This window comes from Anaerococcus octavius, from assembly GCF_900445265.1.
Classification (GTDB): domain Bacteria; phylum Bacillota; class Clostridia; order Tissierellales; family Peptoniphilaceae; genus Anaerococcus; species Anaerococcus octavius.
Genome location: NZ_UFTA01000002.1, coordinates 1,268,772 through 1,384,114, shown reverse-complemented (window position 1 = coordinate 1,384,114; position 115,343 = coordinate 1,268,772). Strand labels below are relative to the sequence as shown.

Below are 115,343 nucleotides of genomic sequence, written 5' to 3'. Positions count from 1 at the left end.
ATCAGCCCCTACAGAGTTTGTTAAAAGCATTATGAATGTACAGATTCCTATAACTCCAGGAATTATAGAAATACCCATTTCGACTCCAACCTTTCCTCCATCAAGTAATGCTTCAATAAATCTTGAACCAACAGAACCATTTCTGATTAATCTAGAATCAGATGGAACATCCTTTAAGGACTGAACTTCTATCATTTCTTCAGTACCATAAGCTTTTTTTGTAAAATGTTGCATAAGTCTAACACTTACAATTGAACCTATTATAGCTCCAAGATTACCAATAATTGCTGCTTTTCCAGCTCCATTAATAGGTAGAGAACTAAGAGTTGTTGTAACTATAAGTCCCATACCAAATGAAGTTCCAAGATTTGTCAAAGATGGCAATTGATATTTTTTAAATAAAGATTTAAAATTATCTTCGTGAGCTAGAGTTAGTATAGATGGATTATCTGATAAGTAGCAATTAATAATACCAAGAGATGCTGCTCCAGGTAGGTTATAGATAGGCTTCATAATCTTTGATAATATTTTATCAATTAAAGTTATAAAACCAAATTCTGAGAAAATTGCTGACAAAGCACCTGTAATAACTGAAATCGCCATTATGTATAAGCAAGTATTGATTAGTAAATCGTATGCTTCGTTCATCATAGTGGATAACATATTAGAAACGCCCATCACTTTTCCAATTGGAATAAAGAATCCAAAGAAAATTATAACAAAGATCCAGTTCTCTGTGCCAATTGATTTCACATATTTTCTTTTCATATTATTCTCCTTATTTATTTATAAGTTGAATAAACTACTATATATTATAAATTATAAATCCATTTGATAAAAAAAGTCAAATTTTATTTGCATATTTTGTTTAAAATAGTATAATAAATTAACAAAAATTAGAGTGGGAAATGAAGTTCTTCCATAGAGAAATCTAGAACCGCTATTAGCTAATGACTTCTGCATATGCAGGATCATTGGCTTTTTTTATTTTTAAGGAGATTATATGTTAACTGATATAGCTGTTATATTTTTATTAGGAATAGTATTTGCAAAAGTTTTTGAAAAAATGGGACTTGCGCCCATTATTGGTATGCTTATGGCAGGCATTATAATCAGTCCCCATCAATTAAATATAGTTAGTGATACTATTATAAATTTATCTGCTGATTTAAGGCAAATTGCTCTTGTAGTTATTTTGACTCGTGCAGGACTTTCTTTAAATTTTGATAAATTAAAAAAAGTTGGACGACCTGCTATTTTGCTTAGCTTTGTGCCAGCTAGTATAGAAATGCTTGCTATAATATTTTTTTCTCAGAAATTTTTTAATATAGATACCATTGATGCAGGCATTATGGCGGCAGTTCTTTCTGCTGTTAGCCCAGCTATTGTAGTGCCTCGTATGATAAAATTAATTAATGAAGGCTATGGAGGAGATAAAAATATTCCAGAAATGATTTTGGCTGGAGCAAGTGTAGATGATGTTTTTGTAATAGTGTTTTTTTCATCGTTTTTAGCATTAAAAACTGGAGGCAAACTTTCTGCTATGAGTTTTTTAAATATTCCTATATCAATAATTACTGGTATTTTTTTGGGGATAATAATAGGGAAAATTTTTGTTTTTATATTTGAAAAAATAAATATAAATGAGATCTATAAAACTATGATTTTTGTAAGTCTTTCATTTTTAATGCTAAAATTACAAAGTTTAATAGAACCATATATTGCTATGTCTGCTTTGATAGCTATTATGGCAGCTGGAATTGTAATCAATAGAATAGATTCTAAGATGGCTAAGGAATTATTAGGAACTTATAATAGATTGTGGAAGATTTTTGAATTATTTTTATTTGTTTTAGTTGGTATTTCTGTGGACTTGGCTTATATAAAAGAAGCTGGATTGTTAGCTGTTTTATTAATAATTATAGGTCTGATATTTAGAATGATTGGGGTAAATATTTCGCTCATTGGCACAAATCTAGACAAAAATGAAAGAGTCTTTACTTCTTTTGCATATTTACCAAAGGCAACTGTTCAAGCGGCAATTGGACCTGTTGCCTTATCAATGGGACTTAATTCTGGAAATTTAATTTTATCAGTATCGGTAATTGCGATTTTACTTACAGCTCCTCTGGGTGCTATTTTAACCGATAAAACTTATAAAAAATTATTAAAAAAGAGTTAGTTGAAAACTAACTCTTAATTATTTTCACTTTCTACTCTCTTAACTTCTTCTTTTAATTTTTCATAATAATTTTTAGCCACTTCAAATTCAAACAGGCTAGAATCATCGAAGTATGCTTGCATTTCATCAATTAGTTCTGCAAGTTTTTTATCTTCACCATATTGGTTTTTTAAGAAAGAGGCTCTTTCAACTAAACTATTTATTTTATGAATAAGACCCATCATTTTTCCTTCACGGTCATTTTCTATTAAAAGCTCCCTTAAAGTCCATTTTACATTGTTTTCTGTTTCACCAGCCTTATGTTGAATAGCGAGTCCATTTTCTCTCATTTGATCTAAAAACTCGAACAATTGATCACGATCGAAATTTACAAACAATATGAATGGAAAATCTAAGTCTGGATCCATCTCTAATTGTGTATCTCTTTTTTTAAAACCATCATATCCTAGAAGATATCCTATATATTGATCGCTATCTTCTTTTTCTGCACGTATGATTTGAACTTTATTTTTTATTGCTAATAATTCAAACTTTTCTATATCATAATTTTCATTTACATTATATAATAAAACTTTTGCCATAATACCTCGCTTTTTTATAATAACTATACTTATAATTTAATTGATAAACAAACAAGAATTTTGGGTATAAGTATCAATAAATAAAAGTGTACTATGGAGGAGATATGGCAATAAAAACAACTAATCTATACGCTAGACAAGATTATAAATTAAAATTAAAAGAAATAGAAAGCTTATTAAGAGAAGCGAAAGATGTAGAAAGCTTATTACAAAGAGCGGAAAAGAAAATAGATAGCAAATACGAATATTCAACTCACCAAGCATTAAGAGGAAACTTTCTAGGTAACTTTTTGAGAGGAAATAAGGTAAGTGCAGTAAATAGTAATGTAGATCGTGCCCAACGAGCTATTCTAGATTTTCATGCAAATTTATTATTATTTGATGAAAAATTAGCAAATAAAGTTTCATTGCCTAGCAAGATGAGTGAGTTTTCTTCAGCAAATGGAAAGCCTTCTGATATTGCTATTAGAACAAATATGCGTTTAAAAGAATTTGATATAACAAAATCAAAACGTAATATTCAAAGTATAATTAGAAGATTAGAAAGCGAAAAGAAAAAAGTAACTTATGAAATTTTAAAAGAAAGAGAACTTGACCAATATATAGAAAATGATAATAAAGGTGATTTGAAAGATTCTAAGAAAGATAAGAAAAATAAATAAAAATTAGACCTCCATTCATTTATTTTGTTTTATGGAGGTCTAATTTTTATCTAAAGATTTTAACAAACATCTTTGTTTCTAAAAAGTAAATAAGTTCCTGTAATGGATATTATAAGGAATATTATAGCGATTATTATACTATGTAAGTACATTATTCCACTGCTATTTATAGAAAGTAAGACAATACGACCAGTTACTATATAATTCATTATCGAAAAACTATCCGAATTACTAATTGATGAGTGAATTATGGTATCAACAATTTCAAGAATACCTGAAGCATCAAGAATTCCTATTAAAAGACTAGCTGCAGAATTTTTAATCAGATACACTAAAAGCATTATTAGACTGCTATAAGATAAATACAGTAAGTATTCTACTAGTACATATTTTAAAAAATAGTTTAGATTAGTAAATACTATATATCCTTCTAGTAAATAAAATGTTAACATCATAAATAAAAAGTTGCTAATAAATAAAAATAGAGTAAATACAGCTATAACTATAAATTTTCCAAGTATAAGATCTATCTTTTTAGGGAAAGCTGCTATTATATTTTTAAGAAATTTAGATCTTATTTCTTCGCCTATAAATAAGACTACAAATATTGTTTGAAACATTAATAAAATTTTACTTTGAATATTTTTCATAAATAATTCAGTTATAGGTATACTTTTAAGCTCAACCCAGTTAGGCATGACGCTACCTGCGTATATACCCCAGTTGACTTGTTCGTAGGTGGTCTTTAAATTATTAAAAGCATCTTGATTTTGTAGGTAGTAGTGATAATCTGAGCTTGTCATAAATACTGATCCTACCATCATTAATATGCTTAAAATAATTATTATATAAGGGTATTTGTTTTTCTTTAGCCTATATATTTCTAAGTTAATTGCTCTTTTCATTTTGGATCACCTCCATGTAATAGTCTTCAAAGCTCATTTCTGTTAGATAAATTGAATAGACATCAATACTATTATTCACTAGTAAGGAATTTATTAGATGAGTTTTATTAAAGTAATCTATCAAAATTAATTTGTTGTTGCTAATAATCTCATTTTGATAGGCATTTTTTCTTAATATATAAGAAGCTTTTTTTACATCATTGCAAGTTATCTCTATTTTTGATTGACATCTATCATGCAAATCTTTTGAACTAAACTCTGCTATTAATTTTCCGTGAGAGATTATTCCAAAATCAGTTGCAAGTCTAGCAAGCTCATCTAAAATATGGCTAGAAATGATAATGGTAGTACCATATTTTTTATTTATATCTTGAAGGGTTTTTCTTATATCAATAATACCTTGAGGATCGAGTCCGTTGATTGGTTCATCTAAGATTAATAATTTTGGTGAATTGACCATAGCCATAGCTATTGCAAGTCTTTGCTTCATACCTAGAGAAAAACTTTTGACATTTTTATTATTCTGATCATATAAACCTACAGTTTGTAAAATGGATAAAATTTTATTTTCATCTTTAATCCCATAAGCTAAGGACTTTAACTTTAAATTTTCATAAGCATTTAAATTATCATATAAACAAGGAGCTTCAATTAAATTGCCTACTTCCATAAACTTCGATGAATGACGAGTGACATCCTTTCCTAATAATTTGATTTCTCCCTTTGTTTTATTAGATAAGCCTGATATCATCTTCATAAGAGAGGATTTACCAGCTCCATTTTCGCCTACTAAACCATAGATGGATCTTTTTCTTATTTTTAGACTTAAATTATCCACTGCAATAAATTTACCATATCTTTTTTCTAGATCATAAGTTTCTAAAACCATATCGTTCATTAATATACCACCTTACTTTTTTTGATATTATCATATCATTTTATAAATATAGTATAACATAGTTTTATATAATGTAAATATGTAATTAAATAATTTGATAAAATCAAATAATAAATGAATATAAAAATAACGCTGATTATTTTGATCAGCGTTTAAGTAAATTTTTCTAAATTGTTAGCTAAAAGTTTTTCTATAGCATAACCGACACCGGATTTTAGATTACTTTTGGTAATAAAATCAGCGTGTGGCTTTAATTCAGGTACTGCATTTGCCATAGCCACTGCAAAACCTGCCTGCTCTAGCATAGGAATATCATTTTTTTCGTTTCCTATACTCATAATTTCATCTGAGTTTATACCTAAATCTTTGGCTATAGCTTTTATTGCGTATCCTTTATTAGTATTTTTGTTCATAACTTCAATTAAAAATGGTGCTGTTTTTACGGCATAATAGTTATCTGTAAGCTCTTGTGGCATATTATTATAAAGCTTAGTCATTTCTGATTTTTTGCCCATAATTAATATTCTGCCAAAAGTTTTATCCTCATTAAAATCATCGTAATTTATAATTTGCAGGGGAAGTTTTGAAATTTTGGCGTCAATCTTTGTGTAAATATTTGTCTTAATATGCCTACTATAAAAGCTTTCATGGTCCATAGCAGATATTTGGACGTTATAAGATTTTAATAAATCGTCTATGATTTTTAAATCAATAGGTTTTTGGTAGGTTCCGGAAATAGGTTGGTGGGTGTAGTTATCAAAAATATATGATCCATTTTGGCAAACGGTAAAATTGCCCTCCTGATTTAAATTTAGTTTATTAACTAGTTCTTTCATACCTGAGTACGGTCTACCAGATGCCAAGGCTATGTGAACACCATGATCTCTAGCCTTATCTATAGCTTTAATATTTGCCTTTGTTAGTCTTTTTAGTGGAGTAACCAAGGTGCCATCCACATCAATGGTAATTAATTTTATCATAAAATTATTATATTATATTATTTGGTTTAGTAAATATTAAATGATTATTAGTTAAAAGTTAAACTACTATTCTATACAAAAAAAATAAGTTAAATGAATACCATTTCCCGAAATGATGTCAGAGTAAAGATGGCTAAATAATCGCCTGTTAAAAGTTATTTTTATTTTTTTAGAATAAATGTTTGACAACGATTTGCAAACGATTTATAATGTACATAGAGATACAAAAGAAATATAGTTATACAAAAATATAGTTATAAGAAATTAACGATTTGTATCCGTATTTGTAAAATTATAGGAGGATTATTATGATTATAGGTGTACCTACAGAGATTAAAAACAATGAAAGTCGTGTTTCAGCAACACCAGGTGCTGTATCTGAATTTGTAAAAAACAATCACGAAGTTTATGTACAAAAAGGTGCAGGAATAAATTCTGGTATTACTGATGATGAATACATTGAAGCTGGAGCAAAGATCCTAGACACAGCTGAAGAAGTTTGGGACAAAGCTGAAATGATCTATAAGGTAAAAGAACCAATTGAAAGTGAATATAAATACTTCAAAGAAGGTCAAATCATTTATACATACCTTCACTTATCAGCTGATCCAGAATTAACAAAAAATTTAGTAGACAAAAAAGTAACAGGTGTTGCATTTGAAACAGTTCAAAAAGGACGTTTACTTCCACTTCTAAGACCAATGAGTGAAGTAGCTGGTAGAATGGCTGTTCAAGAAGGTGCAAAATTCCTATTAAAAACAAATGGTGGTAAAGGTAAATTATTAAACGGTGTTCCTGGAGTGGCTCCAGCATACGTTGTAGTTATCGGTGCAGGTAATGTAGGATCTGCTGCTACACAAATAGCAGTTGGTATGGGTGCAAGAGTTAAAGTTCTTGATGTAAATATCGATGCACTTGCAAGACTTGAAGATGTTTATGGATCAAAAATTGAAACAGAATATTCTAACCCATTAAACATTGAAAAAGCAGTTAAAGATGCTGACTTAGTTGTTTCTACAGTACTAATCCCAGGACGTAAAGCTCCACAATTAGTAAAAGAATACATGGTTGAAGAAATGGAACCAGGTTCAGTTATAGTTGACGTTGCTATCGACCAAGGTGGATCAACAGACTTAACAAAAGGTCACCCAACAACACACGATGACCCAGTTTTCGTTGCTCACGATGTAATCCACTACTCAGTAGCTAACATGCCAGGAGCAGCAGCACTTACATCAACATATGCACTATCAAATGCAACAACAAAATACGGTGTACAAATCGCAAACTTAGGTGTTCTTGAAGCAGCTAAAAAATTCCCAGAACTAATCCCAGGAATTAACACACATGATGGTGCAGTAACACTTGAAGGTGTAGCTGAAGACCTTGGTTACGAATATAAAGATCTTGGATTAAACTAAGAATAAATTGAACTAGAAAATTAGCATTTTAAAAGACACGCTTAGTCGTGTCTTTTGTGCTAAATACATATAAACAAAAAATTAACGAAATTTTTATTGGAGGAATTATGCAAACGTTTATCAACGTTGTGGGTTCACTAAGTGATTTCTTATGGGGCATACCTATGATAATAGTAATGTTACTTGGTGGATCATTCTTAATTTATAGAACACGAGCGTGGGTTTTTAAAAATTTTGGCTATATTTGGTCTAATACATTTGGAAAAATATTTAAAAAATCTGAAGCAACTACAGCTGGTGAGAAATCGATTTCACCAGTCCAAGCCGTATCTACAGCCCTTGCTGGAACTATAGGAGCAGGAAATATAGTTGGTGTTGCTACAGCTATAAAACTAGGTGGACCTGGGGCTATATTTTGGCTATGGATTGCCGCTTTAGTAAATATGACTACAAAATTTGCAGAAATCACTCTTGCAGTTGCTACTCGTGAAAAAAATGAAAAAGACGAATTTTCTGGTGGACCTATGTACTACCTAGAAAACGGTCTAAATATGAGATGGCTAGCTATTATGTTCTCAGTTTTTGGAGCGATAGCGATTTTAGGAACAGGTTCTTTAGTACAATCAAATGCTATGGCAAACTCAATTAATACTATTACTGGTATTGACCTTAGAATAATTGGGGTTGTAATTATGATCCTTATGGTCATTATTATTATAGGTGGTATTAAAAGAATAGGTGCATTTGCAGAAAAAATTGTACCATTAATGAGTGTTTTGTATTTAGGTGCAACTATTGTTATACTAGTTATTTATAGAAGACAATTAGGATCTGCACTTGGATTTATAGTTACTGATGCATTTAAGCCTACTGCAGCAGTTGGTGGATTTGCAGGTGCTACAGTACTTATGACTATCCGTCATGGACTTGCTCGTGGTATTTTCTCAAATGAAGCAGGACTTGGTTCAGCACCTATGGCCCATGCAGCAGCTCATACTGATCACCCAGTACGTCAAGGTATGTGGGGAGCTATAGAGGTATTTGTTTCTTCAATCCTTATTTGTACTATGACAGCACTTGTAATTATTTGTTCAGGATTATGGTCAGATGCAAATGTGGATGCTAATAGATTAACAGCAGCATCTTTTGAAAAAGCATTGCCAGTTGGTGGTGAAATGATAGTAAGTTTAGGACTTATGTTTTTTGCTTTTACAACTCTAGTTTCTTGGTATTACTATGGTGATAAATGTATATCATATATCACAAAATCAAAAACAATACGTAGTATATATAAAGCAGTATATATTATATTTTCAGTTGTAGGGTCACTCGGTGGACTAAAATTTGTTTGGTCAATCTCAGATGTGGCTAATGCTTTGATGGTAATACCAAACTTTATTGGTTTGATATTACTTTCAAAGCAATTAGTATGGCTTATCAAAGACTTTAATAAAAACTATAAAGATACAGGAAAACTCGGTAACTATAATTGGACATTTGACAATCACTGGGGAGCTGTATTTAATAAACGTAAAGTAAAAGAAACACAAGTTTTTGAACCATACGATTATGACAACTAGGGTATAATTTCCCTATGGAGCTTAATAAAAAAAGATATAGGGATTTAGATACTTATTATAAACTAAAATACAATAAAAAAATTATTAAACTCCCACTCGATGGTGGCTTTACCTGCCCTAATCGAGATGGGAGTTTGTCATTTTGTGGTTGTATTTATTGCTCAGATGATGGAGCAGGGGAATGGACTCATAAATCAGCAGGTGATATAAAAAAACAAATAGCACTTCAAAAAGATCTTTTGAGTAAAAAAGGTAGAAAAGAAGGCTATATAGCTTATTTTCAGAATTTTACAAATACCTATGGTGACATAGAAAGCATGCGTGAAATGTTTTACACTGCAATAAATCAGCCAGATATAGTAGGACTATCGATTGCTACAAGAGCTGATTGCCTGCCTAATGATGTTTTAGATTTATTAAAAGAATTAAATCAAGAAACGGACCTTACAGTTGAATTAGGTATGCAAACTGTAAATGCCAATACTTTAGAATTTATAAATCGAGGCTATGACCATAAAGTTTTTGATCAAGGAGTTGACAAACTACATAAATTAGGAATAAAAACTATTGCTCATATTATAATAGGATTGCCAAATGAAAATGAAAAGGATTATCTAAATAATATTGATTATATAAATAAGAAAAACATTTGGGGAATTAAAATTCATAATTTATATATTGAAAATAATACTTATTTAAAATATTACTATGAAAAAAATAATATTGATTATAAAATGAGTAAAGACGACTATGCAAAGATAGTTGTAGGTATGCTTAGAAAGCTTAATCCAAATGTAGTTATAAATAGATTGACAGGAGATGGGATAAATCAAAATATTGCTTATCCAGAATGGTCAAAAAATAAGGGGGCAGTATTATCTACAATTGATAAGATTATGAAAGATAATAATTATCAGCAAGGTGATTTATACTAAAAAAATTAGAAGAACTCTTACTTATAAATAAAAATTAAAAGTAAGAGTTTTTTTATGATTATATATTTAGGTAAACCTAAAAAAGTACTTTACAATACAGGAATAATATATTATAATATCCTTAAAACAAATAAAGGAGATTAAAATGTTAAAAAAAATAATGATTACTATACTCACACTATTGAGTATTACAAGCTGTTCAAGCAATAATAACGATAATAAGCCACAAGAAGAAGCTAATACAAATAAAACTAGTGTTAGCGAAAGTACTGATCAAAAAAAGACAATTACTGTTACAACTACATTTTTAGCTGATATGGTAAATGAATTGATTGGAGATAAAGCAAATGTTGAATTAATTATACCTGCTGGTGGAGATCCACATATCTATGAAGCAAAACCAGAAGATTATACAAAAATTACAGATGCTGACTTAGTTTTATACCATGGTCTACATTTTGAAGGAAAAATGATGGATGCTTTAGAAAACTCAGGATATGCTGTAACATCAACTTTTAGTAAGGATAAAATTGGCGAAATGGATGAAGATGGGAAAACAATAGAGGATCCACACTTTTGGTTTGATATAGATTTATATAAAGAAGCCTTTAAAAACACTGCTGATAAATTAAAAGAACTTTATGCTGATGACGATGAAATGATAAAAGTAATCGATAAGAATTATGAGAGATATGCAAAAGAACTTGATGACTTAGATCAATATATAAAAGATAAATTAGATCAATTACCAGATGAGCAAAAATATTTAATTACACCACATGATGCCTTTAATTATTTTTCTAGAAGATATGATATAAAAGTAATGGCACCCCAAGGAGTAACAACTGAATCAGAAGTTTCAAATAAAGATCTAGAAGATACAGCACAATTTATAGCTGATCATAAGATAAAAGCAGTATTTGCCGAATCTACTACAAACCCAGAAAGAATGGAAAAATTAGCTGATATTGTAAAATCAAAAGGATTTGAAACAAAAGTTGTTGGTGGAGATGGTGAAGAATTATTTTCTGATTCATTAGCAGAAAAAGGAAAAGATGGAGATAACTATATAGACATGTATAAACACAATATAGATCTTATAGTTGATAATCTAAAGTAGGAAAATATGCAAGCTGCCATTGAAGTAAAAAATCTGAATGTATCTTATGGAAAGAACAAGGTTCTTGATGATATTTTTTTACAAATCCCACTAAATTCAAGAACTGCAATAATTGGTGCCAATGGTGCGGGTAAATCTACTTTTATAAAAGCTGTATTAGGACTTATCAAAAAAGATAAGGGAGAAGTAAAAATTTTAGGCAAAACTATAAAGAATGCAAAAAATGATATAGCTTATGTACCTCAAAAAGATTCGGTAAATTGGAATTTTCCAGCAACTGTATATGATGTAGTTATGATGGGGCGCTATCCATATATGAAAACTTTTGGAAAAGCTAATAAAAAAGATGATGATATAGTTGAAAATTCCCTGGTTGAAATGGGAATATCTGATTTAAAAGATAGGCAAATTAATAATTTATCAGGAGGACAAAAACAAAGAGTATTTTTAGCACGTGCACTTGCCCAAGATGTTTCGCTATATATACTTGATGAACCTCTAACAGGTGTAGATATAAAAACTGAAGATATTATAGCAGATGAATTCAAAAAATTACAAGACTTGGGTAAGACCATTCTTGCAGTTCACCATAATATCTATACTTTAGATAAGTATTTTGATAATTTAGTTGTTTTAAATAGAAACATAAAATATAGTGGTAGTCTTTATGTAGATAATTTAGAAAAAGAAATAAATAAAGGTTTTAGAGACTGATTATGATAAGTTTAATAAAATTATATTCATTCCAAATAGTTGTAATAGGTACAATTTTGCTAGCAATAACTTCAGCTCTTGTTGGAACACTGAATGTATATAAAAACCAAGCGCTAATTGGAGATGCTCTAGGTCATTCTACTTTGCCGGGAATTGTCTTAGCTTTTATGCTCACAAGTCAAAGAAATCCACTTATTTTGTTATTAGGAGCTATGGCAACAGCTTCCTTAAGCTATTATTTGATAGAATATTCAAATAAAAATTCTAATATTGAGCCAGATGCAAATATGGCGATATATTTATCAGGATTTTTTGGATTGGGATTAGTCTTAAAATCTTTTATCCAAGGAAATCCTAGTTATGCTAATGCTAGCAAGGCTGGTCTTGATAAATATATTTTTGGTCAAGCTGCTTATTTACAGAAAAATGATATTACTTTGATATTTATTGTTTTTATAATATGCCTTGGAATAATTACATTTTTTTATAGGGATATAAAATGCTATTTATTTGATAGCGAACTTGCTAATCTAATAGGCGTTAATACCAAACGATTAGATCATCTGATATTATTTATGACTATTTTGGTCATAGGCGTTGGGATTAAAGCAGTTGGAGTTATTTTAATTTCGTCTTTACTAATTATTCCTATAATAACAGCCAGCAAGCTAAGTAATAATTTCTTAGGTGTTCTTGGTATATCAGCTTTACTTTCAGCAATAGCATCAATAACTGGAAGTGCAATTTCAACCTTATACCAAGGATTTTCTACAGGACCAACTATAATTATTGTCCAAGGACTTCTAGCATTATTTGTAATATTGGCTCAAAAATTAAGCAAAGGAGGTCATAAAATATGACTTCATCACTTATAGTTTTGATATTAACAGCTATTTCTTGTTCACTACTAGGTGTTTTTCTTATTCTAAGAAAAATATCTATGCTAACAGATGCCATCAGTCATACGGTTTTACTTGGAATAGTTTTAACGTTCTTCTTAGTGCCAGATTTATCATCTCCATTATTGATAGTTGGAGCGGCGGCTATGGGACTTTTAACTGTACTTTTAGTAGAAACCATAGGAAAAAAAGGAATAAGCAAATATGATGATGCGATAGGAATGGTATTCCCAATCTTATTTTCTATAGCAATCATTTTGATAAGCAAATTTTTTAGAAATGTTCATCTGGATACAGACATGGTTTTATTAGGAGAAGTTTTATTTTCATCCCTAGTAAAAATAAACATTTTTGGATATCAGATACCAAAAGCGATTTTTAATGAAATAATTTTACTGTTTGTAATATTAGTATTTATACTCTCCCAATATAGAAAATTAAAAATTTCAACCTTTGATCCGGAATTTGCTTACTTAATAGGCATATCTACAACGGCAATTTTTTATAGCCTAATGACGCTTACTTCCTTATCTGCAGTAGTATCATTTAATAGTGTTGGTGCTATACTCGTAGTATCATTTTTTATAGGACCAAGCGCTGAAGCCTTGCTTTTTACAAATACTCTAAAACAAACACTTATTTTTGCAAGCCTAATAGCAAGTATAAATTCGATTATAGGATTTTTTCTTGCAATAAAATTAAATGTTTCCATAGCAGGATTTGTTGCAAGCGTAAATATGGTAGCCTATCTAGTTCTATTACTTATAAAGAAGTATACTAGACTTAAGAAAGTAGAAGTAGATAAGGACATAAATATAAATGGCAACGACAAATCCACAAAAAGACGAATATCTAATTACAATATTTAAATTGATGGGTGAAGGAGAAAAGGTGACCAATAAATCAATAAGTACCCACCTTGGTCTGGCACCCTCATCTGTAACTGAAATGTTAAAAAAATTGAAAAAAGATGGACTTGTAACAAACAAAAAAGATAATACTCTCACTGAAGAAGGCATCAAGTATACAAAAAAACTACTCTCAAAGCATCGACTATGGGAATACTTTTTGGAAAAAGAATTGAAATTTTCACGGAAAGAAGTTCATCCAATAGCTAGTAGTTTGCAATCGGTAACAAATGAAGATCTTCTAAATAAATTAAATGCCTATTTAGGGTATCCTGATTATTGCCCTCACGGATCAATAATTTTTATAAATAATGAAGAAACTTCAAAAGATTTCATAAAAATGAGTCAAGCAACACCTGGAAGAGCATATATAATTAGAAGAATTAGAGATGATAATGAATTATTAACCTATTGTGAAAATATGAAAATAAGTATAGGCGATAAAATAAAATTTTTAGACTTTGATAGCTTTGACGATACAGCTATTATAAACTATGGAAAAGAAGAAAAAAGAATTTCACCAAAAGCCTGTAAGGATATTTATTTAAAAGAAATAGAATAACCATAAATTTAGGCAGCAGAAAGTATAAGTGCTGCCTATTTTAAAGTATAATTTTATTAAATAAATATAATTACAAAAATATAAGGAGGTATTTATGGAAAGAAAATTAGATGAAAAATACTATGTAAATAGTTTTGATGAAGAAAGTGGTATATACAACAAAAAAGATCATATACTTTTATTAGTTATAGATGAGCAACCAAGACTAATGAATGCCTTAGAAAATGGGGAAAATACAGTTTTAAATACTATCACATTAATAGAAGCTTCCCAAAAATACCAAATACCCGTACTTGCAACAGAACAATATCCAAAAGGTTTAGGAAATACAGATGAGAGAATTTTAGCAAAATTAGATAAAAATAATATTTACGAAAAAACAATCTTTGATGCAGCCACAGCAGAAGTTCTAGACTTTATAGAAAAAAATAATATCAAAAAAGTAGTAATTGCTGGTGCAGAAGCCCATATATGTGTTTATCAAACAACGAGAAGTCTCTTAAATCTAGGAATAAACGTATTTTTACCAAAAGATGCTTTAGCAAGCTTTAAAGAAAGTCAAAAAGAAGAAGCCTTAAAAACTTTAAGAGAAATGGGAGCAGTAAGAACAGAAACAGAAACCCTATTATTTGACCTAGCAAGAGATTCCAAAGATCCAAACTTTAAATTTATTTCTGGATTGATTAAGGATATGAGAGATAGATAAGAAGGTGGTGTTGCAGAATAGGTAAATCTATTCTGCTCATTACCTTTTTTCGTGTATATTGGTATCAAGCCATTAAATTCTGTATCTTTCTTTAATATGAAAATGAATTTATCCACATTTTTCATAAAAATAGGCTCAATTAATACAGCTAAGATTTTTAATATTTTTTTTCTTAAGCAGCTTTGTATTTTATGAGTTCTAAATTCTTGTTTTCTATTTTGGATGCCAGTTTATTTAGGTTTAGTGCCATTGATAAGAGGCATATTTCACTTATTATATTTGATTTTCCTCTATGGTGGAATCTGTTGTATTTTAGTCCTGATTTTATTTTGGAAAATGCTCCTTCGGCTTGGATTGATCTATTTATTCTTTCTTCTATTCCTTGGTCTGAGCTTATATTTTCTAAGGATTCTTTCCTATATTTTTGAAAGATTTCTGCTATGTAGATTCCTTTGGTCTTCTGACCATCTTTGTTCCAGTTAAAGCATCTGTATACTTTGCTGGTTGTTGTGTATCCGCTTTTTCTTTTTCTGTATCTATCAGTGCACCTTATGAATTCTTTGCCTTCTTTTGATATGTATTTGTCTGATGTTTTATCATATCTTAGACTATTTCTGAATTCTTCTTTTTTATACTTTCTAGTTTTTAATTGTTCGTAGTTGGATGGTTTTATGTATGATAAGAGCTTGTTTTCTGCAAGAAAAACATAATTTTCTTCGCTTTCATATCCTGAATCTGCTACTATCTTGTTTAGTTTGTCGGGGTGGTTTTTGAGTAATTTATTTAGAAATGGTTTTAAGGTGTACATATCGGATGGATGGTGGGATACATTTTCTCCTATGATGAAGCCTGAGGAACTTGCTAGTTGGATGTTGTAGGCTGGTTTTAATTGACCATTTTTCATATGATCTTCTTTCATTCTCATGAAGGTTGCATCATGGTCTGTTTTTGAGTAGGAGTTTCTGTGCTCTCCCATTATTTCTATATGTTTTTGATAGCTTTCTAGTTTGTTCTTCCAATCTTTGAGCTTTTCATAGTCTCGTTGGAGTTGGTGTTTTCTTTTTCCTTGTCCATGTACAAAGTTTATTTTATTTTCTGTACATTCTGTACTTATCTGATTGAATGCTATTCTTACTACTGCTAATACCTGTGATGGTGTTAGTTCTCTATTTAAATTAAAGTGCTTTATTATTTTTACTCTTAGTTTCTTTTGCCATTTTTCAATGCTTCCTCGCCACACGAAACTATATCTATTGGCGTAGGCTTCTATTTTTGTTCCATCTATGTAGATGCTTGATAAGTCTATTTGATTTTCTTCTATTAGTATTTGAATCATTTGGTTTAACAAGTTTGGTGCTAGTTCTACGATTTTTTGTCTAAATCTGTTTATTGTACTATGATCTGGTGGATTTTCTCCATCTAAAAGGTATTTTATCCTCAAATCATATTTGCATGATTTTTCTATATTTCTTGATGAGAATATTCCTTCTGAGTAGCAAAATATTATTATTTGTAGCATTGTTACTGGGTTTACTGTAGGTTTTCTTCCTAATGATGAGTAGACTTTTTTTATTTCAGATAAATCCATCCTTTCGATTATATTTTTTACAAGCCTTAACTTAACATCATCTTTGACATATATTTCAGTGTCAAAATTCATTTTTAATTGAATAGTATCATTAACTAGCGTAAAATTAGTTAATGATGATGTATTTTTAACGGTTTTCATAAATACATTGTATCAGAAAAAGACGAGGATTTCAGTTTCCTCGTCTTTTTTCTATATTAGGACTTTTGCAACAGCCCCATTTTTCAAAAGTCATTTTAACTTCTCCACCAGACTTAGTATTTTCTTTGTAATTACTAATTTCAAGCCTACCATTATTGTTTTTTACAAGCTCATCTACAATTATAAGTCCATGTCCGTGGTTCATTTTATCATCTTTGGTAGTTAGGTTTTTTTGGGGACCCTTGTCTAGGATTTCTTTTGTAAATCCTTCTCCATTATCTTTTACGCTTATGGTATAGAAATCATTCTGATCCTCAAATGATAAGTATACGTTGCTATCCTTAGGGTTATGTTCACAGGCGTTTACAATTATATTTTGCAAGGCCCTTGCTATATCTTCCTTATTTAATTTTATGTCCGTCGCATCATTATTTGTAATTACAAGCTCTATTTTTTCGGTGTTCGTTATGGTTCTCGCAAGCTCAATCCAATAGTCAATTACATTTTCGTTTACCACTTGTGACTTATAGGTCATATTTTTTGAAAAAGTATTAAGTTTTTTAATGTATATTTCTAAGCGGTCTATACCAGTTTCTAAACCATTTATATATTCAATTTGGCTAGAGTTGCTTTCTTCTTTTAATAATTCTGTATTACCTTTTATGAGGGTAATGGGTGTGCGGATGTCGTGGGTTATTGATTCTATTAAGTTTTTTTGATTTTTTTCTGTTTGCCATTGATCATGTAAGGATTTTTTTAAATCTCTAGCCATTATATCAAGAGAGTCTAGGACTCCTTGGATTTCTATATATTTAGAGTTTTTTCTATCATAGTCCAAATTCATATTCCTAATATTTTCATTACTTGTAGCTATTAAATTGATTTCAGACTTGATTATCCTTTGTGTTTTTCTAATAAGAAAAATAAAGCCCATAAGCCATATTATAAAGAAAAAGAAAAGATATAAAAGTTCTACATTTTTAAATTTGTTATAAAGTTTTTCTGAGGCAAGGATGGGGGAGACTTGGTAGGCTAATATCAAGTTTTTATCCTTATAAGTTAACTTTTTAAAGTATTTGGCATATATAATAGAATTCGTATATGATATCCCAGTATTTTCCGCATTTTTCACATGATTTTGATATTTTTGATCGATAGTATTCTCTACCTCTTGACCATCCTTATAATATTTATAGTCATAGTAATAAGGAATATCTGCAGGGTTAAAATCATCCTTTTTTAAAAGTTCTTCTACCTTAAATATATTTACTTCAGCATGGTTAGCTGGATAAATAAAGTTGCTATTTACTAGGATATTAAAAAGAATTGCAAAAAATATAAGTACAAATGCTGAATAAATTATCTCTAATATTGCATATTTACTTATTAATGAGCCTAAAGATTTTCTATTTCCCATTTGTATCCTACTCCCCAGATTGTTTTTATAGGGTTAACTTTGTATTTTCCAAATTTATTTCTAATTAGCTTTATACGTTCGGTTATGGAAGTTTGACTATCACCTTCAGCATCATAACCGTATACCAATGTATAAATATTTTCCTTGGTAAAAACTTGGCCCTTATTTTTTAATAGTAGCTTACATATGTCATACTCGCTTTTTGTTAGCTTTATTTCGCTTTCCTTAAAGTAAAAATTTGCTGCTAACAAATCACAAGATATAGGATAATCTAACAAACGCTGGTGCTTTTCTCTTTTTTCACGTCTAAGATGTGCCGCTACCCTTGCGCGAAGTTCATTTATTGAAAATGGTTTTGTTATATAATCATCTGCGCCAAGGGCAAAGCCTTCTAGCTTATCATTTTCAAAATCTTTGGCTGTTAGAAGGATAATAGGGACATCAATCATATCCCTATATTTTTCTAAAAACTGAAAACCATCCATTTTTGGCATCATTATATCGAGGATAATTAGGTTAAACTCTGTAAAAATATTGGGATTAATGGATGAAACATCATTACAAACTTCTACTTCATATTCTTTTTTTAAGGTATTTTTTATCAAATTTGTAAGATCTTTATCATCATCGATAAGTAAGATTTTCATTTAATCCTCCGTTTTTGAGTATACATCCCATTTATTAAACCAGTTTGCTACAACAATTAGAAAAATAATACTAATAACTATCCCAAGGCCAATAAATTTTAGGCAAACTTTTAAATATACTACCCCATGGACTAGTAAATATATTAATTTTATAGGCCAAACAAAGGGCAAAAATTTCCAAATCAAAGCTCCAAGTCCAGTTGTACCCAGCAAAATTGCTGCAAGCGTTAGAAAAATTCCTAGTATAATTGTTCCACTTTGGCCATACTTTAAATTTAAATATTGGTAGATTGGAATAAGGGGAATGCTTGTAAAAAATACTAGGACCATTAAAATCAAAAATTCACCTGCGTTTATAGCTTTGTTTTTAAAAATCATCCAAATTCCTAGAAAAATAATACTTGCTATTAAAATAATTAAAGCATACAAAAGACCAATTAGCAAAAATTTTGCCACAAGGGTCTTTTTGCGGCTTATGCCAAATTTTATGTCATTGGTATAAAAACTCGCATTTTTATCTGCTTCGTAAAGCATGGGTACAAAAAAGCTTAAGGAAAAAGTTGCTAAAATAGCAAAAGTTTCAAAAAAAGCATATATTTCTACACCATCGAAGCTATTTGGCCCTAGTATATAAATAGAAAATGCTAGGGCATATAATATTGGGGCAAGAAATAAAAACCACCTTATGGGCTGCCTTTTTGTTCTTAACCAGTTAGATTTAATTATATTAAGCATTTTCCTTATCCTTTCTATTTATAGATAAAACCATAAACAAAATGTAAACACCAAGACTCAGTATGATTCCTAAAGTTATTACACTTTTATCCCATAGGGGTGAATTTATGTCTAAAAATGTTCCGTTTGGGTGCACTCCTACAATTGGTGCTAGCATCCTTAAACTATAAGACCAAGGATAAAATTTCCACAAATCTTCTGCAGCTGGGATTGGGGCTATGATTGATAAAATAAAATTTAATATTAGCACTATAAAGTTTTTCTTAGTTAAGCTCATTATAAAAAATGAAAATCCTACTAGTGGCAAGGACCCAATGAATAAAACTACTCCTGCCTTTAAAAGCATAACAAAACTTGTATTTTCTTTTAATATAAAATTAGCAATTAGATAAATTATAAGTATTGATACCATAACTATTACAAAAACTTCTATAAGTACTAAAAAAGATTTGATAAGTTTTATCTTTTTTCTATCTAAACCCATACTTTTTTGTAAATTTAACTGACTTTGCTTTTCTTTTGCTAATATATTTGTAACAAGTAGGCTAATTACTATTGGTAATATTAATAGAGGAAACCAGTTAAAAGCTGTTGCTAGTAAATAGCTGTGTCCCTCAGAATTAGGGGTCATTAACATATTCATTAGTAGATTAAATACTATAAAAATTATGGGTGTTAGTAAAAGTATTTTTGCATTTGCAGATCTTTTTTCTTTTAAAATTTCAGCTTTTAAAATATTTACCATATTAAAAACCTTCTTTCTTGATAATATCCATAAATAAATTTTCCAAGTGATCGCTGCCCTTATTATTTTCCCCTTCATAGGCTAATTTTCCGTTTACGAGGATACCAACTTTATCGGCAACTTGGTCAATTTCGCTTAAGATGTGACTAGAGATAAGAACTGTAATTCCATCATTTGTAAAAGATTTTATAAGTTCTCTAAGCTCTGCTATGCCCACTGGATCAAGACCATTGGTTGGCTCATCTAGGATTAAAAGTTTGGGATTATTAATAAGGGCCATAGCTATTCCTAATCTTTGCTTCATACCTAGAGAAAATTCGCGAGCTAATTTGTTGCCCGTATTAGTAAGACCTACTGTTTTTAAGACCTCATTAATTTTATTTTCATCAATGTTTAATAAAGTTGTCAATACTTGTAAATTTTCATAGGCGGTTAGGTTTGGATAAATAGCTGGATTTTCAATAATTGCTCCTATTTCAAATAAGTCTTTTTGATTAATAGGATGCTCCTTGTAGAAAATCTCACCAGAACTTGGTTTTATTATTTGAGTAATGAGTTTTAACAAAGTTGATTTGCCAGCGCCATTTGGGCCTAAAAGTCCATAAACTTTCCCTTCTTCAATATTAATTGATACCTTATCTAATACTTTAAAATCTTTATATGTTTTACTTAAATCTTTACTTTCTATTATATTTTTCATATTTCCCTCCATTTTATATTCTTGATTATAAATGTAAAAAATAACTAAATTATAACTTTAATTATTCCTACTTTTTTGCTTGTATTTAGTTCGGGAAAAGGGGTAAAATATAATTGTTACTTATATAAAAAAAATATTTATTTCATAAATAAATTTCAGATATAGATTTAAGGAGAATGACGTTTTATGAATTTACATATGGGACTTGATGTTGGGTCTACTACTGTAAAAATTGTCATTACAGATGAAAATTTTAATACCCTCTATCAAGTATATAGAAGACATAAATCAGATGTTAAAGAAACTGTAAAAACAGTCCTCAATGAAGCTTTTGATGAGTTTAAGGACGATTATATAACTATAAATGTAACTGGTTCTGGTGGAATGTTCCTTGAAAAATATATGGGAATAAATTTTGTTCAAGAAGTAATTGCAGAAACTGCAGCGATTAGAAAATTTTTGCCGGAAACAGATGTTGTTATTGAACTAGGAGGTGAAGATTCTAAGATTACTTACCTATCTGGTTCGGTTGAACAAAGAATGAACTCAATTTGTGCAGGTGGTACTGGGGCTTTTATAGACCAAATGGCAGCACTTTTAGATACTGATGCATCTGGTTTAAATGAATTAAGTAAAAACTACAAAAAAATATATCCAATTGCATCTCGCTGTGGAGTATTTGCAAAAACTGATATTCAAGCATTGATGAACCAAGGTGCAAGTCGTGAAGATATTGCAATTTCGGTATTTCAATCGGTAGTTAACCAAACTATTTCAAATCTTGCTTGTGGTCGTCCAATTCGTGGTAATGTTACATTTTTGGGTGGACCACTTCACTTTTTACCAGCACTTCGCAATAGATTTGTTGAAACTTTAGGGGAAGATGGTAATACTTTCACAACACCAGAAGATGCGCAACTTTATGTTGCTAAGGGTGCAGCTATACTTTCTGCTGAAAAAGAAAATTTTGTTCTTTACAGCGATTTGATAAAAGAATTAGAAAAAGAAGCACCTGAAGATATGGAGATGACGAAAAAACTCGAACCTCTATTTACTAGCAAAGAAGAGTACGAAGACTTTGTCAAAGATCATAAAACAGATGGTGTAGTTTACGAAGATATAGCAAATTATAAGGGTCCGATATATGTAGGTATTGATGCTGGTTCCACTACTAGCAAAATGGTGTGGATTACAGAAGATGGACATATTCTTCATGAAGATTATAGGATGAATCTGGGACGCCCACTAGAAGTTGTTATAAATATGCTAAAAGAAGCCTATGCAAAGAAAAATCCTAAGGCTTATATAGCTTCCTCTGGTATCTGTGGATATGGAGAGGATTTTATAAAAAATGCCTTACATGTTGATAATGGTGAGGTTGAAACCATTGCCCACTACCGTGCAGCTAAATATTTTAATCCAGATGTAGATTTTATTCTGGATATTGGTGGTCAAGATATGAAGGCAATGCATATAAGAGATGGGATAATAGATTCTATTCAGCTAAATGAAGCTTGTTCTTCAGGATGTGGTTCATTTTTATCTACCTTTGCAGCAAGTGTAGGAATGTCAGCAGCAGAATTTCAAGAAAAAGCTCTACTTTCAAAAGAACCAGCAGATTTAGGTAGCCGTTGTACAGTTTTTATGAACTCAAAGGTAAAACAAGCTCAAAAAGAAGGTTCAGAAGTTGCTGATATAGCAGCAGGACTTTGCTACTCAGTAATTAAAAATGCTATTCAAAAAGTAATCAAAGTCCGTGATCCAAAGTCACTTGGTGATAATATCGTAGTTCAAGGTGGTACATTTTATGGAGATGCTATCTTAAGAGCTTTTGAAAATATAACTGGAAGGAAGACAACTCGACCAGAAATTGCAGGCCTTATGGGTGCTATGGGTATGGCTCTTATTTCTCGAGATAATTCTACTGGGCAATCAACTTTATCTGATATTTCAGAACTAGAAAACTTTACTTATAAACAAAAAAATGCAAGATGTGGTTTGTGCACCAACAACTGTGCTCTAATAATCAATGTTTTCCCAGATGGCACCCGTTATGTAACAGGTAACCGTTGTGAGCGAGGAGCTGGCGTCAAAAAAGAAGAAACCATGGCTGATTTAAATATGTATAAATTTAAAAATAAGCTACTTTTCGACAGGAAAACATTGGGAGATACAGCTCGTATGGGAAAAGTTGCCTTGCCACGTGTTTTAAATATGTATGAAGATTATCCATTCTGGCACAAATTCTTTACTTCTTTAGGATTTGATGTAGTTTTATCAGGTAAATCTGATAGAAAAATGTATGAAAAAGGAATATCTTCTATTTCTTCAGAAACTGCTTGTTATCCAGCAAAACTTGCCCATGGTCATATAGAGGACTTGGCAAGCCGTGATGATATAGATTTAATATTCTATCCTGCAATTTTTTATGAATACAAACAATTTGATAAAGCTCAAAACCACATGAACTGTCCAGTTGTAAGTGGCTATCCAGATGTAATTAATAACAACGTTGAAAGTTTACAAGGTAAAAAATATATGAATCCTTATTTATCCCTTGAAAACGAAAAGGTAATTACTGATAGACTTATAGAAGAGTTTGAAGGATATGAACACAATGGATACAAATTAAGCAAAAAAGAAATTAGAAATGCAGCATCACAAGCTTGGAGAATACAACAATCCTACCATGATCAAATAAGAATCCGTGGTAAGGAAATAATTGATTATGTAAATAGCAAAAGCTTAAATGCAATTGTCTTAGCTGGTCGTCCATATCATATAGATCCAGAAGTGAACCACGGTATACCAGAACTAATAGAAGGAATGAAAATACCAGTTATCTCTGAAGATGCAGTTGCTTATAATATAGAAGATGTGGATACAAAAGTAAGAGTTCTCGACCAATGGTCATATCATGCTAGACTTTATCGTGCAGCAGAATACGTGGCAAACAATCCAAACCTACAACTAATTCAGCTAAACTCTTTTGGTTGTGGGTTAGATGCTGTAACAACTGACCAAGTACAAGATTTACTAGAAGCTAATGGAAAAATCTATACACTTTTAAAAATAGATGAAGTTTCAAATCTTGGTGCTATAAAAATTAGAATTAGATCCCTACTTCAAGCCTTAAATCAAAAGAAAATGGAAGGTATCGTCTTTAAAAAAGACTTGGACCGCCTAGATTATTCTACACCAGAATTTACTAAAAAAATGGTAGAGGAAGGATATACAATTTTAGCGCCACAAATGGCTAGAGAACATTTTAGAATACTAGGACCTGTTTTCCATCATTATGGTATGAATGTAGAATTTTTAGATACTGTAAATGATAAAGTCCTAGATCAAGGGTTAAAATATGTAAATAACGACTCATGTTATCCATCAATAACTGTTGTAGGTCAATTTATGGAAGCTGTCAATTCTGGAAGATATGATACAGATAAACTTGCTATTGTGATGACCCAAACAGGTGGTGCATGTCGTGCAAGTAACTATGTGGGCTATATTAGAAAAGGATTAAGAGATGCTGGATATCCAGATATTCCAGTAATAGCCTTATCTGCTCAAGGAATAGAGACAAATGCAGGTTTTGACCTTAAGAAGCCATCAACTATACCTTTTCTAAAAAGAGGATTTAGAGCAATTATATTTGGTGATCTAATTAATAGAGTTGCCAATGCAACAAGACCTTATGAAGTAGAGAAGGGTGCTACAGATAGCTTAAAAGAAGCTTGGATAGAAAGACTACAAGCACAAGCTCCTACTATGAGTGATAGGGAATATAAAAAATGTGTAAAAGAAATAGTAAAAGATTTTGATAATATACCAGTAAAAGATATAAAAATACCAAAAGCAGGTATAGTAGGAGAAATCCTTGTCAAATTCTTGCCAGAAGCAAACAATAACTTGCAAAAAGTTCTAGAGGCAGAAGGTGCAGAAGTTATCTTGCCAGATCTCACAGATTTCTTTATGTATTGTATGAAAAATTCTGAATTAAAAGCTGACTTATATGGCAAGAGCAAAATGAATGCTACAATTGGGAAAATTGGTATAAATATTGTAGAACAATACAGAAAGCCAGTTAGAAAAGCATTAAGAGAATCAAAAAGATTTAATGAACCAGAATACATCGATCAAATTGTAGAATACGCCGATACTGTAACAAGCCTTGGTAATCAAGCTGGTGAGGGATGGTTACTTGCTGGTGAAATGGTAGAGCTGATTCACGCTGGTGCACCAAATATTGTCTGTATCCAACCATTCGGTTGCTTACCAAACCATATTACAGGTAAGGGTGTTATGAAAAAAATAAGAGAAGAATATCCTGAAGCTAACATTGTAGCTATAGATTACGATCCAGGTGCTAGTGAGGTAAATCAAATAAACCGTGTTAAGCTAATGATGAGTCAGGCTCGTGATACCCTAAAACAAAAAGAATTACAAAAAATAGAAAATTAGGAGAAAAAATGTTAAACGAAAAATTTTATGAAGTTATAAACCACGAAGGTAGTGTATCCATCACTTCTTGGACAGAAAAGGGTGCACACGTAACCTGTACATGGAATACTTACCTACAAGTTATAGAAGATAATAAAATACTAATACCAGCAGCGGGTATGACTTCTACGGAAAGTGATTTGAAAGAAAATAATGAAGTTATTCTAACAATGGCTGCAAGAGAAGTAGAAGGATTTAACGGATATCAAGGAACAGGTTTTAGGATAAGTGGAACTGCTGAGTTTTTAGATGAAGGCGAGTACTTTGATAAAGTACATGAAAAATATCCTTTTGCTAATAGAGCGTTAGTAGTAGATGTAAAAGATGCTAAGCAATTATTGTAGATAAAATAAATATATAAACTTTAGGGTGTTAGGAAAATTTCTAACACCTTTTTTTATGTAAACTAAGAAATAGGTTTTATAAAAATATTTATTAATTTAATTTTATTGCTATAATCTTACAATTAATATAATTAACTCATTAATTTTAAAATTTAAAACTTATCTCTTGATGGTATAATAGTTTTAATAAGAGAAGAGGTTTTATGAAAGCAAAAAGATTTTTTTTAGGATTACTTGTTGTTATTGTAGGATTTTTTGGGACAAAATTTATCTTAGATAGGTTAAATACAAACGAAAAAGAGCAAAACTACAAGGACATACCAAATTATGATGACAATGCCGTAAAGACAGCCGACGGAGAATATTTAATTCTATTAGTTGGAGTTGACAAAAATGGAGATGATGATAACAACACGGACTTTACCCGTACAGACACCATTATGCTTTTAAAAGCAAATACAAAAACAGGGAAAATGGATCTTTTGAGTATACCAAGAGATAGTAGGATAAAAATCCGTGACAAATTTGATAAGGTAAACCATGCCCACGCCTTTGGTGGTATAGAATTAACCATGCAAACCTTGAGAAGTTTTTTAGGCCTAGATATAGATTATTATGTGCAAATAAATTACCAAGCCTTAATAAATATTGTAGATGCCTTAGGCGGAGTAGACTATGACGTTCCAGAAGGAATTACTATTGACAAAGGCAAAGTTCAAATCAAACCAGGACCAAACCACCTAGATGGTAATGAAGTAATGTGGTATTTAAGAACTAGAAATATTTATAATAATGGAGATATTGGTAGGGTAAACACCCAACAAGGTTTTGTAAAAGCCATGGTAGATGAAATGGTCAAAAAATCTAAAAATATGAATATGATGACCTTTATTAGTAACTACCTAAAATATGTAAAAACAAATCTGCCAGTGACAGCCATTATGGATTTAGCAGGAAATATAAATAATTTTTCTTCAGATAAAATGGATACACACATAGTGCCAGGTATGGAACAAACTATAGATGGTACAAGTTATTATATTCCAGACTATGAAAAAACTTGGCAAATCGTAGATGAATACTATTCAAGCTTTAAATTAGAAAACTGGAAAAAAGAAGATTCTGGATATATGGAATACCAAAATTTCAATGAAATAAAAGACGAATCAAGCAATCGAGGTATAGAAGAAGAAAATAAAAAAGAAGAAGAAAAAATACAGGAAAATGTAAACTTGCCTCAAACAAGAACAATTGAACAAGAAGATACAAGCAAAGTACAAAATCAAAATGTAAATTATAATCAGAATGTAAACTACAATCAAAATCAAAGCCAGAATCAGAATCCAAATCCAAATGACCAGGTAGATATGAACCAAGGTCAAGATATGCTAGATGAGTCCTTAAAAGAAGTGCCAGACGAGGAGAATACTGATGAATAGTCAAAGACGTGAAAGAAAAGATGCCCATATAGAAAATTATTTAAGAAGCAAATCAAAAGAATCTACTCTTTTAGATAATGTTTATATAGAGCATAACGCAATTTCTGACGTTTCTCTTGATGAAATTGATACTAGCATAGAATTTATGGATAAAAAAATATCTATGCCACTAATGATCGATGCTATGACAGGCGGTGGATCTGTATCAATAAGCATAAATGAAGATTTATCTTCTATTTGTGAATCTTTAAATATACCTATGGCAGTAGGAAGTGAATCTATTGCCCTAAGCGAGGAAGACTCACGAGAATCTTTTGAACTTGTCAAATACAAGGAAAATTTATTTAGAATAGGGAATTTAGGTTTTGAACGTGAATACGAAGATTTTATATTTGCAAGGGACTTAATAGATGCTAATGCCATGCAAGTTCATTTAAACCTTGCTCAAGAGTTAGTTATGAAAGAAGGAGACAACTCTTATTATTCGTCCTTAGAATTAATTGAAAAATTAGTAAATGACTTTGATTATCCGATAATTGTAAAAGAAACAGGATCAGGAATTTCAAAGCCAGTTGCAAAAAAATTGATTGATGTTGGGGTTAAATATATAGATGTTGCCGGCAAAGGTGGCACAAATTTTATAGAAATTGAAGACTTAAGAGATTTTGAAGTAGACTATTCAGATCTTTATAATTGGGGAATACCAACTGCAAAATCAATTATAGATATAAGAAGCATTTCGGATGATACTTTTATAATAGCATCTGGTGGTGTAAGAACTGCTATGGATCTTGCAAAATCAATTATAATCGGTGCTGATATGGCAGCTATGACAGGAGAAGTTTTAAACTATCTATTACATGGTGGTTATGATGCCTGTGAAAGTTTTCTTAAAGAAATAAATTTAAAATTAAAAATAATTATGGCCCTCCTAGGAGTAAGAAATATAGATGAGCTAAAAAATGTAGACTATAAGCTAACAGGAGAGCTAAAAGAACTTATAGAAGGCTAGCTTTTGCTAGTCCTTTTTTTTATAAAATATTGCAATTTTAGAAGATTTATTAGATAATTGAGTTGGGAAAAAGAAAGGCGGGAATTATGCTTGCGAACGATATTATAATTGCCTTAAGCTTTGTGCTGGCAGTTATTTCTGTAATCTCGATTCTTTTTACAGATAAAAAGGTCTTTTTTGGGATACTATCACTATTATTATTTGGGTTTTTTTATTATCAAAATACCATTTACAATGTAGCTGATAATATGACCATAATAACCTTTGTAATGGGTATTACCTTGCTAGCTCTTGAGATTTTTATTCCAAGCTTTGGAGTAATAGGCATAGCTGGGGTAATCCTTACTATATATTCTGTAATGGATAGTTTTTCTGATAACCAAATGGGCATATTAGTATTAATAGTAAGTGCTCTAGCTATAGTACTTACTGTTACTATTTATGTAAAACTAGGTTTTGATAGGTCTTTATTTGATAGGATGATTTTAACAAATACAAACTCGTCAACTAGAGGCTACAATAGCAAGATTAGCCACAGTGACTTAATCGGCAAGTTAGGAATTAGCAAAACAATCCTAAGACCAACTGGAAAAATTGAGATTGATGGGAGAACATATGATGCAAAATCCGAAAGTGATTTTATACAAAAGGATAGGAAAGTTTCAGTGAATGACATAAAAGATGGTCATATAATTGTAAAGGAGATCAAATGAGTAATTTTATAGTACCAGCAATAGTAATAATAGTTTTAATAGTATTTTTCACCATGGTTCCAGTAGGTCTTTGGATAACAGCAAGATTTTCTGGCGTTAATATATCTATGGGATCCCTTGTAGCAATGAGATTTAGAAGACTAAATCCTAGTTTAATAGTAAATGCTCTTATAAAATCTCATCAAGCAGGTCTTGAAATTAGAACTGAAGATTTAGAAAGCCATTATCTTGCAGGAGGTAATATAAATCAGGTTGTAGATGCCTTAATAGCAGCAGAAAGAGCTAATATAGAATTAACATTTGAACAAGCAGCAGCAATAGATCTTGCTGGGCGTAATGTATTTGAAGCAGTCCAAGTTTCTGTAACACCCAAAGTGATCAACACACCAGTTATAGCAGCAGTTGCTAAAAACGGTATTGAAGTAAAAGTAATTGCAAAGGTTACAGTAAGGGCAAATATCGATCGCTTAGTAGGAGGTGCAGGCGAAGAAACAATTATTGCCCGCGTTGGTGAAGGTATTGTAACAACTGTAGGTTCTGCCGATTCCCATGCCCAAGTTTTAGAAAATCCAGACAACATTTCCCAAACTGTTTTACTTAAAGGTTTAGATTCTGGAACAGCTTATGAAATATTATCAATAGATATAGCTGATGTAGATGTTGGACGAAATGTTGGGGCAGAACTTCAACGTGACCAAGCAGAAGCAGATAAAAATATTGCCCAAGCTAAGGCAGAAGAACGTCGTGCTCAAGCTATAGCACTAGAACAAGAAAACAAAGCAAAAGTAGTAGAAGCAGAAGCAAGAATTCCAGAAGCAATCGCAGATGCCTTTGAAAGTGGAAATCTAGGTATAATGGACTATTACAATATGAAAAACATCAATGCAGATACAAAAATGCGCGAAAGCTTATCGGATGTAGATGCTGGTGATTTTGATGTTTAGAAATAAAAAGCAAAAAAATATTAATAAGTATAAGTCATTTGAACAATGGGCAAATGAAACTTTGCAGAATATTGAAAATATGGAAGAAGAACAGCAAGAAAAAAATTCGAAAACTACCTATGAATCAAACTCAGATAAGAAAGCTTTCGGAAAATTTTCTGATAATAAAGATGTTAAAGAAATACCTCAAAGATCTAATTCTAAAAATATAAGTCAAATAGATAGTAGATCTCATGAAGGAAAGGCAAGTTCTAGAGGAAGTATTGAAGGTAAACCTATAATGGGAGATGAAGGTGACCCAGTAAATTCAGATTTAAGAAGAAGACTTCAAGAAAAAAAGTCGAAAGAACTTAGAGAAAAAAGACAAAAAAAAGAATATAAAAATGATGTTAATTATAAGAGGAAAAATGCAAAAAAAGCTGAAAAACATGAACAAATTTCCTCTTATAAAAACACATTAAAAAACAAAGAAAGCTTTAGAAGAGCCATTATTATGTCAGAGATCCTAGCCCCTCCTTTGGCTAAAAGAAAAAAAATATAAAAAAGGTATAATAAATACACAAAAAACAATCGGAGGGATTGATATTAATAGAACTATACAAATTGAAAATCCAAATAATATAAGAATTTTATTTGGAAACTTTGATAAAAATAGAAAATATATAGAAGAACGTTTTAATACAAAAATAAAAGTAAAAGAAGACGGTCTTGAAGTGAGCGGCGAAGGAGTAAATACAGAGTTTGCCAAAGAGCTTATTATTGAACTTTTAAATGAAATTGATAAAAACGACAGCCTTGAATTTCAAAAAATAAAATACTACGCAGATATGCTAGAACGTGAAAATAAAGATGTGATAAAACAAGCTTTAGATGATGCCATAATCACCGCTGCCACTGGAAAACCAATCAAACCAAAAACCTTAGGTCAACAATCTTACATTGAAAAGATAAAAAATAATGATGTGGTTTTTGGTATTGGACCTGCAGGTACAGGTAAAACTTATCTAGCTGTTGCTATGGCAGTTAGAGCCTTTAAGCAAGGTGAGGTAAATAGGATTATCCTAACTCGTCCTGCGGTAGAAGCTGGGGAAAGCTTAGGATTTTTACCGGGCGATTTACAAGACAAAGTAGATCCATATTTGCGTCCTTTATACGACGGGCTTTTTGAAATATTAGGTTTTGAAACCTACCAAGGCCTAGTAGAAAAAGGAATGATAGAAGTAGCTCCTTTAGCTTATATGAGAGGTCGTACTTTAGATAATGCCTTTGTAATCCTAGATGAGGCACAAAATACAACAAGTGAACAAATGAAGATGTTCCTAACCCGTTTAGGTTATGGGTCAAAGGCTATTATTACTGGAGATAAAACTCAAGTAGATTTGCCACGTGGCAAAAATAGCGGTCTAAAAACTGCTGAGCGTATTTTAAAAAATGTTAATGGTATAGGATTTCAAAATTTCTCATCAATAGATGTAGTAAGGCATCCGCTTGTTCAAAGAATAATAGATGCATATGATAAAGAAGATGCTAGAAAAGAAGCTGATAGAAAAGCAAAAGAAAAAAATAAAGAAGACTAAGGAACATGTATGAATCTCATAATAGCAAATCAAACAGATCAAAAAATTGATATGGATGATAAATTAAAAAGCGTTGTAAAAACAGTCCTAGAAACAGAAGGACTGTCTTTTGACTACGAAGTTTCCGTTACTTTTGTAAATAAAGATGAGATTCACAAGCTTAATAAAGAATTTAGGAATGTAGATAGGCCAACTGATGTCCTATCTTTTCCTATGGATGAGGACTTTTTTATAGAAGGTGTGGATACTATGCTTGGAGATATTGTAATATGCATGGATGTAGCAAGAGAGCAAGCAAAAGATTTTGGACATTCCATAGATCGAGAAATAATGTACCTTACAGCTCATTCTATGCTTCATTTACTAGGATATGACCATATGGAAGATGATGAAAAATCTCAGATGAGAGCTCGCGAAAAAGAAGTTATGAAGATACTTGGAGTCTTTAAAAATGACTGAAAACAATGAGAAAGAAGTCCTCAAAGCAGAAATAAAAAAAGAAATTCTAGAAGAATGGAAAAAAGAGGAAGAACGTAAAGAAAAGGCCAGGAAAAAACTAAATGACCGAAACTTTGAAAAAGAAGAGCTTTCTTATGGACAAAAATTTTTAAAAGGCTTTGATTATGCCTATGAAGGTTTAGTATGGGCAATAAATCATGAGAAAAATATGAAGTTTCATATGCTAGCTCTAGCAATACTATTAGTAGCTTCCTTGTTTTTTAACTTATCTAGGGTAGAAATGATTACCTTAGTATTTGCAGTTTGCTTTGTTTTGGGATTTGAGTTATTAAATACATCCTTGGAACAAGCTGTAAACTTAGCTAGTGGGGGCAAGTATTCTCCATTTGCTAAAGCTAGTAAAGACTTGGCTGCAGCGGCTGTATTTATTTCAGCCTTGAATGCTCTTTTTGTGGCCTACTTGATATTTTTTGATAAATTTATCGATATTTATAATTCAGTAATTGTTAGAATAACCAGGCAACCATCGCATTTAACAGTTACTACCATTTCCTTAGTAATCGTAGTTACAATATTTTTAAAAGGTGTATTTTATGAAGGTCACGGTACAGCCTTTAAGGGTGGCTTTGTGAGTGGTCATACATCACTTTCTTTTTGTATAGCAACTATTGGCATTATGTTAAGTGATGAGCCTTTAGTAAAGTTACTATTTTTGTTACTGGCTTTAATAGTTGCAGAAAGTAGATATGAGGCTAATATCCATTCCATACCAGAAATAATTAGAGGAGCCATACTTGGAATGTCCATGGCAATGGCCATATTTGGGATATTTTCATGAATGAGATAGAATATTTAATTGATATAGCTTTAAAAAATAAAAATAACTCCTATTCTCCTTATTCAAATTTCAAGGTCTCCTGCGTAGTAAAAACAAAATCAGGAGCTATTTATAAGGGAGTAAATATTGAAAATGCAGCATATTCTCCAAGCCTTTGTGCTGAACGATCAGCATTGAGCTCTGCAATAAGTGAGGGAGAAAGAGAGTTTTTATACATAGTAATCACTGGCGATAGCCATGATACTTTCCCTTGTGGGGTATGCAGGCAATTTATAAGAGAATTTGCCGATGATAAAACCAAGATTATAATAGCAAACAGTATAGATGACTATCAAATATTTACTATAGAAGATTTATTACCTCACAGTTTTTCAAATAAGGATTTAGAAAATAGATGAAATCAGGATTTATATCAGTAGTTGGCAGGGCTAATGTTGGGAAATCAACTTTAATGGAAAAGATTTTAAAAGAAAAAATTTCTATTATTTCCAATAAACCCCAAACTACCAGAGATAAAATACAAATAATATATAATGATAACGACAGCCAGATAATATTTATCGACACACCAGGCATACAAACACCACAAAATAAGCTTCAAGAAAAACTTTTTGAATTTAGTGAAGAGTCATTAAAAGAATCTGATATTGTTACATTCGTGGTGGATAATTCTCTTGAAATAGGCAGACTAGATAATAAAATAATTGAAATGCTAAAAGTTATAAACGTTCCAAAAATTTTACTAATAAATAAAATAGATTTATTAAATCAATACGAGTACCAACAAATCAAGCAAAAATATGAAGATATGGATATGTTTGATGATATTATTGGGATTTCAGCTTTAGCAAATGATAATATCGATCAATATATAGAAAGAATTAAAGAAATGCTTGATGAAGGTCCAGCCTATTATGATAGAGATATGATAACCGATAAGTCAGAAAGATTTATAGTTTCTGAAATTATACGTGAAAAAGCTTTAAATAACCTAAGTGCAGAAGTCCCACATGGTATTGCGGTTCGCATAGACAATTTTAAACAAAGAGAAAATAAAAACTTGATAGATATAGATGCTACAATCATTGTTGAAAAAAATTCTCATAAAGAAATTGTAATTGGCAAGGCTGGCTCTATGGTCAAAAAAATTGGTATGGACTCACGAAAAGAAATAGAAAAATTTCTTGATAGCAAGGTCAATTTAAAGCTTTGGGTAAAAGTTGAAAAAGACTGGCGTAAAAAAGAAAAATTGGTGGATAGGTTTGGCTACAAATGATCTTTCAGATGTAACAGGCTTTGTACTAAGAGAGTTTCAATACAAAGAAACAAGTAAAATAATAGAAGTATTTACCAAAGATTTAGGTAGGATTTCAATTATTGCCAAGGGTGCTACTGGCAAAAAAAGTAAAAATTTATCAGTCACCCAAAGATTTGTAAAAGCATCCTATAGCCTTTACAGATCTGGTAAAGATTTTTATGGTATAAAAGAAGCTAGCCTTATAAAATCTTACTCAAAATCCAATAAAAGCTTTGATATTATTTTATATAAGTCTTCTATTGCTGATTTGCTTTTAAGAACACTCGATCAAATCCAAATAGAAACTGTATATAGATTAGTTGAAAATACTTTTGAAGCTTTTGAAAATGCAAGTAGTAATCAAATAAATATTTTTTTGGCATTTTTATTAAAATACATTTCATTTTCAGGTTTTAAACCTAATTTGAGTACTTGCGGAGTTTGCGGTAAAAAAGTAAGTGGTAATGAAGTTTTATTTTCACAAAGTCAGTCCTCTTTAATTTGTGAGCAGGATAAATATATCATAAAAGATAAAACTTATCTAAACAAAGAAGAATTTGCCTATTTAAAGGCACTCTTATATACAAAATCGGAAGATTTAGAATATTTGATTTTACCTAAAAATTATAGTAAAATTACAAGATTAATCATAGATTACACCCTAGATAAGTTAGAGATTAATAGATTTTCATCTATAGAATGGGTGTTAAAAAACACTAATGAAAGGAATTAGTATGTATTTTGAAGATTTAATACTAACTTTAGAAGATTACTGGAAAGAACAGGGATGTTCTGTAATGTTTTCTTATGATACAGAAAAGGGTGCTGGAACTATGAATCCTCACACTTTTTTGAGAGCTTTGGGGCCAGAACCATGGTCTGTTGTATATGTTGAGCCATCTCGCCGTCCAGCAGATGGTCGTTACGGAGAAAATCCAAATAGGCTATACCAACACCACCAGTTACAAGTTTTATTAAAACCAAGTCCTGATAATATCCAAGATTTATATTTAAAATGCTTGGAAAGAATTGGTATAAATCCCAAAGAGCACGATATTCGTTTTGTAGAAGATAACTGGGAATCACCAACTCTTGGAGCATGGGGGCTTGGTTGGGAAGTTTGGCTTGATGGTATGGAAATCACACAATTTACTTACTTCCAACAAGTAGGAGGAATAAACTGTGAAATTGAAAGTGGAGAAATAACCATAGGTCTTGAAAGAATTTGTATGTATCTTCAAGATGTAGACAATGTTTATGATATCAAATGGTCAGAAAATTTGACTTATGGAGATGTATTTAAACTTGCAGAATATGAAAACTCAAAATATTCTTTTGAAGATGCTGATAATGAAGTTTTAATGAGCTTATTTGATGTTTACGAAAAAGAAGCAAACAGACTTATTGACCTAGACTTAGTTTACCCAGCCTATGACAATGTTTTAAAAACTAGCCACGCATTTAATACTCTTGACGCCAAAGGTGCGATTTCTGTATCAGAACGTAGTCATTATATAAAAAGAGTACGTGATGTAAGTTCAAGAGTGGCTGAAAAACACTTAGCGAAAAGAGAAGAGCAAGGATACCCTCTTCTAAGAAAGGATAATGATGAGTAGATACTTATTAGAAATCGGTGTAGAAGAGATACCTTCAGATTATATTCAGGCAACCAAAAATCAATTAAAAGAAAAATTTCAAAAATTAGTTGATGAAAACAAGCTAACAGTAGATGAGATTAGAGTTGAATCGACACCTAGAAGATTTGCAGTATTTTTAGAAAATATAAATGCTAGTAACTCCGATTCACTTATCTCTGTAAAAGGACCAAGTGCTGCCATAGCTTATGATGAAAATGGCAATCCAAACAAGCCACTTCTTGGATTTTTAAAAGGTCAAGGGGCTGAAGTTTCTGATGTAGTTATAAAAGACTACAATGGCAGTGATTATGTATATATAGAAAAAAAAGAAGAATCAAAATCAGTTGCCCAAGTTTTAAAGGAAAATGTATATGATTTAGTAAAATCAATAAATTTTAAAAGATCTATGCGTTGGGGTGGTAAATCCATCCGTTGGGCAAGACCTATTAGATACTTTGTTTCTATCCTTGATGATAAGATATTAGAATTTGATGCAGAAGGCATTACAGTTTCAAATGTAACTCGTGGTCACAGAACTCTTGGTGAAGATAAAATTGTAATTGATTCAATAGACAATTATGAAAAATTACTAAGAGATAACTATGTAATCCTATCTTACAAAGACCGTCGTGATACCATTATCCGTGGCTTAAATAAAATTAATATGGAAAAAGGTGGGGAATATATGCACGATGAAGACTTACTTGATGAAGTAATAAATATCGTGGAATACCCTACTGTTCTTGCTGGAGATATTGATACAAAATATTTAGAATTACCAAAAGAAGTTATTATAACTCCTATGAAAGACCACCAAAGATATTTCCCGGTTTTAGATGAGAATGAAAACTTACTACCATATTTTCTATTAGTAAGAAATGGTGATGATAATCACGGAGAAAATGTAGTTTTAGGTAACAAAAAAGTTTTAGTAGCAAGACTAGAAGATGCAAAGTTCTTCTATGAAATTGATACAGCGAAAGATTTAGAAGAATATGTAGAAGAATTAAGAAATCTAACATTTTTCGAAGGTCTTGGATCTATGTATCAAAAAACTCAAAGATTAGTTGATTTAAGTGCAAAATACCAACAAGAATTAAACCTAGGCGAGGATATAAAAGAAGATCTTAAACGTGCAGCCTATCTTTCAAAAGCAGATTTAGTTACTAAAATGGTAATTGAATTTACAGAACTTCAAGGAACTATGGGTAAGATTTATGCCCTAAATTCTAAGGAAAATGAAAGAGTAGCCAATGCTATAGAAGAACAATATATGCCAACTTCAGCAGGTGGAGATCTTCCTAAAACTATTACAGGTATAGTTTTATCTATTGCTGATAAAATTGATTCTATAGTAGGACTCTATGCTATAGGAAAATATGTAACGGGTAGCCAAGATCCATTTGGCTTACGTAGGCAAGCCTTAGGACTTATTAATATAATATTAGAAAATAATATTGACGTAGACCTAAAAGATTTAATAAACGACTCATTAATAGTTTATACAGAAGAAAATGAACTGCCATTTGACTATGATCAAACTATGGCAAAAACTATAGAATTTATCAAAGATAGACTTAAAAATATGTTAATTGATGATGAATTTAGATATGATATTGTAAATTCTGTAATAAACAGTGAGCAAGCAAATATTCTTAGGATTTATCAAAGAGTTAAGGCTACAAGTGAATTCGTAGAAGAAAATGAAGATGCCTTAAGCTATTTTAATAGGATAAATAATCTAGCTAAAGAAAATAATTTGACTGAAATAGATAGCAACTTATTAGAAAACGAACTAGAAAATAAATTCTATGAGCAAATAACAAGTATAGAAAATAGAGCTTTCCAATCTAGCGAAGATTATAAACAAGAATTAAAAAATGTAGCAGATACTGCAATTGTGGGTAATGATTATTTAGACAATACTATGATAAATGTAGAAGATGAAGCGGTAAAAAATAATAGACTAGCAATGCTAAATAACTTATCACAAAGAATTAAAAAAGTATTTGATATAAATCAAATAGTAAAATAAGGAAAAAGTATGGATGAAGCATTAACTATAGTTATAATCAGCGACTCTACTGGGGAAACCGCTCAAACATATCTAAAGTCAGTTACAACCCAGTTTCCTAATCTAAAAACAAAGATAAAAAGAAGACCAGATGTTACAACAAAAGAAGAAATTGATGAGATTTTTGAAAGCGTACCTGAGTATTCTGTTATAGTGCCAACTATGGCTGATAAAGATTTGGCTGATGACATTTGCAATAAAGCAGAAAAAAGAAATATAGAAGTGCTAGCAATCCTAGAAGAAGGTATAAATACTTTTGAGAAAGTTACTGGCCAAAAAGCAGTTAGGCAAGTAGGTCTAACTCGTGCTCTTTCTAAAGATTATTTTAGAAGGATTGAGGCCATAGAATTCGCTATCCAATACGATGATGGTAAAGATCCAAAAGGATTTTTAAAATCAGATATTGTTTTACTAGGAGTAAGCAGAACCAGCAAAACTCCTACTACTATGATTCTTGCAACAAAAAATTACAAAGTAAGCAATTTGCCACTAGTGCCAGAATCTAGACTTCCAAAAGAAATTTTTGAAGTAGACCCAGATAGGATAATTGGATTAATAATTGATCCGGAAAAACTAGTAAATATTAGACAGGATCGCTCGAAAGAACTAGGACTAATAGGTGAATCTGTATATTTTAGAAAAAATCGTATCCAAACAGAATTAGAATATGCAAAAGAAGTCTATAAAGACCTAGATTGCAAGGTAATAGACGTAACAAACAATACCATAGAGCAAACAGCCACACAAATAGTAGAATACTATAAATCCAAATTTGATGAAGAAATATAAAAAGGGAGAGAAGATGAGTTTAAACAAAATTATTGTCCTAAATTTTGGAGGACAAACCGATCAACTTATCGTAAGAAGAGTGCGAGAACTAGGGGTGTATGCAGAGCTTCATCCATGCGATGTTGATATAGATAGCCTAGACTTAGAAGATTTAGCTGGAATTATCCTTACAGGTGGACCACAATCAGTAAATGATAAAAATTCTTTAAGAGCAGATAGCAAAATATTTGAACTAGGAGTGCCAATTCTAGGAATTTGCTATGGCTTACAATATATTAATAACTACTATGGCGGAGAAATAGAAACACCAAAAAATGGAGAATACGGTAAGACTCCATTACTAGTAGATAACAAAAGTGAAATATTTAAAAACCTACCACAAGAATCTACAATTTGGATGAATCATAGAGATAGAGTAAGCAAACTTGCAGATGGATTTAAGAAAACTGCTTGGACATTAAACTGTCCAGTAGCAGGTATGGAAAATAAAGAAAAAAATATCTACGCAGTACAATTTCACCCAGAAGTAGTCCACTCAGAATACGGTAAAGAAATGCTAGAAAGCTTTGTTATAGATATTTGCCATGCAAAAAAAACATGGAAGATGGATGACTTTGCAGATAAAATCATAGCAGAAATCAAAGAAAAGTACGCTGGGGAAAAAATGATATGTGCCTTATCAGGCGGAGTAGATTCATCTGTAGCAGCAACTATAGTATCAAAAGCTATAGGAGATAATCTTCAATGTATTTTTGTAGATCATGGTTTACTACGTAAAAACGAAGCAGATGAAGTTATGGAAACTTATAAAAATTTAGGACTTAAAGTCAAAAAAGTAGACGCAAGTGCCGAATTTTTAGAAAAACTAAAAGGTGTTGATGATCCAGAAACAAAAAGAAAAATTATTGGTAACCACTTTGTAGAAGTATTTGAAAGAGAAGCCAAAGAATTTGGAGAAGCAAAATACCTAGTTCAAGGAACAATATATCCAGATGTAATAGAATCAGGAAAAGATAAGTCAAGCGTGATAAAATCTCACCACAACGTAGGCGGTTTGCCAGAAGATATGCTCTTCGAAGGCCTAGTAGAGCCATTAAGAGATCTTTTCAAAGACGAAGTAAGAGCTCTAGGTGAATCCATAGGAGTACCACATGATATGGTATGGCGTCAACCATTCCCAGGGCCAGGTCTTGCCATAAGAGTTATAGGAGATATTACAGAAGAAAAACTAGAGACAGTGCGAGAAACAGACGCAATACTTAGAGAAGAAATAAAAAGTCATGGGTTAAATGAAGATATCTGGCAATACTTCACAGTATGGACCCCTATCAAAACTGTAGGTGTAAAAGGTGATGCCAGAGTATATGATAACGTCATTGCAATAAGAGCAGTAGAAACAACAGACGCAATGAGTGTAGAAGCAGCAGAATTACCATTCGAACTACTACAAACACTATCAAGTAGAATGATAAACGAAGTTGCTGGAGTTGGTAGAGTAGTGTATGATATTACATCAAAACCACCTGGAACTATTGAATGGGAATAATATACTAACTTAATTTGAATGGGGAACTCCAATTTTCAACGGTTTTAAAAGTATAAATTAATGAAATTAAGTTAAAATTAATATAGTTCCCTTCCAAAACCCTGCCAAATAATTAGGTTACAAAATAAAAATGAAAAAATCGAAGATTTTAACTATGGCGCCTTTTGTTATTTTACAAATATGAGTATAATCGCCTACTCATTTTGTCAAATATCAAAGGGCGCCCTATCTTTATATAGATAATCTGTAGGTCGTAGGCAAGTGTTAACCGAAAAAATATCTGTAATGAAACGTAATGGAATAATAAATAAAGCGTGTTATATTTTATCTCATAGTGCTTTATTTTGTATGAAATGAAGTGGAATGAAGGAGATTTTTGAATTAACTCTTGCCGTATAATCCACGTTATAATTAAAAGATTAGAGAGTAGTTTTTTATATTGTAGGATTATTTTAACCGAAGATTTTGTAATGAAATGAAATTTAGATATAATTGAACACCATTAGATCTATTAAAATATTCTAATAATAGCATAATGTAGTGTAGTGGAAAAATTTGAATTAAAATAATCCGTAGGGATAAATCAGATAAATGAAATTAATACCGCAGAAAAAATTTTTCAACTATTTTGAATATTTAATGAAAAAATCGGAAGATTTTATCCTTTTTAAAGATTTATTTAACATTAGGGCGGGAAATTATTTATACTCGAATGCTTATCAAGAAGGAATTACACCGTATATAACAGCTTCAAATAAAAATAATGGAATAAACAGCAGAATAGATTTAAAACCAGAATTTAGTAAGAATTCTATCACTACAGAAAAAATTAATTGCACAGTATTTTATCAAGCTGAAAATTATTGTGCTTCAAGTGACATTAATATTTTTAATCCTAAATTTAAATTTAATTATAAAATTGGTTTATTTATAGCAACAGTTATAAACTTTAATGAGAATTTCAGATGGAATTATGGCCGACAATGTAGGGTTGGTGATTCTAATAAAATAAAAATAAAGTTACCAATTAAAGGAAATGAGTTAGGCCCAGTTATTAATATTGATAAATTATATCATAGAGAAGGATATATTCCAGATTTTGAATTTATGGAAAATTATATAGATTCACTTCCGTACGGGGATCTATTGGCAGAAATATTATGATAAAAAAATAAACTCGTATTTTAATATGAGTTTATTTTTAGGGGTCTTCGGAATATATAGTGGAATTACTTTCTTAATAGTTTAAAAACAACTGGTGTTTAAATTGGATTTTCTGGTGGGATGTTAGGACAATCAATAGTATTATATAAAAGCATCAATCACATACGAGTGATACGTTGGAGAAAAATAAAATAGTCCAATTTACTTGACCGCGTACTATGGTACACGGTTTATAATATTCATGGGGGTGAAATAAGATGATTTACCGTATTAGTGAGTTTGCAGAAAAATGTGGCGTTAATAAAGAAACGATTAGATATTACGAGCGAAAAAATTTACTACAAGAACCTCACCGAACGGAAGCTGGTTATAGGATATATTCATATGATGACGTTAAGCGTGTTGGGTTTATTAAACGAATACAGGAACTTGGATTTTCTTTAAACGAGATTTATAAATTACTTGGTGTTGTAGATAAAGATGAAGTTCGTTGTCAAGATATGTTCGAATTTGTTTCTAAAAAACAAATGGAAATTCAAAAACAAATAGAGGATTTAAAACGAATTGAAACTATGTTAGACGACTTAAAACAACGATGTCCAGATGAAAAGCAATTACATTCGTGTCCAATAATAGAAACATTAACATGAGAGATTAACGAAAGGGGATTTATTATGAATAAATTTAAGGTAAACATTCAAGGAATGACCTGTGCGGGTTGTGAAAAACACGTTGAATCAGCACTTGAAAAGATAGGTGCTAAAAATATTGAGTCTAGTTTTCGTCGTGGTGAAGCAGTATTTGAACTACCCAATGATATTGAGGTTGAAAGTGCAATAAAGGCGATTGATGAAGCAAATTACAAAGCCAGAGAAATTGAAGAAGTATCATCACTAGAAATCGTGGCGTTAAGTAATGAAGACAATTATGACCTTCTTATTATTGGTTCTGGTGCTGCTGCCTTTTCATCGGCAATTAAAGCTATAGAATACGGTGCAAAAGTTGGAATGATTGAGCGTGGAACGGTTGGGGGAACCTGTGTGAATATTGGCTGTGTTCCGTCAAAAACTCTTCTTAGGGCAGGGGAAATCAATCATTTATCAAAAGACAATCCGTTTATAGGTTTACAAACATCCGCTGGAGAAGTGGATTTAGCTAGTTTAATCACGCAAAAGGATAAATTGGTGAGCGAACTTCGAAATCAAAAATATATGGATTTAATTGATGAATATAATTTTGATTTAATTAAAGGTGAAGCAAAATTCGTTGATGCTAGTACGGTTGAGGTCAATGGGGCAAAGTTATCTGCAAAACGCTTTTTAATTGCAACAGGTGCATCGCCTTCGTTGCCCCAAATTTCAGGACTTGAAAAAATGGACTATTTAACTAGTACAACACTTCTTGAGTTAAAGAAAATACCAAAACGATTAACTGTAATTGGCTCAGGATACATTGGAATGGAGCTTGGACAACTATTTCATCATTTAGGTTCAGAAATAACGCTTATGCAAAGAAGTGAGCGACTTTTAAAGGAGTATGATCCTGAGATTTCAGAGTCAGTTGAAAAAGCGTTAATTGAACAGGGTATAAACCTTGTCAAAGGGGCAACTTTTGAGCGTGTTGAACAAAGTGGAGAGATAAAAAAGGTTTACATAACAGTAAATGGCAGTAAAGAAGTCATTGAATCAGATCAGTTACTTGTTGCCACTGGAAGAAAACCAAATACGGATTCTTTAAATTTAAGTGCAGCAGGTGTTGAAACTGGAAAAAATAATGAAATCCTGATCAATGATTTTGGTCAAACAAGTAATGAAAAGATTTATGCAGCAGGAGATGTGACGTTAGGACCGCAATTTGTATATGTAGCAGCCTATGAAGGTGGAATTATTACTGATAATGCTATCGGTGGATTAAACAAAAAAATAGATTTATCGGTAGTTCCTGCTGTTACGTTTACGAATCCGACGGTTGCAACGGTTGGTTTAACAGAAGAACAAGCAAAAGAGAAAGGGTATGATGTGAAGACATCTGTATTACCTTTAGATGCTGTTCCAAGAGCAATTGTAAACCGTGAAACAACCGGTGTATTTAAACTAGTAGCAGATGCAGAAACACTAAAAGTATTAGGGGTTCATATTATATCTGAGAATGCAGGAGATGTCATCTATGCAGCATCATTAGCTGTTAAATTTGGCTTAACGATAGAAGATTTAACAGAAACCCTAGCACCATATTTAACAATGGCTGAAGGGCTAAAATTAGCTGCACTTACGTTCGATAAAGATGTTTCGAAATTATCTTGTTGTGCAGGCTAAGGGAACTTTTTTTACAACTCCCTATTCAAGTGAACCAGCTAATACTGTACTAAAGGTGTGCAGTAGTTTAGCAAAGTCTACAAAAGATTTCATACACTATTTTGCGATCACCCATTATATAAATGCTTTAAGGGATTTTCTAAGTACATTTGTGGTCACAAAAATAATTTAACACTGATGATTTCGACATCAAATCTATAATTGATACCTTAACACCGCAGAGTAATAAAGGATGAACAATATGTCAGACTTATTATCCCTACCAGACATTAAAACAATAGAACCACCACAAGAAAATGAAACCGATATGATGTTTAAAGTTGAAGCAGTCGGACCACCTGAACGTTGTCCTGAATGTGGTTTTGACAAGTTGTACAAACACAGTTCAAGAAATCAACTAATTATGGATTTGCCCATTCGTTTAAAGCGAGTGGGCTTACAATTGAACCGTAGACGATACAAGTGTCGTGAATGCGGATCTACCTTCTGGGAACGCCTAATATCTGTAGATGAAAAGCGTAGTATGACTAAAAGGCTTTTAAAGTCCATTCAAGAGCAATCCATGTCTAAGACCTTTGTAGAAGTCGCAGAAAGCGTTGGTGTTGACGAGAAAACTATTAGGAACGTTTTTAAGGACTATGTGGCACTCAAAGAACGTGAATACCAGTTTGAAACTCCTAAGTGGCTTGGGATAGACGAGATACATATTATCCGTAGACCTCGGCTTGTATTGACTAATATTGAACGCAGGACTATTTATGACATCAAGCCAAACCGTGACAAGGAAACAGTCATCCAACGTCTTTCAGAAATCAGTGACAAGACTTATATTGAGTACGTCACAATGGATATGTAGAAGCCTTACAAAGACGCAGTGAACACTATCCTTCCACACGCTAAAGTTGTCGTAGATAAGTTTCATGTAGTTAGAATGGCTAATCAAGCCTTAGATAACGTCAGAAAGTCTTTGAAAGCCCATATGAGCCAAAAAGAAAGACGTACCCTTATGCGTGAAAGGTTTATCCTTCTAAAGCGTAAACACGATCTAAATGAACGTGAATCATTCCTCTTAGATACTTGGTTAGGTAATCTTCCTGCTTTAAAAGAAGCCTATGAACTCAAAGAAGAGTTTTACTGGATATGGGATACTCCTGATCCAGATGAAGGTCGTCTTCGTTATAGTCAATGGAGACACCGTTGTATGTCCAGTAACTCTAAAGACGCATATAAAGACCTCGTGAGAGCCGTAGACAACTGGCATGTCGAAATCTTCAACTACTTTGATAAAAGGCTCACTAACGCTTATACGGAGTCAATTAACAGCATTATTAGGCAGGTAGAGCGAATGGGTAGAGGTTACTCGTTTGATGCCTTACGAGCCAAAATCCTTTTCAATGAGAAGCTCCATAAAAAGCGTAAGCCACGATTTAATTCAAGTGCTTTCAATAAAGCTATGTTATACGATACTTTCAATTGGTATGAAGTGAATGATCACGACATTACAGACAACTTTGGTGTCGATTTTTCCACACTTATTAAGAATTTGGAGAAGGGTGATTTATAAGCCCTTTTCAACCATGAAATCCGAATACCCATTTTTAGTTAGTAATTTTTACAAGTTTTTAAAAGAATTATTTATGCTACTGGTTCGATTATCAAAATATAGTTCATAGTTCTCGAATTCATCTAAATATGTTTGTAAGTTTATTTCTGGCATATTTTCACTCTGTTTTAATGATAAAATATATAAATGCTTCATTGTATTTTCTATATATATAGCATTTTGATATAAAAAGTTCTCATACCTATGTATAATATAAGTCTCCTCTTCGTCAAATATTTTCTCTGGAGAATCCACTTTAGTGTTTTCATGTAGATAATATGAGTTAAATCTTTTTAAGCCATTGATGATAATATCGTTGAAATATTGCCCATCAAATATATAATAATCAGACATATCAGTTTTATTCAATAGAAAATTATTAAAAAACTTATCTATCTTTCTATCTAAAAACTTAGTATCATCTACTGAATTGGTAAATTCTATAAATTCTTCTATAAACACTTCTTCTAAATCATAGTAAGAAATCATAATTGCCTCAATTAAAAATTCATCTTCAAAATCTGATAGAAACCTATCGATATAAAAGTTCATGAAGTCAAATTCTTTATTACCGTGTAAAAATTTACAATAATTAACGTAGTAGTTAGTTATTAGATGTAAGCAGTACTGAAATGAACTCATCAATAAATTTCTCTGATTATTGCTGATATCTGAATTTAAGTTTTTTTGAATGCAATCTTTAATCATATAATTAAATATATTTTTACCATAGTAAATTATTTCGTCTTCTTCTCCCCAAATAATCTCCTGATTATTTTTAAATTCTAATTTATCCACTAAAGTACATAATAAACCGTAAGGAATTAGATATTCATTATTACTTGAAGGATTATTGTTTTCAATTAAGCTTACTATGCTTCTTAGATTGGGATCTATATATTCTTGTGTAATCCTTTTTTTATCACTATCTAATTGTATATTGTTATCTTTTAAATATTTATTTATATTTTTCCTTCTGTATTTGACTCTATTACTCATGTTATTAAATAAAAATTTTAGTGTGCTTGGATACATTATACCTCCTAAATGTTATGATTTTTAAATTCAAACTAACTACTGAAATCATAACACAAATGTGCGATAATGTAAATATCATATGATAAATAAATTTTTGATATCAAAATAGGAGCTAAAATGAAAAGAAAATTTAATAACGAAAAATTAACATTGGATTACAATCTATTGATTAATAAAGCAAAATTGTATACAGAAGAAAAAATAAAATTGAATACATTTTCTAATATATGTAGTGAAATTTACTGTAACCTTGATTATCCTATGGAAATCAATGCTTCATATATACATGATTTTAAAAATGGATTAATTAATTCAATAAAGTTGAATGTTTTGCAGATAATTAGTAGTATTACATTTGCTTATTCTTATGGAGGCATTTCGTCTTGTATGACTGAGAGTAAGTTAAAGGAAATAATATCATTTACTATTAAGACTAATGAATCAATTATAAGTAATTTGGAGGAAATTTAAATGAAGAACTTATCAAAGCTAATGAATTTTAACATTGAAAAATTTTTATCTGGTAAAGATATACGTATAGTTGGTGACAGTGACTGGGTTGATTATATTGGTGGTAAGCCATCAGCACCAAAGGGAACTATTTATAAATGCGTTATAGTTCAGGATAAAACTTTATATGATGATGAAACTAGAGGGGGTAATGATGGTGAAAGTATAAATATTAAAATTCTAGGACCTAAGAAAGAATATAAGAAACTCCAGAAGATAAAATTAACTGATCCTGTAGGAAAGGTTTATGGAGATTATAGGAACCAACTTTCTGTAACAGCGGGTCAAATAGATTTTGAATAATCTATGTACACAAGGAGATATATTAGAGGACTAACGTCCTCTATCCTAATCTTAATGAATATTTTCATATTCTTTGTATTTAGAGAATTCTATAGGGGTGCGTATTATCAGTACAATTTCCATAAGTATTTACGAGTAATTAGATATAATTTATTTCTTGTTTTATCAATAATTATACTTTTTATTATCATTGTTAGATGGAGCTTAAGAAATAAATTAAATAATGGATTCAAGTACGCAATAACTCATTATTTACTTGAAAGAAAAATCAGAAGAGAACTTATAGATAGTAAATTTTATATTAAACGAGATAACTCCAGTATCATTTATCTTCCAGAAATAATAATTTCTTTTGATGATGTTAATAATCTTGATAAGGGCTATATAAAAATACAAAATTCTATTAAGTTTGATAAAAAGCTTGAGGATATAAGAATTAATGCTGCTATTCCTGGATACAAAGTTACTCAGCAATATATGTCTAATGAAGGTGATTATTATATTTTTACGATATTTTCACATAAGAATTTTGAACAAATAGAATTCTCAAATGAGGAAGATTATATACACTGGTCTAATGAAATTGAGGATGACTATAGTTATAGACTGTCTAATAACGATACTTTACCTATACATCATATGGGCATAGCAGCCCAAACTGGGGGAGGTAAAAGCTTCTTAGTTCAATCATTGATAATACAATTAAAAAATAAGAAAATAGATCATTCTATATATGTTATAGATCCAAAATCGGCGGACATATTATCATATGGTAAGAGGGAACTCGGTGAGGGTTTTTATTCTGATAAGGATGGAGCAATTGAGTTGATAGAAAAATTTTATAATGATATGAAACAAAGGCAATCTGATATGCAAGAATTTTTCGATAACCATAGGAATCTAGATTATAAAGATAATAATATGCCTGCAAAGATTCTTATAATTGATGAATATGGCGCTCTGAGAGCTTCATGGAGACTATTAGATAAGAAGCAAAGAGATAAGATAGAATCCATGCTTAATGAAATAGTTTTTATGGGACGTCAGATAGGTTTCTTTTTAGTACTTATACTTCAAAGATTTACTGCAGATACAGTCCCTAAAGAAATTACTGAGCAATTGGTAACAAGGATTGTATTAGGTGATTCGGATGATTTAACATATAGGACGTTGTTTTCACCATCTGTTAATTTTAATAAACTTAATTTGAAGCCTGGAATGGGATACTTTTCTTACCCTAACATTGCAAGTACTGATAATCCATCACTATTTGTATCGCCTTTCTGTAGGTTTTTGAAAGGTAAAGTCACTGAGGCGCGAAGCGCCGAAGTGACTTAGGAGCGTAGGTAATCTAATAGCTACGCTCCACAATTAAGTTAATAAAGTTATAATGTTTAAATTTAAACGATTGGAGTTAATTATATGTTAAATGTAGATGTAGACCAGTTTACCCTTATGTTGATACCTAAGTGTAAATTTGAATTTGATGAATGGAGAGAAGAGGTAGCTCCTAATATTATTAGTGATTTTATTAAAAGAACAAAGTTAAGAGAAGTTCTCGGAGAAATAAATGAGTCAGATCAATCATTACCAGTAGGTTATAATATAGGATTCAATGTTAATAATTCTTTGTTTTATTTTAACATTGCCTATAATGATCATATGCCAAAGATGTATGTGATAGTATATTTTAGTGGGTTTGCATGGACAACCTATGTTAAAAATTTTGAAACTTTATATGGTGAGACAATGAACATTAGAAGATTCTTCAAATTGCTAGATGTTGATTTTTATGATTATAGATTGTCAAGGATTGATAATTGTATTGATTTTATTAACGAAGGTATATCTATTAGCCAGTTAAAGAAATCAATCGAAAATGGAAGAACGGAGGTAAGATATGGAAGATACAAATAAACTTAATCTATACGATAAAATTGTAAGGGATAATAAGAATAAAAAATATCCTAAAAATCCATCTAAACTAAGTGATATATCGGTTCAGTTTGATGCAGAAACTATATACTTAGGATCTAGAAAGAGAAAATCTAACGCTCTATTTAGAATGTATGATAAAAAGAAAGAGCAATTAAGTTGAAGTATTACAGACATATAGCACAGGTTGTTGATGACTGGGTGAGGGTAGAAGTCGAATATTCTGGAGATTATGCACATCAGTTAACCGAGCAAATAAAAAACTGTCAAACAGATGAACAACTAAAAGAAATAATTCTATGCTCTATTCTATCTAGATATATGTTTTTTTATACAAAATCTAATAAGCCTCATAAAATTACAAAACTCATGATAAATGAATTGGAAAATATAAATTATATTTTAAAATTACCATCTCCACGAGATAATGATCTTGAAAAAAGTATCGATTATATAAAAAATAATAGTGGGTTATTTTCTTTATTATATAAAATAGAACAAATATATGGTAAAGAATGTGTTTTGGAGTTTTTAGACTATTTGATGAATGAATATAATAGTTTTTATTTTCCTAATAATGATGTTCTTATTTGGATTAAAAAGCATAAAGATAGCTATTTAAAACAGAGTTTACCATGGAGAAAGGAGGATTAAGATTGAATTTTGTAACCAAGAATGAATTGATTGAAATTGGTTTTAAAGAGCATCAAGCTGTAACCATAATACAACAAGCTAAGAAAAATCTTGTAAAAGAAGGATATCCATTCTATAATAATCGTAGACTAGGTACAGTACCTATGTCATCTGTTGAAAAAATTATTGGCGTTCCCCTTGTTATAAGTAATAAGGGAGAAGAAAATGAGCAAAACTAAATATCCTTGTGTTTATAAAGATAATAAAGGAGTCATATACTATCAAGTAGAATTGGGTGTAAACAATATTTCTGGTAAGCGAATTCAGAAAAAAGGTAGGAAAGATGATAATGGAAAGTCATTTAAAAGTGCTAGAGAATGCCATGAGTACGTAGTTAAATTGAAAAATAAATTTAATGAATCTCAAGGAGTATTTGCAAGCGGTATTCAATTAAATGATTTTATTGATAAATATTTCTTACCTTATTATAAGTCGAAAGTACAAGCTTCAACATTCAAAACTAAGAGTCATGTTATAGGAATAGTTAAAGATTATTTCAATTTAACAAAAATAGATGATATCACGGTACGAAATTGTGAAGTATTTAAAGCTGATTTAATTAATAATGAAAGATATAGCAAGACATATGCATCAATGATTTATTGTTCATTCAGACAAATACTTGATTATGCTGTAACATTAGAATTTATATATGAGAATATAAGCAAAAAAACATCCTCTATACCAAAAGAAAAGATAAATGTTCCTTACTGGACTCTAGAGGAGTTTCAAAAAGTTATATCTACATTCTGCGTAAATTCATTTTATGAACATATGGGATTTGTGATGTTATGGATATATTTTAACACCGGTATTCGAGTGGGTGAGGGTCAAGCATTAACATGGGATAAAGTTAATTTTAAAGACAAGACCCTTACAATAAATTCAACCATAGATTTGAAATCCACTCGAAAATTTGAAATTAAGAATCGCACAAAAACTGATTCTGGCAATAGAATTATATCACTAGATGATTCTACAATCAATATTTTAAAGAATTGGAAGAAAGATCAAAAAAATCATAGTGTAGAAAACTTTGTAATTAGTTATTGCGATAGACCAATAGGAAGAAACACAGTCAAGAGAATTATAGATAGGCATTCCAAATTGGCAAATGTCAAGCAAATACAAGCTAAAGGTTTAAGACACTCACATGTAAGTTATCTTATTAATTATTTTAATGCAGATATATTAGTGGTTAGTAAGAGGCTAGGACATTCGAGTCCAGAGATAACTTTAAAGCATTATAGTCACTTATGGCCAAATAATGATAGAGATCTAGCTGATAAGATGACTAATATAATTCAGTATAAAACAATTGAAAAATCATTGGTAGAGTTTAAAGGCAATCAAGCCATAAATATGTAATAATCACAGATCCCTACCAAAACCCTACCAAGATCAAAATTTAATTGTAGGAATGTTGAAATTTAAGGGATATAATAATAATGGCACGATTGAATGGGAATAGATCAAAAAATTTCAGATTTAAGAATATATAAAAATATAAATTTAATTTTATTAAGTTATAATGGTCAATGATTGTCATTGACCATTTTAGTATAAATAATTAATACTTAGAGTTAAATATATTTATAGTATCATACTTGAAATAAAAGATACTGTATTATTTATAAATTCTATTATCTAATTTTAAAATTATAATTTGTATTATAGAAGAACAAAAGACAATAGCCTTATTAATTGAGGTTTATATTATAAGCAATAATTAAAATCTTTAATTAGATTTTAATAGAAATTTTGGAGAATAATTTGGAAAATAAAACTTATAAAAATGTTTTGAATACTTTATTTGGATTATTAATTATAGGTATAGGTATTTATTTCTTAGTTAAGTTAATTATAAAATTTTTTTATTGGATTAGGAGCTTTGCCTCTAACACTGAAGCAGTTATAGTAGTTGCTTTAATTACAGGAACTTTATCGCTTTTAGGTATTGTAATATCAAATATTATTGAGTATAAACAGAATACTAAAAGATATTTATATGAGAAAAAAGAAGAAGCTTATTCGGAATTTATAGAAATGGTATATAAATTACAACAGATACAGAAAGATGGAAAGATATCTGAGAAAGAGATAACAAAGGATTTAATAAGTTTTTCTCAAAAATTAACTTTATGGGGTTCGGATGAAGTGGTTAGAAAATGGATTGAAATTCGAACATCAAGCTTAAATTCTGATAGCAATTCTATAAATAATCTTTTTGTTTTAGAAGATATAATTTTTTTAATTAGAAAAGATTTAGGTCAGAAGAATAAGGGGCTTAAAAGAGGTGATATTTTAAGTTTCTTTATAAATGATATAGATAATTACCTACCAAATAGCAATTAGATTTCATAAAAAAGATAGGTTTAGACTCTGAATATGGGGTTAAACAACTATCTATATACAATAAAAATTGGAGGTATAAAATGGATATTAAAGATGTTCTACAGATAAATGATGATTTAAAAAGAAATGAAGAATTATATAATATTTTCGATGAAGAAAAAAGACTACTAAGTAAAGCTGGTCAGGTTGAGAAGATTACTACCTTACGTGAGATCTCAAAATTAATAAATAAGGATTCAAAAATATTAGATATTGGTGCTGGAACAGGTGTCTATAGCATACCTTTGGCAGAAGAAGTTTGTGAAGTGGTCGCTTTTGAGCCTGCTAGTAATAATTATAAACAACTATTTGCGAAAGCTAAAGATAAGAATTTAAAAAATATTATTGTTGAGAATAAAAGCTCGCTTGAAATGGATGATTTAGATAATAAATATTTTGATGTAGTATTGCTTTTCGGACCTATGTATCATTTATCAAATGAAAAAGATAGGATAGAAACTTTAATGCAAGCAAAGCGAGTGGTCAAAGATGATGGCTATATTTTGGTTTCATATATTAACCACGACATGGTCCCTATGACTGAAACTAAATTTGATAGCAACTTTTTTGAAAGTCCTCTTTATGTGAGTGATAAGCAAAGACTGATTAATAAACCGTTTATTTTCTTTACTTTAAATGAATGTATAAAAATGCTTGAAAAAGAAAATCTAAGTATTATTAGAAAGATAGGTTCCAGTGGATTTTCTGAAATTTTGGGTAAAAGGATTGATGAAATGAGTGAGGTATCTTACCAAAGATACCTAGATTGGCACCTAAACCATTGTGACAAGGAAGAATTACTAGGGGCTAGTAATCATTATTTATTTGTATGTAGTAAATAAATATTTTATAACTTAATTTATTGTGGTGAGGGAGTATAAAATTGTTAAAAATCATTGTATTACTAATGCTTATAATTCCAACAATCTATAATTTCACGATTCATAGAAAGAATATAATAAATGTAAAAAAGAAACCAATTTTTGGAGTCATAATTGCTATATTTGCTATTTTTGCAAGCTTGTTATGTTATAGATTAGATAATACAATTGTAGGATATGCTATAGTAGTAGCAAGTGTACTTTTAATTTACACCATATCTTTTTATCCAGGCATTAGAAAAGATGGGTTTAATGTTTTTATGGGAGGAAATCCCTTTTTAAAGTATGTAAGTTTTAAAGATTTAAGTGATCTTTCCTTAAAAGAAGATAATAATTTGAACTTAATAATAAAAGCATACGGTAGTACATATAAATCAAACCTATGCTATAGAAAATAAAGAAATGATTGTAGCAAATCTTAAAAGTAAAAATTTGAATAAAGAACTAATAATTCAGGAGTAGGTTTATGAAAAAGCAATTTAAAATCATTTTATTATTATCATTCGTGCTATTTTTATCTTCATGTGGTAATCAACCTAAAGATGATTTAAGTATTGGTCTAAATGCTGTAATTACTGAAATTGATGAAAAACAAGAAATGTTAACTGTTAAGGATAATCCAGAAGATGGGATTTTTGGAGATCATTCTGTAATAGATGCCAAAAATACACCTGTTATTTATTGTGATTACAAAACTGGGAAAGTGATTGATATAGACTTTTCTGATTTAAAAACTGGCGATGAAATTATTGTAAATATTAGAAGTTCTGAGCTAAAAAAATTAAGTGATGATAAATCAGAGAAAAATTTAAAGGTAGAACAAATCCAATTATCAACTCAGAGATAAATAAGCATTCTAGAAAAATTATGGTATACTATAACTGAATAAAAAATACGGAGGTAAATGTACATTGATTTTATAAGCAATATGGAAATTTTGATACTATTTTTTAGCCTATTTAGGCTATTTTAGTACGCCATATTGTGAATAAGATCTGTGTGTTTATCTTAGGAGAGGTCTATTCACTTTTGTGAGTAGGTCTTTTTTTATATTTTATTTTTGATATGGCATACTTCCTTAAGGAGGATTTATGCTTACTATAAAAGATTTAGCTATTAATTTAAGAGATGATGATAGATTTATTTTAAAAGATTTTGATTTTGTTTTAAATAATGGAGATAAGGTGGGGCTAATAGGTGAGGAAGGCAATGGCAAGTCTTTGCTTTTGAAGGCTATTGTAAATAGAAAAGAGATTGAAAGTTTCTGTGATGTAAGTGGCGATATTTTTAAAAATAATGATATAATCGCTTACTTACCCCAGTCTTTGGATAAAAAATATTATAAATATACTACTAATGAGTATTTTTATGAAAAAGCTGATTTAAATGTACTAGATCATAACAAATTGTATAGGTATATAGGTGAGTTTGATTTACCAGAGGATATATTATCAGATAAAATAAAAATGAAAAATCTATCTGGTGGAGAAAAGATAAAATTTATGCTACTTATAGAGATGCTAAAAAGTCCCACCATATTTCTCTTTGATGAGCCTAGTAATGACCTTGATTATGATTCGCTAATTTGGCTTGAAAATTTTATGAAAGAATTGGATATTCCGCTCATATTTGTATCTCACGATACTAAGTTATTATCAAATGTAGCTAATAGGATAATACATCTGGAGCAGATAAAAAGAAGAACTGAGTCAAAACACACTATTTCTAATAATTCTTATGATGATTATGTCAAAAAAAGAGAAAATTTTATAGAGACAGAGATAAATAAAGCTAATAAAGATAGGGAAGAATTCGATAAGAAATTAGGAAGGTACAAAAAAGTTCATGATTCTGTTGAGCATAACTTAAGATCTACTAAAAATGATGTGGAAGGTAGGTTGCTTAAAGAAAAAATGCATACAGTAAAATCTATAGGCAGACGACTAGTGAAAGAAGAAGCAAATCTTACAGAAAAACCTGATTATGAAGAAGCTATTGATATATTTTTTGATGAAGATATCAAAGTGGCTAATGGTAAGCAAATATTAGATTTTAAACTTGATGAGTTAAAGGCTAGCGATAAAATATTAGCTAAAAATATAGATTTGAAAGTAATTGGCCCTGAGAAAATATGTATAGTAGGAAAAAATGGTGCAGGCAAAAGCACTTTATTAAAAAAGATAAAAAATGAATGCCAATCATTGAACTTAAAGATAGGCTATATGCCCCAATCTTATTTCGAATTTGAAAAAACTGACACAAATGCTATAGAATATCTATCTGATTCTTTTACAAAAGATGAGCAAACGAAAGCTTCAAATCTTTTAGGAAGCTTAAATTTTAAAAGAGAAGAAATGTTTAGAAATATAGCTGATTTATCAGGAGGACAAAAGGCAAAACTATTTTTTGCAAAGATGAATCTAGATAAGGCAGAAGTTTTAATCTTAGATGAGCCAACCAGAAACCTATCACCCCTATCTAAACCTGAGATAATAGGAGCTCTAAATAATTATAAGGGAGTAATAATTGCAGTTTCCCACGATAGGGAATTTATATACCAAGTTTTTGATAAGATTTATAATTTAACTTGCCAGGGATTGAAATAAATACTAGAAATATTAATATATTGGAATTTTACATTAATTAAATTAAAAGTATAATCATGATATGGGAAAATTAATTAAAACTACTTTTAAAATATTAATATTTTTTGTGTCTTGGATAGCGATATCTGTATTAATTCCAATACCTGAGGGTATTTCTGATGTATGGTGGAGATTTATAGCTGAATTAGTTCCTTTTTTAGCTATAGTAATTCTTACATATGTATTTAATAGTTTTGAGAAAGATCGATTATCTATAATGTATTTTGAAAAACCATCCAAACAAACTTTATCAGGAATATTGCTAGGCTTAATATGGTTTTTTATACCATTCTTATTGCTTAATAGTCTAGGATATTTGGAAATAACTGACAAAAATTATATAAATATGTTAAGCATTTGGATAGTTTCTGCATTTATAAATACTATTATGCAGGAGTTTTTGGTTCGCGGATATATTTATCAATTATTAAAGAGAGAATATAATATTATAGTTGCGACAATTGTTAGCACTTTATTATTTACTTTTATGCACGGAGGAGCATTTGAAGCAGGTCCTATCGCAGTTGTAAATGTCCTTACTATGTCTTTACTAATGACTATTATTTTAGAATACACTAATTCATTATTAATGCCTATAATCATGCATTTTATATGGAATGTTATGGGCGGCATAATATTTGGCACAGTATCCTTAGCAGAAGATTATCCTCATTTATATAATATAAAAATAATTGGAAATCAGCTCGTATCTGGTGGTAGTTTTAAAATGGAAGGTAGTATATTCGTATGTATCGTTAATATAATCATGATTATGATAATATATTATCTTTATAAGAGAAAAAATAAGCAGACAGATATAAATAAAATAGCTCCCATATCCTAAAATGGACTGGGAGCTTATTTTTTATAAATCAATATAATCAGAATATATTGCTGTCATTCCTATTTCTTTTAAGTCACTTACTACATCATCTGTGCTTCTTTTATCATCTATTTCAAATTGGCTATCGCCGCCATTTTCGCTTTTTTTGGCTCTATGTCCTATTGAGGTGTCTACTGATGCTGAGACCTTTGTTGCTGCGTATTTTACTGCTAGATTTCTAAAGTCTCTTGACTCCCTAGTGGATAGGGTGATGGATGCATATGGTAAAAATATTCTAATTGCTAGTAGGATTTGGAAAAATTTCTTATCATCTACTATATTTTCAAAAATCAAAGTCTCATCTGCTCCGTGTGTTGGTCTTATTCTTGGTAGAGAAATAGCTATTTCTGCTTGTGGATATTTTTTTTGAATTAGGCTTGCATGCACTCCTAATTTGAAGGCTTCTTCTATAGGATCTCCTAAGCCAAAAAGTGTTCCAAAACCTACTCCACGCATACCGCCCATCAAAGCTCTTTCTTGAGTGTTTATCCTGTAAGAAAAAGATCTCTTATGTCCTGCTGGATGATAAAAATCATAATACTTTTTATTATAAGATTCTTGGAAAACTGTTACAAAATCTGCTCCAGCTTGTCTTAATTTTTTGTAATCTGCTACATTTGTAGGATATATTTCTATACCTATTACTTTAAAATATTTTTTTGCTATTTCACAAGCCTTTGCTATATAATCGATTGATGAAAATTTCTCACTTTCTCCTGTAAGAATTAATACGTCTTCTATGCCAGTAGCAGCCAATGCCTTCATCTCTGCTTCTATTTCCTCATAAGTCAGCTTTGCTCTTTTAATATCACTTTGTGCTCTAAAGCCACAATATTTGCATGAATTTTCGCAGTAATTTGCTATATAAATTGGGGAAAACAAGCTAACATTATTACCAAAATATCTTATTCTTTTATCATAGGCTTTTTCTGCCATGATTTCTAAATATTCGTCTGGATCTATTTTTAAAATGTTATAAAAATCTTGGTAGGATATACTTTCTGCTTGTAATGATGCTGATATACTCGCCTTATCAACTTCTCTATTTTTCACCTCATTGTATATAGTTTCGATTTTTTCTTCTATATCTGAATCGATTATATCCATTCCTGGAAAATAATCTTCTACACTTTTAATATTCATATTAATCAAAAAAGTCCCTTAATGGGCTAGATGGATCTGCCCCTTGATTTAGAATTCTACCTGGTTTTGATAAATAAGCGAGTCTGCCAGCTTCAATTCCCAATTTGAATGCTTCTGCCATCAAAGTAATATTACCAGCACTGGCAATTCCAGTATTTGCCATAATTGCAGCAGCTCCCATTTCCATTGCTTCTGCTGCTTGGGATGGTGTTCCTATTCCTGCATCAACTATAACTGGTAAATCTATTTCATCTATTATTATTTTTATAAAGTCTTTGGTTGATAAGCCTTTATTTGAACCGATTGGACTTGCTAATGGCATAATAGCACTTGCTCCAGCATCTCTTAAATCCCTTGCAAAATTTAAATCAGGATACATATAAGGTAGTACTATAAAATTTTCTTTTGCCAAAACTTCAGTTGCTTTTAAGGTTTCATAATTATCTGGTAAAAGATATTTACTATCTCTCATTATTTCTATTTTTACAAAATTACCGCAACCCATTTCTCTGGCAAGTCTTGCAATTCTGATAGCTTCATCGGCATTGCGCGCTCCAGATGTATTTGGAATGATGATTATATCATCTGGGATATAGTTTATAATATTTGCTACATCCTTTGTATTTGCTCTTCTTAAAGCTACTGTTATCATTTGTGCTCCTGCACTTTTTATTGCAGCATCTATTAATTCTGGGGAATATTTTCCACTTCCTAAAATAAATCTGGAAGTAAATTTTTTATCTCCTAGTTCTAAATAATCTTTATTTTCCATTATAATCTCCTGTTAGAATCTTTATAGCTGTCAAGGCCTCAAGATTTGCTATAATTCCTACATAGGCAAGGTATAATCCCTCATCAGGATTTGACGTAAAATCACCTATCAAAGTAACATTATCTATTTGCTTTATTTTTATATCACTAAGCTCACCTAGACCTGATACTCCTGTACCTGAGATAAGATATTTATCTTTTCTGCCTACAAAGTAGTCAAATAGCATAGTCTTAGACTCTTTATTATCAAAGGCTTCTATAAATATATCTGTTTTATGGGCTATAGTATCCATATTTTCAGTTGTTAGATAGATATTTTGATTGTGGCATTCTACATAAGGTAAGGTGGACTCAATTTTCTTTTTAGTAAGTAGGGCCTTATCTCCTCCCAGCTCATCCAGGGTAAAATTTTGGCGATTTAGATTAGAATATTCTATCGTATCAAAATCATAAAGGTAAAGCTCACCCACACCAGCACGGGCTAGGGTCATAGCAATATTTGACCCTAAACCACCACATCCTAATACAGAAACCTTAGCATTTTTTAGCTTTTCGTTTACTATAGGATCTTGTCTTCCTAAAACCTTTTTTCTGATATCATCCATTTTAACCTCCTCCAACAAATGAAAATACTTCGACTTTTGCGCCGTCTTGTAAAAAGTAGTTTTTAAAGTTTTCTCTTTTTACTAACTTTTCGTCAACTTCTACAGCTACAAAGCCTGGGTTAAAGTTAGCACGCTCTAATAAGTCGTATAGACTTTCATTTTCTACGAAAGAAAGTTCTTTAGCGTTTACTTTTATCATTATTTTCACCTCCTTATTAAAAAAGCGCGAAGGAAATACCATACCCGTGGTGGTATGCCCCTTCGCGCCTAGTGCACTCTCAACTTTAAAAAATATTTAATTGTCCAAGAGACTTAAAAATTTATAAAATAAAAAGACTCTATTGAGAGAGTCTTTAAAACTTAGCTTTATAGTTAGCTTTCTTTCGACGGTATTAGCCGCATCAAGTTTTAAGGGTTGACCAAAGTCTCTCAGCTATGAAGCACCCCTAGCTTCAAATACATTATAGAGCAAAACTATAAAATTTGCAAGGATATTTTATATATTTATTTATAAAACCTATAAAATATAGGGATGCTAATATAGTATAATAATTTTAATAACTAATAATATTATCACTGAAAATTGAAAAAGAAAAGGAATTAGAATTGCATGAATAGATTAAAAATTTATATAGAAAGGTTATTATTACTAGTATTAACTTTATTTTTAGTAAATGGATGTGAAAAAAGATCTGAAACACCAGAAGTTGTAAATTTGGAAGAAAAAGAAGGAAAAGGACCTAGCTTAGAAGAACTTCAAAAATTTCTTTTTGAAAAATTGAAGGGTCAAAAACTTGTAAGAAATTATGGAGAAGATACAGGCTGGACTAATTTAGAATTTCTAGAAGATGGCAATTTTACTGGCTCATACTTTGGGAAAATAAAAAATGATGGTTTTGATGCTGGACTTACTGAGTATGCGTGGATTTGGCATAGGGGAGAAGAGATCCATACTTCTGATTTTAAAGGCAAATTTAAAATTGTAGAGCAAATTAATGATAATATTTATAAAATGAAACTTGATAATTTTGAAATAACTTCAGAATATGGCCGTTATGATGATATTTATTTTAATGTAGACTTTGCTCTAGGGATAAAGCCTGATGCGGATTATTATTTATATATTCCAGGTACTCCAGCTTCTTTGCTACCTAATGAAAATAGTAGACTAGATAAAAATTATAAAAAAGAAGATTCAAAAGAAGATAAGACCCAAGGATTTATAATTTGGAATAAGTATGAGGATGAGGTTTTTAATCAGTTGGCTCTTTAAGGGTGAAAAAATAGAATTAAAATAAAAATCTAAAAATATTAATGTTACCCTGCGCAAAGGCATAGACTTGGAGCCGAAAACGATTGTGATACTACTAATTTCTAACTGGAGTTAATATTAATTTATGAGATCCTTCGACGCGTTCGCTATGCTCACTTGCTCAGGATGACAGGCTTGGTTTTTAAAAAATAATAGTAAATCTAGATAGTGCAGTTTTTTTTAGAATGTTTATTCAAGATGTAAATCAAAACCCAAATGTCACCCTGAGCGCAAAGACTAGGCCTTGGAGTCGAAGGGTCTCTTAGAGTATTATTTTATTCGAACTTGCTATTAACCTAGGAGCTCCTTTGATGCGTTTATTTTCTTTTTTGCTAAGAATGACAGACTTTGTTTTTTAAAAACTAATAAATAAAAGGCCCGCATATTGCGGACCTTTTTAAATCATATTTTCTTTTTTAAAATTCTCATTGACCAAAGGATAGCTATAATTGACACTCCAACATCTCCAAATATTGCTGCCCACATACTTGCATAGCCTAGTAGTCCTGCTATAAGGATTCCTATTTTGACTGCTAGTATGAAAGTAATATTTTGCCTTACTGTCCTGTTGGTAAGGTCTGAGATTTTCATTAGCTTGCTCATCTGGCTAAACTCTCCATTGACTACGAGTATATCGGATGATTCTATAGCAAGATCTGATGCTGTTTCTCCCATGGAGATACCTACATCTGCGTTAGCTAATACTGGGGCATCATTTATACCATCTCCTACAAAAACTGTCTTCATGTCCTTATTTTGATAAGTTTGCATTATTTCTAGTTTTTGGTCTGGCATTACTTCTGCAAAGTAGTTATCTAGGCCAAGTTCTTTGGCTGTTTCTTCTACTGCCTTCTTGCCATCACCTGATACTACAGCTATATTTTCAAAATGATTGTGTAGATTTTCTATAGTTTCGAATGATTGGTCTTTGATTTCATCTTCGATTATTACCTTTGCAGCAAGCTTGTCATCTATAGAGACATATATTGCTCTGTCATTTTCTTCTCCATGATAGCCAATAAATCTAGCAGAACCTATCTTGATTAGGTCGCCATCCTTGCTAGTAGCTCTTACACCAAGGCCCTTTTCATTGGTTACTTCTTCAAACAAGTCATGTTTTTCATCACGGTCTAGACTTTCTACTATCCCTTTTGCTATAGGATGGGTACTCATTAGCTCGATATTGTATATATAATCGAGGATTTTTTCCCTATCATGGTCAGTAAAATATTCTATATCTTTTACTTTGAAATTCCCTGTAGTGAGGGTTCCGGTTTTGTCGGATAATAGGACTTTGGCATTATTTAGTCCTTCAAAATACTGGCTTCCTTTTATAAGTATGCCATTTTCACTAGCTAGGCCAAGGCCTGACATAAAGCTTAGTGGGACTGATAATACTAGGGCACATGGGCATGATATTACTAAAAATGTAGCTGCTAAAAATATATATTCATACCAATCTCCTCCAAAAAATAGGGGAGGGATAATCGCTACTATAAGCGCAATAGCTACAACAATTGGGGTATAGACTCTGGCAAATCTTGTTACCATTTTTTCACTTTGAGATTTACTTTCTGCGGAATCTTCTATAATTTCCATAATCTTTGCTGCAACAGAATCATCAAATTCTTTCTTAGCTTCCATTTTGATAATACCCTCAGTAAGAAGGGATGAAGATATAATCTCAGACCCTACTTCGGCTTCTACTGGCATGGATTCTCCAGTGACAGAGGATGTATCAAGGAGTCCATGACCTTCTATAACGACACCATCCACACCAATTTTCTCACCATCACGAACCAGGAGGATATCTCCTACTTCTACATCGTCAAGGTCTATTTCAGTAGTAGACCCATCTGGGTTTACCTTATTGGCAACATCCGGAACTAAATCTAACAAACCTTCAATATTTTTACGAGACTTATGAGTTGCTATATCTTCAAAAAGATTTCCAAAGTTATAAAAAAGTACAACAGCTATAGCTTCTATCTGTTCTCCCAAGAGAAAGGCTGATATGGATGCTATAGTCAAAAGGAAGTTCTCATCCATGGCCTGGCCACGGATGATTCCCTTAAACCCTTTTATCAAAACATTCCATGCGGATAGCAAGTAGGCTAATAAAAACCCACCCACAATCCATATATTTTCACCTATATTATTCTTTAATACTGCTAATACAACAGAAAAAATACCTATAGCTATAAGCTTACTCAGCTCCTTTTTGTGAGCATCTGTCATAGACTCAAACATATCCTACCTCACTAAGACAGTCCCTGGCTCAAGTTTATCAGCAAGTCTATTAGCCTCATCAAAAATGGCATCTTCATTAGCACCATCAGCTAATTCCATCTTTAGCTTCAAAGTTAGGAATGATAGGTTAGCATCATTCACTCCATCAATTTTCTTAACAGCCTCTTCAATCTTTGCTGCACAATTTGGACATAGGTTATCACTTTCTACTTTGTATTTTACTTTCATTATATTCTCCTATTCGTTTATATGTTCTAATCCTGTCTTAAAAATCGTCTTTATATGATCATCAGCAAGTGAATAATATATAGACTTGCCATTTCTTTCTGATTTTACTAAGTTGCTATTCTTTAGATATTTAAGCTGGTGGCTAATAGCTGATTGGCTCATATCAAGAGCCTCTGCTATGACTCCTACACTTATAGGTCCATTAAAAAGCTTATGGAGGATCCTAAGTCTAGTAGAATCTGCAAAAACCTTAAATAGGTCCGAAAGCTCCATTATATCTTCAAGTCTAGCATTTTTTATCGATTCATCCATGTTACCTCCTTACTAAATTTGAACATGTGTTCATATGAGTATTATATCATATATACATATAAAGTCAACTTAAAAAAGCCTAGCTAAGCTAGGCTCAGACCGAAGACAAACCCCAGCATAAACTGGAGTTTGTCTTTATTTTTATCATACTAATGCTTTATACGCAATAAAAAAGACCCTATTAGGATCCATATTCCATAGTATATTTGCTAGTTTCTTCATATTCATGCATGCAAAGGTTAGGGTGCTTTTCATTCTCATTTTTGCTAACCCTTTCATATTTGTGTATCTAAATCCATGATATTCTTTTGCTGTTCCGAAGCATCGTTCTATTGTTTCTTTTCTCTGCTTGTAATCTGATTTTCCCTCGGGTGTTCTTCTGTATTCTTCTGATATGTCTAAGAACTCTTGCCATATATGTCTAATTATTGTTTTTTGTTTTCGTTTACTTTTTGTGCATCTTTCTAAGCTAGGACAATTTTGACATAGACTTCTTTTGCTTTTATATATTCTATATCCATTTCTATCTGTTGTTGAATAAAGAATTATTTTCTTTTCTGGACATATGTAGCAATCATTATCTTCATCATATATGTAATCCTTAGGATAGAACATTTCTTTTTGATTTTTACTTCTACCTTTTGGTCTTGTGTAAGGGAAAACGGGCACTACTGAATTTTCTAGTAGTTGTTTTGATATGTATGGGGTTTTGTATCCGGCGTCTAACACTAACTTTTCTGGATTAAGGGTATGTAATTTTTCTGTGTAGAATTTCTCAAATGTTGTGCTATCGTGTAGATTTCCTGCAAATGGTTCATAGGCTAATACCCACCCATTTTTATCACAGGATGTTTGTACTGTGTAAGCAAAGACTTCTTTATGTTCTCCTTTATGGAACAATCCACTTTCTGGGTCTGTTGTGCTTTAAGTTTGCTCAGTTGTTTCTGACTCTTTGCTTCTTGTTCTTAATGGTTTCTTGTCATGTGCTTTTCTATCTTGATCTATTTCTTTATTTAGTTGGTTTTGATATTTCTTTGTGTGCTTAGATACTTCTTTTTTGATTGTCTTATGTCTATTTGCATGGGCTTTCACATGGGTTGCATCTACAAATTGTACTTTTGTATCGACCAAGCCATAATCCATTGCTTGGGATAGGATTTCATTAAATATTTGTTCAAATATGTCGGTGTCTTTGAATCTTCTTTGGTAGTTCTTACTAAAGGTTGAGAAGTGAGGTACTTTATCATAGAAATCGAGTCCTAAGAACCATCTGTATGCTAGGTTTACTTCTATTTCTTTTATTGTCTGACGCATACTTCTTATGCCGTAAAGATATTGTATGAATGCTAACTTCATTAATACTACTGGGTCTATACTAGGTCTGCCGTTATCTAAGCAGTATTTATCTTCGACTAGGTCGTATATGAAGTCAAAGTCTATGTATGTATCTATTTTTCTAAGCAAGTGATTATTAGGTACTAAGTCATCTAGTGCTACAAACTGAACTTGCTTTTGCTTATCCTTATCATTCTTATTGAGCATAATACACCTCTTTTCTTAGTATATTAATACCCTTATGTATTGAAATCATGCTATTTAAGCATTAAAAAAGTAGGTAAGAAGTTAACTTCTTACCTACTTTGTCGACACTCTGAAACTCACAGATGTGAGTTTTTATTGTATCCTTTTTCTCAAAATCCTCATAGCCCAGACTATGGCAATTATTGATACTCCAACGTCTCCAAATATTGCTAGCCACATATTTGCATATCCTAGTAAGCCCATTACTAGGATTGTTATTTTTACTAGCATTATGAAGATGATATTTTGTCTTACAGTTTTATTAGTCAAGTTTGAAATTTCCATTAATTTGGCCATTTGGGAAAATTCGCCGTTTACTATTAATACATCTGATGATTCTATTGCTAGATCTGATGACGTTTCTCCCATAGATATACCAATATCTGCATTTGCTAAAACTGGTGCATCATTTATACCATCACCTACAAAAACTGTTTTTTGACCGTTTTTTTGATAATTTTGCATAATTTCAAGCTTTTGATCTGGCATTACTTCTGCAAAATAGTTGTCAAGATTTAATTTTTTGGAAGTTTCTTTTACTGCTTTTTCTCCGTCACCAGAAACAACAGCTATTTCTTTGAAGTGCTTTTTAAGGCTTTCTATAGTATTTTTTGAATTTTCTTTTATTTGGTCTTCTATAATAACCTTTGCTGCTAATTTATCGTTTACTGATAAATAAACGGCTCTATCATTATCCGCTTGTATGGCTACATACTTAGCTGATCCTAATTTTATTTGATCTCCATTTTGAGCAGTTGCACTAACTCCAAGTCCTTTTTCGTTTTTTATTTCTTTAAATAATTCTTGTTTTTCATTACGATTTAGGCTAATTACAATACCACGTGCAATAGGGTGGGTGGACATTAATTCTATATTATAAATATAATCTAGGATTAAGTCTTTATTAAAAATATTAAAAAATTTTATATCTTGTACTTTAAATTCGCCAGTTGTAAGAGTACCAGTCTTATCTGAAAGTAAAACTTCAGCATCATTTAGTATTTCAAAAAATTGACTTCCTTTTATTAAGATACCTTCACGACTTGCAAGACCGAGTCCTGACATAAATGATAATGGCACTGACAAAACTAAGGCACATGGGCAAGATAATACTAAAAATGTAGCAGCACGTATTAGATAATCATTCCAAGCTCCTCCAAAAAATATTGGAGGTATAATTGCTAAAAGTACTGCAATAGCAACTACGATTGGTGTATAATATCTTGCAAATCTAGTAACCATACGTTCGCTATCGGATTTGCTTGCTGCAGAATCTTCTATGAGTTCCATAATTTTTGCTGCTACAGAATCATCAAATTCTTTTTGAGCGCGTATTTTAATAATACCATCTGTCATTATAGATGAAGAGATTATTTGTGAGCCTTCTTCAACTTCTACTGGCATGGACTCACCAGTAATTGACGAGGTATCTACTAATCCATGTCCTTCGACTACTACACCATCTACACCGATTTTTTCTCCATCACGAACTAGAATTATATCATCTACTTCAACTTCATCAAGATCAATTGTTGTTATTGAACCATCAGAGTTTACAAGATTTGCCTGATCTGGCACTAAATTTAAAAGGCTTTTGATATTTTCTTTTGAAGTATGAGTTGCTATTTCTTCAAAAAGTTCACCAAAACTATAAAATAGCATAACTGCAACGGCTTCAGTATATTGACCAATTGCAAAAGCGGTTATAGTTGCGATCGCCATAAGAAAATGCTCATCTAATGCCTGGCCACGTTTTATCATTTGGATAGATTTTTTTAGTACATCCCAGCCTACAAATATATAAAGGGCAGCAAAGACTAGAGCAATCCCATCAGTTGTTACATATTTATGGTTATAAATTGAAAGCACAAGAGTTAGAATTGCAACAATTACTAATTTGCGCAACTCTCTCTTGTGCTCATTTGTCATTTCTTTAAACATAACTAGATAGCAATAAAGGATGTTCCTGGTTCGATTTTGTCTGCTATTTGATTTATAAGCTTTGTAATTTGATCGATATCTGCATTATCATTTACTTCTAATTTTAGTTTTTCGGTCATAAATGATAGTCTTGCCTTATCTATACTATCTTCCTTTACTAAGGCTTCTTCTATTTTAGATGCGCAATTTGCACATAAGTTTTCGCTTTTAACTTTATATTTTAACTTCATATAAAACTCCTTATTCGTATATATGCTCGATTCCTGTCTTAAAAATTATTTTGACATGGTCATCAGCAAGCTCATAGAAAATGGACTTGCCATTTCGCTCACCTTTTACAAGATTTGCATCTTTTAAATACTTTAGTTGGTGGCTTATGGCTGACTGGCTCATATCTAAGTGTTTGGCAATTTCTCCAACACTCAAAGGGCCATTAAATAGCTCCTGCATAATCCTAAGCCTAGTCAAATCTCCAAATACTTTAAATAAATTTGATAAACTATTTAATTTTTCTAAGCTGACCTTATCTAACGAACTATCCACAAAACCTCCAAAACACATGAACAAGTATTCATATTGGCATTATATCATATATATATATATGAAGTCAACTAAAAAAAGCCTAGCTAAGCTAGGTTAAGACTGATGACAAAGTAGAAAACTCCAAAATAAAGCGATTCATAGGGAAGAAATTGAGCTAAATTCAAATTGAAGAAATATGTCCAAAATCGCACTGTTTGAGCTTTAGCGAGTTTGCGATTTTAAGATTTCGAAATTATGAATTTATCAATTTCTGGACTCCGATGAGCGTTTTTGGAGTTTGTCTAAACTCTCGGTGATGTTGCAGAATAGTTAAATCTATCCTGCGCATCATCTTTTTTATTAACTATCTATATTTAGCTAGTTGAGAATACGATTATTTCTTAAACTGTTTTTGTTTTATAAATAGTTTGCTTAAAAGTGGGCTCAATTAATAGAGCTAGCTATTTCGATCTTTTTTTCTTAAGCAGCTTTGTATTTTATGATTTCTAATTGCTTATTTTCTATTTTTGTTGCTAATTTATTTAAGTTTAAAGCCATTGATAAAAGGCAAATCTCACTTATTATATTTTCTTTTCCTCTATGGTGGAATCTATTGTAGTTTAGTCCTGACTTTATTTTTGAAAAAGCTCCTTCAGCTTGGATTGACCTATTTATTCTTTCTTCTATTCCTTGCTCTGATCTTATGTTTTCTAAGGATTCTTTCCTATATTTTTGGAATATTTCTGATATGTAGATTCCTTTGGTCTTTTGTCCATCTTTGTTCCAATCAAAACATCTATAGACTTTTGTAGTAGTTGTGTATCCACTTTTTCTTTCTCTGTACCTATCTGTGCACCTTATGAATTCCTTACCTTCTTCTGATATGTATTTGTCTGATGTTTTATCATATCTAAGGCTCTTTCTGAATTCGTCTTCTTTTTTATACTTTCTAGTTTTTAATTGTTCGTAGTTTGATGGTTTTATATATGATGTTAGCTTGTTTTCTGCAAGGTATACATAGTTTTCTTCACTTTCATATCCTGCATCTGCTACTATTTTGTTTAGTTTGTTTGGATAGTTTTTTAGTAGTTTATTTAGAAATGGTTTTAGGGTGTACATGTCGGATGGATGGTGGGATACATTTTCTCCTATGATGAAGCCTGATGCACTTGCTAGCTGAATGTTGTATGCTGGTTTTAATTGACCATTTCTCATGTGGTCTTCTTTCATTCTCATGAAGGTTGCATCATGGTCTGTTTTTGAGTAGGAGTTTCTGTGCTCTCCCATTATTTCTATATGTTTTTGATAGCTTTCTAGTTTGTTCTTCCAATCTTTGAGCTTTTCATAGTCTCGTTGGAGTTGGTGTTTTCTTTTTCCTTGTCCATGTACAAAGTTTATTTTATTTTCTGTACATTCTGTACTTATCTGATTGAATGCTATTCTTACTACTGCTAATACCTGTGATGGTGTTAGTTCTCTATTTAAATTAAAGTGCTTTATTATTTTTACTCTTAGTTTCTTTTGCCATTTTTCAATGCTTCCTCGCCACACGAAACTATATCTATTGGCGTAGGCTTCTATTTTTGTTCCATCTATGTAGATGCTTGATAAGTCTATTTGATTTTCTTCTATTAGTATTTGAATCATTTGGTTTAACAAGTTTGGTGCTAGTTCTACGATTTTTTGTCTAAATCTGTTTATTGTACTATGATCTGGTGGATTTTCTCCATCTAAAAGGTATTTTATCCTCAAATCATATTTGCATGATTTTTCTATATTTCTTGATGAGAATATTCCTTCTGAGTAGCAAAATATTATTATTTGTAGCATTGTTACTGGGTTTACTGTAGGTTTTCTTCCTAATGATGAGTAGACTTTTTTTAGTTCTGTTAGGTCTATCCTTTCGATTATATTTTTTACAAGCCTTAACTTAACATCATCGTAAACGTATATTTCTGTGTTAAAATTCAGTTTTAATTGAACTGTATCATCAACTAGTGTAAAATTAGTTAATGATGATGTATTGTTTTTAACGTTTATCATAAATACATTCTATCAGAAAAAGACGAGGATTTCAGTTTCCTCGTCTTTTTTCTATCTTAGGACTTTTGCAACAGCCCCATCTTTTCTACATTTCAATAATTTGACCGATATTTTCTTTCTCTGCTGCTTCTAAGATTTTTTGACCTACAACTAGATCGAGAACTGCAGATCCTGTTGTTTCAAAAAATGTGATTTCATCAGTACTTTCACGACCAACTACTTTTTCTAAAAGTTTTTCTCCAAGCTCACCAGTGATATCTTTATCTGGGTCAAAGTTTCCATTTTTAATTGGCTTTATAAAGTCTCCTGATTCACTAGCAGCTCCATCAAAGGTATCTACATATATTTTATCAGCGTTAGTTATTATATATTCTGGTATCTCACTCATTTCTGGAGTATAGGAACCTACTCCATTTATGTGACAACCTTTTTTAACTTTTGTGCCATCAAAAACAGGTTCTTTAGCTGTTGTTACAGTTGTGATTATATCTGCATTTTCTATTGCCTGATCAGCAGAATCTACAGCTTTTATCTCAAAATCAAAGCTATTTCTTAGTTTTTCCTTCATACGATTTACAAAATCTTTTGCACGATCTTTTGAAATATCAAAAACCCTTACTTCTTTTATATCTCTCACATTTAAAACTGCTTCAAGTTGAGTTTCTGCTTGACCGCCTGTGCCAAAAAGAGCAAATATTTTGCTATCAGGATTTGCTAGCTCGTCAGTCGCCGCTCCAGAAATTGCTCCCGTACGTAAACGAGTTAGGTAAGTTCCATCTATCAAAGAATTTACTTCTCCGGTTTCACTGTTTAAGGTAACCATAGTTGCAGGTACAGATGTTAGATTTTTGGCAATATTGTCTGGATAAACAGATACTATTTTTACTCCCAACGCATCTTGTCCTGGTACGTATCCATACATATATAAACTTTGTCCATTGTGCTCAGGCACATTTAAATTTGCACGAAGAGGAATATCTGTTTTTCCATTTGAATATTCTTTTAAAGCATCTTTTGTAGCAAAGATAGCAGCCTTCATATCCATAACTTTTTTAATATCATTTTCATTTAATACACGAATTTGCATAATAAATCCTTTCATAAAATTTGTAATATTTTGCCTTAATTATATAAAAATATTTTGTCAAAAACAATGTACTTTGAAAAATCAGGGTAAAAAGAAAGCAAAAGGAGGCTGATATGGCTAATAATTTATTAGAAGTAGATAATTTAAAATCTCGGTATGAGACTGACAAAAATGTGTTAGATGGATGCTCTTTTTCTATTGAAGAAAATGAAATAGTAGCTCTTGTGGGAAGTAATGGGTCTGGAAAAACCACCTTGATAAAAACTATTACCGACATTCATCCCAAATTTGATGCAAATAGAATAAATTTTCGTGGAAAAAACATTGATTTTTCTAATGAAGATTTTAAACTCAATCGTATTGCAGTTTTTTCTGAAGACAATAGTTTTAAGTATTGGACTTTTCGTGAGTACAATGAATTTTTGCACAAGGTCTACGATAGAGAAATTGATGAAGGATATCAAAACTATATGATAGAAAATTTTAATTTTACCCAGTACATAAATAAACCTGTCAAAGAACTTTCTATGGGAAATAAAAAGAAATTTTTTATAATTGCAGCCCTAGGATTAAGATTGCCTTTAGTAATCCTTGATGAGCCAGTGGATGGCCTAGATTTTGAAGGCTCAGTTTTTCTTTATAAAATTATACGCGAATACAAGAAATACGGGTCAATTTTTATGGCAAGCCATATTTTAGAATCCATTACAGAATCTTGTGATACATATATTTTGCTAGACCATGGCAAACTTTCAGACAAAACTACAGTCAACAGTGACCTAACATCTAAAAAAATTCTACAAAACTTTAAGGGGTAGGCTATGACCAAAGTTTTTTTAAAGGATATGCTCGATAGAAGAACAATCTTAAAATATTTTGTAGGTCTGGTTTTAATATATGTAGGAATGGATTTTTTAATTAACAAAGACCCGAATCTATTAAGCATAAATTTTGACTTAAGATTAGTACTTTTTGTATGTTTTGCCCTTTTTACCACTATATTTTATTTTGTAAAAACTTATACCAGCACCGAAAATACCTTGCTATATTATCAACTGCCGGTAAAACGCAAAAAGATAAATTTATCATTTATTTTAAGTTTAATAGTAGATTCGATAATTAGAAAATTTTTGCCACTTGCAGTTATAGCTTATGTTTTAAAGGCACCGATTGAATTTTATCCCATAATTTTACTTATGCTGCCAATTATTTGTATGCTTGGATCCTTACCTAGTAGTAGAAATATTGGAGGAGATAAGAAATTAATTGTATCTTTACTTTTGCTTGGCTCAATTGCCTTGATATTGTTTTTATTTTATAAGACTAGTTTAAGAATAGGAATGAAAGCTTTAATATCAATCCTGGCTATTTTTATATTAGTAATAATATTGAGTAAATTTTATTTAAATCAGGCTATATTTTCCCAACAAGAGATGGGATCTAACAGAAAGTTTAGGATTTCTAATTATTTCTTAAAATTTATCCTAGCAGAAAATGTATACTTGATTAATACCGTGGGTATTATTTTAATGATAATATTTGTTTCTATTATGATGCCAGGAGCAATTAAAATCCCACTTGCCCTAGCTATAGCAACAGTAAATACACCCTTGCTTACAATTTTGTCCACGGATGATGGACTTGCTACATATAAAAAAATGCTTCCAAAGTCAAATAAATCCTTGGATAAGGACTATATAAAAATCCTATTTATATATTTTGCCTTGGTACATTTGATAGTTTTATTAGCAAATCAAGTTCAGATGTCAGGAAAATTTGCTATTAGCCTAATTGCTTTTGCTATTTTTGATACACTTATGACATATTTTATGGAAAATAAATATCCGATAGTAGACAAAAAGACCACAATGGCGGTCTGGAAGTCGCCTAGAAAGTACATATTGGGTGCAGTTGTTTTTATCTTGTCTTTTTTAATATTTGTAATAATTTAAGGAGAGAGAAAAGTGAATAGAAAAGTTTTAAGAATTATCCTAGCAGTAATATGGTTTGTTGTGGCAATTTTATCTTACACAAGAAATGAGATGTCTTTTACAATTATCAGTGCAATTTTAGGTGTTCTATTTTTAGTATTTGCCTTTAAAACTGATGAAACCAGAAATAACCGTAGAAATTATTAACTAATAAAAAATCTCCAACTTGGAGATTTTTTTATTTTGGGTATAAATGTATTAACAATTATTTAAGAAAGGAATTAATATGGACAAAAGTAAAATAGAAAAAATTATTGGTATTATAGCAATGCTTTTCTCAGTTTACATGTTTTTTGACAAGAGAGGTGGAGTAGGCTTTCTAGTTCTTATTGTTGGAGCTATTGTTTATGGAGTTGGCAAAAAAGAAGAAAACGAAAATACTAATTATGTACCTAAATAAGTAATATTGTATTTTTAAATCTCCCTTATAGGGGAGATTTTTTGTACATATTTATAAAAAAGTTAGAGGATAATATGCAAAAAGTTCAATTAGAAAAAATATTTGGAATTTGCTTAATAATTATGTCAGTATTTATGTTTGTTAAAAAATATGGTGGTTTAGGATTCCTTATCTTTTTAATAGGTCTAGGATTATATATTTATAGTAGAAGAGGGACAGATTATAAATCAATGTAGCAAAAAAGGACCTTTAAAGGTCCTTAATTTTTTTAAAATTATTTATGAAGGATGTCTCCACTTTCAGCATCTAGTTCTACATCATCTCCGTCTTCAACATTGATTTTGTAAACTAATTTCCCTTCATCATTGCTTTCTATTTCGTATGATTTTACATATCCTTCGTTATTTTCTAAAGCTTTATCCATGGCTTCTTTTGGAGAAATTATACTTACAAAATCAATTGCTACATTATCTTTAACTTCTTCATCTGTTTCTTCTTCTTGAGCTAAAACTTCTCCGCTTTCAGCATCTATTTTTGCTTCATATTCTTTGTTTTCATCAAAGCCTTGGATATCATAAACGTAGTTATCATCATCTTCATCTAATTCTACCGAAGAAACTTCTACGCCTTCTGATGGGAATGTTTCTTTAAATTTATCAACAGCATCATCAAGGCTAATGTCAAATTCTTTTTCTTCTATACCTGTTTTTAGATCATCTATTTTATCTTCTACATCATCTTTTTTATCTTCTACATTATCTTTTGTTTTCTCAGCCTCTTCTGTAACTGCTGCTTCAGTATTGTTTTTAGCATCCTTTGCATTATCTTTTGCTTTTTGAGCATTTTCTCCACCGCAAGCTGTAAGAACAGTTGCTAATACGAGAGCTGAAGCTCCATATTTTAAATTTTTAAATTTCATAAAACCCTCCTTAATGAAATTTGTGTTATTAATATACTACCTTAAATTTATTAAACAAGTTTAGATATATATTAATTATAATCCTAGCTATTGATCAAGTTTATTTAAATCATATTTACTAATCATATTTTTTATATCGTCAAGTTCAGTATTTTCATCTATACTAACACCAATTTGTACGCTAGATTCTACAAGGGGTGATCCCGCTAGAACTACCTTTTCTTTTAAATCATCATCTAGCATTTCGTAAGCTGTTTCACAATTCATCATAGATGATCCTAAATCAAAAAATACTACTAGACCATCTTCAGCAAGCCTTGTCATTTTTTCGTTTATTTCTTCAAAATTTGAACCTAGCTCACCATCTTCTGTACCACCAGAGTATTCTATATTTACACCACCAGCCATTTGTCCTACTAATTCAGTGAGACCTTCGGCTAATTTGTGGCTGTGGCTTGCTATTAAAATATTAATCATTTATTTCTCCTAATCCTGTTTTTATCATTATATATGAACTTGCTGCACCTGGATCTATGTGACCAATTGATCTTTCACCCACATAGGATGCTCGTCCCTTATTTGCTTTTATATCTTTTGTTTTATTCATAGCTTCTTCGGCAACTTTTATAACTTCATCATAAGTTTTGCCTTCATTTAATGCATCTGCAACTGGCTCTAAGACATCAACCATAGTTTTATCGCCAACTTCAGCTTTTCCTCTTTGTTTGACACCTTCAAGACCGCTAGCAAAAGCTTTATTTAATGTATCACGATCTAAATCACTTATATCTTTTAAGCTTGCGGCAAATTTCATAAAAAATGAACCATAAAGTGGACCGCTTGCTCCACCTACTTTTGATAACAATGTAGTAGCTACTTTGTTAAATAATGTTTTATAATCTACAAAGTCATCCTCTATAGCTTCTTTAGTAACTTTAAAGCCCTTAGCCATATTTGAACCGTGGTCAGCATCACCTATTGATCTATCAAGCTCTGTTAGATAATCTTTATTTTCTATAATTTCGTCTGCAATTTTATTTATTATTTCTTGTACTTGTTTAATTTCCATTTTTTCACTACTTTCTAACTATATCTACTTCTTGGTCAAGTAATTTTAATCTCTCATCATCTACTTTGTAAAGAGTGATTGAAAAACCTGCCATATCCATGCTTGTCATAAAGTTTCCAATATATGTTCGGGCAACTTTTATATTTTTTTCTGCTAGGTAATCAGCAATACAATTATTGATCACATATAGTTCCATTTCTGGAGTGGCACCCATGCTATTTACCATTACTGCATATTTACTATCGTTATCTTTTATTTCTTCTAGTAATCTATCAACCATTTCTTTTACAATTTCATCGGCTGATTTCATTTCTTCTTTTTTGATGCCTTCTTCTCCATGTATACCGATACCCATTTCTAATTCGTCATCAGAAAGCTCAAAACTTTCTTTGCCATCAGATGGGTTTGTACATGGTTTGGTTGCCATACCTATAGTTTTTATGTCTTCTATAATTTTTTGGGCTGCTTTTTTTATTTCTTTTAGACTTGCACCGTTTTCAGCCATTGCACCTAAAGTTTTGTGAACAAAGATAGTTCCTGCAACACCACGTCGATCTTCTTTTTTATCTACAACTATATCATCGTTTACAATTATATAGTCAACGTCAATATCTTCCATTTCAGCCATCTCTTTTGCCATTTCAAAGTTCATTACATCACCTTGGTAGTTTTTAATGATCATAAAAACTCCTTTGCCAGCATCAGCTTTTTTTATAGCTTCGAAAACTTGGTCTGGGGTAGGAGATGTGAAAACTTCGCCAGCAACAGCACAATCTAGCATGCCACGACCTACATAACCTGCGTGTGCCGGTTCATGACCTGATCCTCCGCCAGAAATAATACCAACTTTGCCATCAACTGGTGAATCTATTCTTGCAATTACATTTGTATCTGGAATCCTCTCTATTTTATTTGGATTAGCTTTAACCAAACCGTCTAGCATTTGGTCAACTAATTTTTCTGGACTATTAATGATTTTTTTCATATTTACCTCCAAGTATAAATTCATACTAATAATTTTATACCCACAAAGCCCTGTAAAGTAAGATTGAATTTTCCGGCTAAAATAGTATACTTTATGAGTAATTAATAAAAAATTAAAGGTCAGAGTTAGTCAAAATTTGACCTGTTATATATATTTATATTACTAAAGGCAAATGTAAATTTTAGCCTTTTTATTTAAGAAAGGATAAATCTTTGCAAAAATTCAAAATTAATTCTGATTATAAACCTAGGGGTGATCAGCCAGAAGCAATAGATGCCCTTGCAGATGGTTTAAATCAAGGTAAAAAACATCAGATACTTCGTGGTGTAACTGGTTCTGGAAAAACTTTCACCATGGCAAATATAATAGAAAAAGTTCAAAGACCAACTTTAATTTTGGCTCACAATAAAACTTTGGCTTATCAGTTATTTACTGAATTTAAGGAATTTTTCCCAGATAATGCTGTGGAATACTTCGTTTCTTACTATGATTACTACCAACCAGAAGCATATGTTGCAGCTACTGATACTTATATTGCAAAAGATTCATCAATCAATGATGAGATTGATAAGATGCGTCATTCTGCAACCATGGCTCTTTTTGAAAGACGAGATGTGATTATTGTGGCATCTGTTTCTTGTATTTATGGTTTGGGAGATCCGATAGATTATAAGGAGCTTGTAGTTTCACTAAGACCTGGTCAAGAGATTGCTCCAGAAGAAGTAATGAGAAAACTAATCGATGTTCAATATGTGAGAAATGATATTGACTTTGATAGGGGAACTTTTAGAAAACGTGGAGACATCCTAGATGTATTTCCAGCCGGTTTTGACCAAAAAGCAATTCGCTTTGAGTTTTTTGGAGATGAGATTGAAGAAATTTCCGAATTTGACTCATTAACAGGAAAAGTAACTGCAAAATTATCCCACGCCTACATTTATCCTGCCAGCCACTATGCGACAACTAGTGAAAAAACAAAAAAAGCTATTATAACAATAGAAGAAGAGTTAGAAGATCAACTAAAATATCTTAATGATAATAATAAACTGCTAGAAGCTCAAAGACTTGAACAAAGAACACGTTATGATATAGAGATGCTAAAAGAAATTGGTTTTTGTTCAGGGATAGAAAATTATTCTAGGCATTTAAGTCAAAGAGAACCAGGCAGCAGACCATATACACTTATAGATTATTTTCCAGAAGACTTTGTACTAATGGTCGATGAGTCTCACGTATCCATTCCACAAGTTGGGGGTATGTATGAAGGGGACAGGGCTCGTAAGCAAAACTTAGTTGATTATGGTTTTAGATTACCATCTGCCCTTGATAATAGACCATTAAAATTCAATGAATTTGAGTCGTTGGTAAATCAAGCTATTTACGTTTCAGCGACACCAGGTCCATATGAAATGGAAAAAACTGGTGGGAAAATGGTTGAACAAATTATCCGTCCAACAGGACTACTTGACCCATTAGTTGAGCTAAGACCAACTGAAAATCAAATAGATGACTTGATTGAAGAAATCTATAAGACAACAGAAAAAGGCGATAGGACCTTGGTTACAACTTTAACTAAAAAAATGGCAGAAGATTTGACCACATATTTAACAGAAAATGGTATCAAGGTAAAATATCTGCACTCAGATATAAAAACAATCGAAAGATCTGAAATTATCCGTGAATTGCGTTTGGGAGAATTTGATGTACTTGTCGGTATCAACCTCCTAAGAGAGGGTCTTGATATTCCAGAGGTAAGTCTAATTGCAATATTAGATGCAGATAAGGAAGGATTTTTACGTTCAGAAACATCCCTTATCCAAACCATTGGTCGTGCAGCTAGAAATAGCGAAGGTCATGTAATTATGTATGGAGATGCCATTACCAAATCAATGCAAAAAGCCATGGATGAAACAGCCCGTCGCCGTGATATTCAAATGAAATTTAATGAAGACCATGGCATTACCCCACAAACTATTAGAAAAAATATTGGGGAAATGATACAAATTACAAAGGCAGCTGAAGAAGCTGAAATAGAAGAATTTAATAGAGAAGACGTAGACGAAATCTTAATTAATCTTGAAAGTCAAATGTATAAGGCAGCCGAAGAACTAGACTTTGAAAGAGCTGCAAATATTCGCGATCAGATTAAACAGATGAAAGAAAATTTCGTAGGAGTATGATTTGACAGAACATGACATAGTTATAAAAGGTGCTCGCACCAACAATTTAAAAAATGTTGATATAACATTGCCACGCGATGAAATGATAGTTTTTACAGGGCTTTCCGGATCAGGAAAGTCCACTTTAGCCTTTGACACTATTTATGCAGAAGGTCAAAGACGCTATGTAGAAAGCTTATCATCATATGCCAGACAATTTTTGGGCAATGTTGACAAACCAGATGTAGATAGCATAGAAGGACTTTCTCCTTCTATATCAATTGACCAAAAAACAACAAATAGAAACCCGAGATCAACCGTAGCCACAGTTACAGAAATTTACGATTATTACAGACTTTTGTATGCAAGAATTGGAGATGCATATTGCCCAATTTGTGGCAAAAAAATTGAGGCCCAATCTATCGATCAGATGGTAGATAAGATTCTAGAATTACCAGAAAAAACTAGGATTCAAATCCTTGCACCAATGATACGTGGCAAAAAAGGCCAACACAAAAAAGCTTTAGAAAATATTCGAAAACAAGGGTTTGTAAGGGTTGTGATAGACGGTGAACGCCACGACTTAGAAGAAGATATAGAACTTTCAAAAACTAAAAAACATGATATTTCAATAATTGTAGATAGAATTGTAATCAAAGAAGGTATTGAGTCAAGACTTACTGATTCTCTAGAAACGGCACTTGGACTTGCAGATGGCATTGTTTTAATAGATGTCATTGATGGAGATTCCTTTATGCTAAGCAGTAAACTTGCTTGCCCAGATGGTCACGTTTCCTTACCAGAAATAACACCAAATATGTTTTCGTTTAACGCACCACTTGGCATGTGTCCAGATTGTAACGGACTTGGTTTTCACTTACAAATTGACCCAGAATTAGTAATTCCGGATATGAATTTATCAATAAACCAAGATGCAGTAGATGCTTATAGTGGCTCTGCCAAAGATTCTTACTACTATCAAACAATAAGAGCTATAGCTGATCATTATGACTTTTCTTATGATGAGCCATTAAAAAATGCGCCGAAGGGATTAGTTGATGATATTTTGTATGGAACAAATTACGACTTATCATTTGTATTTGACTCTAGATTTTCTGGAAGGAAAAGATATAAGGGCAAATTTGAAGGAGCAGTTACAAATCTTGCTGATAGATATGAAAGGACTAATTCTGAAAGCCAAAGAAAAAGATTTAGAGAATACATGGGTGAAGAGGAGTGTAAAACTTGCCATGGAGATAGATTAAAGCCAGAAGTTTTATCAATTAAAGTTGATCAAACAAATATAGCTGATCTTACAAAATTATCTGTAGAAAACTCTGTAAAATTCTTTAAAGACTTAGAATTATCAGAAATGAAGGCAAATATTGCAGAGCTGATAATAAAAGAAATAGAATCCAGACTTAAATTTTTAAATGATGTGGGTCTTGGATATTTAACCCTTAACCGTTCTGCATCAACTCTATCTGGGGGAGAAAGTCAAAGGATAAGACTTGCAACTCAAATCGGATCAGGTTTAGTTGGAGTTTGCTATGTTCTGGATGAGCCATCAATAGGTTTGCACCAAAGAGATAATGATAGGTTGATAGCATCTCTTAGAAATTTAACTGATATAGGAAATACTCTAATAGTTGTAGAACACGATGAAGATACTATCCGCGAAGCAGATTTTATAGTAGATATTGGGCCAAAGGCTGGTGTTCACGGTGGAGAAATAGTTGCCAAGGGATCGGTAGATGATATTATAAAATCCAAAAAATCTATAACTGGAGATTATTTATCTGGCAGAAAAGTAATCCCAATCCCAGAAGAACGTAGAACAAGTGATAAATTTATAGAAATAAAAGGAGCCTGTGAAAATAACCTAAAGGGCATAGATGTAAAAATCCCTATAGGTGTTCTTACATCAGTAACAGGAGTATCTGGCTCAGGCAAATCATCACTAGTAAATGAAATATTGTATAAATCAGTTACTAAAAAATTAAATAAAACTAAAGTACACCCAGGAAAGCACGACGAAATTCTAGGACTTGATCAAATTGATAAGGTAATAGCCATTGACCAATCACCAATAGGGCGCACCCCAAGATCTAATCCAGCAACCTACACAAAAGTTTTTGACCATATACGCGACGTTTTTGCCATGACCAATGAAGCAAAAATGAAGGGATACAATAAAGGAAGATTTTCATTTAATGTAAAAGGTGGACGTTGCGAAGCTTGCAAGGGTGATGGTACTATAAAAGTGGATATGATGTTTTTACCAGATGTATATGTACCTTGTGAAGTTTGCCATGGCAAACGCTACAACAGAGAAACTCTGGAGGTAAAATACAAGGGTAAGGATATATCAGAAGTTTTAGATATGACAGTAGAAGAAGGCATAGAATTTTTTGCTAATCATCCTCCAATTGTTAGAAAACTTCAAACCTTATACGATGTAGGACTTGGTTATATAAAAATAGGCCAACCATCCACAGAATTATCTGGTGGTGAGGCCCAAAGGGTAAAACTTGCTACAGAACTTGCAAAAGTTGGTACAGGTCAAACACTTTATATTTTAGATGAGCCAACAACAGGTCTTCATATGGCAGATGTTCATAAACTAATCGATGTTTTAAATAGGTTAGTTGATCAAAATAATACTGTAGTAGTAATTGAGCATAACCTAGATGTGATAAAAGTATCAGATTATCTAGTAGACCTAGGCCCAGAAGGCGGAGATGGCGGCGGTACCCTAGTAGGCTGTGGCACTCCAGAAGAACTTGCAAAAAATAAAAAGTCCTATACAGGTAAATATCTAAAAAAAATATTTGATGAAAATAAAAAATAGGAGAGAATAATGGGTTTAGAAGAAAAAAGAAATGATGAAAAAGACAATAATGTAGATACGAATAAAAATGGTAGAGCTATTAGCTTTTCAACAGGAGATGGCAATGATTTTGTAATAGATTTACCTAGCGCTATACCTGGAGAAGAGAATATAAATACAAATGATATGAATGATGAAGAAATAGAAGATTTAATTTCACAAATTGATTCAAATAATGCAGAAATTGAAGATCTATTGCACGAGATGGGAGTGAAAGATATAAATAAGCTCCTTGAAGGTGACTATTCTGATTTAGATTAATATCAATATACTAACTGGTACAAATTTTGTGCCAGTTTTTTATTGTTATAATTCATAGCTTATTAATTTATAAATATATAAAATAATTCTAGATTATGATATAATCTTATTGAAAAAAAATAGAAAGGATAAGCTATGATTGAAATAAAAAATGTTTCGAAGACATTTGGCAGTATCAAAGCCTTAGATGATGTATCATTTAGGGTGGAAGATGGTGATGTTTTTGGTGTGATAGGTCAAAATGGTGCCGGAAAATCTACACTTTTTAGATGTATAATGAACTTTTTTGATGACTATGATGGCTCTATTAGCTATGATGAGAAAAATATTAAGGATGTTCCTTTAGAAAAAATTGGATTTTTGCCTGAAGAAAGATCCCTTTCTCCTAAAAAAACCATAGAAGAAGAAATCAGGTATTTTGCAAAACTTAATCAAATGACACATATTCCAGATGAAGATTTACAAAGATGGTTTGATAGATTTGAAATAAAAGGAAAACTTACTGATAAGATCAAATCACTTTCAAAAGGGAATCAACAAAAGGTACAACTTTTGGCAGCGGTCATTTATAAACCAGAATTTGTAATTTTGGATGAACCACTTTCAGGTCTAGATCCATATAATATCAGACTTCTAGAAGATATTATAAAAGAATTAAACGCCATGGGCATGACAATTTTATTTTCCTCCCACAATATGGAAAATGTAGAAGCTCTTTGTAATAAACTTGTGATGATTAAAAATGGACAAATAGTTTTAAATGGCACTCCGCAAGAAATTAGAAACTCATTCCCAAGGGATAAAGTTTTAATAGAGACAGATAAAGATTTGCTGCCTATAATTGATGGTAAAGCAAAATCTTATACTAAAAATGGCAATTTTTGGAATGTATATTTAAATGACCCTGAAGATAGCAAGATGATTTATGAAGATATAAATAAAAATCTTGGATTTGTATCACAATTTAGCCAAGCTGCCCCAAGCTTAAATGAAATCTTTGCAAAGGTGGTGGAAAGTCATGAATAGAAGAAAGATTGTTATGCTAGAAACCCTAAAAAATCACCTGAAATCGGGAAGTTTTTGGGCAATGATTTTACTTCCAATAGTTTTTGGTATATTGGGTGGTCTAGGAGGATATTTTGCTAACAACTCAGATAATAGCAAAATGGGCATAGTAGCAAGTGAAGATTTTAAAAATTATTTCGATAATGAAGATTATAAATTTGTAAAAGAAGATGAAATTGATGATCTGATTGATAATAAAGAAATATCTTCATATGCAAAAATAAAAGAAGAAAACGGTCAGATAATTGTAGATTTTAATGAAGCTGATGCATCAACGTCCGAAACATTCAAGTTTCAAGAGATTTTAAATAATATCCAAAATACTATAAATGAAGAAAATGCAAATCTAGATCAAATTCAGCAAGAAGCTTTGGCTAAAACACCTGTTATAAATAAAATCTCAGATGAAAAGTCAGACAATAAGTTAGCAGGGCAAGTTATATACTTTGTACTGATGTTTTTAATGTATATGGTTCTAATGAGCTTTGTAAACCTAGTTTTAGCTGATATTGCAACAGAAAAAGGCACAAAGATGATAGAATTTATCTTCTCATCTGTAAAGCCTGGAGATTATTTTGCGGGCAAGATGTTTGGTAACTTTATAGCAGTTTTTGTACAAATTTTTATATATGTAATCTTTGCTATCATAGGACTTTTAGTTGTGAAATCAAAAGGAATCCTAGATGGAATTGATTTATCCTTTAATTTAACAGCTTCTAGTTATGGAATGATTGTAGAAATAGCCTTACTATTTGCCCTAGGAATATTTGTTTTTCTAGTAATAGCTGGTATGCTAGGGTCTTTTGCAACAAAGGTTGAAGATGCTGGAAAGATGGGCACTCCACTAATATTTGCTACTGTAATTTTATTTTTTCTAGCAATTAATCTTCAAAACAAGGGTGATATAATGCTAACAAAGGTGCTTAGTTATGTGCCATTTGCTTCTACATTTTTTATGCCACTTAGACTTTTAAATGGATATGCGGGTCTTACGGAAGGTATTATTTCAATAGCTATTCTAATCATTACCATATTGTTAGTTTATAGATTTGGAGAAAGAGTTTATAAGAGAAATATACTAAATTATTCTACTGATAATTGGTTTACTAGAAGAAAGAGATAGTATTAATAATATAGTAGTAAATGATATAGTATATATAAAACAAACAGAAAGACGAGTTTATGACTCGTCTTTTAGCTTATTGTTTATCAAAAAATATACTTATAGCAGCTTGAATAAATATTGCTATTACAAAAATTATCCAACTATTGTACCAATTGCCTGTTATAAAACTATATACTAGATATACTCCAACAGCGAGAACCCATAATATTGCTGATGCTTTGGATTGCTTATTATCTGCTTCTTGCATCTTAGGATTGCGATATTTTAGTAAGTCCTTATTACTAGAATATTTAACAGAGCTATAAGTAATTAATCCCATTCCTATTGCAATCAGTATTAGAAAAATAATTGTAAGTATATTGTTCTTTGTATATCTATTTTCTTCTATAGTATAGATAATAGGTGATAGTATAAAAATAGCTATAGATATTATTGTATTTCTTTTAAAAATTGGCTCATATTCAGCAATATTTTTTTCTATAACACCTTCTACTCCGTATGAAAATCCATATGCTTCTTTTTCTATAAAGTTGTATTTGTTTCCTTCAAATCCTGTATATATGCAAAGCCCTACTGCAATAGCTATAATAACAATTGTTAAAATTGTTCCTATATTATCATTTATACCATCAAGTAACATTGCCGGAATAGGAGATAGTATAAAAAGAGGAATAGCTATAGCTAGGTACTTAGCTATCTTTTGAAAGCTAGAATAATACTTATTCAAACTATCTAGATCAAAAACATGACCGGTTTGAGTTTCACTTACTTCTTCTACAACAAATTGTTCCATTCCTAAATCATCATTTAACAAAAAATCTGTACTAACACCAAAAATCCTAGAAAGTTTCATAATCTTATCCAAATCTGGCATAGACATAGATGCTTCCCATTTAGAAACTGATTGACGGCTAACTCCAATTTCGTTTGCCAAATCTTCCTGAGTCATTCCTTCTTTTTTCTTAAGTTTATAATCTTATCAGCTAGTATCATAAGATCCTCCTTTATTTTTCTAAGTACATTTTATTAAAAAATGCTTTTACATACCAGCAAGTTCTTTTGGAAATTTGTCAACTCCTGGTTGCATTGGCTAAATATAGAGCTTTTCATTTGATAGATATTTTATTATACTATTTATATACCAAAGGTAAAAACTTTTAAAATATTGTATAATAAAATAAGGGAGACATAGTAGATGAAAAAAATTTTATATTTAATTGCTGTTATTTTTCTAGCAGCATGTGGGCAAAAAGAAATAAATGAGCCTAAAGAAGAAAAAATTCTAGCCCCCTTAGAAATAACCAAAAATGACTATGATTCATTTTTCCTAAAGGGTAAGAAATATTTACTGCCTTTATCTTATGATGATTTCGCAAATAATGGTATAAAATTAAACGAAGATGAGTTTTATTATCCACAAATAAATAAAAATAGCCAAGCTATGGCAAATTTAAAGGCTGATGAAGTTGACCTAGGCGCTACATTTAAAAATGATAAATCCCACGCTATGGATATCAAAAAGTCTAAGATAATTGAGCTTTACATAAATAATAATGGAAAAAATAAAGACTTTTCAATAAGTGGACTTGCTTGGGGCGACTCCTACCAAAAGGCAAAAAAAACTTTGAAAAATCTCCATATAGACGAGGCAAGTAAGGATAGTGAAAGGACTTTAAATTATAATACTGATAATAATTATGTATCCTTATATTTTAAAGATAACAAACTTTGCTCGGCTGCTATTTTTTCAAAAAGTTATATGAGAGATGAGTCATATATAAATGGAGAGTTTGTAGTATTTGGTCAAACATTAAAATTTCCCTTTACCATTAACGATTTGGAAAGTATGCTTGCTACAAATATAAATATTAATAGAGATTATCAAAAATTAGACCCAAAAGATAAGTTAACTATAAAAATATATTCTCCATTATTTGACAGTAGCGAAATAAAACTTGCAGCTAGTGGCCTAGATTTTGAACTTAAAAATACTAGCGATAAGCCAGTTGATATTAAAGATGCTCAAGTTATTAGCGTAAGATCTGACAATAGTTCTGATATATCTATTGGAAATATATACGTAGGGGCAAGTATTGACGAACTAAAAATAGTAGATAAAAAAAATCAAAATCCAAATAGGTTAAATATAGAAGGTAAGGTAAATGATCATTTGACAAAATTTATATTTAATGCTGACAATGATACAGACTATATATACTATGCAGATGATGAAATGGTTAAGTACATAGAGATTATAAATACCAAGGAGCAATAATGAAATTTACTAAAGTAGAAATATCTGATAAAGAATATCTAAACTATATATTTTTAAATGCAAAAGTAGGAGGTCAACCTGTAACTGCTATGTTTGATACTAAAGGCAATAGTCTTTTAAAAAAATCTATAGCTGATAAGATATATATAAGATACATTGATGAAAAACCAATTGATGAAAAACGTGGCTGGAGAAGGGCTAGAGTAAATTTAAAGCTAGGTGGTCTAGAAATAGGTTCTGCACCAATAATAGTGGCCAACGATGAGAATTTTGATTTACCAGAAGATCAAACAGGCAATAAGTACCCGGCAGATTTTATTCTAGGATGGAATATTATTTCCCAACTTTGCTTTAGAGGTGATGCAAAAACAAAGGACTTTGAAGTGCAAGTAGATGATTTTAGAGAAAATTCTAGCAAAGAATCATCAAATTTGCCTATAGTCTATATAGAATTTGATGGACAAAGAGTTCTTTCCGGCATAGATACATCTAAGCCACTTACAACTGTTAGTCAAGATATTTTTGATAAAATATTAAAAAATAAAGATGATGCAAATACTATTGAGATGCTAGATCTAGAAGATGAAAATCTAACATATGAAACTAAACTTATCTTTAAAATAGATGAGGATATGATAAGTCTACCAAGTGCTGGACTAAATCCGAAATTAAATGAAGGCGATGTAAAAATATTGTTTGGAGCTGACCTTTTTGCAAATACTACATGGGCAATGTACTGTCCAATGAGATATATGAGGGCAAGGCAGTTATAAAATAGGGAGAAATGGTCTCTCTATTTTTTAGTTTAGAAGTTTTAGGAAAGATTAAAAGTTATAAGTAAGGACTAGTATAAAATTTATTTATGGAAAATAATTAAATAGAAGTTATAATATTCATATAAAATAAAAGGAGTGCTTATGAGCAAATTATTAGTTATCCAATCTGACTTTGGCTTAGGTGATGGAGCAGTTTCTGCTATGCATGGTGTTGCAAATATGGTAGATCCATCCATAAAAGTAGACGATCTAACCCACGATATAAAACCCTATAATATTTTTGAAGCTAGCTATAGACTTATACAAACTATAAGATATTGGCCCGAAGAAACGGTTTTTGTTTCGGTGGTAGATCCTGGTGTAGGTTCTAGTAGAAAAAGTATAGCTGTAAAAACAACAACTAACCACTACCTTGTAACACCAGATAATGGAACACTTTCTCATATAAAAAAATATATAGGAATAGAATCTGCAAAGATAATCGATGAAAAAAATAATAGGTTACCTTTTTCAGAAAAAAGCCACACCTTTCATGGACGAGATGTATATTCATACAATGGAGCAAAAATTGCTGCCGATAAGAGCTACTATGGATCACTAGAAGACTATGATTTAGAAAATATAGAAACTTTAGAAATAAATGAAGCTTATATCGAAAATGGCATAATCCATGGCACAGTAGATATTTTAGATATACGTTTTGGCTCACTTTGGACAAATATCCCTCAAGAAATGCTAGAAGAAAATGATATACATACAGGAGATACCTTAAAAATAAAAATCTACCATGATGAAACAAAAAAATATGAAAATCAAATCATCTACGGTCATAGCTTCTCAGATGTAAAGCAAGGTGAAGTAGTAGCTTATATAAATTCCCTTATAAATCTAGGCATTGCAATAAATCAAAGCAATTTTTCAAAAACTTATAATATAGGAACTGGCAATAGTTGGACTATAAAAGTAGAAAAAATTAATCAGGAGTAATTATGAATAAAAATCAATCATCCACCACAAAAATTGTAGCAGTTGGAATTGGTGCGGCAGTATTTTTTATCTTAGGTCGTTTTTTATCAATTCCTATTGGTATTCCAAACACATCTTTAGAAACAACCTATCCATTTTTAGCCTTAATGAGTGTTTTGTTTGGACCTGTTGTAGGAGGTCTTATAGGTTTTATAGGTCATGCTGTAAAAGATTTACTAACCTATGGACTTTGGATTAGCTGGGTTATTTCATCAGGTATTACTGGAGTAGGATATGGACTAGCTGCAAAAAAGCTAGATGTAGAAAATGGAAAATTCGAAAAATCAGATATTATTAAATTTAATATTGGACAAGTTTTGACAAATTTAGTAGCTTGGGCACTAGTTGCTCCAGCTTTAGATATACTAATATACTCAGAACCAGCTAATAAAGTTTTTGTTCAAGGAATTGTAGCAGCCCTTACAAATTCATTATCTGTAGCTATCATAGGCACACTTTTAATTATTGCCTATACTAAAACCCGTACACCAGAAAATAGTTTAAAAAGAGACTAAAAATTGGAAAATCAAACTTTAATCAAATTTGAAAACTTTACATTTAAATATAAGTCCCAACAAGAACCTACACTCAAAAATATTAATTTTAAAGCAAGAAAAGGTGAGAAAATTGTAATCATAGGCCCAAGTGGATCTGGCAAATCAACTATGGCTAAGGCTATTAATAGCCAAATACCCAATACTTTTGCAGGAGATATAAAAGGTAAGGTAACAATACTGGATAAGGATATAGAAAACTCCTCCATTTTTGATATATCGCTTTTGGTTGGAAGCGTATTACAAGATACAGATGGACAATTTGTAGGATTGACCGTCTTAGAAGATATTGCATTTTCCTTGGAAAATGATAATGTATGCCAAGAAAAAATGATAGAAATAGTAAAAATGTGGGCTAATAACCTAAGCATAGTGAGTTTATTAGACCATAAGCCAAATGAAATTTCAGGTGGGCAAAAACAGCGCGTATCCCTAGCAGGAGTCTTGGTTTCAGAAACTCCTATTTTACTTTTAGATGAGCCACTGGCAAATTTAGATCCAGCTAGTGGCCTTGCTACTATGAGATTAGTTGATGAGCTTAATAAAAAGTATAATTATACAGTTATAGTTATAGAACACAGGCTAGAAGAAACTCTAAATTTAAATCCAGACCGTATTTTAGTAGTAGATGAAGGAGAGATTTTAAAAGATGATAGTCCTAGTGCTATCCTAAAATCAGATGTTTTAGATAAAATAGGTGTAAGAAAACCTCTATATATAAATGCTCTAGAGTACGCAGCTATAGATTTATCTAGAATACAGAATCTTGGATCTTTTGATAATATAACTTTAAGTAAAAATGACAAAGATATGCTAAAATCATGGGCAGATAAAATAAATATTATAGATTTAAGCTATAAAAAAGAAGCTATCCTAAAAGTAAAAGACTTATCTTTTGCCTATGATGGCTATAATCCAGTACTTAAAGATGTAAACTTTACTATAAATAAAGGTGATGTTCTTAGTATTGTAGGACAAAATGGAGCTGGTAAATCAACACTGGCTAAGCTTTTATGCGGATTTTTAAGACCTAGTAGGGGACAAATTCTTTTAAACGGTACTGATACTAAGAACTTATCTATAAAGCAAATAGCTGAAAAAATCGGCTATGTTTTGCAAAACCCAAATGCAATGATTTCCAAGACCAATGTAAGTGAGGAAGTAGGATTTGGACTTAAACTTCGTGGTGCTAGCAAGGAAGAGATTGACTTTAAAACAGAAAAAGTCCTTAAAATATGCGGTTTATTTCCCTTTAGAAATTGGCCTATTTCAGCGCTTTCTTATGGGCAAAAAAGAAGGGTAAGCATAGCGTCAATATTAATTTTAAATCCAGAAATACTTATTTTAGATGAACCTACAGCAGGACAAGATTATAGGCATTATACAGAAATAATGGAATTTATTCATAAGCTAAATAAAGATTATAATCTAACAATTTTGATGATTTCCCATGATATGCACCTTATTCAAGAATACACACAAAGATCTCTAGTTTTTGCAGAAACTAGACTTTTAGCAGATACGAGCCCTAAGACTTTGTTTTCAGATGTTGATTTATTAGAAAAAGCGTCTCTTGCAGAAACATCTTTATCAAAGCTTGCTAGAGCTATTGATTATGATCCAGAAGAATTTATAGAAAAATTCATAAGTTATGAAAGAGGAGAACTATGAATGATAAAATACTAGGTTACATAGAAAATGATACTATCATTCATAGGCTTTCTGGGACAACTAAGCTAATTTGCTTTTTGATGCTTTCAATCATTGTAATGACTAGCTATGACACCAGATTTTTATTTTTTGTAACATTGCTTTCTCTTATTTTATTTAAAATAGCAGAGATTCCTTGGCAAGCAGTAAGCTATGTCGTAAAATTTGTTCTTGTTTTTGCAATACTAAATTTGCTTGCTATATATATTTTTGAACCAGAATATGGTGTAAATTTATATAATAGTAGAAGTCTTATAAAAGAAGGATTAGGTAGATATTCCCTAACTAAAGAACAACTTTTTTATGAGTTAAATGTAGCTATAAAATATTTTTCAACCATACCACTTGCATTAATATTTATTTTTACAACAAGTCCTAGTGAATTTGCCTCTAGTTTAAATAAAATAGGGATTAGCTACAAGGTGAGCTATTCTGTATCTTTAGCTTTAAGATATATTCCCGATATACAAAACTCATACAATGATATAAAATTAGCTAGTCAAGCAAGAGGTATAGAAATGAGCAAAAAAGCAAGTTTGGGGCAGAGAATGAAGGCATCATCAAATATTATTTGGCCTTTAATATTTGATAGCTTAAACCGTATAGAAACTATAAGCCAAGCTATGGAACTTAGGCGTTTTGGCAAGGAGAGTACTAGAACATGGATCTCCTATAGACCCTTTAAAAAAATAGATATAGTTGCTATAGTTATTTCTGCTATTATTACTGTCCTAGGCATATATTTATTTTCAGTAAATGGTGGTAGATTCTATAATCCTTTTTAAAATACTAAAAATATATTTTTTTAATGCCAAGCCTTATGGTACTATATAGATAAGAATTATTGTAATTAAGGTTTTTTTTATTCTTAAAAATATTAATATCTTGGATTATCAGCTAAATAATTGAATATTGATATATATTTTAATATAATAAAGCAAATTTGGAGGATTCATGAAAGTAAAAAAAATTAAAAGCTACACATGCTTAGCCCTGGCACTAACCCTAGTATTGCCAGTTACTGCCCATGCAAGTGATGAAGTAGAAAAAGAAATGCTAAGCTTAACTAGCGATGAAAAAACAAGCGATAATGGACAAAAAGATAGTCTACTATCACCAAGCCTTGATATGGACTTTGATAAAGAAGATAGTGCTATCAAATATACAATAAATATTGCAAAAACAAATAAAAAAGATAAATTACAAGCGATATTTTACCTAAGAGAAAATTCTAACTTAGAAAATCTTGACCTAGAAAGTGATGAAAATATTAGCCAAGACAAAGTAAAAGTAGCAAATGAATCAGGTCTTAAAAAAATTACAATAGATCTAGAAGACCAAACTAGCATAAAATTAAAAGCGCATATAAAAGAAGGTATGACAGATAACTTTGCTTTTGACTACATAATAGCAAATGATAGCCAAACGGCATTTGCTAGCAAAAGAGTGAATTCTTTTATTGCTAAAGATGAAAATGGCAAAGATATACTAAAAGCTAATGATGCTAATAAGTTAAACTCTATGCTCTATGGAAAGTTCTTAGATGAAAAAACTATAGAATGGTCAGACTTTTTATTAAATGATTCAAATAAAGATATACTAGCAAATTATGATTTTAAATTAAGTAATAATCAAAAAGACTTAAGCAAAATAACTATCCAAACTTATAAAGCAAGCAAAGATGGGCTTGTAGAAGAAAATAGTGCTGATTACGACTTTGGAAACATAGAAAACTTGCTTTTACCAGCAAATGGTGGAGTGAAAATAACATTTAAATCAAATGTAGACCAAGAAGAAACAGTATTTACAGCAAATGATTCAAAGCTTAAAAGAGATGAAAAGACAGATGAATCAAAAGATACCACAAGCGAAGTAGATTCACTAAAAGCTACTATTGATGCAAATGATAAAAAAATCAAAGAAGAAATTCAAAATGTAGACAAAAATTCAGTAGCAAGTTCTAAAGAAAATGACTTATCACAACTAAGCAAAGATATAGATTATAGAAATAAAGCTATTTTATCAGAAATGAAAGCTATTGATAGCAAGCAAGCTAGTCCAGAAGAATCATCAGGGGATCAATTAAAGACTGTAGTTTTAAATGAAAATTCTTCCGATAGCAAAAATGATAAAGATGAAGTGGATGTCGATGATTTGAAAGAAGATATAGATAATAGAAATATCGAAATTCAAAAAGCTATGCAAGAAGTAGATCAACAATATCTTTTATATATGAATCAGACCCAAAATACCAATAAAATTGCTGCGAATACTGATCAAGATGTGGATAATCTAATAATAGAGCTAGATAATAGAAACCAAGCTATCCAAGAAGAATTAGAAAAAATCTATGGCAAGTATGCAGTAAATTCGATAATGGATTTAAATAAGTCAATTGATGATGAAACTTACGAATTATTAACAGATGTAGATAAAAATAACGAAAAAATTGATGAGATTATCGATCAAGTTAAACTATCAATAGAAGCAAATAAGGTCTTAGATAATAAAGAAGAACTTGAAAATATCAAAGTTTTACTAGATGATGTAGATAATTTATCGGCAAATAACGAAAAAGCCCTAGAAACAATAGATAAGAAAGAAGAAAATCCAACAATTAGTCAAAGCTTTAAAAATGTAGTACCAGGCTATTCCGAAAATGTCTACAAAGACCTAGAAAAAGTAGTAACAGTAACCCTAGATCCATTGAAAGATACACAAAATTCAGAAAAGAAAGTAAGCAAAGAACAAGCACAAAAAAAATATCCAACCATAGCAAAATACCTAAAAGACTTAAAACTAGTCCGAGATTTGCTAAAATAAAAAAAATAAAAGCACTTGAGCAAGACTCAGGTGTTTTTTTGTGCAAAGAAATGATGTGTTATAGAGATAATTACAGAGTATAAGAAAAACCAGCAGCAAAGAAAGATTTCTCCATTACGCTTTCGCTCCAGTCGAAATGACAATGGAGTGGAGCAAGTATTCCAAAACATAGGAGTTTTCCAAGTATTTAAAATTAATATAACATTTTATCTAATATAGTAAATAAGAAAACCAACCATAAACAAAGTAATCTACCTCATCGTCATCTCGAGCTTAGCCGAGAGATCTATCCTAAATTCAGATATTCCCAAACGCAGCAATTAAGTAAGAAAATCCAATCATTTGAGAAAGATTTCTCCATTGCGCTTTCGCTCCAGTCGAAATGACAATTGGAGGGGAGCAAGTATTCCAAAACATAGGAGTTTTCCAAGTATTTAAAATTAATATAATATTTTATCTAATATAGTAAATAAGAAAACTAGCCATAAACAAAGTAATCTACCCCATAGTCATCTCGAGCTTAGCCGAGAGATCTATCCTAGATTCAGATATTCCTAAGTGCAGCAATTAAGTAAGAAAACCCCATCTCAAAAAAATCCAATCATTTGAGAAAGATTTCTCCATTATGCTTTCGCTCCAGTCGAAATGACAATTGGAGGGGAGCAAGTATTCCAAAACATAGGAGTTTTCCAGAATCTAAAAATAAAAATCAAATTCGAGTGTTAATCTTTGAATTAAGATATAAGGAAACCATCTACAAACAAATATGTACACCCATAGTCATCTCGAGCTTAGCCGAGAGATCTATCCTAAATTCAGATATTCCCAAACGCAGCAATTAAGTAAGAAAACCCCATCATCAAAAAAATCCAATCATTTGAGAAAGATTTCTCCTTTGCGCTTCACTTCATTCTGGAGAGAAAATATTTCAAAATATAAATATTTATTATAAACTCAACTAATCTATAAGTTTTTAACTTTAGTATTTTAAACAAATAAGCATATATAAAATGTAAATATATTGGTTTTTTTCAGTATTTATCTAAAAATACTTAAAAAAATCTACATTTTGTATTAATTATGTTATATAATGTAGTATAGTAAATTACTATACATATAAAAATATTATAATATAAAAAAATAAATCATGAGGGAGATTTATGAACAACAAATTTCAACAATTTTCAGTAAAATTGCTAGCTTCAACGCTAGCGGTTATCATGGCAGTGCCTATAGATGCATTTGCTATGAAACAAAAGCAAGACCGATCCTACGCGGCTAGTACATCTGTGATGGATAGCCAAGAGATAAAGAATGATACACCGAGACAAACAGATCAACCTAGCTTATTAAAAAGTGAAATAAGTACAGAAGAAAGAGACCATTACATAATCGAAAAATCAGCAACTCTTTCTAAAGCTACAGGACAAGTGGATTACAAAATAGTAGTAAAAGCAAAAGATCCGAGTAAAGAATCTACTAAAGAAGAAACTACTACATTTGCTATTACAGAAAACACAGATCAAGAAGATCTAAATTTAGAAAAAGTTAGTGGCTTAGATCAAGATGGCAGGGAAAGTGAAGTAAAATACACTTTAAATACTCCAAAAGAATTTAATTCTACAAGCAATATTAGAACACTAGCTGTTTCATCAAATCATACAAAATACGGTATGGTTTATTACTTAAGTGCAAAATTATCAGATGAAGCACAAAAAGAACTAGCAAATAAGTCCCCACAATTAGCCTTAGACTTTACCCTAGCTTCATCAGATAAAGAGATTTTACAAGATAGATACGCTTTAGAGATTTTAAAAACAGGTAATAATGAAGTTAGTGTAGATAATGAAGGAAATATAGTAAACAATACTGAGCGATTAGTAGAAAAAGAAGATGATCTACATTTATATAAGGGTGCATACAAAGAAGCTAAAAAAAGCTTATTCCAATCAACACCAGAACAAATTATATGGACTGATTATATCAATAGTAAAGATGACAAACAATTTACTTACAATTTTAATGTAGATGACAATCAAGATACAAGAGATAGTCAAATAAAAATAGAATTTTACCAAGCAGACAAAATAGGCTATGTTTTAAACGAATCATTTACAAAAACACTCAATTACTCACCTAGCCTAAGCTTACAAGTTCCACAAGGATATCTTGCAAAAGTAGAACTAGTAACAAGACCAAAAGAAAATACAAATGCAAAAGAATATGTATTTAATGGAAGAAAAATTTTAAATCCAAAACACAAAGCAGAAACGAAAAGCAAAGAAGACAAATCTAAGCAAGAAGATGATGAGGATCCTGATGAGGACTCGTCTAAAGATATAAAAGAAAAACAATCCCAATCTAGAGCTACCATAGTAGAAGATTCCGACAAGAAAGGCGAATCTTTAGAAATATCTGATATAGAAGAAAAACCACTACAAGCTGGTTCTGAATTATCAACATCATATCCATATTCTGTAGAATATACTTCTTCATCAACAGTTAGATACCAAAATGGCGATAAAATAAATAGTGCTATCCCAGATATGTCTAAAAATCCTGAAGTATGGTGGGATGTAGAAATTGATACAAGTAAAATCAAAGCTGCTGATATAGATTTCAATAATTTGTACTACACTCTATACATGGGTGCAAAAGATGGCCTAGATAGGTTCAAATACAAAGTATCAACAAGCCCTATAGCTGAAAATGATACTAGTGGCTTTGATACTGCTTCAGAAAGGTCTGAATTTCTATATCAAGGTTTTGACAATATAGCTAAGAAAAACGTAGGCGACAAACTATATATAAGAGTTAAGGCGCCTTTAGATAATGATAGTGAAGTCCACGACCAATACTCCCTAGGTATAAGGATAAACCCAGATAAAAACTATATAAATAATCTTCTAAATGAATTTTTAGCTAAATATAAAGCTATCCCAACTCCTCTCAAATGGAAGCTTGGAGATGGTAAGGCTGATATTTATAGGGACAGACCTTTCAATTTACTAGATGAGAGAATAGTAGCTAGTCCTAACTTTATCAAATATGACATAGATGATAACTTCTACTTTGACTCAACTAGATCTATCACAGCTGATAGGAGATCTGATACTCGTGTAGAATGGAATGTTCTAGACCTATTGAGATTTGGTGAAGTAGAAGATCCAAGCATTGATCAAGCAAGCTTAAATCCAGAAGTTAATAATAAAAATAAATACTATTACAGACCGAACTTAACTGGTGGATATTCAAGAGTAAATAATGCAAGTGATGTCAAAACAAAAAAAGGTGAATTTTATCCAGGTACTATAGTTGCCTATAATTTTGATAGGCAAGAGGCAAGCCCTCACACCAACTACAAGCTAGATCTAACATTAAAGGAAAAGGAAAATCTATTTAAAGACCAGCTTGACAACCAAATGAATAATAGGAATCAATTGACTGACCCAGTTGGTGGCACTGTAAATGCCTACACCTACAAATATCCACCAGCAGCAATAGATGACCAATACCTAGCCTACAACGAGAACCCATTTGCCATCATGCGTATCAATCAAACCTTTGAAATTGTTCAGTGTTTCAACGATGGTTATAGGGATCCAACATCTAGTGGCAATGACATCATCGGCCTACAAAGAATAGAAGATCCAGAAGCTGTTTTCTTATATGATATGCTAGCTGGTAATAATGCAGATTATGCAAAAAAGAATTTTAAACCGGGAGCAAAGTATAATAAACAAAAAACAAGTGATGAAGAAGCCTTAAGTGATGAGGAAGCTTTAAAAGATACCCTAGAAAGAGCCTACTACTATACTAACCAAGTTGTAGAAGAAAAGGAAAAAGAAACAAAACAAAAAATCCCTAGACAAGTAGAGGCCTTCCTATACCAAAAGATGGTGCATTTAATCACTAATAACAAAGATCTAGATGAACAATATGGTGTAGATACTGGTATTGACCCTTCAGTTAAAAACTGGACCAATATTAATACAACTTTAACTGGTAACAAGGATGGCGACTACTATAAGGGAACTGATGATCAAAAAAGGCAAATTCCAGATAATGAAAGAAAAGTTCAGGGTTACGATGGAAATGCTCTTGATGAAGCTGAAAGATTAGCTAATGAAGCGAAGACGTTATTAGAAAATTCTTATACCAATGATGATTGGGACAAAACCAAGGCTGATAGTGTTGAACTAATATTCTACAAACACAACGACAAAAGAACTGTACAAAACCTAATCACAGCTAAGATAAGAAAGCCAATAAATGCTCAAAAGATTACTGTAGATGGCGCAAAGCTTGAGGGAGCAGAGTTTACCTTTACCAGTAGACAAACTGGGGAAAGTGTAAAGTGGACATCACAAGAAGATAATACCAACAATCCTCTATTCCTAAAACCTGGCCAATACTATGTTGATGAAACAAAGGAACCAGAGGGCTATTCTAAGTTAGAAACTTTCCTTATAGAAATAAAAGAAGAAGAAATCAACCCAGATGAGGGTCCTTATCCTCAATATGGATTAGATATACATGTCAATGATGGATATAAGTACAGCCTATCAATCCTAAACCCAGAAACAGTTCAAAAAGACGGATCAGGCAATCCTCTAGTTACTGTCGATGATAAAGATACATTAAATCTTACCATCAAAAACGAATCTAAACTTGGAGAAATTGACTTTACCAAGGTCAATAACAGCGGCAGACAACTGGATGGTGCAGAATTTACCCTTACAAAAATTACAAATGAAAAAGATTTGAAAAGTATCGACAAAAACGGTGAGACACCTGTTTACCAAAAAACATCTACTGGTAATAATGGTAAGTTTACATTTGCATCCATACCAGTAGGAACTTACAAACTAGAAGAAACAAAAGCCCCAGCAGGCTACCAAGCTATAGAGCCACTAATATTAAAAGCTACCAAAGGTGAAAATGATGAAGTTACTGTTACTTTCAATGATAAAGAAATTCAAAGAACTAAAAAGATCATTAACCAAGCCCCATCTACAGAACTAAGCTTTAGAAAAGTAAAAAACGAAGGCGGCAAGCTTGTCCCTATAGATTCTGGTACTGGTAAATTTAGACTATATTCTACAAGTACAAGCGATGGATCAGATTATGATAGAACAGTAAGTCCAACAGCGACATTTATTCCAGCAGATAAGGAAAATAATACACAAGCCCTAGAAGTTGGTGAGTTTAGATTTACTGACATAGTTGCAGGTGACTACATCTTAGTAGAAGAACAAGCTCCTGTAGGATTCCAAAAACCAAACAATCCTTTCTGGCGAGTTAAAGTTATAGAAAATAAGGATAATTCTGGTCAGCTGACCTACGAAGTTTATCGTTTATCAGATAATAAAGAAATAAGGCCAGAAAAAATCCTCAGAGGAGAAAATGAGGAAGAAGGAACTACTGCCAACATCGAAAATGCACCTCGTACCACTAAGCTGGAATTCAAAAAGTATGATTCTAAACACAATCAAATAACAGGTGATAAACTTGTAGGTAAGGATGGAAAACCTGTTGAATTTAGGCTACATGAAGCAGACTACTACGGAAATAAAAAAGACCCTGATTCTCAAGGTAAACCAATCACAGCCGATGCTAATGGAGTCTTTAGTATAGATGATCTGGAATACTCAGCTTACTACCTACTAGAAGAAGTCAACCCACCAGCTGGCTACACCAAGGCAGCAGATACAGTATTATATGTTGCTGCAGAGGCAGAAGTAACAGTAGGGGAAATCAAAGTTATAGTAAGAGACCTAACTGCCAACACTATTACAGAAAAAGGTAAGCTCCTTACAGGAATCATCGACTATAAAGAGGATGAACTACGTGGCGAGTTGACTGTAAAGAAGACAGGACAATCACTAATCGAAGGTGATAACTCAACAGTAGGGCTTAGAAGAGCATACTTTAGGCTTTATCATGCAACTAGTGACTTTGACTATGCAAATAAAGATTTTAAGAAAGTAGACTCCAAGGATAAAAGTGCCTACTACCAAAGAGTAACAAGTGGTATAGCACTTACAGATGAAGACAACCAACCACTAAAAATTGATGACTTACCAGCAGACCAAGGTTTTGCAACATTTGAAAACCTAAAACAAGGTAACTATATCTTAGAAGAATATAGGGGACCAGCAGGCTATGAAAAAGACCCTACTCCTAGATATGTTACTGTAGATGGGCAAGGAAAAGTCACAATAAGAAAAGAGGGAGAGGAAACTCCGGAAGATCTAAACGATAAAGGTCAATATGAAATATTCAACAAGGATGAGAGTGGATTTAGGATTCCGCTAAGAATCACAAAAAAAGATGAAAGTGGTTCTCCTCTATCTGGTGCAAAATTTAGAGCAGTTAAGATTATCAAAGGCCAAGATCCAAAGGTCAAATATCATGACGAAGAGTTCGATGCAATAAGTGCGGCTACAGGTCTTGCAGGAGACAACTATATTAGAGAGCTGACCCCTGGTATCTACGAACTGACAGAATATCAAACACCAAGACCAGAATTTGCTGAAGCATCTGATTATCTAGAACCATTAGATAAAAATGGCGAGCCTTTAAAATGGTATTTCGAAGTTAAACGTAACCCAGACGTAAGTGATCCTAGATCAGCCAATTATATGATTATTGATTTTGCCTTTTCTCATACATTTAAAGAAACAGACAAATTTACTGATGCTGGGCAAGACTATAATAACGATAAATGGTACGGAAAAACTATCTATGGTACCGAACCTGTAAATGGAGAAGATGGCAAAGTAGCTAACGAAGACTTCATGAAACTTATCAAGCTAGTGCCAGATGATGGTAGATCAAATCCAGCTAGACCAGACGCTCCATATAAAGGCATCAACGACTTAGAAGTAACCAATGTCAAAAAGACTACTAATTTTGACTTTATCAAAGCGGATGACTATTCTAGAGCCATAGAGGGAGCTAAGTTTAGACTAAGAAAATTAGCTACTGATGATAAGGGTGAGATTCAAAAAGAAGTTCTTGGTAAAGAATATAAATTTGCTAAAGATGAAAATGGAAAAGATGTCTATAACCAAGATGCTACTTCTAATACAAATGAAGGAGTAATATTTAAGGATATCCCAGCAGGTAAATACCTATTAGAAGAAACCAAGGCTCCAGCAGGCTTCGAAAAACTTGACAAGCCTATCATAGTAGAATTTAAGATAAGCCCAACAACTGGTAGATGGGAGCAAATAACAATTACTGATGAAGATAATGGTATAAATAATGACTATTATAATAATATCATTAGCTATAAGAGTGATAATACAGGCATTAGTCAAATTAAAAATAAGAAAGCCTATACCAAATTAGAATTCACAAAAGTGGATCAATATGGAGAAATAGTTACATTATCTGCCTTTAGACTAGATAAGCTTGATAAGACTGAGAAAGTTATAGAAGATAATAACTATCCACAAGTAAGAAGAAATTGGAACAATGCACAATTTACCTTCAATAATCTAACTAAAGGTAAGTACAAACTAACAGAAACTAATCCAACAAGATATCAAAGACCAAACCCAACTTATTTTGAAGTTATTGAGGATGAACAAACTGGTAAGTTAGAGATTGAATTTGAAGAGGGAGATCCAAATATTAGCTTTACTGATAATGATGGGGTTCCTACTGATATCAAATTTATAAATTTTGATAAAATAGACTTTGAATTCAAGAAAGTTGGAGATAATGACAATCCACTCTATAGAGCAGGATTTAGATTAAAGAAAGTCCTAACAGAAAAGGGCGAAAAAGGAAAAGCAATCTATAATAACACTGGCGATCTTGTATCAGAACTGAGCGACCATGAGTACTCTAAGAAAGCTTATTCCGGAGCTGATGGTATAGTAAGTTTCCAAGACCTAAGCCAAGGTGTTTACGAACTTGAAGAAACCGACATACCATATGGATACCAAAGGCTAAATGCTCAAAGAAAATGGATAGTTATTGTTGAAAAGAATGAAAAAGGCAATAGCCTAGAAGTCAAATATGATAAGGAATATGAAAAGTCATATTACAAAGATGATGATTCATATAAAGCTGATGATGCGAATGTCTTGACTATTGGTGGCAAAAACAATACCCTAACCAACAAGTCCAACACAACAGAACTTAACTTCAATAAGGTCGACCGTGATGGAAATGTTATAGCTAAGGATGCGAAATTCACCCTATCAAAACTATCCCATGATCCTGAGGACTTAAATAAATTATCAGAATTAAGCCCTATAACCAGCATAACTCTTAGAGAAGAAGATGGTATATTTGCTGTAACAGACCTAGACCGAGGAATCTATGTTCTTAAAGAAAAAAGAGCTCCAGAAGGATATAAAATCGCTGGTAGAAAAATAGTTCTTCAGCTGATAGAAGGTAAAGATGGTAAATTAGTTATCAACTCTTTTGAAAAAGATAATGATGACAAATTAGTTCAAAATAAAGCTGATTTCAAATATTTGAATAATAAAGACAATCAAATTAAGGTTGAAAATGACCAAATACCAAATATAACTTTCAACAAAGTTACAAATGGTCTATTTACTAAAAATAAGAATATCGAAAGTGGAGAACTTGAAATAACAATAAGTCCATACGATGAAACTACTGGTGAAGATAAAACAAATATAAAAACACTATCATTTGATTTAACAAAAACCAAGTCTACTAACAAAATCTATATAGAAGATGCTGACGGAAAGAAAAAATTAGAAGATGGAAAATATCTAATCAAGGAAACAAAAGCTCCACAAGGCTATGCTAAGACAGATAGATCTTACCTAGTAAAAATAACTACAGGAGAAGATGCAAAACTATTAGAAGTACAAGATGCGAGTGGTAATGCAATTACCAATGAAACAGGAGAATTGATTACAGATACTGGAGAGCAAATACCAAAAGGTGGACTAGTAATCACAGACAAAAAAGGTGGTTCAAACTTCAAAATAGTAAACAACAACCCATCCCTACCATCCACAGGTGGAAATGGTACATTTATTGGCTTTGCTCTAATAGGTACAGCTATAATGATAGCGGCTATTGCTTACTATGGTATTTATATCAATGACAAAAATCGCCGTCGTTCTAATAGATACAATAAATAATAACAATTAAATATTTAGTGTATATTTCACTACTATTACTAAAATCCTAGGATACCCTGATCCTAGGATTTTATATTTATAGACTTCTTTATAAATATTGGGAAAATATGTAGAAATTATTTGCATATCCTATAGATTTTCTTTATAAGTCAACATTTGATGAATTTTAGCAATCTTCTACTTTTTTTATTTTAGCTAAAAGTCTGCAATTAGCTTGTTTAGAGGGTATAATGACTACACTAAAGTAGGATAGTCAGCTAATATATAAATATGTATAAAACATAAATAATTGTGCGAATAAATATTAATATATTATTATAATTATGAGAAAGGGGTTTTAATGAAAGGTAAGTTGAATAAATATTTAGTGAAGCTTTTGTCATTAGCTTTAGCCTTTATTTTAGTTTTCCCAACTGAAATATTTGCTATGACATTAAATGACTCAAAAGCGAATGCTTACAAACCATCAAAAAGTGTGATGGGTCTTGCAAGCAATCTTGGATCATCAACAGATCAAAAGAAAGAAAAGGATGATGATAAACGGAATTTGATAAAATCTGACCTTAGCCAAGAAGAAACAGATACATACATAATAGAAAAGTCTGCAGTTTTATCAAAAATAACAGGTCAAATTGACTACAAAATAGTTCTAAAAGCTAAAAATCCAAATGAAAGCACTCAAGGAAACCAAATTGCTAGCTTTGCTATTACAGAAAACACAGATCTAAAAGATCTAAAGTTAGAAAAAGTAGAAGAACTAGATACTGAAGGTACAGAAAAAGATATAAAGTATACACAAAGTACTCCAAGTGTATTTTCTTCAAATGATACCATGTCTACACTTGGTATTTCATCAGCCAAAGCGAAAAATGCTATAGTTTATTATTTGAGTGCAAAATTAACAGATGATGCATTAAAAAACATTGATAGTATTTCTCCAAAAATGAATCTTGATATGGCAATAGTGCCAGATAATGAAAAAATATACCAAAATTGCTATGCTCTAGAATTAATAAATCCACAAGAAAATGACATTAGCATAGATGATAAGGGAAACTTAAATCAAAATAAGGCTAAGCTTAAAGAAATCTCAGACATCAGCCATGCCTACAAAGGTATATATAAAGAAGAAAAAGAGGGGGTAATTAACAAAACTCCAGCTCAAATTGTATGGACAGATTATATAAATCCAGTAGATGATAAAGAATTTACTTATGACTTTGATCTTGATAACAACCAAGATACCAAAGATAGTAAAATAAAAATCGAATTTTATCAGGCTACTGATAAAGGATATGTCTTAAACGAATCATTTACAAAAAAACAAAACTTCACAAAAAGTCTACTATTGCAAGTACCTGATGGTTATCTTGCAAAAGTAGAATTAACAACAACACCAAAAAAAGACGTTGGGATCAAAGAATACACTCTAAATGCAGTTAAGATACCGAATCCATATTATAAAGAAGAAAAGAAAGATAAAGGTGAAGAAAAAGTATCTGATGATTCTGAACCTCTACCTGAAAAAAACAAAAACTCATCTAATATAGAAGAGAAAGAATTAGAAATTGATCCAAAAACAAATGAAGCTGTGATTGATCATTCATTCATAAAAGAATCTGAAGTTTCTTCTGATCAAGCTGAAGAAAATGTATCAGCTATTGATCTAAATAGAGATAGCGTATTAAATAATTATAATAATGGTAATCTTAGTCCACTAGAAGAAGTTACTATTAATAATATTGCTACTTTATTTAATGCCTATAACAATGAAGAACTTAGCTACGAAAAACTTATAGATGAATTAAAAGACCAAACAAGTGATCTGTCAAAAGAAGATTTTGATTATATTGTTAAAGGTTTAATGGCTGGTTTAAAAGCAGATAAGTATAAAGTAGCTACTATAGATCAAAATGATTTACTTAATAAAGTTTATGAAATAAATCTTGATAGCAATGAAACTTTAGATAAAGAAAAAAAAGAATCAAAAATAAATAATAAAATTAAAGAAAATATAACCCTTCCTAATCCAGAATCTAACGAAACTTTTGATCATAAAATTCTAGACTCCAATAAAGCATCAGAGAAAGATAATACAGAAAATGAAACAATTAAAAAAGATGCTGTTGAAAGTTTTGATAAAAGCTTAGAACAAGTTAATGAAGGTATTAAAGTTCGTCAAGAGGATGATAGATCCTTTATTGACGATTTATCACAAGGTGTTAAAGGGATTTTTGGTCAAAGTAATCTTAAAAAAGCTGATGCTGAACTAAAAGCAGCTTTAAATAGTGGTCAAAGCTTAAGAGAAATCCAAGATCTTTTAATAGATCTAGGAGAACGCTATGAGTTAAACCGTAGAGATGAAGCAAAACTGATGACCGATAATGAAGAAGCTATTAAAGATCTAATTGCAAAAGAAGCTGATAATAACTTTAACCCAAGTTTATTAATGGCTCAAAATGCCGATAATATTAGTCCACTTGCTAATAAGAAGTTTACTGTAATGACTAGATTTGATACTTCAAATGCTAATCAACCAGTTAAGGCAGGACAATTCTTTAATATTCACCTTGATAAAAAACTAAAGGTTAACGATCCAACTACATTAGAAAATATTACTTATAATGGCAATGTAATTGCAAAAGCTAATTATGATCCATCTAGCAATATTATAAAATATGACATTGTAAGAGACCTCAATAATAATATAAATATTCCACTAAATATACCAGTTGACTATGATATTGCGAATATCGATAAACAAGCAGATAGCTTTACTATTATAAATAGAATATCTGGTTTAGGTGTCACAAATCCACAAAACTTAGTTCCAGTTGAAGTAGATAAAAATGGAAATATTACAAATACTATAATTGAACCGGAAAAAGAAGATATAACTCAAATTATTGAAAAAGAATCCGATGCTAACTATAGATTTAATATGGATGCCTATGGAAACCCTGTTATAGAAAATGGAGAAATGATAGGAGTTAACTGGATAGTAAATGTATCCTCTGATACAAGTCTTAATGAACTAGGTTATAAGCTAAACCTAACAGCAGTAGAAGGTTCAGGAATAGGACCTATTAATAATGTTAAATTAAATAATCAAGCTATAACTCTTACTGATAATGAGATAAAAGACAAGCTTGGAATTGTAGATTCAAAACATCATGATCTAAAAACATCTACAAAAGATCTAAACTATACATTCTTCACACCAATTACTAATAAACAGGCTTCATATATGCTAGATGTATCAGTAGCTTTAACTGATAGAAATAAAACTGGTGCTGTAAGACTAGTTTTAGATGAAGGTTATGATCAACAAAAAATTAGTGAAGCAACACCAACTCGTGTTGGTATGAACAACAGAACAACGATTCAAGGTGAATTCACATCAGAAAGTACAGGCAGATGGACTATATCTGATGCAGTATCTTCAAAAGATACCAACAATGGATTGCCATTAGCAACTAGAACATTAGATAATCAAACACTTTCCTCAGGAAATACTGCTACTTATGGTCTAGATGAAAATGGAAAGATGGTTGTAAAAAATGCTGAGTCTACAATAAATTCACTTCCAGCAAAGGGTACTAATCCATCAGGAAGTCAAGCTGTGGGTAATATTGCTGTTTATAAAGTAGACACCAAACTAAATAATCCAAGTTCAGCTCAAAATTATAGTGTGTCTGGTGTAAGTATATCTAAATATAAGGACATATATTTGGATCAACTTTGGGGTTTTCCAGAAAATAATAAATTCCAAATGCCAGCTCAAACTATAAAAGTAGTAGGCAAAGATGGAAAGGTATTAGGTCAAACTGATGTTTCTGCTGGAAAGGTTGGAGACATAGAAAGGGTAATAACTATACCAAATACCAAGTTTTGGGATATAGCTGATGATGGTAAAGCAAGCATGCTTGATCACAAGATTGTTCAACAATTTCCAACTAGTCCACTAACTATAAATGGCAAAAAATATGAATATAGAGAGAATTTAAATTACTATAGTCTTGATTTAAAACTTCATTATGCTCAAAACGCCCTAGTAGAAGTAGATGAAAAAATACCAGCTACATTTACAATTACAAAAGTAGATAGCAATGACCCTAGTAAAAAATTAGAAGGTGCAAGATTTAAACTGTTAGGATCAAATATAGATGTAAGTACAGATGCTAATGGTAAAGCTAAATTTTCAAATATAAATCCAGGAGAATATCAATTAATAGAAAGTAAAGCTCCATTAGGATATAAACCTGATCCAAATGCTAAAACAATAAAAATTTCTGATGACGGCAAATTATCTATTTCAGGTAGTAATGCTATACTTTCTGGGTCTAATAAAACCGAGCTTGTTAAACACCCATCATATCCGGACTATATGAATGCTATGCATTATGGAAATATAGATAATAATGGTAATGTAGATTTTTATATCTATCTAAAACCACTAAGTAATCAATCAGGTGGCACAAACAAGGATACTCGACTAAGTCTAGGTATTCCAAATGCCAAAGACCTTAATGTAGCAGTATATGATGTATCTCCAAATAATAGAAGTACTATCAAAACTGCTATGGAAAATCGTAGTGTAAATAATAACATTAGTAGTCTTGGAAATAACATCTTAAATGATAAAGCTCAAAATGAAATAACAGGAAAAAATGATATTACAGATGCCTTTACGGGCAAAAAAGGATATCAAATATCTTTTCCTAAAGAGAGATTTACTAATGATTGGGGATTTTTAGTAAAAGTATCAGGAAATGTTGGCAGCAATGAAAGCGCTGCAGCTTTCTATGATTGGCTTACAAATAACAACAATACAAAAAATGAAGCTAAAATTCAACAAAGCACTATTATTAGTAAAGAATCAGCAGGGAATGTGGAAAATTCTAATATTTTAATCACTAACGAAAGCTTTAGAAAAAGCCCAATAGCAGTAACTAAGTTTGATGATAGCTTTACAACTACAAAGGATCCAAAGACTGAACAGGACATCAAAAAAAGAGATAGACTTGCCGGTGCCGAATTTGTTTTAAAAGATAGTGATGGGGAAGCTCTAGCCAATAAATATACAGATAAAAAAGGGAATGTAAGCTTTGGAAATTATCCACCTGGAACATATTTCCTAGAAGAGCTAAGAGCACCAGCAGGTTACGAAAAATCAGATGTATATTTTGAAGTAACTGTAGATGAAATAGGGCAAGTTAATTATAATGCAAAGTTTAAAAATGGTATAGGAACTCCAGTTGCAGGTAAAGATTATTGGATAGAAAATGAACAAGAAAGCGGCGACTCTGGTAAAGCACCTGTTACAAATGTAAATCAAAGTATGGATATAAAAGAAGGAAAAGATTCTGGTTCTATTGGTACTAAGCCAGGAGTCTGGGAAGCCTACATGCTTGAGTCCTTAAAATATCATGCTGATATTAGTTTAAAAAGCTCAGCACCTGGATCTAGATTTGAAATCCAATTTGATCCTAACCTAGATTTCACCCAATATTTTAACGATTTTCCAAAAATTAATATTGGTGGACAAAATGTGGCAGACCCATATTTTGATTACAAAACTAACCTACTAACTTATGTATTTAACGAAAATTCTCATGGTGGAGAAACTACCGTAAATATAGATTTAGTAGGTATGATTCCAAGTAAATACTATGCTAAAGAAGATGGAAAATATGCTTTTACAACCATTGTTGCTCCTGGTCTAGCAGGTGTAACTGGTAATCCAATATTAAATGAGAGTTTCGTAGCTGACTATGGATCTTATGATACAGGTCATGGAAATCCTGCCCAAAGTAACTATTTTAGGGAAGTATATCAAGCTGATGATGGAAATTGGTATGTAGATGTTATTTCCTACTACAATGCCTTAGCTGATAAAAGTGTTGGAATAAAAACTTTAAATTATAACTGGCTATCTACCAATTATCAAAAAAATCAACAAATTGCAAGATGGGTAGGCAATGGAAATCCACCAGCCTTTAAATTAAATGATGTAGAAATATACAGAACCAATCCTAGAATTAAGACAGTAGATTTTGAAGCTTCTGGTAATACTTTCCAAAAAAGAATTAATGAAAATATGCCTTTATCTTATGGTATAAGACCAGAAGTAGATACTAGAACTTATGAATCTGTCTATAAATTAAATAATATAAATCCTAATAATAAAGTTAGCGATAAGACTGGAGACATAACATTAAATTATGATCCTAATAAGATCCAGTCCTCAGGAGTTATAAACAAGGGTTTCCCACTAACCATTAAAATGCCACAAATAAGCAATGGCGAGGGTTATGTTATAAAACAAACCTTTAAAGTTACAGATGAAGCTAAATTTAAAGAGCTTTGGAGAACTTTCCTAATGACTAATGGTAACTTGGAATCAGCATTTACCACTAAGGTCAATGCAAATATTGCAAGGGCTGACCAAACTAGCCAAGAAATTCCTAAGTTCTATAGAGAAGTAGTTGGTATAATAAATGAAAAATACACTCCAGGTAAATTTAAAATTACAAAGCAAAATGAAGTAGATAGATCAGCTCTAAAAGGAGCAGTTTTTGAGCTAACAGATGCAAATGGCAAAAGCATTTATAGAACATCAGACTCTAATGGGGAAGTCATTTTTGACAACCTAGCTCCAGGTATATATGACTTAAAAGAAGAAAAGGCTCCAGATGGATATAACAAGTCAGATAAAAGGTGGCAAGTAACTGTATATAACTATGGAGATGTGAGAATAGTAGAAGTTGGTATTGCCTCTGATAATCAGATTTATGAGGGAAGTAATATAAACTTTGAAGTTACAAATAAACCAGTTGGAGAAAAGTTTGTAATTTATAAAAAAGATTCCCAAGGCGAAGCATTACCAGGTGCTAAGTTTAAATTAACAAAAAAAGATGATGCTTCCTTTAGTAAAGAAGCAAGTTCTGATGGCAATGGTATTGTTAAATTTGAAGGTGATTTAACCGATGGAACATATATCATAGAAGAAGTTGCTCCACCAGCTGCTTATAAAAAGCTAGATAAAAAATGGGTTTTAGTAATTGAGAAAGGTCAAAAGAAAGTTTATAACTATGTTGATCCAACAAAAACTCAAGATGTCAAGTCAATACCAGCAGAAGATGGCGTTTCTTGGGTAGATGTAAAAAATAGAACAACAAACGGTTGGGGACAATATGACAATAGATGGTCTGGCTGGACAGGTAACTCTAATTATGCTAGCAAACTAGGAACAAGGATTGTCGCTATAAATAAAGAAAAAAATTATGCTGTTCAAAGATATGTAATAAACCCAGAGTCAGCATCTATAGGTGAAACTATAGCATCAATTCATAGAGAAAAACCTAATTATAATAATATGGACTGGTATGCTGGAGAAGAGTACAAAGTATTTACATTAGATAAACCAGTAACTGGATTGATATCTGACATTAGACTTGCAAATTATGATATAACAGACATTACAAATCAAGTTAAAAATGAAACAGACAACACACATTCTAGTGAGCCACAACGTTTGAGATTAACATTGCCAGCTACTGATAAACCTATTTTAATAGATGTAAAAATTCCTTATAAGGATGAAAATAGTGGAGTAGGAACAGGAATGGATTGGTCACAAGGTGGATCAACCTACTGGAAATCTGACTATTACGAAAGAGTATCCGATATTAAAGTAGGAGAATCTACTCATGCTATTGCTGGAGATATCAAAGGTTCATATGTATCTGAAAACTCATTGGATGTAATAAACGAACTCAAAAAATATGAATTTAAACTCAAAAAAGTAAAAGAAGGAAATGACAATACTGCAGTTCAAGGTGCTACATTTAGTCTGACAGGTCCAGATGAAAGCAAAGAGACAAGAACTATCAAAAGTGGAGCAGACGGACTAATTTCTTTTAAAGACCTAGAGCCAGGAAAATACAAACTAAAAGAAGAATCCCCAGCACCAGGTTATGAAAAAACAAATACAAGCTGGACAGTTACTATTACAAAAGATGGCAAAGTATATATTAAGGATGATAGTCAAGCAGCACAAAGTAATTTAAAGATTGAAAGCAAAGATGAATCATCAGCAAACATATTAAGGCAAAGTTTCCCAACAAGAATGAACATGGCAAATAGCTTTTATACGGCAAGTCCAGCAAGTCTAGGATTTGGAGAAATCCCAATAGAAATTCCTAGCCCTCAAATGTCTGGTGAAGGATGGCAAAAAGTTGTTCCTGATAGATCGGAAATACAAAATCATTCTGATTCTGATGAAAATGCCCTAAAAACCAAAATCACGGAGATAAATAAAGATACAAATCAATTTAAACAAGTATTCATGATTGATGGTAGTAAAAATAAAGACACTACTAGTTTCATGATGGATTTAATGAGAATGCCAAATGGCAATTTAGACAATAAAAAGGTAATAGCTAGAGTTTATTATGTAAATAAAGGTTCTACAATTGATAATTTAATTGAGCCTAGTAATGATTTTGACATCAGCGGTACAAAGCAAGGATTACTTCCACTAAGTACATCAGGCAAAGAAGGTATACTAAGATTAAGGTTTAATAATGGAAATAATAACAACACGCTTTTCCCTAACAACAAATTTGATAAAAATAATTTATTTGTTGTAGAAATAACCTCTAATTATGAAGGGGATAATAGTTCAATTGGTCTTGGGATGGAATACTTTAATAATGGTGTTACTAATTCAGGCTACAAAGCTTTTGAATATTATGCAAGTGAAGAAGATATAAATAAGGAATCTTATAAAGTCATATTGAATCAATCAATTAATGGCACTGTATCGGCAGATAGATTAACTGATCTTAAAAAAGATGATATTGTATCATTAAGGCAACAAGCCAACAGTGGATACAGATTTAATGGTTGGATTGTAAAAGATGCAAATGACAATTCTATAAGAGTAACTAATAATCAATTTAAAATGCCATCATCAAATGTAAGTGTATCAGCTTCATTTGAAAAAGTACCTAACTATAAAGTATGGGTTCAAACGGTAAAAGGTGGAACAGTTACGGCAAAGCCTAACACAGATGTTAGTGAAGAAACAAATATTAATTTAACAGTGACACCAGATCAAGGTTATGAGTTAGAAAAAATAACTTATAATGATACTGATGGAAATGTCCATACGGTAAATGGTACCTCGTTTAAAATGCCAGCTTATAACGTAACCTTATTGCCTGTATTTAAATTGATACCTAAAACAAAATATACTGTAACAGTTAATAATGATAAAAACGGTTTTGTGTCAGTAGATAAAACAAGTGCAGAGGAAAATGAACTCGTTAATGTAAATTTAGTTCCAAATGAAGGCTATGAATTAGATCAACTCCTTGTTGATAATAAACCTGTAACAGTAAATAACAACACATACACATTTACCATGCCAAAAGCAAATGTGACAGTCTCAGCAACATTTAAAGAAAAAGAACCAGAAATACCAGAAGGCTCCAAAGAAATCCCAACAGATGGATTTGCAGTAATTACCAACAAACAAGTAGGTCTGGATTTAAAGATAATAAAAAGAGACTTCAACGGAAATAGGTTGGAAGGTGCAGTATTTACTCTAAAGAAAACAGATCAAGGCTATAATACAGTTGATAATAACTTTGAAAAAGTTACAGCAACTTCAGATGCAGATGGTAGCGTGGTATTTAAAGGGAAAGATGGTCAACCTATTAAATTAACTGAGGGTTACTATATCTTAGAAGAAACTCAATCAGCTCTAGGATATAAACCAGCCCAAGCTCCTTGGAAAATAAAGGTATATGAAAAAAATGGACAAATGAAAGCAAACTACCTTGGACCAGAATATACTAACCATGACTTTTTACAATCTAATTATGCTAAAGTAGCTAATCTCCAAGATACTGGTAAAGGTATAAAATATGCATCAAGACTTAACTATATAGATACAGAATCTAAGACTTTTGTACAAAGATTGTATTTAGATACTAGAAATTACTCAGGTTCTGGTAAAGTAAATGTTCAAATAAAACCAATCATAAAAAGAGAAGAGATAGATACACCAGGTCAACAACCAAAAACAACAAACCAAGGTGTAAAGACAGCCTATAGAACAACATATAAGATATTAGATAATAGTGGCAATGTAGAAAGCAATATAGATAAAGTATTGAAGCACTATGACTTATCAAATTCAAATGTTTCCATGGTAAACACAGCAAGGTGGAGACCATTTGACTGGGGCTTTGATGAAGATCAATTAAACTTAGATAAAGGTGTATATGTTATAGATGTAGAAGGATACTATGATCCTAATATAATTGATAAAGGGAAAATTGGCTTACACTTTGATTTATATGATGGAGAAAGAAAATTTGAACAAGTAACTTCTTACGACCAAGATGGCAATGAAGTTTGGTATGATGGACTTGATGCATCCTACCAAGCAGGTATGGAAGCTATAAGGGATCACATAGAAAAATCTGCAGGCAAAAAAGCAGCAGATGATTGGTTTACAAGTAAGCCAGCTGGTCAAAAATACGAAAATTTCTTAAGCAAAGAAGCTTCCTACAATGGAGAAAATTATATAGCAGGTAGGGTATGGCCTTCAGTAGATGGACAACCATTATCTCATATAGATACAAATATAAATATAAAACCACTATATGAATCAACTGCTCATGAAATTCCAAATACAGGACTAGAAATTGTCAATGAAGAAGAAGCCTATAACATCACTTTCTCTAAGCATGGACGTGATGATGATACCTGGAGTGAAAGTGGAGAAGAAGTTACTAAAAATAGACTAGAAGGTGCGATATTTAAACTACAAGAAGAAATCGGTACATCATACGAAGATGTAGAAGATTCTTATGTAGAGTCAGCATTCAATGGATATTTTGGATTTAGAGGTCTAAAACCAGGACGCTACAGACTAATGGAAGTAAAAGCTCCAAAAGGCTATAAGCCAATAAAAGACCCACTTCTTTACTTCACTGTTGAAACAATAACTTCGGACTCTGGAAAAATTGTCAATCCGCAAACAGGTAAACTAGTAGATGTCAAGACTATAGAAATTAAGTTCCCTGGAAGTGATAAAATTCATAAACTTAATGAGTTAAAAATGATAGACCCAGATACGGGAAAAGAAATAGCTATTAATGATGTAGATTCTAAGAAAATAAATATAACAAGAGATAAGGTAATCAATCCAGAAACTGAAAAAGAAGTTGATCTAAGCACTGTAAAAATAGTAGCTGGAGATAATGACTATGATGTAAAAGATATCAAAATAGTTCCAGACTCCAACGGACTTATCTCCCTAGAGTATGACAAGGCAAACGGAGTTTACCAATACGTTCCAGAAGAATCAACCACTGAGAAAGATGGTAAATTAGTAGACTTTGTTACAGGAGCTACTGCCAAAAACATGGGTAAGATAGTCAATGAAAAAACAGTAGATAGGTTTAAAATCAAAAAAGTGGATGGTAATGAAAAACCTATTTCAAATGTAGGCTTTACCCTATATAAAAATAAAGATGATCAAGAAGCTATTGTTGATGAAATCTCAACAAATGATAAAGGTGAGATATACTACTGGAACCTACCAGATGGCACATATTGGTTAAAAGAAAGTACAATACCAAATGGATATATAGCCAAAGATAACAATCCATGGACTGAAATCACAATAGATAATGGTCTATCAGATTCTAATGAATCAATTGACTATTCACAAATAAAAGCTAGCAACAAAGAACCAAGTGATATAACTTTCCCTGACAAATTAACATATAAAATAGTAAATGAAAAAGTAGGAGAGTTAGAAATTGTCAAATATGCAAATAATATTGATGATGATAACAAACTAGAAGGTGCAGAATTTACATTATATAGAGACAAAGAAACAAAATATATAGCTAGACTAGATAATGTAAAACCAACGGTAATGACAAATAAAAATGGCTCAGCTAAATTTACCAATTTACCAGATGGTACCTACTATCTAAAAGAAACAAAAGCACCGGATGGATATATTCTAATGCCTACAATTTGGAAAATAGAAGTTAAAAATTCTGTAGTAAGTATTGAAGGACTAACAAATACAGAAAAATACGAAGTTGTTCCATCAAAAGAAGCTAATCCACCAATATTAAAAGTAATCAATAAATCACCAACCTACCCATCCACAGGCGGATCTGGTACATTTATTGGATTTTCTCTAATTGGTACAGCTATAATGCTTGCAGGTATTGCTTACTATGGTATCTATGCCAATGACAAAAATAGGCACAGATCTAATAGATATGGTAAATAGTAACTTGTAAGTAAATAATAAAAAAGGCTTTAGTTAAAACTAAAGTCTTTTTTAATTACGTTTGCTTTAAAAATTTATTAAAAGTAAATATTTTTAAAGATTATCTGGAACAATTTTTGTAATACATTTATTCTATTACAAAAATATATAATATACTTAATAAATTTTAAATATACATCTTTATAATAACTTAATATTTTATACATATTGACCACATTTTTTAAGATATTGGGAAAAGTGCTTCAAAGTGTTAAACAATAGTGAAACAATATTGTATATTTCAAGCTTACCACGTATAATATTATACAAATGATTTATTAATCGTATTTATTTCAAGAAGCAAAATTGTTTCGAGTAGTTATTAAATAACGAATAATATTCACATGTTACTTTCTTCGGTAAAATAAATTTAGGCAAGGATCTTGTCATGGCTAAAAGCACATATCACTTTTAGAAAAAATACTCTAGATTTCTCCTAGTATTTTCGGAGTTTGTTAAGAGAAATCAACAGATGAATTATAAGCAAAACTATGGCTTTTAAAAGATTTTAACTATATTTTTAAATATACAAAGAAATCAAAAGAAAAGCTATATTTAGCTATTGAATTCATTAAAGCGGTTATATATAATTAATATAAGTTGATAATTAGTAATTTACATAAGTGATTCATTTCACACCATATAATGAAAATTATTATTACTAGATTAATTAATATCAACCAGAAAAATTGCTTTTTCGGAAAGAAAATAGAATAAAAAAAGGAGAAAAAGATGAAAAAAGCAACAAATAAGCTAATGTCATTTTTAGCAGCTTTTGCTATGGTGTTAAGTGTATTAGTTGCACCGTTTACTTCTGCTAATGCGGCTGACGATGAAACAACTGATGCACCACAAACAAAAGCTACAGAAACTGAATCTGTAACTATCCACAAAATCTTGTTAACAAAAGAAGCATTAGATAATCACGACAAAGACAAGAAATACGATGGTAAAGAAGTAGATATTAAAGATTTCTTTGATAATGATGCTAAAGAAATTGATGGAGTTTACTTCAAACTTCAAAAATTAAATGATGGTGTAAAAGAAGCAGACATCGATGTTAATAATAATGCTCAATGGACAGATGTATCAGGAAAAGATGGATTTACAGGATCACAAGATAAAGACGGTAATGTAGTTTCTAAAGATGATAAAGAGACTGAAAGAGTTCCTGGATTAAAAATAAACACTAAGGGACTAAAAGGAACTTACAGAATAGTTGAAGATCTTACAAAATCAACTTACAAAGGTGATAAAGGAGAATTATTAGCTAATTCTAAAGCAGTTCCAACACTTCTTACACTTCCAATTACAAATGATAAAGGTGTAGTAAAAGAAGCTCACGTTTATCCAAAAAACACTCAAGAAAAACCAGAAATTGATAAGAACTTTGCTGCTGATAATGACTTGAAAGAAGAAAAAGCAGGAGAAACAGGTTCAAAAGCTG

94 protein-coding genes, 3 pseudogenes and 2 riboswitches (2 of these 99 cut by a window edge) are annotated in these 115,343 nt (G+C 31.3%); of the genes and pseudogenes, 67 read left to right on the top strand and 30 right to left on the bottom strand.

Annotated features, from left to right (window positions below; translation table 11 throughout):
• Positions 1-768 carry the 5' portion of a CD0519/CD1768 family membrane protein gene (locus tag DY249_RS06710; RefSeq protein WP_101539517.1) on the bottom strand. Its footprint begins 372 nt before the window's first position, so only the first 768 of its 1,140 coding nucleotides appear in the window; it begins with the start codon at positions 766-768; the stop codon falls past the left edge of the window.
• A 127-nt stretch (positions 769-895) separates the two neighbouring features.
• Positions 896-967: riboswitch (Fluoride riboswitch) on the top strand.
• A 36-nt stretch (positions 968-1,003) separates the two neighbouring features.
• Here DY249_RS06710 and DY249_RS06705 point away from each other — a divergent pair.
• Positions 1,004-2,182, top strand: coding sequence for a cation:proton antiporter (locus DY249_RS06705; protein ID WP_115595618.1), 1,179 nt, complete (start codon positions 1,004-1,006; stop codon positions 2,180-2,182).
• Positions 2,183-2,196: 14 nt separating this feature from the next.
• Here DY249_RS06705 and DY249_RS06700 read toward each other — a convergent pair whose 3' ends face one another.
• Positions 2,197-2,763, bottom strand: coding sequence for a DUF3783 domain-containing protein (locus tag DY249_RS06700; protein ID WP_101539515.1), 567 nt, complete (start codon positions 2,761-2,763; stop codon positions 2,197-2,199).
• Between the two features lie 104 nt (positions 2,764-2,867).
• Between DY249_RS06700 and DY249_RS06695 the strand changes: the two genes are divergently transcribed.
• Entirely contained in the window at positions 2,868-3,425 is a 558-nt protein-coding gene (locus DY249_RS06695; RefSeq protein WP_174919110.1) for a hypothetical protein, read from the top strand.
• Between the two features lie 59 nt (positions 3,426-3,484).
• Here the strand turns inward: DY249_RS06695 and DY249_RS06690 are convergent, their stop codons facing one another.
• From DY249_RS06690 to DY249_RS06680, 3 genes are all read right to left on the bottom strand, one after another.
• Positions 3,485-4,330: an ABC transporter permease gene (locus DY249_RS06690; RefSeq protein ID WP_115595617.1), complete on the bottom strand. Its 846-nt coding sequence runs from the start codon at positions 4,328-4,330 to the stop codon at positions 3,485-3,487.
• Positions 4,314-5,228: an ABC transporter ATP-binding protein gene (locus DY249_RS06685; RefSeq protein WP_115595616.1), complete on the bottom strand. Its 915-nt coding sequence runs from the start codon at positions 5,226-5,228 to the stop codon at positions 4,314-4,316. The genes DY249_RS06690 and DY249_RS06685 overlap by 17 nt, the downstream gene beginning before the upstream one ends.
• Before the next feature lie 152 nt (positions 5,229-5,380).
• Entirely contained in the window at positions 5,381-6,208 is an 828-nt protein-coding gene (locus tag DY249_RS06680) for a Cof-type HAD-IIB family hydrolase (RefSeq protein ID WP_115595615.1), read from the bottom strand.
• A gap of 308 nt (positions 6,209-6,516) precedes the next feature.
• Here DY249_RS06680 and ald point away from each other — a divergent pair, with 308 nt between their 5' ends.
• The 9 genes from ald to DY249_RS06635 all read left to right on the top strand — a co-directional run bounded on the left by ald (position 6,517) and on the right by DY249_RS06635 (position 15,053).
• Positions 6,517-7,629 carry an alanine dehydrogenase gene (ald, locus tag DY249_RS06675; RefSeq protein WP_101539511.1) on the top strand — a complete coding sequence of 371 codons (1,113 nt, stop codon included), beginning with the start codon at positions 6,517-6,519 and terminating at the stop codon, positions 7,627-7,629.
• A 107-nt stretch (positions 7,630-7,736) separates the two neighbouring features.
• Positions 7,737-9,209, top strand: coding sequence for an alanine/glycine:cation symporter family protein (locus DY249_RS06670; protein ID WP_115595614.1), 1,473 nt, complete (start codon positions 7,737-7,739; stop codon positions 9,207-9,209).
• 14 nt (positions 9,210-9,223) lie between these two features.
• Positions 9,224-10,144 (top strand): tRNA modification radical SAM protein MnmL/YtqA, encoded by a 921-nt coding sequence (gene mnmL, locus DY249_RS06665; RefSeq protein WP_115595613.1) that lies wholly within the window; start codon positions 9,224-9,226, stop codon positions 10,142-10,144.
• A 145-nt stretch (positions 10,145-10,289) separates the two neighbouring features.
• Positions 10,290-11,264, top strand: coding sequence for a metal ABC transporter solute-binding protein, Zn/Mn family (locus DY249_RS06660; RefSeq protein WP_115595612.1), 975 nt, complete (start codon positions 10,290-10,292; stop codon positions 11,262-11,264).
• A gap of 6 nt (positions 11,265-11,270) precedes the next feature.
• Positions 11,271-11,978 carry a metal ABC transporter ATP-binding protein gene (locus tag DY249_RS06655; RefSeq protein ID WP_115595611.1) on the top strand — a complete coding sequence of 236 codons (708 nt, stop codon included), beginning with the start codon at positions 11,271-11,273 and terminating at the stop codon, positions 11,976-11,978.
• Between the two features lie 2 nt (positions 11,979-11,980).
• Positions 11,981-12,838, top strand: a complete 858-nt coding sequence (locus tag DY249_RS06650; protein WP_245943552.1) for a metal ABC transporter permease — start codon at positions 11,981-11,983, stop codon at positions 12,836-12,838.
• Positions 12,835-13,746 carry a metal ABC transporter permease gene (locus DY249_RS06645; protein ID WP_115595610.1) on the top strand — a complete coding sequence of 304 codons (912 nt, stop codon included), beginning with the start codon at positions 12,835-12,837 and terminating at the stop codon, positions 13,744-13,746. Before DY249_RS06650 ends, DY249_RS06645 begins: the two co-directional genes overlap by 4 nt.
• The gene (locus DY249_RS06640) at positions 13,697-14,347 is read left to right on the top strand and encodes a metal-dependent transcriptional regulator (protein ID WP_101539505.1); all 651 of its coding nucleotides are present in this window, start codon (positions 13,697-13,699) and stop codon (positions 14,345-14,347) included. Before DY249_RS06645 ends, DY249_RS06640 begins: the two co-directional genes overlap by 50 nt.
• A 94-nt stretch (positions 14,348-14,441) precedes the next feature.
• Entirely contained in the window at positions 14,442-15,053 is a 612-nt protein-coding gene (locus DY249_RS06635) for an isochorismatase family protein (RefSeq protein ID WP_115595609.1), read from the top strand.
• A 172-nt stretch (positions 15,054-15,225) separates the two neighbouring features.
• Here DY249_RS06635 and DY249_RS06630 read toward each other — a convergent pair whose 3' ends face one another.
• Genes DY249_RS06630 through DY249_RS06605 form a run of 6 tightly spaced genes read right to left on the bottom strand, consistent with a single transcriptional unit; the run spans position 15,226 to position 21,026 of the window.
• The gene (locus DY249_RS06630) at positions 15,226-16,782 is read right to left on the bottom strand and encodes an IS1182 family transposase (RefSeq protein ID WP_115595382.1); all 1,557 of its coding nucleotides are present in this window, start codon (positions 16,780-16,782) and stop codon (positions 15,226-15,228) included.
• 31 nt (positions 16,783-16,813) lie between these two features.
• The gene (locus DY249_RS06625) at positions 16,814-18,199 is read right to left on the bottom strand and encodes a sensor histidine kinase (RefSeq protein ID WP_115595608.1); all 1,386 of its coding nucleotides are present in this window, start codon (positions 18,197-18,199) and stop codon (positions 16,814-16,816) included.
• Complete coding sequence (locus DY249_RS06620) at positions 18,178-18,846, bottom strand: response regulator transcription factor (RefSeq protein WP_115595607.1); 669 nt, start codon at positions 18,844-18,846, stop codon at positions 18,178-18,180. Before DY249_RS06620 ends, DY249_RS06625 begins: the two co-directional genes overlap by 22 nt.
• Positions 18,847-19,581 (bottom strand): ABC-2 family transporter permease, encoded by a 735-nt coding sequence (locus DY249_RS06615; RefSeq protein WP_115595606.1) that lies wholly within the window; start codon positions 19,579-19,581, stop codon positions 18,847-18,849.
• Positions 19,574-20,326: a lantibiotic immunity ABC transporter MutE/EpiE family permease subunit gene (locus tag DY249_RS06610; protein WP_172540071.1), complete on the bottom strand. Its 753-nt coding sequence runs from the start codon at positions 20,324-20,326 to the stop codon at positions 19,574-19,576. Before DY249_RS06610 ends, DY249_RS06615 begins: the two co-directional genes overlap by 8 nt.
• 1 nt (position 20,327) lies before the next feature.
• On the bottom strand, positions 20,328-21,026 hold the full coding sequence (locus DY249_RS06605; RefSeq protein WP_115595604.1) for a lantibiotic protection ABC transporter ATP-binding subunit: 699 nt from the start codon (positions 21,024-21,026) through the stop codon (positions 20,328-20,330).
• Between the two features lie 186 nt (positions 21,027-21,212).
• Here DY249_RS06605 and DY249_RS06600 point away from each other — a divergent pair, with 186 nt between their 5' ends.
• From DY249_RS06600 to DY249_RS06500, 21 genes and pseudogenes are all read left to right on the top strand, one after another.
• Positions 21,213-25,490 (top strand): 2-hydroxyacyl-CoA dehydratase, encoded by a 4,278-nt coding sequence (locus DY249_RS06600; RefSeq protein WP_115595603.1) that lies wholly within the window; start codon positions 21,213-21,215, stop codon positions 25,488-25,490.
• Between the two features lie 8 nt (positions 25,491-25,498).
• The gene (locus tag DY249_RS06595) at positions 25,499-25,873 is read left to right on the top strand and encodes a pyridoxamine 5'-phosphate oxidase family protein (protein ID WP_101539497.1); all 375 of its coding nucleotides are present in this window, start codon (positions 25,499-25,501) and stop codon (positions 25,871-25,873) included.
• 203 nt (positions 25,874-26,076) lie between these two features.
• Positions 26,077-27,312 carry an LCP family protein gene (locus DY249_RS06590; RefSeq protein ID WP_115595602.1) on the top strand — a complete coding sequence of 412 codons (1,236 nt, stop codon included), beginning with the start codon at positions 26,077-26,079 and terminating at the stop codon, positions 27,310-27,312.
• On the top strand, positions 27,305-28,324 hold the full coding sequence (gene fni, locus DY249_RS06585; protein WP_115595601.1) for a type 2 isopentenyl-diphosphate Delta-isomerase: 1,020 nt from the start codon (positions 27,305-27,307) through the stop codon (positions 28,322-28,324). The genes DY249_RS06590 and fni overlap by 8 nt, the downstream gene beginning before the upstream one ends.
• An 86-nt stretch (positions 28,325-28,410) precedes the next feature.
• The gene (locus tag DY249_RS06580) at positions 28,411-29,037 is read left to right on the top strand and encodes an NfeD family protein (protein WP_115595600.1); all 627 of its coding nucleotides are present in this window, start codon (positions 28,411-28,413) and stop codon (positions 29,035-29,037) included.
• A complete protein-coding gene (gene floA / locus DY249_RS06575) occupies positions 29,034-29,981 on the top strand; it encodes a flotillin-like protein FloA (RefSeq protein ID WP_101539493.1) in 948 nt (315 codons plus the stop codon). The genes DY249_RS06580 and floA overlap by 4 nt, the downstream gene beginning before the upstream one ends.
• The gene (locus DY249_RS06570) at positions 29,974-30,522 is read left to right on the top strand and encodes a hypothetical protein (protein WP_115595599.1); all 549 of its coding nucleotides are present in this window, start codon (positions 29,974-29,976) and stop codon (positions 30,520-30,522) included. The genes floA and DY249_RS06570 overlap by 8 nt, the downstream gene beginning before the upstream one ends.
• A gap of 37 nt (positions 30,523-30,559) precedes the next feature.
• The gene (locus DY249_RS06565) at positions 30,560-31,558 is read left to right on the top strand and encodes a PhoH family protein (protein ID WP_425450984.1); all 999 of its coding nucleotides are present in this window, start codon (positions 30,560-30,562) and stop codon (positions 31,556-31,558) included.
• Between the two features lie 9 nt (positions 31,559-31,567).
• On the top strand, positions 31,568-32,017 hold the full coding sequence (gene ybeY / locus DY249_RS06560) for an rRNA maturation RNase YbeY (RefSeq protein ID WP_115595597.1): 450 nt from the start codon (positions 31,568-31,570) through the stop codon (positions 32,015-32,017).
• The gene (locus DY249_RS06555) at positions 32,010-32,855 is read left to right on the top strand and encodes a diacylglycerol kinase (RefSeq protein ID WP_115595596.1); all 846 of its coding nucleotides are present in this window, start codon (positions 32,010-32,012) and stop codon (positions 32,853-32,855) included. The genes ybeY and DY249_RS06555 overlap by 8 nt, the downstream gene beginning before the upstream one ends.
• The gene (gene cdd / locus DY249_RS06550; protein WP_101539488.1) at positions 32,852-33,253 is read left to right on the top strand and encodes a cytidine deaminase; all 402 of its coding nucleotides are present in this window, start codon (positions 32,852-32,854) and stop codon (positions 33,251-33,253) included. Before DY249_RS06555 ends, cdd begins: the two co-directional genes overlap by 4 nt.
• Complete coding sequence (gene era, locus DY249_RS06545; protein ID WP_101539487.1) at positions 33,250-34,131, top strand: GTPase Era; 882 nt, start codon at positions 33,250-33,252, stop codon at positions 34,129-34,131. The genes cdd and era overlap by 4 nt, the downstream gene beginning before the upstream one ends.
• Positions 34,118-34,885, top strand: coding sequence for a DNA repair protein RecO (gene recO / locus DY249_RS06540; protein WP_115595595.1), 768 nt, complete (start codon positions 34,118-34,120; stop codon positions 34,883-34,885). The genes era and recO overlap by 14 nt, the downstream gene beginning before the upstream one ends.
• Position 34,886: 1 nt before the next feature.
• Positions 34,887-35,768, top strand: coding sequence for a glycine--tRNA ligase subunit alpha (glyQ, locus tag DY249_RS06535; RefSeq protein ID WP_101539485.1), 882 nt, complete (start codon positions 34,887-34,889; stop codon positions 35,766-35,768).
• The gene (glyS, locus tag DY249_RS06530) at positions 35,758-37,824 is read left to right on the top strand and encodes a glycine--tRNA ligase subunit beta (protein ID WP_245943550.1); all 2,067 of its coding nucleotides are present in this window, start codon (positions 35,758-35,760) and stop codon (positions 37,822-37,824) included. Before glyQ ends, glyS begins: the two co-directional genes overlap by 11 nt.
• A 9-nt stretch (positions 37,825-37,833) precedes the next feature.
• Positions 37,834-38,652 carry a pyruvate, water dikinase regulatory protein gene (locus DY249_RS06525; protein WP_115595593.1) on the top strand — a complete coding sequence of 273 codons (819 nt, stop codon included), beginning with the start codon at positions 37,834-37,836 and terminating at the stop codon, positions 38,650-38,652.
• A gap of 13 nt (positions 38,653-38,665) precedes the next feature.
• Positions 38,666-40,198 carry a glutamine-hydrolyzing GMP synthase gene (gene guaA, locus DY249_RS06520; protein WP_115595592.1) on the top strand — a complete coding sequence of 511 codons (1,533 nt, stop codon included), beginning with the start codon at positions 38,666-38,668 and terminating at the stop codon, positions 40,196-40,198.
• A gap of 639 nt (positions 40,199-40,837) precedes the next feature.
• Positions 40,838-41,362: a restriction endonuclease subunit S gene (locus DY249_RS06515; protein ID WP_115595591.1), complete on the top strand. Its 525-nt coding sequence runs from the start codon at positions 40,838-40,840 to the stop codon at positions 41,360-41,362.
• A 257-nt stretch (positions 41,363-41,619) separates the two neighbouring features.
• Positions 41,620-42,012 (top strand): mercury resistance transcriptional regulator MerR, encoded by a 393-nt coding sequence (gene merR / locus DY249_RS06510; protein ID WP_115595590.1) that lies wholly within the window; start codon positions 41,620-41,622, stop codon positions 42,010-42,012.
• Between the two features lie 24 nt (positions 42,013-42,036).
• Positions 42,037-43,677, top strand: a complete 1,641-nt coding sequence (merA, locus tag DY249_RS06505; RefSeq protein ID WP_115595589.1) for a mercury(II) reductase — start codon at positions 42,037-42,039, stop codon at positions 43,675-43,677.
• Between the two features lie 232 nt (positions 43,678-43,909).
• A pseudogene (locus DY249_RS06500) lies at positions 43,910-45,241 on the top strand (ISL3 family transposase).
• A gap of 48 nt (positions 45,242-45,289) precedes the next feature.
• On the opposite strand, the gene DY249_RS06495 reads toward DY249_RS06500, so the two are convergent.
• A complete protein-coding gene (locus DY249_RS06495; RefSeq protein WP_115595588.1) occupies positions 45,290-46,315 on the bottom strand; it encodes a hypothetical protein in 1,026 nt (341 codons plus the stop codon).
• A 120-nt stretch (positions 46,316-46,435) separates the two neighbouring features.
• On the opposite strand from DY249_RS06495, the gene DY249_RS06490 reads away from it, so the two are divergent.
• The 14 genes from DY249_RS06490 to DY249_RS06425 all read left to right on the top strand — a co-directional run bounded on the left by DY249_RS06490 (position 46,436) and on the right by DY249_RS06425 (position 56,523).
• Positions 46,436-46,789, top strand: a complete 354-nt coding sequence (locus DY249_RS06490; RefSeq protein ID WP_101539468.1) for a hypothetical protein — start codon at positions 46,436-46,438, stop codon at positions 46,787-46,789.
• Positions 46,790-47,131: a hypothetical protein gene (locus tag DY249_RS06485; protein ID WP_101539467.1), complete on the top strand. Its 342-nt coding sequence runs from the start codon at positions 46,790-46,792 to the stop codon at positions 47,129-47,131.
• Positions 47,132-47,134: 3 nt separating this feature from the next.
• Entirely contained in the window at positions 47,135-48,469 is a 1,335-nt protein-coding gene (locus tag DY249_RS06480; RefSeq protein WP_115595587.1) for a helicase HerA domain-containing protein, read from the top strand.
• Between the two features lie 84 nt (positions 48,470-48,553).
• Positions 48,554-49,048 (top strand): protein-tyrosine phosphatase family protein, encoded by a 495-nt coding sequence (locus tag DY249_RS06475; RefSeq protein ID WP_101539465.1) that lies wholly within the window; start codon positions 48,554-48,556, stop codon positions 49,046-49,048.
• Positions 49,032-49,229: a hypothetical protein gene (locus DY249_RS06470; protein WP_101539464.1), complete on the top strand. Its 198-nt coding sequence runs from the start codon at positions 49,032-49,034 to the stop codon at positions 49,227-49,229. The genes DY249_RS06475 and DY249_RS06470 overlap by 17 nt, the downstream gene beginning before the upstream one ends.
• A complete protein-coding gene (locus DY249_RS06465) occupies positions 49,226-49,720 on the top strand; it encodes a replication initiation factor domain-containing protein (protein WP_101539463.1) in 495 nt (164 codons plus the stop codon). The genes DY249_RS06470 and DY249_RS06465 overlap by 4 nt, the downstream gene beginning before the upstream one ends.
• Before the next feature lie 2 nt (positions 49,721-49,722).
• Positions 49,723-49,938, top strand: a complete 216-nt coding sequence (locus DY249_RS06460) for a DUF3173 domain-containing protein (RefSeq protein ID WP_245943548.1) — start codon at positions 49,723-49,725, stop codon at positions 49,936-49,938.
• Positions 49,925-51,127 carry a tyrosine-type recombinase/integrase gene (locus DY249_RS06455; protein WP_044566535.1) on the top strand — a complete coding sequence of 401 codons (1,203 nt, stop codon included), beginning with the start codon at positions 49,925-49,927 and terminating at the stop codon, positions 51,125-51,127. The genes DY249_RS06460 and DY249_RS06455 overlap by 14 nt, the downstream gene beginning before the upstream one ends.
• Positions 51,128-51,532: 405 nt before the next feature.
• Complete coding sequence (locus tag DY249_RS06450; protein WP_115595586.1) at positions 51,533-52,114, top strand: hypothetical protein; 582 nt, start codon at positions 51,533-51,535, stop codon at positions 52,112-52,114.
• Positions 52,115-52,194: 80 nt separating this feature from the next.
• Positions 52,195-52,995: a class I SAM-dependent methyltransferase gene (locus DY249_RS06445; protein ID WP_115595585.1), complete on the top strand. Its 801-nt coding sequence runs from the start codon at positions 52,195-52,197 to the stop codon at positions 52,993-52,995.
• A 41-nt stretch (positions 52,996-53,036) separates the two neighbouring features.
• Positions 53,037-53,432 (top strand): hypothetical protein, encoded by a 396-nt coding sequence (locus tag DY249_RS06440; protein ID WP_115595584.1) that lies wholly within the window; start codon positions 53,037-53,039, stop codon positions 53,430-53,432.
• 68 nt (positions 53,433-53,500) lie between these two features.
• Positions 53,501-53,881 (top strand): hypothetical protein, encoded by a 381-nt coding sequence (locus DY249_RS06435; protein ID WP_115595583.1) that lies wholly within the window; start codon positions 53,501-53,503, stop codon positions 53,879-53,881.
• Positions 53,882-54,125: 244 nt separating this feature from the next.
• Positions 54,126-55,640, top strand: a complete 1,515-nt coding sequence (locus DY249_RS06430) for an ATP-binding cassette domain-containing protein (RefSeq protein ID WP_115595582.1) — start codon at positions 54,126-54,128, stop codon at positions 55,638-55,640.
• 61 nt (positions 55,641-55,701) lie between these two features.
• Complete coding sequence (locus DY249_RS06425) at positions 55,702-56,523, top strand: CPBP family intramembrane glutamic endopeptidase (protein ID WP_115594757.1); 822 nt, start codon at positions 55,702-55,704, stop codon at positions 56,521-56,523.
• A gap of 21 nt (positions 56,524-56,544) precedes the next feature.
• On the opposite strand, the gene thiH is transcribed toward DY249_RS06425, so the two are convergent.
• Genes thiH through thiS form a run of 4 tightly spaced genes read right to left on the bottom strand, consistent with a single transcriptional unit; the run spans position 56,545 to position 59,280 of the window.
• Positions 56,545-57,705 (bottom strand): 2-iminoacetate synthase ThiH, encoded by a 1,161-nt coding sequence (thiH, locus tag DY249_RS06420; RefSeq protein ID WP_172540035.1) that lies wholly within the window; start codon positions 57,703-57,705, stop codon positions 56,545-56,547.
• Position 57,706: 1 nt separating this feature from the next.
• Entirely contained in the window at positions 57,707-58,477 is a 771-nt protein-coding gene (locus tag DY249_RS06415) for a thiazole synthase (protein ID WP_115595581.1), read from the bottom strand.
• Complete coding sequence (gene thiF, locus DY249_RS06410) at positions 58,467-59,081, bottom strand: sulfur carrier protein ThiS adenylyltransferase ThiF (protein ID WP_115595580.1); 615 nt, start codon at positions 59,079-59,081, stop codon at positions 58,467-58,469. Before thiF ends, DY249_RS06415 begins: the two co-directional genes overlap by 11 nt.
• A gap of 1 nt (position 59,082) precedes the next feature.
• A complete protein-coding gene (gene thiS, locus DY249_RS06405; protein ID WP_115595579.1) occupies positions 59,083-59,280 on the bottom strand; it encodes a sulfur carrier protein ThiS in 198 nt (65 codons plus the stop codon).
• A gap of 162 nt (positions 59,281-59,442) precedes the next feature.
• Positions 59,443-59,539, bottom strand: a riboswitch (TPP riboswitch).
• A gap of 152 nt (positions 59,540-59,691) precedes the next feature.
• Here thiS and DY249_RS06400 point away from each other — a divergent pair.
• Positions 59,692-60,354, top strand: coding sequence for a hypothetical protein (locus DY249_RS06400; RefSeq protein ID WP_115595578.1), 663 nt, complete (start codon positions 59,692-59,694; stop codon positions 60,352-60,354).
• Positions 60,355-60,795: 441 nt separating this feature from the next.
• On the opposite strand, the gene DY249_RS06395 is transcribed toward DY249_RS06400, so the two are convergent.
• The 9 genes and pseudogenes from DY249_RS06395 to DY249_RS06355 form a co-directional block, all read right to left on the bottom strand.
• Positions 60,796-62,643 (bottom strand): heavy metal translocating P-type ATPase, encoded by a 1,848-nt coding sequence (locus DY249_RS06395; protein ID WP_115595577.1) that lies wholly within the window; start codon positions 62,641-62,643, stop codon positions 60,796-60,798.
• A 3-nt stretch (positions 62,644-62,646) separates the two neighbouring features.
• Positions 62,647-62,871, bottom strand: coding sequence for a cation transporter (locus tag DY249_RS06390; protein ID WP_101539450.1), 225 nt, complete (start codon positions 62,869-62,871; stop codon positions 62,647-62,649).
• Positions 62,872-62,880: 9 nt separating this feature from the next.
• On the bottom strand, positions 62,881-63,183 hold the full coding sequence (locus DY249_RS06385; protein ID WP_101539449.1) for an ArsR/SmtB family transcription factor: 303 nt from the start codon (positions 63,181-63,183) through the stop codon (positions 62,881-62,883).
• Positions 63,184-63,327: 144 nt separating this feature from the next.
• Positions 63,328-64,725: pseudogene (locus tag DY249_RS06380) on the bottom strand (IS1182 family transposase).
• A 132-nt stretch (positions 64,726-64,857) separates the two neighbouring features.
• Positions 64,858-66,669 carry a heavy metal translocating P-type ATPase gene (locus DY249_RS06375; RefSeq protein ID WP_245943546.1) on the bottom strand — a complete coding sequence of 604 codons (1,812 nt, stop codon included), beginning with the start codon at positions 66,667-66,669 and terminating at the stop codon, positions 64,858-64,860.
• A 38-nt stretch (positions 66,670-66,707) separates the two neighbouring features.
• On the bottom strand, positions 66,708-66,935 hold the full coding sequence (locus DY249_RS06370; RefSeq protein WP_101539447.1) for a cation transporter: 228 nt from the start codon (positions 66,933-66,935) through the stop codon (positions 66,708-66,710).
• 10 nt (positions 66,936-66,945) lie between these two features.
• Positions 66,946-67,248, bottom strand: a complete 303-nt coding sequence (locus DY249_RS06365; RefSeq protein ID WP_245943545.1) for an ArsR/SmtB family transcription factor — start codon at positions 67,246-67,248, stop codon at positions 66,946-66,948.
• Between the two features lie 459 nt (positions 67,249-67,707).
• A complete protein-coding gene (locus DY249_RS06360) occupies positions 67,708-69,270 on the bottom strand; it encodes an IS1182 family transposase (RefSeq protein ID WP_115595575.1) in 1,563 nt (520 codons plus the stop codon).
• Positions 69,271-69,355: 85 nt separating this feature from the next.
• A complete protein-coding gene (locus tag DY249_RS06355; protein WP_115595574.1) occupies positions 69,356-70,357 on the bottom strand; it encodes an ornithine cyclodeaminase family protein in 1,002 nt (333 codons plus the stop codon).
• A 113-nt stretch (positions 70,358-70,470) separates the two neighbouring features.
• Here DY249_RS06355 and DY249_RS06350 point away from each other — a divergent pair, with 113 nt between their 5' ends.
• The 5 genes from DY249_RS06350 to DY249_RS09165 all read left to right on the top strand — a co-directional run bounded on the left by DY249_RS06350 (position 70,471) and on the right by DY249_RS09165 (position 72,984).
• Positions 70,471-71,175, top strand: a complete 705-nt coding sequence (locus DY249_RS06350; RefSeq protein WP_115595573.1) for an ATP-binding cassette domain-containing protein — start codon at positions 70,471-70,473, stop codon at positions 71,173-71,175.
• 3 nt (positions 71,176-71,178) lie between these two features.
• Complete coding sequence (locus tag DY249_RS06345; RefSeq protein WP_115595572.1) at positions 71,179-72,309, top strand: hypothetical protein; 1,131 nt, start codon at positions 71,179-71,181, stop codon at positions 72,307-72,309.
• Between the two features lie 12 nt (positions 72,310-72,321).
• On the top strand, positions 72,322-72,495 hold the full coding sequence (locus tag DY249_RS09175; RefSeq protein WP_172540070.1) for a hypothetical protein: 174 nt from the start codon (positions 72,322-72,324) through the stop codon (positions 72,493-72,495).
• Between the two features lie 79 nt (positions 72,496-72,574).
• A complete protein-coding gene (locus DY249_RS09170) occupies positions 72,575-72,748 on the top strand; it encodes a hypothetical protein (RefSeq protein ID WP_172540069.1) in 174 nt (57 codons plus the stop codon).
• A gap of 74 nt (positions 72,749-72,822) precedes the next feature.
• Positions 72,823-72,984, top strand: a complete 162-nt coding sequence (locus DY249_RS09165) for a hypothetical protein (RefSeq protein WP_172540068.1) — start codon at positions 72,823-72,825, stop codon at positions 72,982-72,984.
• Positions 72,985-73,022: 38 nt separating this feature from the next.
• On the opposite strand, the gene DY249_RS06335 is transcribed toward DY249_RS09165, so the two are convergent.
• The 4 genes from DY249_RS06335 to dhaK form a co-directional block, all read right to left on the bottom strand.
• On the bottom strand, positions 73,023-73,667 hold the full coding sequence (locus DY249_RS06335) for a PepSY domain-containing protein (RefSeq protein ID WP_115595570.1): 645 nt from the start codon (positions 73,665-73,667) through the stop codon (positions 73,023-73,025).
• Positions 73,668-73,754: 87 nt separating this feature from the next.
• Positions 73,755-74,144, bottom strand: a complete 390-nt coding sequence (dhaM, locus tag DY249_RS06330) for a dihydroxyacetone kinase phosphoryl donor subunit DhaM (RefSeq protein ID WP_115595569.1) — start codon at positions 74,142-74,144, stop codon at positions 73,755-73,757.
• Entirely contained in the window at positions 74,137-74,736 is a 600-nt protein-coding gene (dhaL, locus tag DY249_RS06325) for a dihydroxyacetone kinase subunit DhaL (protein WP_115595568.1), read from the bottom strand. The genes dhaM and dhaL overlap by 8 nt, the downstream gene beginning before the upstream one ends.
• Before the next feature lie 7 nt (positions 74,737-74,743).
• Positions 74,744-75,721 (bottom strand): dihydroxyacetone kinase subunit DhaK, encoded by a 978-nt coding sequence (dhaK, locus tag DY249_RS06320; RefSeq protein ID WP_115595567.1) that lies wholly within the window; start codon positions 75,719-75,721, stop codon positions 74,744-74,746.
• 212 nt (positions 75,722-75,933) lie between these two features.
• Here dhaK and uvrB point away from each other — a divergent pair, with 212 nt between their 5' ends.
• From uvrB to DY249_RS06295, 5 genes are all read left to right on the top strand, one after another.
• Positions 75,934-77,901: an excinuclease ABC subunit UvrB gene (gene uvrB, locus DY249_RS06315; protein WP_115595566.1), complete on the top strand. Its 1,968-nt coding sequence runs from the start codon at positions 75,934-75,936 to the stop codon at positions 77,899-77,901.
• Position 77,902: 1 nt separating this feature from the next.
• Positions 77,903-80,731 (top strand): excinuclease ABC subunit UvrA, encoded by a 2,829-nt coding sequence (gene uvrA / locus DY249_RS06310; protein ID WP_115595565.1) that lies wholly within the window; start codon positions 77,903-77,905, stop codon positions 80,729-80,731.
• 9 nt (positions 80,732-80,740) lie between these two features.
• Entirely contained in the window at positions 80,741-81,031 is a 291-nt protein-coding gene (locus DY249_RS06305; protein WP_101539434.1) for a hypothetical protein, read from the top strand.
• 135 nt (positions 81,032-81,166) lie between these two features.
• A complete protein-coding gene (locus DY249_RS06300; RefSeq protein WP_115595564.1) occupies positions 81,167-82,057 on the top strand; it encodes an ABC transporter ATP-binding protein in 891 nt (296 codons plus the stop codon).
• Positions 82,050-83,219, top strand: a complete 1,170-nt coding sequence (locus DY249_RS06295) for an ABC transporter permease (RefSeq protein ID WP_172540067.1) — start codon at positions 82,050-82,052, stop codon at positions 83,217-83,219. The genes DY249_RS06300 and DY249_RS06295 overlap by 8 nt, the downstream gene beginning before the upstream one ends.
• 76 nt (positions 83,220-83,295) lie before the next feature.
• Here DY249_RS06295 and DY249_RS06290 read toward each other — a convergent pair.
• Positions 83,296-84,180: pseudogene (locus DY249_RS06290) on the bottom strand (helix-turn-helix domain-containing protein); the annotation flags it as partial.
• 237 nt (positions 84,181-84,417) lie between these two features.
• On the opposite strand from DY249_RS06290, the gene DY249_RS06285 reads away from it, so the two are divergent.
• The 10 genes from DY249_RS06285 to DY249_RS06240 all read left to right on the top strand — a co-directional run.
• Positions 84,418-85,497 (top strand): hypothetical protein, encoded by a 1,080-nt coding sequence (locus tag DY249_RS06285; protein WP_115595561.1) that lies wholly within the window; start codon positions 84,418-84,420, stop codon positions 85,495-85,497.
• Complete coding sequence (locus DY249_RS06280; protein ID WP_115595560.1) at positions 85,497-86,270, top strand: pepsin/retropepsin-like aspartic protease family protein; 774 nt, start codon at positions 85,497-85,499, stop codon at positions 86,268-86,270. Before DY249_RS06285 ends, DY249_RS06280 begins: the two co-directional genes overlap by 1 nt.
• Before the next feature lie 144 nt (positions 86,271-86,414).
• On the top strand, positions 86,415-87,260 hold the full coding sequence (locus DY249_RS06275; RefSeq protein WP_172540066.1) for an SAM hydrolase/SAM-dependent halogenase family protein: 846 nt from the start codon (positions 86,415-86,417) through the stop codon (positions 87,258-87,260).
• Between the two features lie 2 nt (positions 87,261-87,262).
• Positions 87,263-87,814 (top strand): ECF-type riboflavin transporter substrate-binding protein, encoded by a 552-nt coding sequence (locus DY249_RS06270; protein ID WP_101539427.1) that lies wholly within the window; start codon positions 87,263-87,265, stop codon positions 87,812-87,814.
• A 3-nt stretch (positions 87,815-87,817) separates the two neighbouring features.
• Entirely contained in the window at positions 87,818-89,524 is a 1,707-nt protein-coding gene (locus DY249_RS06265; protein ID WP_115595558.1) for an ABC transporter ATP-binding protein, read from the top strand.
• Complete coding sequence (locus DY249_RS06260) at positions 89,521-90,348, top strand: energy-coupling factor transporter transmembrane component T family protein (RefSeq protein ID WP_101539425.1); 828 nt, start codon at positions 89,521-89,523, stop codon at positions 90,346-90,348. The genes DY249_RS06265 and DY249_RS06260 overlap by 4 nt, the downstream gene beginning before the upstream one ends.
• 169 nt (positions 90,349-90,517) lie before the next feature.
• Positions 90,518-92,386: a coiled-coil domain-containing protein gene (locus DY249_RS06255; RefSeq protein WP_115595557.1), complete on the top strand. Its 1,869-nt coding sequence runs from the start codon at positions 90,518-90,520 to the stop codon at positions 92,384-92,386.
• Between the two features lie 1,160 nt (positions 92,387-93,546).
• Positions 93,547-101,526 (top strand): SpaA isopeptide-forming pilin-related protein, encoded by a 7,980-nt coding sequence (locus DY249_RS06250; RefSeq protein WP_115595556.1) that lies wholly within the window; start codon positions 93,547-93,549, stop codon positions 101,524-101,526.
• A gap of 340 nt (positions 101,527-101,866) precedes the next feature.
• On the top strand, positions 101,867-113,857 hold the full coding sequence (locus DY249_RS06245; RefSeq protein ID WP_115595555.1) for a SpaA isopeptide-forming pilin-related protein: 11,991 nt from the start codon (positions 101,867-101,869) through the stop codon (positions 113,855-113,857).
• A 771-nt stretch (positions 113,858-114,628) separates the two neighbouring features.
• Positions 114,629-115,343, top strand: the 5' end (the start) of a protein-coding gene (locus DY249_RS06240) for a pilin N-terminal domain-containing protein (RefSeq protein ID WP_115595554.1). It continues 1,424 nt past the right edge of the window; 715 of the gene's 2,139 nt are visible here — the first part of the coding sequence; its start codon is at positions 114,629-114,631; its stop codon lies beyond the right edge, outside the window.

Bases quoted from the DNA above. Each gene is read 5' to 3' on its own strand.
- DY249_RS06705 (WP_115595618.1), top strand. From the start codon at position 1,004: ATGTTAACTGATATAGCTGTTATATTTTTATTAGGAATAGTATTTGCA.
- DY249_RS06700 (WP_101539515.1), bottom strand. From the start codon at position 2,763: ATGGCAAAAGTTTTATTATATAATGTAAATGAAAATTATGATATAGAA.
- DY249_RS06695 (WP_174919110.1), top strand. From the start codon at position 2,868: ATGGCAATAAAAACAACTAATCTATACGCTAGACAAGATTATAAATTA.
- DY249_RS06690 (WP_115595617.1), bottom strand. From the start codon at position 4,330: ATGAAAAGAGCAATTAACTTAGAAATATATAGGCTAAAGAAAAACAAA.
- DY249_RS06685 (WP_115595616.1), bottom strand. From the start codon at position 5,228: ATGAACGATATGGTTTTAGAAACTTATGATCTAGAAAAAAGATATGGT.
- DY249_RS06680 (WP_115595615.1), bottom strand. From the start codon at position 6,208: ATGATAAAATTAATTACCATTGATGTGGATGGCACCTTGGTTACTCCA.
- ald (WP_101539511.1), top strand. From the start codon at position 6,517: ATGATTATAGGTGTACCTACAGAGATTAAAAACAATGAAAGTCGTGTT.
- DY249_RS06670 (WP_115595614.1), top strand. From the start codon at position 7,737: ATGCAAACGTTTATCAACGTTGTGGGTTCACTAAGTGATTTCTTATGG.
- mnmL (WP_115595613.1), top strand. From the start codon at position 9,224: ATGGAGCTTAATAAAAAAAGATATAGGGATTTAGATACTTATTATAAA.
- DY249_RS06660 (WP_115595612.1), top strand. From the start codon at position 10,290: ATGTTAAAAAAAATAATGATTACTATACTCACACTATTGAGTATTACA.
- DY249_RS06655 (WP_115595611.1), top strand. From the start codon at position 11,271: ATGCAAGCTGCCATTGAAGTAAAAAATCTGAATGTATCTTATGGAAAG.
- DY249_RS06650 (WP_245943552.1), top strand. From the start codon at position 11,981: ATGATAAGTTTAATAAAATTATATTCATTCCAAATAGTTGTAATAGGT.
- DY249_RS06645 (WP_115595610.1), top strand. From the start codon at position 12,835: ATGACTTCATCACTTATAGTTTTGATATTAACAGCTATTTCTTGTTCA.
- DY249_RS06640 (WP_101539505.1), top strand. From the start codon at position 13,697: ATGGCAACGACAAATCCACAAAAAGACGAATATCTAATTACAATATTT.
- DY249_RS06635 (WP_115595609.1), top strand. From the start codon at position 14,442: ATGGAAAGAAAATTAGATGAAAAATACTATGTAAATAGTTTTGATGAA.
- DY249_RS06630 (WP_115595382.1), bottom strand. From the start codon at position 16,782: ATGAAAACCGTTAAAAATACATCATCATTAACTAATTTTACGCTAGTT.
- DY249_RS06625 (WP_115595608.1), bottom strand. From the start codon at position 18,199: ATGGGAAATAGAAAATCTTTAGGCTCATTAATAAGTAAATATGCAATA.
- DY249_RS06620 (WP_115595607.1), bottom strand. From the start codon at position 18,846: ATGAAAATCTTACTTATCGATGATGATAAAGATCTTACAAATTTGATA.
- DY249_RS06615 (WP_115595606.1), bottom strand. From the start codon at position 19,581: ATGCTTAATATAATTAAATCTAACTGGTTAAGAACAAAAAGGCAGCCC.
- DY249_RS06610 (WP_172540071.1), bottom strand. From the start codon at position 20,326: ATGGTAAATATTTTAAAAGCTGAAATTTTAAAAGAAAAAAGATCTGCA.
- DY249_RS06605 (WP_115595604.1), bottom strand. From the start codon at position 21,026: ATGAAAAATATAATAGAAAGTAAAGATTTAAGTAAAACATATAAAGAT.
- DY249_RS06600 (WP_115595603.1), top strand. From the start codon at position 21,213: ATGAATTTACATATGGGACTTGATGTTGGGTCTACTACTGTAAAAATT.
- DY249_RS06595 (WP_101539497.1), top strand. From the start codon at position 25,499: ATGTTAAACGAAAAATTTTATGAAGTTATAAACCACGAAGGTAGTGTA.
- DY249_RS06590 (WP_115595602.1), top strand. From the start codon at position 26,077: ATGAAAGCAAAAAGATTTTTTTTAGGATTACTTGTTGTTATTGTAGGA.
- fni (WP_115595601.1), top strand. From the start codon at position 27,305: ATGAATAGTCAAAGACGTGAAAGAAAAGATGCCCATATAGAAAATTAT.
- DY249_RS06580 (WP_115595600.1), top strand. From the start codon at position 28,411: ATGCTTGCGAACGATATTATAATTGCCTTAAGCTTTGTGCTGGCAGTT.
- floA (WP_101539493.1), top strand. From the start codon at position 29,034: ATGAGTAATTTTATAGTACCAGCAATAGTAATAATAGTTTTAATAGTA.
- DY249_RS06570 (WP_115595599.1), top strand. From the start codon at position 29,974: ATGTTTAGAAATAAAAAGCAAAAAAATATTAATAAGTATAAGTCATTT.
- ybeY (WP_115595597.1), top strand. From the start codon at position 31,568: ATGAATCTCATAATAGCAAATCAAACAGATCAAAAAATTGATATGGAT.
- DY249_RS06555 (WP_115595596.1), top strand. From the start codon at position 32,010: ATGACTGAAAACAATGAGAAAGAAGTCCTCAAAGCAGAAATAAAAAAA.
- cdd (WP_101539488.1), top strand. From the start codon at position 32,852: ATGAATGAGATAGAATATTTAATTGATATAGCTTTAAAAAATAAAAAT.
- era (WP_101539487.1), top strand. From the start codon at position 33,250: ATGAAATCAGGATTTATATCAGTAGTTGGCAGGGCTAATGTTGGGAAA.
- glyQ (WP_101539485.1), top strand. From the start codon at position 34,887: ATGTATTTTGAAGATTTAATACTAACTTTAGAAGATTACTGGAAAGAA.
- glyS (WP_245943550.1), top strand. From the start codon at position 35,758: ATGATGAGTAGATACTTATTAGAAATCGGTGTAGAAGAGATACCTTCA.
- DY249_RS06525 (WP_115595593.1), top strand. From the start codon at position 37,834: ATGGATGAAGCATTAACTATAGTTATAATCAGCGACTCTACTGGGGAA.
- guaA (WP_115595592.1), top strand. From the start codon at position 38,666: ATGAGTTTAAACAAAATTATTGTCCTAAATTTTGGAGGACAAACCGAT.
- DY249_RS06515 (WP_115595591.1), top strand. From the start codon at position 40,838: ATGAAAAAATCGGAAGATTTTATCCTTTTTAAAGATTTATTTAACATT.
- merR (WP_115595590.1), top strand. From the start codon at position 41,620: ATGATTTACCGTATTAGTGAGTTTGCAGAAAAATGTGGCGTTAATAAA.
- merA (WP_115595589.1), top strand. From the start codon at position 42,037: ATGAATAAATTTAAGGTAAACATTCAAGGAATGACCTGTGCGGGTTGT.
- DY249_RS06495 (WP_115595588.1), bottom strand. From the start codon at position 46,315: ATGTATCCAAGCACACTAAAATTTTTATTTAATAACATGAGTAATAGA.
- DY249_RS06490 (WP_101539468.1), top strand. From the start codon at position 46,436: ATGAAAAGAAAATTTAATAACGAAAAATTAACATTGGATTACAATCTA.
- DY249_RS06485 (WP_101539467.1), top strand. From the start codon at position 46,790: ATGAAGAACTTATCAAAGCTAATGAATTTTAACATTGAAAAATTTTTA.
- DY249_RS06480 (WP_115595587.1), top strand. From the start codon at position 47,135: ATGTACACAAGGAGATATATTAGAGGACTAACGTCCTCTATCCTAATC.
- DY249_RS06475 (WP_101539465.1), top strand. From the start codon at position 48,554: ATGTTAAATGTAGATGTAGACCAGTTTACCCTTATGTTGATACCTAAG.
- DY249_RS06470 (WP_101539464.1), top strand. From the start codon at position 49,032: ATGGAAGATACAAATAAACTTAATCTATACGATAAAATTGTAAGGGAT.
- DY249_RS06455 (WP_044566535.1), top strand. From the start codon at position 49,925: ATGAGCAAAACTAAATATCCTTGTGTTTATAAAGATAATAAAGGAGTC.
- DY249_RS06445 (WP_115595585.1), top strand. From the start codon at position 52,195: ATGGATATTAAAGATGTTCTACAGATAAATGATGATTTAAAAAGAAAT.
- DY249_RS06435 (WP_115595583.1), top strand. From the start codon at position 53,501: ATGAAAAAGCAATTTAAAATCATTTTATTATTATCATTCGTGCTATTT.
- DY249_RS06430 (WP_115595582.1), top strand. From the start codon at position 54,126: ATGCTTACTATAAAAGATTTAGCTATTAATTTAAGAGATGATGATAGA.
- DY249_RS06425 (WP_115594757.1), top strand. From the start codon at position 55,702: ATGGGAAAATTAATTAAAACTACTTTTAAAATATTAATATTTTTTGTG.
- thiH (WP_172540035.1), bottom strand. From the start codon at position 57,705: ATGAATATTAAAAGTGTAGAAGATTATTTTCCAGGAATGGATATAATC.
- DY249_RS06415 (WP_115595581.1), bottom strand. From the start codon at position 58,477: ATGGAAAATAAAGATTATTTAGAACTAGGAGATAAAAAATTTACTTCC.
- thiF (WP_115595580.1), bottom strand. From the start codon at position 59,081: ATGGATGATATCAGAAAAAAGGTTTTAGGAAGACAAGATCCTATAGTA.
- thiS (WP_115595579.1), bottom strand. From the start codon at position 59,280: ATGATAAAAGTAAACGCTAAAGAACTTTCTTTCGTAGAAAATGAAAGT.
- DY249_RS06400 (WP_115595578.1), top strand. From the start codon at position 59,692: ATGAATAGATTAAAAATTTATATAGAAAGGTTATTATTACTAGTATTA.
- DY249_RS06395 (WP_115595577.1), bottom strand. From the start codon at position 62,643: ATGTTTGAGTCTATGACAGATGCTCACAAAAAGGAGCTGAGTAAGCTT.
- DY249_RS06390 (WP_101539450.1), bottom strand. From the start codon at position 62,871: ATGAAAGTAAAATACAAAGTAGAAAGTGATAACCTATGTCCAAATTGT.
- DY249_RS06385 (WP_101539449.1), bottom strand. From the start codon at position 63,183: ATGGATGAATCGATAAAAAATGCTAGACTTGAAGATATAATGGAGCTT.
- DY249_RS06370 (WP_101539447.1), bottom strand. From the start codon at position 66,935: ATGAAGTTAAAATATAAAGTTAAAAGCGAAAACTTATGTGCAAATTGC.
- DY249_RS06360 (WP_115595575.1), bottom strand. From the start codon at position 69,270: ATGATAAACGTTAAAAACAATACATCATCATTAACTAATTTTACACTA.
- DY249_RS06355 (WP_115595574.1), bottom strand. From the start codon at position 70,357: ATGCAAATTCGTGTATTAAATGAAAATGATATTAAAAAAGTTATGGAT.
- DY249_RS06350 (WP_115595573.1), top strand. From the start codon at position 70,471: ATGGCTAATAATTTATTAGAAGTAGATAATTTAAAATCTCGGTATGAG.
- DY249_RS06345 (WP_115595572.1), top strand. From the start codon at position 71,179: ATGACCAAAGTTTTTTTAAAGGATATGCTCGATAGAAGAACAATCTTA.
- DY249_RS09170 (WP_172540069.1), top strand. From the start codon at position 72,575: ATGGACAAAAGTAAAATAGAAAAAATTATTGGTATTATAGCAATGCTT.
- DY249_RS09165 (WP_172540068.1), top strand. From the start codon at position 72,823: ATGCAAAAAGTTCAATTAGAAAAAATATTTGGAATTTGCTTAATAATT.
- DY249_RS06335 (WP_115595570.1), bottom strand. From the start codon at position 73,667: ATGAAATTTAAAAATTTAAAATATGGAGCTTCAGCTCTCGTATTAGCA.
- dhaM (WP_115595569.1), bottom strand. From the start codon at position 74,144: ATGATTAATATTTTAATAGCAAGCCACAGCCACAAATTAGCCGAAGGT.
- dhaL (WP_115595568.1), bottom strand. From the start codon at position 74,736: ATGGAAATTAAACAAGTACAAGAAATAATAAATAAAATTGCAGACGAA.
- dhaK (WP_115595567.1), bottom strand. From the start codon at position 75,721: ATGAAAAAAATCATTAATAGTCCAGAAAAATTAGTTGACCAAATGCTA.
- DY249_RS06305 (WP_101539434.1), top strand. From the start codon at position 80,741: ATGGGTTTAGAAGAAAAAAGAAATGATGAAAAAGACAATAATGTAGAT.
- DY249_RS06300 (WP_115595564.1), top strand. From the start codon at position 81,167: ATGATTGAAATAAAAAATGTTTCGAAGACATTTGGCAGTATCAAAGCC.
- DY249_RS06295 (WP_172540067.1), top strand. From the start codon at position 82,050: ATGAATAGAAGAAAGATTGTTATGCTAGAAACCCTAAAAAATCACCTG.
- DY249_RS06285 (WP_115595561.1), top strand. From the start codon at position 84,418: ATGAAAAAAATTTTATATTTAATTGCTGTTATTTTTCTAGCAGCATGT.
- DY249_RS06280 (WP_115595560.1), top strand. From the start codon at position 85,497: ATGAAATTTACTAAAGTAGAAATATCTGATAAAGAATATCTAAACTAT.
- DY249_RS06275 (WP_172540066.1), top strand. From the start codon at position 86,415: ATGAGCAAATTATTAGTTATCCAATCTGACTTTGGCTTAGGTGATGGA.
- DY249_RS06270 (WP_101539427.1), top strand. From the start codon at position 87,263: ATGAATAAAAATCAATCATCCACCACAAAAATTGTAGCAGTTGGAATT.
- DY249_RS06260 (WP_101539425.1), top strand. From the start codon at position 89,521: ATGAATGATAAAATACTAGGTTACATAGAAAATGATACTATCATTCAT.
- DY249_RS06255 (WP_115595557.1), top strand. From the start codon at position 90,518: ATGAAAGTAAAAAAAATTAAAAGCTACACATGCTTAGCCCTGGCACTA.
- DY249_RS06250 (WP_115595556.1), top strand. From the start codon at position 93,547: ATGAACAACAAATTTCAACAATTTTCAGTAAAATTGCTAGCTTCAACG.
- DY249_RS06245 (WP_115595555.1), top strand. From the start codon at position 101,867: ATGAAAGGTAAGTTGAATAAATATTTAGTGAAGCTTTTGTCATTAGCT.